Here is a 115,343-nt window from a genome sequence, read left to right as displayed (position 1 = left end):
TGGTCATTTTGAACGGGATTTCAATAAGAAAAAAGTGATATTCTTAGGAATCTGCCTTGCCAAATCCCCAGATGAAATCATAGGAGTGGCGGAAATGTTTGATTATGATGATAAGGTCAATATGATTACCATTGGCTATCGTCTAAACGAAGGTTTCTGGGGCCAGGGAATTGCAAAGCAAGCTGTGAAAGCAATGGTGGATTATTTATTTGAAACTGTTATGATTAACCGGATTCAGGCATTTGTAATGGTTGCCAATGAGAGATCTCAAAGAGTGTTGCAGAAAAGTGGATTCAAAAAAGAAGGTATCTTAAGGCAGGCTCAATATTGGAAAGGCAAAGGAGTCGTTGATCTGGAGGTATATTCCCTTCTTCGCTCTGATTTGTAGACAAACTGTGTGTTAAAGAAAGGAGTTTCCTGTGAAAGTTGAAATGATATTAAAGGAATTGGAAGCCTTGGGTTCTGAGAGAACGAAAAAATCATATTTGCAGCAGGGAGCTCACGAACCACTTTTTGGAGTTGCTACGGGAGCTATGAAGCCAATAGCTAAAAAGGTTAAGGGGAATCAGGCAGTAGCAGAAGAACTTTATGCCACTGGGAATTACGATGCCATGTACCTTGCCGGAATGATCGCAGATGTAAAGGCCATGACAGAAGCTGATTTTGACCGATGGATGGAAGGCGCTTATTTTTATATGATCTCCGATTTTATTGTGGCGGTAAGTCTGGCAGAGACTGAATTTGCAATGGAGGTTTCAGACCGTTGGATCTTAGACGGAAGGGAATTATACGGGTCTGCGGGATATAGCTGCTACTGCTGGCTGCTGGGAAATCGTAAGGATGAGGAATTTGATCAGGACAAGCTTAGTGAGATGCTGGACCTTGTGAAGAAAACCATCCACACCAGTGAAGACCGAGTCAAGTATGCTATGAATCTATTTGTAGTGACCATAGGAGTTTCCTACCTTCCCTTGCATGAGAAGGCAGTGGAAGTGGCCCATGCCATTGGAATGATAGAGATATCCGATGGAAAAGGGAAACATAACCTGCCGGTCGCTTCCGTTGAAATACAAAAGGCAGTTCAAAAAGATAGACTAGGATTCAAACGAAGAAACGTGAGATGCTAATTAATGGAAGTGATTCCAGGAGATAGATATTAAGATAGGAACGTGCTATTGACAGCACGTTTTTATTATGTTAAATTAGTTAAAAGAATTTAATTAAATTGTTTTAATAATATATTTAAGATTGGGGCATGAGATGCAAGAAAAGCTTTCTTCCTTAGTAAATTTGTTATGGCAGGAATGTATCCAGAATTTAAATACAATTATGAAAGAAGATGAGGTTAATAAATTTTCAAATAATGACTATTATTATTTGCTGGTAATTCATTCCCTGCAAAAACCCAATTTCACACAGATTGCAAATAAACTGTCCCTGACAAAGCCGGCAGTTTCCGTTATTATCCGAAAACTTCAAAACCTAGATCTGGTAAAGAAGATGCAGTCAGAAGAAGACAAAAGAGTATTTTATGTTGAGCTGACGAAAAAAGGATCCAGCATATTACAAGGGGATCAGGCGGTTTATCAATGGGTGTCGGACATGATCACAGACATCGCAGAAGATGAAAAAGAGGTTCTGATAATGGAACGTATCTTCTCTAAGTTAGTGGAAAGGCTGGAGGAGAGAGCCGTTGAACCTAAGGAATAGGAACAAGAAGAGACGAGAGATGATTGCAATTGGTCGTGAGGTGACAGGAAGGAGAATTAGGATGATATTTTATTTTAGTGGAACTGGTAATTCCAAACACGTTGCCAAGAAGGTGGCGAAAGAAACAGGGGATCGCCTTATTTATATGACTCAATCCAAGTTAAAGGAGGGCATAACCTATGAAATTGGCAAACAGGAAACCATTGGATTCGTGTTTCCGGTGTATTGGTACACCCTTCCTACGTTGGTGGAACGTTTTATAAAGCAACTTCATTTCTCTGGATATGAGAATCAATATATGTATGCCATTGCTACATTTGGCTTTTCCGCCGGCAATGTTATGGACCGTCTGGAAGCACTGCTAAAGGAAAAGAAGTTAAAGTTAAACGGCGCTTTTGGAGTAAAGATGGTAGATAACTATGTGGTTGGTTATGACATCATAAGTCTGGATAAACAAAAGGAACTATTAGATAAAGCAGAAGTTCAGATTGATCAAATCATCCCTTTCATTGAAAAACGGGAACATATTCAGCAAATAACGAAGGGAAGTCTTGCTTTTATATTACCTCTCACCGGATATGCCTATCGAAAAACAGATCACAGCAAAAAGTTCCATGTGAATGAGTCCTGCAATGGGTGCACAAAGTGTGCAACTCAGTGTCCCAGTGAAACGATAGAGATGGTAAACGGAAAACCTGTATGGACCGGAGATTGTACCTTTTGTCTAAAGTGCATTCATGGATGCAAGCAAAGAGCGGTTCAGTACGGGAAATCGACGGAAAAGCGGGGGAGATACCAATATAGCAGGGAGGCTTAATATAAGCAAAGGTGCTGTTGCAAAATAAAAATAGTCATGCTAGAAAATGATGTGAGAAAACTACGATTTGGTCAGTTTTATACTACCCCCACATAGGACAATGAAATATAAAAGTCCTGTATGGGGGTATTGTCATGTAATATATATAATCCTAATGTATAGACGGCCATCACAAATTAATTTTGTAACATCTTCTTATTTTGAAGAGAGGGTGAGTTGTTTTTTCCTTATTTTTTGGAATCATCATCCAGCCATCTCTCAGGCTCATTTATTAAAATTTGCAATTCCTCAAAAAAGCAGTTTACATGCCAACCATCCGTAGTAGCATGGTGTACCGTTATGGAGATGGGCATTGTACTGATTTCCCCATTTGTAGTATATTTACCAGCTTCAATGGAGGGAAAATAATACGGCTTGCTTTCATAACTGTGGACGGAAAAATGTTGAAAATCAATCCATGGGATACATGATACCGTATAGCAGTTTACTGGGAGTGTTTGAAGGGGCTGGGCCAGGATCCCACGATTATCCCCGTACTCCTTTTCATTCTCCAGATATCCACGATAGAACTCCATAAATGATTTGTTGTATGGTGTCCACACTAAGGAAATGCTTTTATTATCATCATGAAAAGTTGGGTACAGTGGAGTAAGGGTATCCCAATATCCAAGCACATCCTCCTTTAGTGCCACTTTAAATTCAATATGTTGATTTAGTATTGAAGTCACTAACCATACATAAGCGGGATAAAATTTGAGTTCACGTTCCTTCAATGCCTTTTTCATAATAGTAATATCCAAAAGGACTGTTAGTGAAAACCCAGTAGGCGCCATTTGGGTAAAGTAATGAAACATCTGGCCTCGTGACCAGGATTGTAAATCCAAAGGGGTAAAGTTGTTGTCGTTGTTGTTCATAGTAAATATCTCCTTACCAGCAATCTATAGAATGGGATTGCTTTTTTCTATCATAACCTCTGTAAGAAGTACTGACAATAAACGCTTCGTAGAGTTTGATTATCATTGATAAACGAACCTATGAAGACTCCGTGGTTACAGTGCGCAACCAGATATGCTTGGCTCTTTTATCAATCAAATAAACATTAAGAAGAACATGTGATACAATAAAAATAGAAATAAAATCGTATCAGGGGGCAGTGAAATGAAAAGAAAGATGATTATAATTGCAACAACAGTATTGAGTTTATGCATGTTCTCAGGTTGTCAGAAATCTCAGCTGGAGACATTATCACAAGAAACAGAAAGTTCCTATCAAAGTCTGATAAAGGTGGAAACAACGACTCTTCAGAATGAGGATAAGAAAACAGAAATTCAAAATTCAAATCAATCTTCAGAAGTAAATGAAGAGACTAATTCAAACATTACGTTAGATGAAAGCCGTATCATAAAGGATCAGACCTTTGTTGCCACGTTAAATGACTGGGGGGAAGTTACCTTTGTCACTTATGGACCAAAGCCAGGTGCTGATTTTGAGGATGTCACCTTTTATTTGATGAAGAATAAAAAGGTAGTGTATGCATTTCCATTCTATGGAGAAGACAATAAAATCAATGAGATCGGAGGCCTTTTTGACAGCGTAGCTTCAATCGGATTTCGTGATGTTAATCATGATGATTTAGAAGATATTATTGTTATTATAAACTACGTTACAGGCGCGGGTCCACAAGGTATGGTGCCCAGGCCTAAAGTAAGAATCTTCCGGGCAGATAAAAAGGAATTTCATCTTGCCAAAGATTTAATTGATGATATCACCAATCAAATGAATGAAAGTGATCTTACCATTAACGGCATATATAAGTATCTGAAAAGTAAGTAACAGTGTCAAGGTTCCAATGAAGATAAAATGTCCCCAGATGTTTGCAAAAACATCAAGGGGCATTTTTTGTCTTGCCATGAGTTACGCTTTTGTACAATCGGATGCATTGGTCTAATATTTTTATAAGGTTTAGAAATTTGACGGGCTTTTTTCTATAGAATGGAATCTTGTATTACTTAGGAAAGCTATTATGATTATTATGAACCCAGAGGTTTTAAATGAAGCCAGATATAGAATTTAAAAAGATTTTAAAAACTTTTATTTTGATGTTTACAAATCTCTCTTAAATTTCTTTATATAGTATAGACTTGCAAATCTAAAGTATTAAAAAGTAACCGAAGTTAAAAAATTGGCATATAAAGTTATAGGTTCTCAATTAGTGCCGGCAAAGAGAACTGGAGTGCCAGGTATCACCTTAAAAAACGTTTCATATGGGAAACTAAAAGGTGATGAAAGATTAAAAAACAAATATGGAGAAAGAAAAAACAGGAGGTATTTATTTATGGGTAACGAAAGAGCTATGCTTGCTGCAAAAGCAACAATTGCAAAAACAGTGGGAAATTCAAATCCACTCATTGACCATCATTTGGGGGCTGATCCCTATGCACTGACCTATAACGGCAGAGTTTATATCTACATGTCAAGCGATAATTACGAATACAACAGCAATGGTACAATTAAAGATAATACCTTTGCAAACTTAAAGAGTGTATTCGTAATATCTTCCGAAGACATGGTAAACTGGACCGATCACGGGGCCATTCCAGTTGCAGGGGCAAACGGTCTAAATGGGGGACAAGGTATAGCAAAATGGGCAGGTAATTCCTGGGCTCCTGCGGCGGCAGTGAAAAATATTAATGGTAAAGATAAGTTTTTCCTTTACTTTGCAAATGGCGGCGGTGGAATTGGTGTACTGACTGCGGACAGCCCTATTGGGCCATGGAGTGATCCTCTGGGAAGAGCTCTTGTCACAACCAACACATCTGGTATGCCTGGAGTTGTATGGCTGTTTGACCCTGCTGTATTTATAGACAACGATGGAACTGGATATTTGTACTGTGGTGGTGGAATTCCCGGAGATCCAAATTCAAGTCAGGCACAGCGGGCAAATCCAAAAACAGCCAGAGTGCTTCGCTTGGGTGGCGATATGATTAGTGTTGTGGGAAGTGCTTCTACCATTGATGCGCCCTTTATGTTTGAAGATTCTGGAATGCATAAGTTTAACGGTGTTTACTACTACTCCTACTGCATCAATTTTTCCGGCACTCATCCATCAGACAAGCCGGCTGGTGAAATCGGATATATGACCAGCAATAGTCCAATGGGACCATTTACCTACAAAGGTCATTTCCTGAAAAATCCGGGCGTGTTCTTTCGCTCTGGCGGTAATAATCACCACTGCGTATTCCAGTTTAAGAACCAGTGGTATGTGGTATACCACGCTCAGACGGTCAGTCAGGCATTATATGGCTCTGGAAAAGGATATCGCTCTCCTCACATCAATCAGTTGATTCATAACAGCGATGGAAGCATTCGAGAGGTTGCAGCCGATTATGCTGGCATTGCTCAGCTTTCCAGCTTAGATCCGTACAAGAGAGTAGAAGCAGAAACATTTGGATGGAACGGCGGAATCTTAACCGAAAAGTCCAACGCATCAGGTGGTCCTGTGTACAATCAAAATATCACTGGAATCAATAATGGTGACTGGATTGGTTTAGGCAATGTTAACTTTGGTTCTGGAGGTGCTAAAAGTTTTAAAGCAAATGTGGCTTCTGCCTCAGGAGGCAAGATTGAAGTGCGCCTTGATAGTACAAGTGGAACTCTAATAGGGACACTGAATGTACCAAACACTGGCGGTATGCAGAGCTGGAAAGAAGTTGAAACCTCCATAAGCGGTGCCACAGGCGTGCATAAATTGTTCTTTGTATTCACTGGAAATGGAAGTGGTGACTTATTTAAGTTTGACTACTGGAAGTTTTCATAAAGCACCTAGAAATATAATAAAGTTTTAGTTAGGACGTGCGGTCCTAAATTTCAAAGGACGAAACGTACCGACCGCACGTTTTAAAAGGCCAAGGAAGGCCAAAAGCGCCTTTCATAAAAGGGGGATTTTTAATGAGCAATATAATAAATGAAGCACAAGGAAATGAAACCACAACCGAGATGCTTTTCTCACGAACCGATATGAAATTAGCCTGGCAGTCTGATAATGGAGATGGTACCTATACCAATCCCATTTTGAATGCAGATTATCCAGACATTGCAGCCATACGAGTGGGAAATGATTTTTATATGGTCAGTTCTACCTTTGTATCCTTTCCTTCCATACCGATTATGCACTCCAGGGATTTGGTGAATTGGGAGATCATTGGATACGTAACCCCAGATTTAAATGGAACCGGAAAATCTTATAACCTAACCGATAACTTTGAGGATTACGGTCATGGATGCTGGGCTCCCACCATTGCTTACCGAAACGGTGTATTTTATGTGGGAATCTATCAGGCACAGGGCAGATTTATTCTGTGTACCGCCACCAACCCAGCCGGTCCTTATACCAAAACTGTATTTAACCAGGGATTTCACGATCCTGCCCTGTTTCTTGATGAGGATGGAACGGGATATATTATTTCAGAAGCAAATGACGTTAAGATTAGTAAGCTGAGCAGCGATTATAAATCCGTTGTAAACAGTAGAGTGAGTACAAGAATCGAAGGGGTAACGGGCAAATATTTAGTGGAAGGAACTCATGTGATTAAGAAAAACGGATATTATTATATCTTCCGTAATTCAACACCTCCGGAATCCTACACCTACTGCCTGCGTTCCAAAAACATTTACGGTCCCTATGAGATGAGAATCCTTTTAGATGGACCAAGAATTTCAGGCGGAAGCCAGATTCATCAAGGCGGACCAATTGATACATCTACCGGTGAATGGTGGTTCTATGTGTTCCAGGATTGTAACGGTGTGGGCCGCAGAGATATCTTAGTGCCCATGCAGTGGCAAAATGACTGGCCTATATTAGGAGTTCCATCAACGGTGAAAAATGTGACATTAGGCGGAAAGAGTTATCCAATCGGCAGCGTACCAATCACGTACAAAAAGCCAAACGTTGGAGGAACTTATCAGCCAGTCTCCATTCCCACAAGCGATGAATTTAGTTCCAATACACTGGGCGTGCAGTGGCAGTGGAATCATTACCCAGATAATGGAAGATGGTCCTTAACCGAGCGCTCTGGTTATTTGCGGCTTCGCGCTAAGACGGCTAAGAATCTATGGCGAGCCAGCAATACCCTCACTCAAAGAGTCCAGGGGCCGGATTGTCAGGGTACCATTGAACTGGATACAACCAATATGAAAGATGGGGATCAGGCAGGTCTATGTCTGTTAAATATCCCTTACGGCTCTATTGGTATCATAAAATCTGGTGGAGTAAAGAAAATCGTAGCGAATATCAATGCTAAGGAAGATGGTCAGGGCACCGTGACAAATGGACCAGTATTACAAGGAAATACGGTTTATTTGCGGGCAAACGCTAACCTTCTTACCGACAAGGCAACTTTTTCTTATAGTACAAACAATGTAAACTTTACTCAGCTTGGTGGACAGCTAACTATGCCTTTTGACCTTGGTTTCTTCCAAGGCGACAAGTTTGGGATCTATAATTTCACAACAGCCTCCTCTGGCGGCTATGTGGATGTGAACTGGTTTCACTTTGACAGCTCTGTGAAAAAGAGTGTCAACAAATTAGAATTGGAGGAAAAATAAGAATGGACGAAAAAATATTAGCAGGAAGTAATATTCTTAGAACTGAGGAAGATACCCCACAAGAAGATTTTTTAAGAGCAAGTTTAGCAGCCGCATCAAATGAAGCAAATATCAACTTATCTTCACAAAAACAGCTCATTCGTGGTTTTGGTGGTATGAACCACCCAGGTTGGGTTGGTGATTTAACGGCATCTCAAAGAGAAACTGCCTTTGGAAATGGTAATAACCAACTTGGCTTTTCCGTTCTTAGAATGTCTGTTGATGAGAATAAGAACAATTGGAGCAAAGAGGTGGCAACCGCAAAAAAGGCAATTGAAAAAGGAGCGATTGTATTTGCTTCTCCTTGGAATCCACCTAGTGATATGGTAGAAACCTTTACTAGAGACGGTGTAGCCAATCAGAAACGGCTGCGCTATGATAAGTACGGCGCATACGCTCAGCATTTAAATGATTTCGTTACCTATATGAAGAACAATGGAGTCAATCTCTATGCCATCTCCGTTCAGAATGAGCCAGATTATGCTCATACCTGGACTTGGTGGACACCAGCAGAGATGCTTAATTTTATGAAGAATTATGCAGGCTCCATTAACTGTAAAGTCATTGCTCCAGAGTCATTTTCTTATGTAAAGAATATATCTGATCCGATTTTAAATGATTCCAAGGCACTTGCCAACATGGATATCCTGGGGGCTCATCTTTATGGCACACCAGTAAGTAATTTCCCTTATTCTCTCTTTAAACAAAAAGGAGCAGGGAAGGAACTGTGGATGACAGAAGTTTATCATCCAAACAGCAACAACAATTCCGCAGACCTATGGCCAGAAGCACTCGAAGTATCCATTCATATGCACAATGCTATGGTAGAAGCAGAATTCCAGATGTATGTATGGTGGTATATTCGAAGACAGTACGGTCCGATGAAAGAAGATGGAACCATTAGTAAACGTGGTTATAACATGGCTCATTTCTCAAAATTCGTTAGACCAGGTTATGTGAGAGTGGATGCCACAAAGAGTCCAGGTTACGATGTGTATGTATCTGCTTATAAGGGCGGAGGAAAAGCCATTATTATAGCAATCAACAAAAACACTTCATCTGTCAGCCAGAAATTCAACATTCAAAATGGTACCTTAGGTTCTGTCGCTTCTTGGGTGACAGACAGTAGCAGAAATCTTTCTTACGGTTCTGGTTATTCCGTATCTGGTGGCTCCTTTACCGCCCAGCTTCCGGCAAGAAGTGTTACCACCTTTGTAGTTGATTTAAAGTAAAAATAACGCTGCATTCATTGGTAGCAGTCGTTAGTAAGAATTTGTAATAATAAAGATCCGGGTTGGAACAGGAGTGTTCCAATCCGGATTTTTCTATTGCAATTTCTCGCTTTTATGCTATGATTTCATTTAACTAACGGCGTAGTCTTCAGCATAACAATCTTAGGAGGAAAACATGAGTTATTTAAATGGAAACACAGGATACCGCAAAGACATTCTAAGCACACGTTCTGTCATCAAAAAAGGTAATTATGCAATCCTCGAACCAGATGGGCTTGTTAAAAATACGATTCCAGGTTTTGAACAATGCGAGATTACCATTCTGGGATCTCCCTTACTTGGGGCTTCTTTTGTGGATTATTTAGTAAACCCAGCGCCAGGAGGTGGAAACAGAACCGGATTTGGTGTTTCTGGGGAAGAAATCTTCTTTTATGTATTTGAGGGAACGGTAAAAGTATGGAATGATAATGAGGAAGCGCAGGTTACAGACGGCGGCTATATCTACTGCCCAGACGGAACCCAGCTTCACTTTGAAAATACAGGAGATACCAGTGCCAGATGCTTTTTATATAAACGATTGTATCACCGAATTGAGGGATATGAAGCCCATACGGTAATTGGTAACATCAATGATGTGGATTGGGTTCATTATGAAGGTATGGACGATGTGCTGGTAAAGGATTTTCTTCCTTCCGCAACGAACTTAGGCTTTGACATAAACTTTCATATCCTTGCCTTTAAGCCAGGGGCTTGTCATGGATATATTGAAACTCATGTCCAGGAACATGGAGCTTATATCTACTCCGGCGAAGGTATGTATGTTCTGGATCAGGATTGGATTCCTGTTAAGAAGGGGGATTACCTGTTTATGGGAGCCTATTGTCCCCAGGCGGCATATGGAGTTGGCCGGGAAGATTTATTTGCTTATATCTACTCAAAGGATTGCAATCGTGATGTAAGACTATAAATGGAAAACGAATCAGTACAGGCAAAATATGACTATGACATACAGGTGTCATAGTCATTTCGCTATGATAGGCTAAAAGGAGGAGATTTAAATGGAAGATGTATATAAAAGCTGTCCGGTGCTGGAAAACGACCGGTATATTCTTACGTTTGTATCCATGGAGGATGCGCCTGATTTATTAAAGGTTTATAGTGATGAACGGTCCGTTCCACTTTTTAACAGCGATAATTGCCATGGAGACCGATTTTATTATAGGACCTTAGACCGTATGGAAGAGGCAATCCAATTTTGGATTATGGAATATGAAAAGAAGCGGTATGTGCGGTGGACAATCTTTGGAAAAGAGAAAGAGGAAGTGGTGGGGACCATAGAACTGTTTCATCGGGATTCTACGGATTATTTTAATGATTGCGGCTTATTACGATTGGATCTTCGCAGCGATTATGAAAGGAAAGAGGTGATTACGGACATACTCTCCTTAGTGATACGAAACACCTGGGAAGGATTTCACTGTCAATTCATAGCCACCAAGGCCGTCAAAGAAGCTGGAATCAGAATTGAGGCCCTGAATCAACTTGGATTTTCACCAACGGATTATAAGCTGATTGGTCATGATGGAACGGAATATGGAGATTATTTCGTTCTTACAAAAACACAGGAGTAAAAGAAAATGAAGATTGACCGCCTGTTAGGCATCACCATTTATTTATTAAACCATGGGAGAACAAAGGCGTCTGTGCTGGCAGAGCATTTTGAAGTCTCCATACGGACCATTATGAGGGATATGGACACTCTTTGCCTGGCTGGGATTCCCGTGTCCTCTAATTTTGGAACCGATGGTGGGTTTGAAATTATGGAAACCTTTCAGATGCACAGGCAGGTGGCTGGTGAGATCGATTACAGCTTTGTAGTCAGTGCTTTACAGGGGTTGGCCTCCGCTTATCATGATAAGGAGCTGGAAGCCACGTTGGAAAAGTTGGAATGTCTTTCTTCTCCACAAAAGTCTCCTATGGTTCTGGACCTAAGCGTTGTCCATGAGAACAGGGATACCAATGAACTTTTGTATCTGCTAAACCAATGGACTCAGAAAAAGGTGAGAGTGTCATTTGCTTATACCAATGCCAGAGATGAAAAAAGCCAGGTGGTGGTAGAACCGGTGTGCACCATATACCGGTGGTATCATTGGTATTTAATCGGCTATCACTTAAAGTATCAAGAGTACCGCATGTATAAGGTGGCACGGATGGATGACTTGAACACGACTAGTGAGGAAAATGGAAGAACACATAACATAAAAGAAGTCAAAGAATTTCTAGAACATGGAGAGGATCAGCGGAAAAAAATCAAGGTGCGCCTTTTGTGCCGGGACAGGCTAAGGTCCAAATGTCGGGAATATCTGGGTGCTTCCATTACAAAGGAATCTGATGCCGGTGATTTTGAATGTGAAATTCGGGTACCAGAGGATGAGACGTTTTGGTATGGGGTGCTTTTATCCTTTGGAGCCGATGCGAAGGTATTAGAACCAGAGTCACTGATGGAACGAATCCAAAAGGATTGTGTGGATATCTTGAAAAATTATGAGAAAATAGAGGATAACAAATGAAAAACATATATCTTTATCTCCTAGATACCATGGCGGACTGGGAAACCGGTTATATTCTCCAGGGACTCAGTATGCAGGCAATGGCAGGTGAGGTCAAGTATCAGGTGAAAACAGTGGGAATTACAAAGGCTCCCATCAAAACCCTTGGAGGTATGACCATGATACCGGACTGTTCTATAGGTGAAATCAAAGAGGACTCCATAGGAGCCTTACTCCTACCCGGAGCAGATACCTGGAAGGAAGAGCAGCACAAACCAGTACTTGATTTGGTTTTAACTTGTATGGAGCGAAAGATACCGGTTGCCGCCATATGTGGGGCAACGCTTGCTTTGGCGGACCTTGGAATCTTAAACAGCAGAAAACACACCAGCAACTCAGTGGAGTTTCTCTCAGGTTGTTCCAGGGAATACACTGGTAATAGCCTCTACGTCAATCAAATGTCGGTAAGGGCTGAGAATGTAATTACCGCCAGCTCCGCAGGAAGTCTTTTGTGGGCAAAAGATATTATGGAATGCCTGTCTATTTATTCAAAAGAAGTGATTGATTCCTGGTACCGCTACTTTTCAACGGGCAATCCAGAACGTTTTATGGAATTAGTAAGCGCCTTGCAAATAAAAAATTAAACTAGCCTGGTGGGCACTTTTTTTTAAGGATGGAAATAAGCCTTTTCTTCTCCAAAAACAACGGAAGAAGAGAAGGCTTTTTTTCTATGGCTTGTTCTAAGAAAAATAGGGGCTTTTTTCTTGTGAAAAACTATCATATAATGAAACTAAGTTTCATAAGTTTGGCCAAATATTGAAACTTTAAAACAAAAGGGCTAGAATGAAATTAACATAAATTGTGAGATAAGATCATTATTTCATCTGGCCATTCAGAGAGGATGGGGCTTATGAAAGGACTGCTTGTTAGAATCGAGGACTATCTCCAGTATGCAGGGGAAGCGGAAAAGGAGTTGATGGTCCGGCTTCAGAGAAATCCAGAATCAATGCTGAGAAAGAGCATTAAGGAGATTGCAAAGGAAACGTATACTTCACCTGCCACTGTTGTAAGGCTTTGTAAAAAGCTGGGCTGCAAGGGGTATAAGGACTTCCAAAATACCCTAACCTATGAGGTGGCGTTGTTTTGGGAGAGCAAGGAAATCTCATTTCAGACTATCACACCAGAGGACTCGGTGGAGGATATCATCTATAAGGTAACAAAGAAAAACATCGAATCACTGGAAACTACTAGAAAGCTTCTAGAGCCAAAGGTTATTACGGAATGTGTGAAGCTTTTGGAAACCAGCAGAACCGTAACCTTATTCGGTCTAGGTACTTCTCTGTTGGTGGCTAGAGATTTATATTTAAAGTTGCTTCGAGCCGATGTGATCTGCAATGTATGTGACGACTGGCACGCACAGTTTTTAACCGCAAAGAACTTAAAAAAGGATGACCTAGCCATTGTCATAAGCTACTCCGGTCTGACAAAAGAGATGCTTACTTGTGCAAAGGAAGCCAAGGCAAATGGCTCAAAGGTGATTGCAATCACCAGGGCAGTGGATTCCAAGCTGGCAGCAGAGGCTGATTTTGTATTACCCATAGCTGCTACAGAGCTAATACACAGAAGCGGAGCCATGTCATCGAGAATTACTCAATTGAATGTAATAGACGTCTTGTTCACAGCTTATGTAAACCGAAATTACGAATTTTGTATGAAACAATTTGGCAGGACCCACATACAAAAGGACGGAGGAACGTAAAAATGATAGATTTATCAAAATTAACCACAGAGATGCGTAATCCGGATACCATGAACCTGGATCAGATGACTCCCCTTGAAATTGCTTCCATTATGAATCATGAGGATGGAAATGTAGTAAGAGCCATCAAAGAAATCCTTCCTTCTGTGGACCAGGCCATTACGTGGGCAACGGAGAGTCTGAAATCAGGTGGTAGAATTATATACATTGGAGCCGGAACCTCAGGCAGACTAGGCGTTTTAGATGCCGTGGAATGCCCTCCCACCTTTGGAGTTCCCAAAGAACTGGTAGTGGGACTCATAGCAGGAGGCGATCAGGCATTTGTAGAAGCAGTCGAAGGCGCAGAGGACAGTAAGACTCTTTGTGAAGAGGAATTAAAGGGAATTGGTCTAAGAAAAGAAGACATTGTAATTGGTCTGGCGGCTTCTGGCAGAACCCCTTATGTGATCCATGGGCTTCGGTTTGCTGGTCACATGGGTTGTAAGACAGTTGCCATAGCTTGTAACCAGGATTCCGATATCGGCAGAGAAGCACTGCTTGCCATAGAACCTTTAACAGGCCCGGAGGTACTGACTGGCTCCACCAGATTAAAAGCAGGTACCGCTCAGAAGATGATTCTGAACATGATATCAACAGGCAGTATGATTGGAGTTGGAAAGGTTTATGAAAACCTTATGGTGGACGTAAAGCAGAGCAATGAAAAGCTGGTGGTTCGATCTCAAAACATTGTAATGACCGCTACCGAATGCAGCCGCGAGAAAGCGAAAGACGTTTTGGAACAGTCAGACGGTCATGTGAAGACAGCTATTTTAATGATTTTAGCTGAATGTGATGCTGCTACAGCCAGAGAGATGATAGTAGAAGCTGGAGGGAATATCCGAAAGGCTTTTAGTATAGATAGAAAGGAGTTTTAAAAGATAAGTTTAGTATAAAAAAACATAGATAGAGGAGGGTGACTTATGAATTATAAGCAGATCAGTAAAGATTTATTGGTACTTCTAGGAGGAGCGTCTAATATTACTTCCAATGCCGCCTGTATGACAAGACTTCGCATTGGGTTAAAAGACACATCAAAGGTTGAACTTGAGAAAATCAAAAAGCTAGATGGGGTACTTGGCGTGGTGGAGAGCGATACACTCCAGATTGTCTTTGGACCGGGAAAGGTAAATAAAGTTCTCGATGAGTTCTATCAGCTTACCGGACTTTCCAAAGGCCAGGCACAAGACGGGGAAGCTCAGGACACCCAGGATGTGGCAAGAGAAAACAAAGCAGTACAGAAGGCAAAATACGATAAACCAGTTCAGCGGTTTCTAAAGAAAATAGCTAATATTTTCGTGGCACTGTTACCTGGAATTATTGCAGCAGGACTTATTAATGGAATCTGCAATGTAATCAATGTTTCCACTGGAGGCGCCTTAAATGGAGTTTGGTGGTATGCTTGCATCCGCACCATGGGCTGGGCTTTATTTGCTTATCTACCTATTTTGGTAGGCTATAATGCCGCTAGGGAATTTGGTGGCTCTGGTGCTCTTGGTGCCATCGCAGGAGCTATGTCCATAGTCAATCCTGCCATGCCACTTTTGGCAACCATTAAGGATAACCAGATCATCTTGCCAATTACCAATTCCGTCTTTAACCCGGCTTCAGGTGGTCTTTTGGCAGCTTTAATTGCAGGTATGTTCTTTGCCGTATTGGAGAAGAAAATCCGCAAACATATCCCGGATCTTATCGATACCTTTATAAGCCCACTTTTGGTACTGATTATTGGTGGTATCGTAGCATTGCTGGTAATCCAGCCTCTGGGAGCAGGTCTAACAAAAGTAATCTTTGCAGTGTTAAGTTTTGCTTATGAAAAGATGGGAGTGGTAGGTGGTTATATCTTGTCCGCAGGATTTTTACCACTGGTAGCCGTTGGACTTCATCAGGCACTTACCCCGATTCACTCCATGTTAAATGACCCTGCTGGTGCCTCAAAGGGCATCAATTACTTACTTCCTATCCTTATGATGGCAGGTGGAGGCCAGGTAGGCGCAGGTCTTGCCTTGTACATAAAAACAAAAAATAAAAAATTGAAACGATATATCAAAGACTCCATACCAGTAGGAATCCTTGGAATCGGGGAACCTCTCATGTATGCAGTGACTCTGCCTCTTGGACGGTCCTTTCTTACCGCATGTATCGGTAGCGGTTTTGGAGGAGCCCTGGCTGCCATTCTTCACCTTGGTACGGTTTCACAGGGTGTTTCCGGTTTGTTTGGTCTTTTGATTGTACAGCCTGGACAGCAGTTGGGATTTTTGCTGGCAATGCTGACCGCATACGCAGGCGGATTCCTTGTTACTTATTTCTTTGGAGTAGATGAAGACAGAATCAACGAAGTATATGGGGAATAATCTATGAAAACAGGAATCTCTCTTTATGTATCAAGTGGTATAGAGAAAAACAGCAGGATTATAAAAAAGGCAGGAGAACATGGAGCGGAGTATGTTTTTACTTCTCTTCATATTCCAGAGGAAACTGGGGTCAACTACCAGGAGGAGATAAAAACCCTTCTCTCCCTTTGCAGAGAAATCAAATGCAAGGTAATCGTAGACGTTGGCCCGGAGACCTATAAAAAACTTGGTGTTACCAAGATGGAAGAGTTGAAAGACCTTGGTATCACCCACCTAAGGCTTGATTATGGTTTTACGGCCAAAGAAGTGGTTGAGATTGCCCAAAGCTTTTCCGTTGTATTTAACGCCTCCACCATTACAGAAGAGGAACTTGCATTATGGAAAGAGTACGGAGCGGATTTCACCAAATTCGCCGCATGTCATAACTTTTATCCCAAGGAGTACACCGGGCTGTCTTTACAACGGGTGAAGGAGATTAATCTTAGGTTAAAATATCTTGGGTTTGTTACCATGGCATTTGTACCTGGGAATCTAGAACTCCGGGGTCCTATAACTGAAGGGCTGCCTACGGTAGAAGAGCACCGTGGACGAAGGGATGACGTAGTGCTCAATATGTTGGAACTGTTTCAGGAGGGCTGCTGTGATGTGGTGCTGATTGGAGATGTGGACATCAAGGATAGGGAATGGGAAGGCCTTAGGTGCTTAAATAAAGGTTATGTGGAACTTAGAGCAGACCTTCTTCCTGATTATGAATTTATCAAGGGCACCATACACCATGATAGGCCAGATTCTAGTGACTATATATTTCGCTCCCAGGAATCAAGGCAGTATGATCAAGAGATTAAACCGCAACCAAGGCATCATATTTTCATGAGAAAAGCAGGAAACATTTGCATTTCCAACAAAGATTATTTAAGATATATGGGAGAGCTTGAAATCGCCCGAAAAGATCTGCCTATTGATCCTCGGTTGAATGTGGTCGGTCAGATTGACGAAACAGATATGAAGTATCTGCCGTATATTCAAAAGGGATTTGGATTAAAGTTATTGTAAGGGCATAAATATTGATAAGCAGGCTGTCAAACTGGTAGTCTGCTTATTTTTATTTTATAGGAAAGTTCTACCAACTCCCCTATAAAATAAAAAGCAATCCGTGCAGGATGCACATGGCGCTTAAGAGGAGGCTGTCACTAAAGTGACAGCTCGTCAGAGCCAGAGTCTGACAAGTCAGAATGTTTCTTGTATTAGATGGGGTTATCTATAAAAAGGGTAAGTTTCTTATGGGGGTATCAGATGAAGATTACATTATTAAATCGAGAAGATGACAGGCTGCAAAAGCCAGTCACAAAGGAGCAACTTTCCAGGATATGTGAGACCGCATTTTCTGGGAGTGTTGTCACAGAACTAAGGGAACTAGCAGGCGGTTTTTTCAACAATACGTATTTGGTTTATGCAAATGGGGAACGATTTATTTTAAGGATATCTCCTCATAGTAGTGTACATATGAGTTTGTATGAGCGAGCGTTCATGCGCCGGGAATATAATATCCAGCCTTATTTTATGCCACTGGGAGATTGCTTCCCAAAGACAGTATTTGCCGATTTTACCCATCAAATCTGTGAGCGGGATTATGTGGTGCAGACATTCGTGGAAGGAACCAACTGGGAAGAGATAAAGGATGCTCTTACACAAAAGGAAAACGACCGCATCTGGTATGAGGTAGGGACCATTGCAAAACAGATTTGTAGTATAACATCCATGGGCTTTGGTCCTCCACCTCCCGCAGCACAGTTTGAAACCTGGGGAGGTTATCTCATGGCGTATCTTACGGGACTTCAAACGGATATGAAGGAGATGGGATATACTTACAGTCAGGTAGATGGATTCATCGATTTATTTGGTAATCACATGGAACTGTTAAATAACATTAAAACCCCGCGGCTGGTGCACGGGGATTTATGGGAGAAGAACATTCTTATATCTAAAAAGGGCGGCAATTGGCGGGTAACAGGAATTTTGGATTCCGAACGTGCCTATTGGGGTGATGAAATATCCGAGTGGATACATACCTTTATAAAGGTATCTCCTTCCTACTGGGAGGGATATGGAGAACTGTTTGAACCAGAAAACCGTGAGATACGAAGGCTTCTTTACAGGGGGGCGGACCATGTTATGGTTGCGACGGAATGTCGTTTAAGAGATGAGAAGGATCCAACGTGGGCCATGAATCATCTGGATGAAATTATAAAAGAATTAAAATGTATCCTTATCATTTGCAATGGCTGAGGAAAGGTGGTGCCAGCAATGAATAAAAGTGATTTAAAGAGAGACCGTTTCATGTTGACAGGAGCTCTTGGGAAAAAAGGCTATGACTGGTGGTGGCATAATTTTACTGGATTTCATAGAAAGACGGGTGAAGCAAAGACCTTTTTCATTGAGTATTTTGTATGCAATCCAAAGCTAGGTCAGGATTATCCCGTTTTGGGGCAGCTTCCGGAAAATCAGGCGGCTGGTATCCCTCCTTCCTATGCCATGTTAAAGGCCGGGGCGTGGGGGAAAGAACCGAGGCAAATTCATAACTTCTATCCCATATCCCAATTTTCCTATGCGAAAAAGCAGTTAGATATAAAAATAGGAGCAAACCTCCTAACAGAACAGCGGATAAAAGGCAGAGTCAAGGTCACACCAGAGCAGGCAAAGGATCATCCAGAATACATGTGTGATCCAGGAGAGATGAGCTGGAACCTGAGTATTCATAAGAAAATAGCTTATTATGCAGGGTATGGGGCCAGTGCACCATTTCGAGGGTTAAATGCCTTTGAGATGTTCTGGCACGCAGAAGGAATTAAAACTGAATATTCTGGAGAAGTCATATTGGACGGAGAAGCCTATGATGTGATTGCAGACAGATCCCATGGATATGCAGATAAAAACTGGGGAGCTGATTTCACCTCTCCCTGGCTTTGGATCAGTAGTTGTACCATGAAGAGCGTGGTAACAGGAAAAATGTTAACGAATTCCGCTGTGGAATTTGGAGGTGGCAGACCAAAGATCTGGGGTATGGCTCTGGAGAGAAAACTTCTTGGAGGACTTTATTATGAAGGCAAGATGTATGACTATAATTTCTCCAAGTTATGGTCCGGATCCCGGGTGGACTTTAAGTTTCAAGAGGGGAATCGGTATCATACCTGGAAGGTGAAAGCTCAAAATCGTACCTCTATTTTGGAGCTTTCACTTCGTTGTAAAGTAGATGAAATGATATTGATGAATTACGAAGCCCCCAATGGGGAAAAGCTTCATAACCGACTTTGGAACGGGGGAACCGGATATGGGACGATACGGTTATACCAAAGAAAAGGAGATCAGAAAATCCTTATTGATCATATTGAAATGAAGAATACAAGATGCGAATATGGGGAATACGATGGTGAAAAGCTCACGTTTCCTATAGTCAAAGAAAGCTTTTTGGTGTAGAGGAAAGCAATATTTAGTCCCATGTCACTGTTTTATAATTATATCAAGGAAAGGGGCTGTTGCTAAATAGCCTTGTTGGATAGTAATACACAAAAATAAGTCTTGGTTGGTATTATAATCCCCCTATATAGGACAATGAAATATAATAGTCCTGTATAGGGGGATTTTTACGCAAGTCCATGACTAATCCATTCCTATCTATCTTAAACCCGGCTATTCTTCCTATAATTCGTAGGTGTTATGCCGTAGTACTGCTTAAAAGCATAAGAAAAGTGCTGAATGGAAGAGTAATTCAATCGGTCTGCAATTTCCGAAATATTAATGGTATCATCGTTTAAATAAATCTTTGCCATGGACATCTTAGCTTCTGTTTTTTTCTGCAAAAAGGTCTTCCCATAATATTCTTTTAAAAAGCGTTCCGTCTGCCTAATACTTAGTCCAAGCCGTTCTGAAATAATCTCAAGGGTAATGGTCTCATATTCATATAGAAAGCATTCCTCCACAATGATGTACTTACTGTCCACCAGATTGGAAGGAGAAAAATGAGATTTTGACTGGGTCCTGTTCTCATAATTTCGAACGATCTTCACCAGACATTGCTGCAACAGTGCTTCCACCTGAATCATATACCCGGTGAATCTGTGCTCCAGCTCAAAAAAGATCTGTTGCATCAAGGGATATAACTCCTGGGTGTCCTGGCCAAACCAAAAGTGGGTCTTCTCAAATTTATAAGCCACCGTATCCACATCAAGGGGAGGGTGGGAGCTGTTCTTTTGTATTTTAAAATAGATGCAGTACTCTGTCATGGGATCGTTCTTAACTGGAATCTGCTCGTGTTCCACATGAGGTCCTGTCATGTAAAGGGTATTTGGAGTGATGTTATAAATCTGATCGTCAATGCTCACCTTACCATGTCCATAAGGAATGTAATGAAGCTCATAGCTGTTATTTCCATGGCTGTGCTTGGGCATAGACCTTAGGAAGCGTTCAAATGCAATATTTAAAACCAAAAAGGTAGTATCATTGATGGTAGTCTTGATATTTAAGTCCTTAAATCCCGTTCTCATGTCTTACCTCCCATCCTAATTGATCTCTTCTAAATAATCTTACTTTATCAGTAAAAAAACTTCAAGTCAAGGGATGTTCGATAACACGACACCCACCCTCTGCCTATGTCTGTTTATCCCCTAATTTTCTGATTTGGTTCCGGTATAATTAACTTATAAGAAACCTAACAATCACCTTATCTCAAGGAGGAAAAAGATATGTCATTGGTTACATCAAAACAAATGTTACTGGATGCTCAAAAGGGCGGCTACGCTGTAGGGGCTTTTAATGTAGAGAATATGGAAATGCTAAAGGCTGTTGTGGCAGCGGCAGAAGAACTTCAGGCTCCTGTTATGCTTCAGACCACTCCATCAACGGTTCGTTACGGAACGCTGGAAACCTTTAAGGCTATGGCCGCAGCAGAAGCAGAGAAAGCAACCGTTCCGGTCTGTCTTCACCTGGATCATGGCAGCAGCTACGAATTGGTACTTAATGCACTCCGTGCCGGATATACTTCGGTGATGTTTGATGGTTCTCATGCGGATTTCGAGGAAAATATCAGATTGACCAAACAAGCGGCTGACGCAGCTAAGGCTTGCGGTATTCCGGTAGAAGGAGAGCTTGGTAAAGTTGGTGGTAAGGAAGATGATCTAGATGTTGAGGAAGATACCAATACCGATCCCAATCAGGCAAAGGAATTCGTAGAGAGAACTGGAATTACCTCTCTTGCAGTAGCCATTGGAACTGCCCATGGATTTTATGCCAATAAACCGGTTCTTGATAAAGAGCGAATTACGCAAGTGAAGAAGTTAGTATCCATTCCCCTGGTGCTTCACGGAGCCTCTGGCTTAAGTGATGAGGATGTAAGGGAGTGTGTACAAAGAGGAATGTGTAAGGTAAACTTCGCCACAGAGTTAAGAGTCGTATATACCGATGCTGGTAAAAAACTTCTTTTAGAGGATCCAGATCTCTTTGATCCCAAAAAGCTGGGCGTCGCAGGAATGGAAGCGGTAAAGGAATTTGTTAAGGGTCGTATGCTTGTATGCGGCTGTGACCACAAAGCCCGCTAATCATTTTATGGAGGGAAAAATGAAGCCATATTTATTGGGGATAGACATCGGCACGAGTGCCTGTAAGATTGCTGTATTTAACAAGGAAGGAACCGTTTTAGAATCAGCAGCCGGGGAGTATGAAGTCTATTATCCCCAGTCTGGCTGGGCAGAACAAGACCCTGAGGATTGGTGGAAAGTCATATGCAGTACCATGAAAGATATGCTTTCAAAATCAAAGATCAAACCAGATGAGATCGCAGGAATTGGAATCGATGGACAAAGCTGGTCCGCCATTGCCGTTGACAAACAAGGAAAAGTACTTACCAATACCCCCATCTGGATGGACACAAGAGCTTCCCAGATCTGCAAGGAATTAAATGAGAAAATCGGAACAGAACCAATTTTTCAGTTATCTGGAAACTCCCTTCAGCCTTCTTATACCACCGCAAAGATACTCTGGTATAAAGAACATATGCCCGAGGTGTATCAAAAGATAGATAAGATCCTTCAGTCCAACAGCTACATTGGCTTTAAGCTGACAGGCAAGATGACCCAGGATATTTCCCAGGGTTATGGATTCCACTGCTTTGATATGCATACAGGAACCTGGAATGAAGAGATGTGTGAAGCACTTGGAATTCCTTTAGAAATTCTTCCAGATATTTACCCCTGTCATGAGGTAATCGGAACCGTGACCGAAGCGGCTGCAAAGGAATCTGGTCTGCTTCCAGGAACCCCTGTGGTAGCAGGCGGTCTTGACGCAGCTTGCGGAACCCTAGGAGCTGGTGTGATCCATTCCGGTGAGACTCAGGAGCAGGGCGGTCAGGCAGGAGGCATGAGCATCTGCATTGACAGCTACAAAGCCGATGAGAGACTGATCTTAAGCTATCACGTGGTTCCTGGTAAATGGCTGTTGCAGGGAGGAACTACCGGAGGCGGTGGTGTCATGCGATGGCTGGAAAAGGAATTTGCCGACTATGAAAGAGAAGAAGGAAGAAGAATCGGAAAAAGTTCTTTGGATCTCTTCAACCAACTGGCTCAGGCGGTTAAGCCTGGAAGCGACGGGGTGGTGTTCCTGCCTTATATGGCAGGCGAACGTTCTCCAATTTGGAATCCAGATGCAAAGGGAGTCTTTTATGGACTGGACTTTGGAAAGAGCAAAGGTCATTTTATCCGTGCTGCTATGGAAGGGGTTGCTTTATCCTTAAAGCATAACTTAGATGTAGCAGAGGAAGCAGGCGCAAACGTTGATGTGTTAAGAGCTATGGGTGGTTCTGCAAACTCTCTTTTATGGACCCAGATCAAGGCTGATGTAACAGGAAAGCCCATTGTTGTCCCCTCCTCAGATACGGCAACCACATTAGGTGCTGCTATTTTAGCAGGAGTGGGAGTGGGCATGTATGAGGATTTTGAAGAAGCGGTAAAGCTGACCGTAGAAAATAAACGGTATCATGTTCCTAATCAGGCGGACAAAGAGGTCTATGATAAGAATTATAAGATATACCGTAACCTATATGAGAATCTTAAAAATATGATGAGTGAGGAAGGAGAGAGTTAAACGATGAAAGCAGCAGTTGTATGTGCCAATGAAGATGTAAAATACATGGACTATGAGGAACCACAGGTTGGACCTGGTCTAGTAAAGATTAAGGTGAAGGCTTCCGGAATATGTGGCTCTGACATTCCAAGAGTGCTTCATAACGGAGTGCATTTCTATCCAATCGTCCTGGGTCATGAGTTTTCTGGAGATGTGGTGGAAATAGGAGAAGGGGTTACTACTATTAAGACGGGAGACCGGGTTTCCGGTGCACCTCTCATTCCCTGTATGAAATGCGATGACTGTCAAAACGGAAACTTCTCTCTTTGCAGACATTATAGCTTTATCGGTTCCAGACAGCAGGGAAGCAACGCAGAATATATCGTAATACCAGAGCAGAATGCAGTAACCTTTGATAAAAGCATCTCTTATGAGCAGGGAGCGATGTTTGAACCGTCTACCGTAGCCCTTCACGGCTTGTTTCAAAATGATTATAAAGGTGGAGAATACACCGCAGTTCTAGGAGGCGGTACCATTGGCATGTTCACCATGCAGTGGTCTAAGATCTTCGGGGCAAAGAAAGTAGTGGTATTTGATATCAGCGAGGAGCGTTTGGCTTTGGCAAAGCGTCTTGGGGCTGACGAGGTCATCAATACTTCCTTAGAAGGATATAAGGAAAAAGCCATGGAACTAACGGAAGGAAAAGGCTTTGCTTTCGTATTTGAAACCGCTGGACAGATCCCAACCATGCACATGGCATTTGAACTAGCTTCCAACAAAGCAAGTGTATGCTTTATTGGAACACCTCATGAGAACCTTAGCTTCACACCAGCTATGTGGGAAAATATGAACCGGAAGGAATTTAAACTGACCGGCTCCTGGATGTCTTACAGCTCTCCGTTCCCAGGAAAAGAATGGAAGCTGACCGCTCATTACTTTGCTACAGGCCAGTTAAAATTTGATCCTGGATTTATCTTTAAAAAGATGCCTATGAGCGAGGCACAGGAAGCCTTCCAGATGTTTAAGACCCCAGGACTTGTTAAAGGAAAAGTACTGTTAGTCAATGAGGAATAGGAGGCTCTTATGATACTGACCGTTACATTAAATGCCGCTATTGATAAACGATATGTGGTGGATGGATTTCTAGAAGGTGAGGTCAACCGGGTTGCAAAGTGTAGCTATACCCCAGGCGGAAAAGGCTTAAATGTCTCAAAACCAGCCGTAATTGCAGGTGGAGAGGTCGTTGCAACCGGATTTGTAGGAGGCCATGCAGGCCAGTATATTGAGGATGCCTTAAAGCCTTTGGGGATAACCAGTGCATTTTACCACTTGGATTCAGAAAGCCGTTCTTGTATTAATATATGGGATGGCAAAAAGGAGATTCAGACCGAATTTCTAGAACCAGGCTTTGAGGTAAAGCAAGAAGAGTTTGAAGGATTTCTTCAGTTATTTCAAACCCTCATAGAAAAAGCCGATGTGATTGCCATATCAGGCAGTGTTCCAAAGGGGCTTGACGGAACCGCTTATCAGAAAATGGTTAAAATGGTCAAAGATGCAGGGAAAAAGGTGATTTTAGATACCAGCGGAAATCTTCTTAAGATGGGGATTGAAGCTTGTCCTACCATGATAAAGCCAAATCTGGATGAGATTCGTATGCTAACTGGAAAAAGCTGTGACACGTTAGAAGATATGGTGGAAGCAGCCAAAAAGATTCATAGCCAAGGGGTAGAAATCGTAGCGGTTTCTCTCGGCGGGGAAGGTTCCTTTGTAGTCAGTGAATCAGGGGTTTACAGAGCCAGGGTGCCAAAGCTCCATGCGGTTAATACCGTAGGATGCGGCGATTCCATGATTGCTGGATTTGCACTTGGACTGAGTGAAAATCTCCCCATTGATGAGATTCTAAAAAAGGCCAGTGGGATATCTGCCGCTTCTGCGTTACGAGAAGAAACTGGATACTTCCGAATGGAAGATATGGAAAAGCTACTGCCGGAGATTGAGATCACAAGAATTGAGGGATAACATGGAATATTCGTTGAAAAATGAGAATCTAACAGTTTGCTTTGCCTCAAAGGGAGGAGAACTTACCTCCATTAAGAATGAAAAAGGCCTGGAGTACTTATGGCAGGGAGATAAAGAGTACTGGAGCGGTCAGGCACCGGTATTATTCCCCATCTGTGGCAGCTTAAGAGATAACAGGGCCACCACTTTAAACGGGAAAGAGATCCAGATGCCAAGGCATGGAATCGTCCGTAAGGAAGAATTTGAACTAACCTCCATCACTGACGATACCATATCCTTTTCCATCACCTCTGGAGAAGATATGCTTACCAAGTATCCATATCCCTTTGTATTAACCATAACCTATCAACTAAAGAAAAGCAGCATTACCGTTGATTACAGAGTTCGCAATGCAGGGACAGAAGATATGCCCTTTTTCCTGGGAGGTCATCCAGCCTTTCGCTGTCCATTAAACCCGGGAGAAGCCTACGACGAATATGAGGTCCGGTTTGAAAAAGAGGAAGAAGAAACAAATCCTTGGCCCTCCACAGAGACAGGACTTATTGACATGGAAACCCGAACTTCCCTTTCCTGGAACAAAAGAAGTCTGACCTTAAAACATGAGCTGTTTGAACAAGATGCCATTGTATTTGACCGGATAAAATCTAGGAAGGTGACCTTAAGTCACAAGGATAAAAAACAGGGCGTGGAATTTTCCTTTGAAGACTTTCCTTATCTGATGTTATGGTCAACCGCCAATCACGGTCCCTTTATCGCGATGGAACCATGGACCGGACTTTCTACCTGCAGCGACGAAGACGATGTGTTTGAGCATAAGAGGAATGTTACGATCTTAAAACCTGGGGAAGAAAAGCAACTGGAATATAAGATTTCAATTATATAAAAAGAGAAGGAGAATCAGAATATGAAACCATTTATTGAGCCATCATTGGTACCAAAAGTAACATTATATACAGGCGAGGAAATTCCTTGTGTTGGTATGGGAACCTTTGGTTCCGACCGTTTCACTCCAGATGAGGTATCTGGCGCCGTTGCAGGAGCAATCCGCTGTGGCTACCGCATGTTTGACTGTGCAGCCTGCTATGGAAATGAAGATCAGATCGGAGAAGTATTTCGTCAGGCATTTACAGAAGGCGTAGTGGAGCGTAAGGAATTATTCATCATGACTAAGGTATGGAATGATATGCATGAGAGAGTAGAAGAATCCTGCAAAAAGAGTATCGTTGATTTGCAGTGCGATTACATTGACATGTTCTTTATCCATTGGCCATTCCCTAACTACCATGCACCAAACTGTGATGTAGATTCCAGAAATCCAGATTCCAAGCCATTTAGCCCAGAGGAATTCTTAAAAACCTACCGCAGATGCGAGGAATTAGTGGAAAAAGGACTCATTCGCAACATCGGAATATCCAATATGACCATTCCAAAGTTAGAAGCTGTTCTTCCCCACATGAAAGTAATGCCAGCTGCCTGCGAGATGGAACTTCACCCTTGCTTCCAGCAAAAAGAGCTGTTCAATTATCTGGTTGCCCACAAGATTCAGCCAATCGGCTTTATGCCATTAGGCTCCCCTCAGAGACCAGAACGTGATATGTGTCCTGAAGATGTGGCAGATTTACAGACACCAGAGATGAAGGAAATCGCTGCAGCTCATGGAATTCACCCAGCAGTCGTAGCATTAAAATGGGCGCACCAGAGAGGTCAGATCCCAATTCCATTTTCCATTCATGAGGTGGAATACGTGAGCAATTTAAGGTCATTTACAGAAGACCCACTGACAGAAGAAGAGATGAGCCGTATCGCAACCTTAGAGAGAAATAACCGTCTGGTAAAAGGACAGGTGTTCTTATGGGAAGGTGCAAATGACTGGCATGATCTGTGGGATGAAGATGGAGTTATCGTAAAATAACAAAACACATAAGAAAAATCAAAATCCCTGAAGCGCGCCCTTGGTAACTTCAGGGATTTTGAAATAAATACTATTTTCTTTTCTGATAACTGTGTATAATTGTATAAAGTGCACAAAATAAATCATGCAAAGCAAACCAGACCAGTTGGATTCATTGAGTTAGAGGAGAGAGTTATGTATAAGGTATTGTTGGTAGATGATGAGATTCTGATCAGGGAACGAATTTCTCAAAGAATACCGTGGGAATCTTTGGGGTACGAATTAAGGGGGACTTGTGAAAATGGTAAGGAAGCCATCGAATTTATGGAGAAGCAGCCGGTAGACCTTGTGCTGACTGATATCTGTATGCCGTACGTAGATGGCCTGGAGCTTGCAAAATATCTTTATGAGAATGAGAAAAGAACAAAAGTAGTGATTATTACTGGCTACGATGAATTTGAGTATGCAAAGAAGGCGGTGGAATACCGTGTTCTTTCTTATGTATTAAAGCCAGTTACCGCAGTGGAGTTAATTGAAAAATTAGAAGAAGCAAAGAAAACGCTGGATAGTGAAGAGGCCAATCTCCAGGTGAGAACGTATTATGAGGGCAGCTTTCCCTTGTTAAAAAACCAGTTTCTCCTTCAGCTATCGAAAGGAAAGTTCCAGGAAGAGGAGATTGAAGAAAAGCTAAAAGAATTTCACATTGATTTTCAAGGGGAGTGTTACTGCACCGCCCTGCTTTATCCTAGAGTAGGGTTAGAAAAAAGAGAGCTTGCCCAGATGTCTTCCCTCATAAATAGAGAAGCAGGAGAGGATGTGCTTGCCTTTGAGGGTGACGATAATAACATCATTCTTTACGTGAAAAAGAAAAACAGCTCCCAGCTAAAAAAAGATATGTCGCACATCTGCGAAGCGGCAGCAAAAAGCAGTGAAAGAGAGTTAAACATTCAGGTGTTTTCCTTAATCGGAACCTGTGTATTCCACTTAGGAGGTATGGGATTTTCCTATGAAAAGGCCATGGAGTTAAAGGAATATCTTTACCTGGAACGGGATAAGGGAATCTATGAATGGGACAAGTACCAAAAATACAAACTGAGTGCCCAGGGGATGATCTGTGAAAATGATCGGGAAAAGCGGATCGTGCTGGCGGTGAGAAGTAACTTATCAGAAGAAGTGATGAAGGAAGTCTGCGGGATTCGTGAGGAATGTGTGGAGAGGTGGATTGCAAAGAATAAAGTTGTGGTCTTATATCAGAGCCTGATCCTTGCGGTGATGAACTTCTTTGAACGGTTGAATATCGTAGACGACGCCTTCTTTTTAAAGGAACAGGAAATTATCTCCGGACTTTTTGGCTGTACTTATATCTCTGAAATGGAGAAAAAGGTCTTGGAGTTTTTTGAGATGGCGGTAGATATGATGAACAGCAATCGTGGCAATTATGGAGACCATCAGGCAATGGCAGCCTTAGAATACATCAACAGCCATTACGCAGACTGTGATCTTTCCTTGCAGGAAATATGCGAAAAGCTGGCCATCAGCGTCAGCTATTTCAGCTCTGCTTTTAAAAACTACACGGGAATGACCTTTGTAGAGGCGTTGACCAAACGGCGGATGGAAAAGGCAATAGAACTACTAGAGAATACCTCCTTAAAGACCTATGAGATAGCAGAAAAATGCGGATACAACGATGCCAATTATTTCAGTGCTATCTTTAAGAGAACCACGAAAATGACACCCCGGGAATACGCAAGAACCTTGATAAGCCGGAAAGGGACCTATGAAAAGCAGAATCGGATTTAAAAGCATAAGGACCAGTATGATCATATACTTTTCTTTGTTGGTTCTACTTACCGTAACGGTTTTTATGTTCTTCTCCATTCGATATACAAAAAAGAATCTCATGGAGAATTCAGAAAAGAACAGCAAGCTTCTCATTGAACAGGTGAACTTTAACATTGAAAACTATATTAACTATATGGAAAATATCTCTCAGGTGATTATGAGCAACCGGGATATGACCAGCTACTTATTTGAACCGAATACAAAGGAGACGGGAAGCGATCTAAAGGAAGCGTTTCAGACCATTCTTCATGCCAGAAAGGATATTTATAACATTGCGGTATTAGGGGATAACGGAAGGTACTTTATTAACAATGGAACGGACGCCTTAAACTTAAGGTCCAGACTGGCTAAAAAGGAGTGGTATGTAGATGCCAAAAAGGAGGGGAGCAAGATATTGATCTCCTCTTCTCACGTCCAGAACCTGGTGAGTAACGATTATAAATGGGTGGTAACCTTAAGCAGAGGAATCACAAACCCTGAGACTGGGAAGGTGGAGGGGCTTTTGGTCATTGATCTAAATTATGATGTCATCAACAACCTATGTGAGTCCATCAGTCTGGGAAACAAGGGGTATGTCTATATCATTGACCGAAAAGGTGAGATCGTATATCATCCCCAACAGCAGTTAATCTTAAGCGGAGTGAAAAAAGAGCTTCTGAAAGAAGTATCAAACGTCAGGTCAAGCCTTACCTATACCGATGAAAAGGGTGAAAATAAAATCTATACCCCCTTTCATTCAGACAAAACAGGCTGGACCATTGTGGGAGTGGTATACACCTCAGAGCTGGCAGGGGATGAGAAAGCGGTAAGAGCCATGTACATTGGGACAGCCTCGATTCTCATTCTATTTGCCAGTATTCTTGCTGTTTTACTCTCAGCCAAGATTACAAAGCCAATTAAGCAGCTACAGGCAGCTATGAATGAAGTACAAGAAGGAAAGTTTGAACAAGTCTATATCGATACCGGCGGAGAAAATGAGATTTCAAGCCTCACCCGGTCCTTTAACCGGATGACCAAACGCATTGATGAGCTGTTAAAGAATAACCGGAAGGAACAGGCGGAGAAACGTAAAAGTGAGCTAAAGGCTCTCCAGTCCCAGATCAATCCGCATTTTCTTTATAACACCTTGGATTCGATTATCTGGCTTATTGAGACCGAAGACTCAAGCCAGGCCATCAAGATGACCTCCGTCCTTGCCAGGTTCTTCCGTCAGGCCATTGGAAATTCCAAGATTTACGTTACCATCTGGCAGGAGCTTGAGTACACAAGAAATTACTTGTTGATTCAACAGATGAGGTATAAAGACAAGGTGGCCTTTGACATCCAGGTGGATGAAGACGTTATGGAGTGTGCCATTGTAAAACTGGTGCTCCAACCCCTGGTGGAAAATGCCCTGTATCACGGGCTAAAATATAAGACAGAGCAGGGTAACATCATAATTACCGGATGCCGTCAGGGAGACCGCGTGATTCTTACAATCAAGGATGATGGGATAGGAATGACAAAGGAAGCCCTTTCTACCATATTTCAGAAGAAAACCTCGGACAAACGGCATAACGGAGTGGGGATGAAGAATATCGAAGACCGCCTTAAGATGCATTATGGGCCGGACTATGGACTGATTGTGGAGAGTGAAGAAGGAGTAGGGACGGTGGTCAAAGTCATCATTCCTTACAAACGTATGGAGGACACGGATGAAGAGACATAAAAATGGGTTATTGCTTCTGACATTCTTTTTATTAGCGGTTGTTTTCCTTTCCATGGTGTTTCAGCTAGAAGAATTTAATCAGAAGAAAACCGTTAAAATCGTATTCATACCAAAGGTTCAGGATAAGACAAATGACTTTTGGATGTCCATGATATCCGGTGCCAAAAGTGCAGGGAAAGAATATCAGGCCAATTTGACCATTCTTGCCCCTGAGGAAGAAAATGATTACCAGATGCAGAAGCAATACATTGAAGAAGCAGTGAAGATGAAACCGGATGTGATTGCCCTCGCCCCCATACAGTATTCAGAGATGACGGATACCGTAAGGAAGATAAAAGAGGCCGGAATTAAGCTGATTTTAATTGATTCAAAGATTGATGAAGATCTGGAAGAAACGTATATCGGAACAAACAACCGGAATGCTGGTCTGCAAATGGGAAAGAAAATGCGGGATTATGTGAACAAGGACTCAAAAATAGCAATCGTATCTCATGTAAAAGGCTCTTCCACCGCCATGGAACGGGAAGCTGGGCTAAGGGAGGGGCTTGGTGATTATGAGGATCGGATTGAAGCAGTTCTTTATAGCAACTCTGACTACAGACAAGCCTATGATAAGACAAAGGAGCTGATGAGAGACCATCCAGACATCAACCTAATTGCAGGACTAAACCTTTATTCCACCGTAGGGGTGGCAAGAGCCATTAAAGAGATGAACCTAAACCGTGAAGTCAATATCGTGGGATTTGATAATGATATTGAAGGAATCCAGTATTTAGAAGAAGGAATCATTGACACCCTCATCGTCCAGAAACCCTTTAACATGGGCTATCTTGGAATCCAGACGGCAGTGGAGTCTGTAAGGGGAAATAAAATGGAGAAAAATATATACTGCGACACGGAAGTCATCACCTTAGACAATATCTACACCGACGAAAACCAAAAGCTTTTGTTCCCATTTTAAAGAAAGTAAAATCCTCTTCTTTTTTTGTAAGATACTCTATATTACCTTGCGTTTCTAGGTTATATAATGGTATCAACAGAGCAGGAAATGTTGCTCAATCTAAAAAGAAGCGGAGAGTGAGAATGTGGGCAGTGTTATGCTGAGAATGAAGGGGATTGATAAGTCCTTTCCAGGTGTACATGCTTTGGACCACGTGGATCTGGATGTCATTGGGGGCGAGGTCCATGCACTTATGGGAGAAAACGGCGCCGGTAAATCAACCCTTATGAAAATCCTTACGGGTATCTACCTAAAGGACTCTGGAACCATTGAATTTGAAGGTAAGGGAGTGGAATTTACTTCCCCAAAAGAAGCACAGGATGCAGGAATCGCCATCGTACATCAGGAACTGAACATGATGAACCACTTGACCGTGGCACAAAATATTTTTATCGGCCGAGAAATGATGAAGAGTGGATTTATCAGCGACTCCATGATGAATAAAGAGGCAAGAAAGTTATTTGACCGGTTAAACATTGATATTGACCCGTCTGAAACTATGGGGAACTTAACCGTAGGACGGCAGCAAATGTGTGAGATTGCAAAAGCCATATCAAGAGAAGCCAAACTGATGGTATTTGATGAGCCTTCAGCCGCACTGACGGAGTCAGAGATTGAGGAACTTTTTAAGATTATAAGAGATCTTAAGTCCAAGGGAATGGGAATCGTCTATATCTCCCACCGAATGGATGAAATAAAGGTAATCACAGACCGGGTAACGGTCATGCGAGATGGAACCTACGTTGGAACCATGATTACAAAAGACAGCACAAAGGATGACATCATCAATATGATGGTGGGCCGTGTTATTTATGAAGATCCAAAGCAGACTAGCAGCGTGCCAGAGAATGCGCCAGTCGTATTAAAGGTAGAGCATCTAAGCGCTGGGAAGATGGTAAAGGATGTAAGCTTTGAACTTAGAAAAGGTGAGATCCTGGGATTTTCCGGACTCATGGGAGCAGGCAGAACGGAGCTAGCCAGAGCCATCTTTGGAGCAGATAAAAAAGATGAGGGGACCATCTACATCAATGGAGAACAGGTGGAGATTAAAACCACAGAGGATGCAGTATCTCATGGAATTGGATACCTTTCAGAGGACCGAAAACGATTTGGCCTCGTGGTTGCAAAATCCGTAGCAGAAAACTCCACCATGTCAGCCTTGTCCTTATTTATGAAGGGTGTTTTCATTGACAGACAAAAGGAACGCAAGGAAGCAGAAAGTTATGTGAAGCTTTTGAAGACGAAAACTCCTTCCGTAGACCAGCTTGTAGTGAATCTGTCAGGAGGTAACCAGCAGAAGGTGGTTATTGCCAAATGGCTGATTCGAAACTGTGATATTTTAATCTTTGATGAACCTACCAGGGGAATCGACGTAGGAGCGAAAAGTGAGATCTACCATCTAATGAATGAGCTTGTCAAGCAAGGGAAATCCATCATCATGATATCATCGGAGATGACAGAGATTCTTAGAATGAGTGACAGGGTTCTGGTTATGTGCGAAGGGCGCATCACCGGAGAGATCCCCATTGAAGAGGTATCACAGGAACGTATTATGGCTGCGGCTACTTTGAGAAACCAGGAGGACAACAATGGAAAAACTAAAAAATAATCCCATCATCAAAGCGATAGGAACCCAGAGACTGGTGGCTTTATTGGCTCTTATCCTACTCTACCTTACATTTGGAATCATGAATCCTAGATTTGCCACTTACAGCACCATGGTCAATATCTTTGACGCATCTTATTACATTGGATTTATGGCCATTGGTATTTGTTTTGTTATAGCAACCGGAGGTATTGATCTTTCCATCGGTACCGTACTTACTATGTCAGGTCTGGTGGCCGGATTTTTAAGCGTAAATATGGGATTCCCCATTTGGCTGGTTATCATTATCTGTATTTCAATTGGTACTTTATTCGGAGTCATAAACGGGCTTTTAGTAGCAAAGCTTGGACTCCCTCCATTCATTGCGACACTGGGCACCATGATGCTTTCAAAAGGAATCGGTTCCATCATTACAGGAGCCCAGTCTGTTACCTGGAAATCAGGATCAGACCCAGAAGGCTGGTACCGTTCTATATTTAAAATTAAGACAGAAGGCGGCCTCCTAATCCCCACTGGCTTTTTATTCCTAATCGCTGCAGCCGTACTCATGGCAGTTGTTATGAATAAGACAAAAACAGGCCGCTACATTCTGTCACTTGGTAGCAACAAAGAAGCAACCAGGTTGTCCGGTGTCAACGTGGATAAATATTTAATCATCGCATACGTCATCAGCGGTACCTTTGCAGGAATCGCAGGGCTTGCTTACTCCACCATCTACTCCACTTTATTACCAGGAGGCGGTGCAGGATTTGAGATGGATGCCATCGCAGGCGTGGTTATCGGGGGAACCTCCATGTCAGGAGGAATCGGAACCATAGCAGGCACCATGATCGGTGTGTTCATCATCTCCATACTTAAGACAGGACTTCCCTTTGTGGGCCTTCAGACCCATTACCAGCAGGTAGCAACCGGTCTGGTGTTAATCGTGGCAGTCTTTGCAGATGTATATAGAAACCGGAAGAAAAACTAACTAGCCATGTGACTCGAAAGATTCCACATAGAAAATGAAGGAGGAAGCAAAAAATGAAAAAAAATGTATGGGGCGTTTTATTAACAACAGCAATGGTAGCATCTTTGGTAGCCGGCTGTGGAAGCAAGACAACTGCGAATCCAGGAAAAAGTGAAGCAGGAACAACAGTAGCAGAAGGAAAATCAAGTGAGGCAGCTACCACCAAAGGGGAAGATAAGGGCGGCGATGTAACCGTTTATATGGTAGCAAAGGGCTTCCAGTCCCAGTACTGGCAGGCCGTTTATAAGGGAGCAGAAAAAGCGTCCAAAGAATTAGGTGTGAAACTGGAATTCCAGGGACCAGATTCCGAATCCGATATTGCGCAACAGGTTCAGATGATGAACAATGCAGTTCAGATGAAACCAGCAGCAATTGGTCTTGCAGCTCTTGACGTATCTGCATTAAATGACAGCATCAAAGCATCTCAGGATGCAGGCATTCCGATCGTAGGATTTGATTCCGGCGTACCAAAAGCACCAGAAGGAGCCGTTGTTGCCAATGCAGCTACCGATAATTACAAGGCAGGAGAAGTGGCAGCCGTATACACATATCCTCTAGTTAAAGATCTGATTGCCAAATCAACCTCCAGCGTTAGAATCGGTGTTTTAAACCAGGATGCAACCTCAGAGTCCATCATAAACCGTGGTCTTGGTTTCATCGATAAGCTTGCAGAGTTAATTAAGGCGGACGGGAAAACCGTATCTATCACTGGTAACGATAAGTTCGTAGGCGATGCAAAGGTAGACAAAGGAACGACTGCGAATGTAATCCTTGACGTAGCGGTTCCTTCTAAGGTAGAAGCTTCTCTTATGACTACAGATGCTCAGACTATCTTAAACAAAGATGATACCATCTGCATCTTCGCTTCCAACCAGAAAACTGGAGAAGGCCTTTTAACCGGAGATGAGAACTTAGGAAGACTTGGAAAAGACGTAATCGGCGTTGCTTTTGATTCCGGAACCATGATCAAAGATGGAATCAAAACAGGCAAACTGGCTGGTGCCGTAACTCAAGCTCCCGTAGAGATTGGATATCAGACCGTGAAACTTGCCGTTGCAGCAGCAAAGGGCGAAAAAGTTACTGATGTAGATACAGGCAGTCAGTGGTATAATAAAGACAACATGGACAGCAGTGAGGTTTCACAAAACTTATACGATTAATTATTTGGCGCTCTTCTTTTATAGAAGAGCGCTATTGGAGAAAAGGAGAGTATTATGTTAAAAGGAATACCACCAATTATCAGTCCCGAGTTATTAAAAGTATTATGTGAAATGGGTCACACCGATGAACTTACCATTGGAGACGGTAATTTCCCAGGTCATACCTATGGAAAGAAGGTAATCCGAATGGATGGACACGGGGTTCCTGAAATCTTGGATGCAATCCTTCAGCTATTTCCTCTTGATACCTACGTGGAGCACCCGGTCACCTTAATGGGAGTGGTAAAAGGGGATGACGTAAAAACTCCAATTTGGGATACTTATAAAGAAGTTGTGGCAAAGCATGATAAGCGAGGCGCAGACTGCTTTGAAGAGATTGATAAGTGGGATTTTTACGATAGGACGAAAGATCGTTCCACTGTGGTAATTATGACAGGGGAAAAAGAGTTGTACGCAAATATTATATTAAAGAAGGGCGTTGTAGTATAAAACGTTCCTTTCCAACCATAGAAAAAGCTGAGTCTATAACAGGGATTAATCCTGTAGGCTCAGCTATTTTAATGCAGTTTTTAGGAGTTCAATGCTGGCAAATAACAAATCACCTGACAGCCGCCTCCCGTTAAATTGGTGAAATGAGTGCTTCCATTATGAGCCTTTATAATCTGACACACTATGGTAAGACCAAGTCCATGGTTGTTTTGTTCTTTTAAAGCATCTGTCTCTGTGCCCTTTTCATGGTCAACATCTGCCTTATGGTCAACATCTGCCTTATAGTCAACGCCTTCCTTATAGTCAACGCCTTCCTTATGGTCTACATCTTCCTTTAGTTCATTCAATCGTTCTAACACTTCTTTTGGGAACCCCGTTCCATTATCTGCAACAGAAAGGATAAAGTTTTCCCCGTCCTTACTTAATTCTATTTTAATATCGCAGCCCTCCGGATTGTGCTTTATGCTATTTAAAATAAGGTTGGATACGGCACGTTTTAGAAGCTGTTTGTCACCCAGCAGTTGCCCATTTTGTGCATTGTCCGAAACAGAGACTTCTAAGGTGTATTGCTCCGATATATGATCATTTATCATATCGGCTGCCACACTTCGAATCAGTGGGGCAAGGGATGCCTGTTCCTTTCTTAATGGCTGCATCTCATATTCCAGCTTTGAAGCAAGGTTTAAGTCACTTACCAAATCCTTAATCCGCTGACATTGGCGTCTTACAATGCCTGCCAAGTCTTTCTGTTCCTTCATAAGCCCCTCATCCTCTTCCAATTGGCTTGCATAGCCCATTGCAACAGCAAGAGGGGTACGAATATCGTGAGAGATTCCTGCAATCCATGTAGTGCGGGCACTGTCTCTTTTGTTAAGGGCAGTCTCCTGTAGAATAAGCTGGCTGGAAGCTTTATTAATTCCCGCGGCAAGATCTCCAAGGACTCCATTAATGGGGAGGGACACAGGCCGCTTTTCTGCCATATCCTGAATCCCATTTGAAATCCGCTTTAAGGATCGAAAAAGCCTAAGGCCTAACATTAGGGCAAAGAAAATTGCAGTAATGGTGTTTAAAATCAGAAACAGGGGAATCCAGAATTTCAAATTATCCATGGATTTTTGAGGAATCATAATACCCAACTTCCACATGGTGTCCTTGGGGCTTCCTACGACTAATAGGCCATCGTCGTACCGCCAGACAGATACGGGATAATCCTTTAAGTACCACCGTGAAAATCCCGCCACATCTGAAATGGAATAACTCTTAGGAACGTCAGCCGGAAGCTTATAATTCCAAATCACCTCGCCAGCCGGATCTAGAAGCATGGCCCATTGATTGTTTCGTTCAAGCTGATCTCTGCCAGAACCGGTAAGTTCATATCCCTCCTTGGTAAATGTAAGCTGATCTGCAGTCTGCCTGATGCTGTAATAATTCTTATCATTTTTTTCTGTAAAAAGCCAGATGGTTAAGACAGCGAAATTAATGACCAGCAAAAGGACGGCAACCGCAGCGGCTGATAGCACATAACGAGATAATACCTTCATCATGCTTTTCATAGAACTGTTACCCCCGTCAGCTTATAGCCAAGACCACGGACGGTTGTCAGGTATTGGGGGGAAGAGGGGATAGGCTCTATCTTTTCCCTGAGGCGGCGGATATGAACCATCAAGGTATTCTCATACCCATAAAGGGAATCGCCCCAGACAGCCATACATAAGCTATCCCCGGTCACGATCTTCTCCCTGTTTTCAAATAGCTTTTCCAAGAGGGAAAATTCTTTAGCCGTAAGGGTAGCGTTGCCCTTTTGTGAGGTCACCTCACAACTGTTTAAATCGACTTTTATATCCCCGAGGAAGAATACAGGCTTTGATTTTTGGCTTAAGACAGCCGGAAAATAAGTGCGGTTTAAAATTGCATGAAGTCTTAAGACCAGTTCCCTCGGGAGAAATGGCTTAGTCATATAATCATCAGCACCAAGACCAAGGCCCAGCAGCCGGTCTTCATCTTCATCTCTGGCAGAAAGAAACAGCACCGGAACGGAAGAGGAGGCCCTAAAATCACGCATCAGGGAAAAGCCGTCCCCATCAGGCAGGGAAACATCAAGGATTACAACATCCGGTTTTTCCAAATCAAACAGACTACGCGCCTCGCTGCAGTTTCCAGCTGAGATGATTTTCTTAAAACCGCTTTGTTTCAAAATAGTAATGACCATTCTGCGAAGCTCTGGTTCATCATCCACTAAGAGCAGCTTACAGTCGTAGATATCTATCATTGTCGTCTCATCCCTTCGTTTCGTTTTTTAGGCTATGCTTAACAATAGTGTTGATAGTATTTTGATTTTGAGGGAAACGGTTTTTTGGCTTCCCTTAATTCTTATATACAGTAAATGATGTGAATTAAAATTAAATAAACCAATTTTGGTAAATTAGACCAGTAAAGGCAAAAAAATTAGTTATTATATGCACTGCTGTTACAACTTTAATAGACTTTGTTTTATATGCAACCCATCCCCATAATAATCCCATAAAAAAAGAACCACCAACTAATGAAGCAAATCCACCTTGGTATACCATTCCTTTTGCCAAATATAATGCTATATGCCAAATACCAAAAAATACTGATGGATATATGTATGACAAGGAAATATTATTATTAAAAACTTTATTAAAAACTCCACGCCAAAGCATTTCCTCAAAAGTTCCATTTATTATTGCAAATAATAGAGCGATAGCCAAAACCTGAAATTCTACGATTAAAACATACCCCTTAAATACAACAAAGAAGGTGGCTATACAAGGCATAAATGCGAATGAATAATATATATTTCTCATTGTTATAGTAATATTCGATTTTTGAGTATAGATTTCGCTTAATTTACCAAATCCGTTAGAACTATACAAAGAGACTGGAAAACAAAAGATGAACCAATAAATACAAAATCCTGAAATATATCCTGCTGTTTTTCCTATTCTATTGGTTAAAAACGGGATTAATAGCAACATTGAAATGCAGAGGGTTGGAACAGCACAAATTAGAAATAATTGCTTTTTATTTATGTTTTTCATTAAAACATCTCCTTCGTACCACTGTAATTTGGTACGTTCTATCCTACTATTGTGTCCTTAAAGAATTATACAACACAGTAATGTAATCATTCAAATATTTAAAATAAATAAATATAAATCACTTCCCTAATTTTAAAATCTTATAACTTTCTATCGGAATGAGATATGACTGGACTAATAAATGTTTGGTTTTTACAGTATCCTTGCACCTACTGCCTTTAACTGCACCAACATTCCCAATACCCATATACGTTCTGATAGCGTCTAAAAATTTATGCTTCCAATAAAAAGATGTAAGTACACTAATCTCAATTATCTCGGCACATTTTCTTAAAGAATACCCATTTATCTTAAATATAAACTACCTTTATTATAGCCGAAAAAAATGAAATTGGACAAGAAAATCCAAAGTTTAAGGTAAATGTAAGGTGGCCTACAGTCAGATGTAAGGCGCCTTTGTTACCATTAACACATCGAAAAGAAAAGGAGAGTATAACAATGACGGATATCATAACCACAAGCGCCCTTTGCAAGAAATATGGAGAAGCCATGAGTGTAAAGGATTTGGACTTAAAAGTGCCAAGGGGAGTGGTCTACGGATTTCTCGGCCCCAATGGAGCTGGTAAGACTACCACAATGAAAATGATACTGGGACTTTCAAAGCCGACCAGCGGAACCATTACCGTCTTTGGAAAAGAGATGGATCGTAACAACCGGCTTAGCATATTAAAAGACGCCGGTTCACTCATAGAATCACCAAGCTATTATGCCCACTTAACCGGAAGGGAAAACTTAAAGATCATCAGCACCTTAAAAGGTGTGCCAGAGGAGGAAATCGACAGGGTATTAAAGATTGTCCGCCTGGAAAATCAAAGGGATAAAAAAGCGGGTCAGTACTCCCTGGGAATGAAACAGCGACTGGGGCTTGCAGGAGCGCTTCTTGGAAATCCAAAGCTTCTGGTACTTGATGAGCCGACCAATGGTCTTGACCCAGCAGGAATCCAGGAGATGCGTGAACTCATACGTTCCCTTCCAAAGACATTTGGAATGACAGTCATGGTTTCCAGCCATCTCTTAAATGAGATTGAACAGATGGCGGACCACATCGGAGTAATCAGCAAAGGAGAGCTGGTATTTCAGGATAGCTTAAAGGTTCTTCATGATAAGAGCAAGAGCAGCATAGCAGTTCGCACCCTGAATAATGAAGATGCCAAAGCGGTATTTCAAAGGAATGGAATTATGTGCAGGGAGGAGGGGGCATTTCTGCTCTTACCAGAACTTTTGGATCAGGAACTTGCTACCCACATATCTCATCTTTCTCAAGAAGCCATTGGAATTGTTCGCGTGGAAGAAAGGAAAAAGACACTGGAAGAGATCTTCATAGAATTAACAGGAACGGCGGTGAGTCTATAATGAAAGTACTTGCTATGGAATTTCAAAAAATAAAAAGAAAAGGGATTTTCACCACAGTAGCTGTTCTTCTAGGAGTCCAGTGCTTATGGGGATTATATTCCTTTGGCAACATGAACGGGGAAAAACTTGCTCAGGGCTGGTATCAGTGTCTCTATCATTTTCCCATATTAAATGCCATTATGATGCCTATTATAATTGCTGTTTTGGCTTCCAGACTTTGTGATGTGGAACAAAAAGGCCAAACCTTTAAGCTGTTAGAGACTATAATACCTGCAGAAACTCTGTTCCATGCCAAGTACTTGTGCGGAGTCATTCAGGTGGTGGCAATTACAGTTTTTCAGGTCTTAATGATTCTTTCATTTGGAGTTATCAAAGGCTTTGGAGGGCCCATTCCCTGGGATAAGATTTTGTTCTATCTGATTTCTACCATTGGCGTTCATGTTACTATATTGCTGCTTCAACAGGTGTTATCTCTTCATTTTTCAAATCAGATGGTTCCTCTTACATTGGGGCTTCTAGGCAGTCTTGCGGGATTGTTTAGTATGTTTTTGCCAAAGGGCATTGGTAAACTACTGATTTGGGGCTATTACGGGGTCATGATGCGGGTCGGGTTAAACTGGGATGAGAGTACTAGAATTTCAGACTTTTATTACGTTCCCATTGACTGGCTGGGTGTATTTTTACTGGTTGGGATGTTTTTGGCAATCTATATTTATGGTAGCCGATCATTTGCCAGAAAGGAGTGGTAAATTATGTTATTAAAAACAATTCGTGCAGAACAGATGAAACTAAAGCGCAGCCCAGTCTGGCTGGCCTTTTTCTTCTTACCAATTCTCCCGGCAATTATGGGAACCTTTAACTATGTTCAAAATATCAATATTTTAGATAATTACTGGTACAGCTTGTGGACCCAGCACACTTTGTTCACCTGCTATTTCTTCCTTCCACCAACCATTGGAGTTTACTGCTCCTATCTCTGTCGCCTGGAGCACACCAATCATAACTGGAATTCGGTCATGACTCTACCGGTGCCAATACCTTATATTTATCTTTCCAAGCTATTTACCGCTTCTGTCATGGTGATTGCCACCCAGGTGTGGGTTGGAATCTTGTTTATTATCTGTGGAAAGCTGTCCAATCTGCCAGGACCAGTGCCGCCAGAACTTTTTGAATGGCTGGCTTATGGTATGGTTGGAGGGATCGTGATCTGTGGAGTGCAGCTATGTCTATCCCTTATGATTCGCAGCTTTGCAGTACCGGTTGGAATCGCTATGATTGGAGGAATCGGTGGGGTAGCGGCACTTTCAAAGGGAGCAGGGGCCTTTTATCCCTATACCCTTATGAGCATTGGCATGAGAGCCAATAGCCCCGGTGGCCCAATGATATGTACGCCTGGCCAGCTTCTTTTAAGCAGTGCAGTCTTTTTAGTGGCATTCACAGGGATTGCAGTTCTATGGCTGAGGAATAAAGATGTGATGGCTTCATAAGGAATGAGGTAGGGATTCGTAGTTATGGGAGAAGCAAAATAGATTATTTAAGTGCTTTGAGCTGTTAAGTTAATTAAAAACAATAGGTTCTATACTGAATGTTGGGGTGTGCTTAAAAAGCACACTTCCAACACCATTTCATACGGCAAGTCACATGGGCTATTGAAAACGTACGTAAGCGACTCCAAAAATCCATGCCGGCTTCTATTAGAAAATAGTACAAGCGGAGCCGTAAGCTAATCCTGAATCGCTACAAAAAGCTAACGGATAAGAATAAGAGAGCCTGTGACCTAATAATTCAATACGGTGACGACATGCGTCTGGCTCATATGATAAAGGAATGGTTTTATGATATCTGTCAAACACAGTCTTACCGCAAGTAGCAAAAGGAATTTGATGACTGGATTGCAAATGCAAAGGATAGCAAAATACCAGAAATGTGCCAAAATATTTAAGTCATGTAGAAAAGAAATCTTAAATGGATTCAAATATGGCAGCACAAACGGAGTAACAGAAGGTATCAATAATAAGATTAAAGTATTAAAACGAAGTTTTTATGGAATCAGAAACTTCAAACGATTCCGAACTCGAATACTTCATTGTACATCATAGAAAAAATAGTCGGGATAAGGAGGCTTATTTGGCATGCCCAAAAACAACATACAATAGAACCAACTAATAAAATGACTCTAAATGCAAGTGTGGGGCAGGATTCATTCGAATCCCACCCTAACTATTGACAAAGAGCCGCACTTTTATACAAAAGTGGCGAACTCACAATTGAATTCGCCACCTACTTCTAACTTTGTTCTATTAGGAGTTTCTGGATCAACCTTAACTAAATTACATTAGGCTTTATATAGCCCTTTTTGTATTTTATTTATATTTGAAAGGTGTGAATAAAATATTTTTATACTACAAAAAAAGTGTTTGATTTATTAAATAATCAATAAAATAATTAATGTTCAGCACTATATCTATTAATTCCCCACTGAATATCTTTTTGATCACGTGGATCATCAAAATAACTATTAAAATATTTTATATCAGTTGTACCAGAAAGAATTTGAATAAAACCTGCAGCACTTTTTAATGTTGTCTCTCCGAAACATACACTACCCACATACCCATAATGAAAATTACCAATTGTCTCTCCTGTCATCGTAGCACGTAACTCTGTTTCGTAGTATCTAGTATTAAGGCCTAAATACCTTTTATAATCCCATATGCCTCCAGATTTTACTCGATCAGCAAAATACTTACCTGCCACTATATGAGCCGTTCCAAAAACTGCATTATCATAAACTTTTTTTAACTGATTAGCATGTGTTCTTGCTTCTGGCATAAGATCAATTGTTTGTGAATCTAATCTTATTATAGACCCTTTTTTTTGAACCTCTTTTGTAGAAATCATTAAACTTCTATTAACACTGATTGCGTTTTCATCAATCAATGCATTTAGATTTCTAACAAATAAATTTAGAACATCTGCCTCATTTGCTTCTTTATTCTTAAAAATTTCAGATGATAATTCCACCTTATTATCTGATACTTTAACATAGCTTAAATTATTCAGCAGATAAGAATAGGCTCCATAATCATCAGTTATATCCTTCACTTGTTGCTTTTTGCATTCAGTATACACTTTTTTATAAATACTATCTACGTCTTTGTTATTTATATCATCTGCAGCAAATGCCGTAGAAGTTAATGTTAATGACATTATAAACAGGAACACGAAACTTAATAATTTTTTCATACTCAATTTTTCTCCTTAATTAAAATAATAAAATAATGTAATAAAATAAAGATATAGAATAATGAATAGCATGTTTATTGCTAAAAATACGTAAGTATATATTAATACTCTTCTTTTCAGTTGTTTGCGTTGATGCCAATACGATGTCATATATGATGACATATTGCCAATCAAAAGCATTAAAAATAATACAAATAGAAAAAAAGAACAAGTTAATATAGTCTCTTCTCCAGTTACCATAAGTAATAAAGTTACTATACTTAATATAATTGTTATCAAACTTATACCATAATACAGTTTATTATTTTTCATATACACACCCTTCAATAAAAACTAACTTTAATGCAGTACTTATGTAATTACTAATTATAGTAAAGCAAAATAAAATTTCATAAAATCATTATTAAAATTTGGTTTTTATTATCTATATTTTATAATAAAATATTCATCGGAATCACACCCTTTACATAAATTACAATTCAAATTAAATGGTTAAATTCTATTCGATGTTTCCAAATAACATAAAACAATATGAGACTATTTAAATGTTATTTATAATATTTAAATAGTGATATATTATTTGTATTACAATGTAATTAAAACACAATAAATTTATATTGTCAATATATAATTACTATTATATTAATTTGATTGTTAACAGATTTTTTGGCATCATCTTTAAGAATTATCATTCTATACTTCTTCGGGGTTTAATAGTCTAGGGGAGAATGAATCATATGATTATTTAGCTAATTCACATATTCAGCCAAATCAATTTGAAGATATTATAAGACGAAAATGAGTGGTTTATGTCAAACACTGGCATGTGAGTTAGTTGCAATACACTTTCCACGTGCATTCTCATATAGTGCCGATACTGTCCTCCTAACAGTTTTAATTCCTTATAAATCCTTCCATTCGCTTCATAGTTCTTCAGCCGATACCAATGGTCGATCCCATAGTTGGAAATGGCAATTGCGTCCTGTTTATCAGTTTTTTATACGCCTTAATTCCTGACAACGATACGCTTTCATCTCAAACTGGTTCACAACTGCTACAAAGAATTCTTTTTCCTGTAAATAGCTTAGTACTGGAAGGTGATAAATTCCTGTAGCTTCCATGACAATCCGTACTTCGTCGTTCAGGCAAAGTAGCATAGAAGATAATTCGGAAAGTTCTTTCTCTACATGGTTTACTTCAAGCGGCTTACTTACAATTTCGCCATATGGCTTTAGAATACATACCGTACTTTTTTCCTTTGAAAGATCAATTCCTACACTTACCAACTGTAACCTCCAAAATAAAGTTGTAATTGTTACCATCCACACTTATTACGATTCATTTTAGTTCGTTACACGAAAGCTCTTATCAGAGTCTCAACCTGCTTAAGTGAATGTATATAATAAGGGGTGGCTGACAGTTTTAATAACGGATTTTATTAATCCATAAAACATTATGCTAGACCAATTACGCCCTTATTATAAAATAATAAGTGCAAATGTTTAAGCAATAATAATATGCTTTAATAATTACACTTTTATGGTACTAAATACATCTATAAGAAGCCTCCAAAACCCATTATCCTGACCAAGGTTTAATGTTATGGAGGTGACCACTTATAGATGTACCCTAATTATAGCAAGGCATTCTTAGACTTGGAAGATGTTTTTGTAAAAAAGTTATTCAGGCAGACTCTTTTTTTAGGTCTTTATTGAAACCAGACCTTCTCAACAGGCTTGTCTCTGTTGCGGAAAGTGGTTTTTAGAGCACTATTCATTTCTTCCTTCCTATCATCTTAGAACAAGAAGATTAGATTTTTATGTTATTACGCTCCTTCGACAGACATTTTCTCTCAAACAGGTTTCAATCCTTACTGGGGTTCCCGTTCCTACTATCTGCAAACTTTTGGATACAATCCATTATTTACCTCCAGATAACTTCCTGAGGCTATTTCCATTGATGAATTTAAAGGCAATGCGTTTACCGGAAAATAGCAGTGTATCCTCGTTGCCCCACAAAAACACCAAATTCTGGATATACTGCCGGACTGCACTCAAAGCCTTCTGGCTGATTACTGGAGGGACATTCCGAGAAAGGAAAGGCTTAAAGTAAGGTTCTTTGTATGTGACATGTGGCTTCCCTATGCAGAGCTTGCCAGAACCTTTTTCCCAAACGCAAAGATTATCGTAAACAAGTATCATTTCATTAGACTGGTGACATGTGCAATTGAAAATGTCCGTAAATGGCTACAGAAATCCATGCCGGCTTATCTTAGGAAATACCATAAACGAAGCCACAAGTTGATTCCGACTCGCTATAAAAAACTGAAAGATGAGAACAAACAAGCCCGTGATTTGACGCTACAGTATAATGATGATCTACGGCTAGCGCATATGATGAAAGAATGGTTTTATGATATTAGCCAGATAAAGTCCTATCGTAAACAACAACAGGAATTCGATGATTGGATTTCTAATGCAAGAGGCTGCGGTATTAAAGAATTTCAGAAACATGCGAAAACATTCCAATCTTGGAGGAAAGAAATCTTAAATGCCTTTAAATATGGCATTATAAATGGAGTTACTGAAGGATTCAACAATAAGATTAAGGTATTAAAACGAAGTTCTTATGGAATCCGGAACTTTAACCGATTCCGTACTCGTATATTTCAATGTACATCATAGAAAAAAGTTCAGGATATGGAGGCTTATTTAGCATGCCCAAAACCGCATACAGTAGAATGAACCGTTAAAATAGCTCGAAACGTAAAAAAGGAGCGGGATTCATACGAATCTAACCCCAACTATTGACAAAGAGCCAAACAATAAAAAAGGAATAGGGCATGGCTAATCATCAAAAATAGTGTGATAGAGCCGTGCCCTTTTTTAAACATACTTTAAAAGGTCTTTTTTTGAAAATTAATCGCAGAGCTCCCAATCACCAACCCATTTTTTTCTGGAATAATTGTATTGACGGCGATACATCTTTCCATTTACAGTTTTATAACGCCATTCAATTATCTGAGCATCCAGATAATGTTTTTCTGGTGTTTGTTTTTGTGTCACCATAGAAGATTCCGTTTTTTGCGACTGGGCAAAAGCATCTAGTGGCATCATTATAGTACCAATTGATAACACAGTGAGACATAACAGGATGTTTTTACTTTTTACTTTCATATAATAAAGCCTCCTCTAAGTTATTGTATATTTTCAAATTAGAGTAGGAATCTCTAATTCGTGATACCGTTGCAAAATATCTATTATGTACGTAGACATCATATTCCTTTTTCTGATTAATAACTAAATAAGAAGTTTGAGGAGTGAGTTCCACAGTATACTCTTGATCATTGGAATTAATAGAGTATGGTTCAAGAACGAAAAGTGAACTTAGACCGAATATAGATAATAAAAATACCAACAGTACTTTATTAAAGATACCTGGCTTTTTAGACAAGCCTCCATCTAAAATTATATGAAAGCGTTGGGAGAGAACAGAGGCAGTTCTGCTGTCGAAGGTAAGAGATAAACTGTTAAGATCTGTTGAACAGTTTTCTCTGGCAATTTTTAGCAAGCATTCTAAATACTTTATTCTATGGATCTCATCAAAATTTTTTGTTACTGTAATATCTACTCGTATCTCCATGATTTTATCTATATCTTGTTTTAAAATATAAATAAATGGATTCCACCAGTAAATGATGCAAATAAGTTCAACCAAAAGCTTTACCCATAGGTCATGTTTATAATAATGAGTAGCTTCGTGGTAAAGGATATAACACAGTTCTTCCTTGGATAAATTGATGTTAGGTAAAAGTATCTTAGGGGTAAATAATCCTAAATACATGGGAACAGATACTTTATTTGTCCTGATAATCCTAAAATTACTTGATTTGCCATGAAACTCGTCAATTCTCTTAATGATGCTTAAAATAGTTTCCTCATTAAGAGGGGGATCCTGATTGATGGAATGATAGAACCTGATATGACAAAATATACTCCAAAATCCCATACAAATAAATCCTAACACCCAGATGAGCAGAATGGCATGATATATATATAATTTGGGAGTGAAAAATTGCAATACTGGTGTGAATAAGATAGTGTATAAGCTTGGAAGTATATGGTATTCTCTAATGGTTTTTTCAAATCCAAACTCCATAGGAATTAATAAGCGAATTAAAACCAAAAATACAACAATCAATAAAGTACTGATACTTATCTGCATCAGTCTTCTATGACTTTTTAGAAAAAGCCATAGAGCTACAATGGTTAAATTAGATGTTAGTATTATAGTTATCAATGCAGAAGGCGATAAAAACATTCTATTTTTCCTCTTGGTTAAGTAGATTTTTTCTTTCCTCAAGTAACTTTTCTAATTTCTCTATAGTCTCTTTTTCATTTTTTTCGTGTTTTAATAAAGTGCCTACTAAGTTAGGAATTGTAATCATATCATCATCTTTATTGAACTGGCTAACAAATTGCTCCAATAGTAGATCTTTTTTTAATACGATGGGCTTGTAACTCCTTGTTAGAACAGTTCCGCTGTAAACAATATCAGCAACTACAATATAGTTTTTATCTAGGAGCTTTCTAAGAACAGACTGAACCGTGTTGTTGCTTAAGGAATCCCCTCTCTTAGATATCTCCGAAGCAACTAATGGTTCATTGCTACTCCATAATATTTTCATAACATCCATCTCTCTATCGGTTAGTAATGATGAACTTTTTTTTCTAGGCATCTGTATTTCTCCTTAAGGGGTACGTGATTTATTTATAATGATATATTATTATATATCATATGTCAATTTGAAAAATAAAATCAAGTTGTAGTAATTATCCTGACTTTATATAGCTAGATTTGTATCCCAATTGTAGACACAAGAAGTTTAACTTTTGCTTCTGAGTATAAGGCGATTTATGAGCTACCTGTGATGCTTAATAATTTATTGAATTAGCCTTTTTATATTAAATCAAGATTGAATAGATTCAAATACTGCTTTGCGAGTAGAATTAAGTTTGAGGTGTTTTTATTAACATATATTTAATAAAAAGGAGCCACCATTCCATAAGTAATGATTCACTTATGTCGCTGTGACTCCATTTTTTTGTGATTGATTTTACCAGTTGATGACTACCACTGGTTTAATTAAATCTCTAGGCTTTTCCTTCATTAACATGAGAGCTGGTTCAATGCCTTCAAGCCCTTCGAACCGATGGGTAACCAGTTTACCTGGATCCAATCGCTTGGTTGAAATGAGAGAGGCCAGTTTCTCCATTCTCAATCTGCCTCCGGGCATAAGTCCACCAGCAATTATTTTATGGCCCATTCCACAGCCCCATTCGACACGGGGAATCTTTATGTAATCACCTTCTCCAAGATAATTCACATTGCCAATTTTTCCACCTGGTTTTAATATGGTAATGGCCTGGGCAAAGGTATCGTTGTCTCCACCGGCAACAATTACTTTGTCAACCCCCTTGTCCCCTGTCTTTTCCATAATCTGCTCTACGATATCGCCTTCTTTGTAGTTGATGATATCCGTTGCGCCATATTCTTTGGCAAGCTGTACGCAGTTGGGACGGGAGCCGACGGCATAGATATGAGAGGCACCCCTAAGAGCCGCACCTGCAACTGACATAAGCCCAACCGGACCAATACCAATGACTGCTACGGTGTCTCCAAACTGAACATCTGCAAGTTCAATTCCATGAAAGCCCGTAGGTACCATATCAGCCAGCATACAGGCGGCAACTGGATCCATGCCTTCTGGTAAGATTGCAAGGTTTCCATCCGCATCATTCACATGGAAGAATTCACCAAATACGCCATCTTTGAAATTAGAAAATTTCCAACCAGCAAGCATACCACCAGAATGCATCTGATAGCCACCCTGTGCTTCCAAAGAATTCCAGTCCGGTGTAATGGCAGGAACAATTACCCTGTCCCCAGGCTTAAAATATTTGACGCAACTTCCTACCTCTACAACCTCAGCCACGGATTCATGTCCAAGAATCATATCCGTGCGTTCTCCAATAGCACCTTCCCATACCGTGTGAATATCAGAGGTACAAGGAGCTAATACGATTGGTCTACATATCGCATCAAGTGGACCACATTGTGGCCGCTCTTTATTAATCCATCCTGTCTTACCAATCCCCAGCATTGCAAAACCCTTCATAAGAACATCTCCTTTATTATCATTTATTGTTATATATTTAACGAGTGAATCTATGGATATTATACATCATTATGTTTGAGGGGTCAATTCGTATTTCATATTTAATTTAATAATGAATGTAAGGGGATTTAAGTATTATATACAAATGAAATAAATTCAGGATTAAAATAATAACGATTAATGGATACATTTAGAATGATGAGAATATGTTTCCGTCTAAGCGTTTCAATACCGCCGCTTCATTCATGATAGTGAGTGCGGAAGCAGTGGAGATGCCAAAGCGGTCACAGCCTGCCTGCTTCAACTCAAGTAGAGTATCAAGGTTTCGAATACCACCAGCCGCTTTGATTTTAGTATCGGGATGGATGTTAGACCGGATTATATGGATGTGCTCTGGCAAGGTAGGATCTTTACACCAGCCGGTTCCGGTTTTTATGTAAGAGGCTCCAGCAGACTCTGCCAGCTTGCTGGCTTTTATTATTTCCTCATTCGTCAAAAGAGTGACTTCAAGAATTGTTTTTAATGGAACTGTCCCACAGATATCGGCCACTGCTTTTATGTCTTGAAAGACAAGGTCTAATTGATTGGATTTTAGTTGTCCGATATTAATCACCATATCAATTTCCTGACATCCCATAGCAAGTAGTTCTCTGGCTTGTAAGACTTTGCTGTCTGTAGTATCACAGCCAGAAGGAAATCCTACAGTTCCCCCGATAAGAGTGTCGCAGGTGCCTTTTAAGTTCTGAATGAGATAGGGGGTCATGGAGGGAAGAGCAAAGGCACATATAAACCCATAGCTTTTGGCCGCGGCGATCATCTGGTCCACATCCTTTGTTGTATCAATGGATTTTACACAGCTAATATCAATCCATTTTGATAAAGCTTCCATAGAAATATGATTCATGGTATCGTATCCCCCTATTTTTATTTATATCGACCGTTGGTGGAAATGGCTAGCTCATATTGGTCTCCGATGATGCACACATCATCCACGCAGACAGGTTTTTCGTTCTGATAACAAATGCGACGGATGCAAAGAAGAGCAGTACCTGGTGGGACATTAAGCATCTCAGATTCTGCAAAATCAGCGGATTTTGCAAATATCTTATCGTGGGCAGAATCAATCTGCAGGTCGTAATGTTCTTCCAAAAACTGATAAAGACCAGAGAATTTATTGGTAAACTGCATAAGTCCAGGAACGAGAGAGGTAGGAATGTAATTTCTCATAATTGCAATAGGGTTCTCATCAATGAGCTGGATTCTCTGCACGCGGGTGATGGAATCATCGGTACTTAGGTTCAGTTCTTTTAAAAGCTTATCGTTTGCAGGTATGATATCGATGTACATGCTTTTGGTACGGACATCATATCCCTTTCTTCTTAAGGACTCGGTTACAGAGGTTACCTTATTCAGGTCCTGAATGGTTCTCTGATCCAGAACCATGGTGCCTCTGCCTTGTTTGACTTCAACGAAGCCTTCTTCTTTTAATAGCTCCATGGCACTTCTTATGGTGGTGCGGCTTACCTTATATATTTTTTCAAGTTCAGGCTCCGTTGGAAGAAGCTCTAAAACAGGATAGGTTCCATCCTGTATTCTTTTTTTAATTAAATCGTGAACTGCCATATAGGCTGGTACTTTACGCATATGAAAGCAATTATAAATTCAGGTATTAACTGATCTTTATAATGTCTCCTTTCTTTGAATTCCATTGATTGAGGTTTGATAGGGGGTGATACTTTTATTTTGTGTTGGATGATACTTTGACTGGAGGGTATGAGTTTTCCATAGTATGTAAAAAACGTCACTTTTCTATATTATATCTTATTATTTTTTGCACTTCAATAAGTGTTTCATATGCACTGTTAATGAGTACATTGAAAAATTTTTATTGCTGGATTTACTACAAAAAATATCAGATTTATACTGATAGTGTGAGAACATGAAATAAATTTTTATTTTATGGCATCTATTATAATTGATACCATACCAAGTTTGCCTTTATTATTTCTTGTATCAAAACGTAATGATCTGCCAATCATTCCTTGTTCCGGATTCCAATAGTTAAAGTGAAATCGTCCTTTTTCATCACAGTATTCTAACAAATCAACTTCAAATCCTGCACTCTTGAAAATGGTTTCCAATATCATAAAAAAACTACTAGCTTAATATTTCAATAGTTAGTAGTTCAATTATTCACTTATAGTATTAAATTGAAATTCATCAAATTCAAAAAACTATCTAAATGGTGTTGTATGTAATGCCTCCGAACTAAATTCTTTAATTGAATTGATTGTTACGTATTCAGTAAATTCAATAATTGAAATGCCATCAAACCCACTGATTTTATCTTGCACTTTATCTTTGAAAAACCATTCTACAACAACGGTATTGGCTTGATGAATGAATCGTTTAATAGTCCATTCAATTACTTCTTGCTCTTTTAACATCTTGTCAATCCATTGATGTATTTCAGAGATGCCCTGATACTCTGGACCATAACATTCGCTATAATAGATATCACTGTCAAAAATATTATAAATATTCTTAAAGTCACGTAATACCCACATATCAAAATACTCTTTAATAACAGCTTCTTTTTCATTCATACTCATAGTCACCTCCAATGCTCATATGCAAACAAATCTCCGATTTATATTTAGGATACAGCAATCGCTACTAACTATCAATATTAAGTTATCAATGTTCCTATAATTAACTAAGTCCTAATTCATCTCATCGTCATACAATACAGCGTTATCTTTTTTAGTCTCGCTCACACTGTCAGCTGTCTCATTCAAAAGGTTATCCAGACTTGCATCATTATCAAAGTGATGGATGTGTCCGTTAAAAATCATATTTATTCCCATTGACTTTTTATCCTTCTAACCCTAATTTCCTGGACGAAGCAGGAAGCTGGCCTATATCATTTTTATCGAGTAAATTACACATAAAAAAACTACTAACTTAATATTAAATTAGTAGTTTGTATTAATTTGCTAGCTCCAATATTATTCAGTTCATTTATTTTCAAATTCCATATATCTACGATATGTACAAAAGCCAACTGATTCATAAAACTTTACGGCTCCCTCATTAAATTCAAATACATCTAATTCTAATTTCTCAAAATTACGTTCTTTTGCTTGCTTTTTTATAAACTCAAATAACTCCGTAGCAATCTTCTGACGTCTGAACTTTTCATCCACACCCAATTCTTTTATGTGATAATATTTTCTCGCATTTATATAGGGAGATGAAGGTCTATCAATATATTCGACGCTAGCAAAACCACATACAAAATCATTCCTAATAGCCACTAACACATCGCAATTATCTAATTCCCACAAACTGTAAATGTCATCCTGTATTTCTTTACTAAAATCTTTTTTGCAGATATCCGGACGCCCATTAGAGTGCAAGCTGCTAACTTGTTTTCTAATCTGATTAACGCTTTCTAATTCTTCTCTTTTTGCAAACCGTACCATAAAATACCTCCTTATTTTTGATCAGTAATATTATACTACTTCAAACATAACTAACTATCAATATTTAGTTTCCAATGCTTGATTCAATAGATATCAGCTTTATGTAGTAGAATGATGACTTCCAATTCTGTCTCTAGTCCACCTGATTTTTTTGTTGCTACTCATAAGTGTTGACCCCTTATGTTCTTATTCTATTTGCAACATGATTAGATTTTTCTTTCTACGGGTAATCTGATAAATACTAGACAGATTATTCCGGGATATAGTCATAAGTTTGGAGAAAATTGCCGTATACGTATCAGCTTCATTTGTGCTATAATATAAATATCAAACATGTGGTTTTCTTTACAGGGACGTAGGTCCGGTTTTAGTAAACCACATTTTTTTTAATAGAAAGAGGTGAATATATGAATATTGGTGATGTCATCATATACGGGAGACATGGTATCTGTAAGGTTACCGGATTACAGGATATGTCCGTGGATGAAACAACGCGTCCATATTATGTACTTAAACCTGTTTATAATACGGGTGCGACAGTATACGTCTCAGCTGTAAGTGACAGTAAGAAAACTGAAATTCGGAAGCTCCTATCTACCGATGAAATTTTTTCTCTAGTTAAGAAAATGTCTGGTAAAAATTTCATTTGGAATAAGGATAATCGTAAGCGCAAGGAATTATATAGCCAGATTATTGCTGATGGTAACCATACCGAACTTATAAATATGATAAAAACTCTGCAATGCCACAAAAAAGAGTTAAAAGAAGTTAATAAAAATAATAAACTACAGATTTCTGATGAAGATTTTCTCAAAGGCGCTGAAAAAACACTTTGCGAGGAATTTGCTTATGTGTTGAAAATTAATCGTGAAGAGGTTATGCCGTTTATCTTTGAACACAGCTTCTAATTATTTTACAATTATTCAATTCATTAATATCCCTATTAACATGTCAAAGTCACTTCAAAACCCCATATGAATCAACCTACTATAATAATTTGTTTTTCTACAGACAAGATATATTTTGGCGTAAAACGACCATGAGTTTATAGTATAGGATTGCAAAATGCACAACTAAAGATGAGTAATAATAAAGTATATGGTGGTTGGCTAAAATCTTACTAACCGCCATATTACCTTTATATCCATATTTTAATAAAAGATTATTTTTTGAATTAGCTTATTCCAATATAAGTATAAAAAAACCACCAACTTAATCCTGATAATTGGTAGTTTACAGATTTTTAAATTTGAATTATTTATCCCTAATCGAACTTCTCTTATTTAAGCATGTCTTGTAACTGATTCTTAAATATCTTAAAGTTTCTATTTTCATCATCGAATAGAAGAGTACGAAATCCCATTTGTTTAGGTATTACTAAGTTGTTTTCAGTATTATCAATAAAAACGCACTGCTCTGGAAGAACGTTGAGTTTTTTTAATGTATCATTAAATATATAGTTTGCTTCTTTTCCTGAATGTAATCTTGCTGATATTGATACAACGTCGAAATATTTATTTAGATTGTTAAATTCTAAAATAGTTTCGATCCTATCAACTTTATTATCTGTTACCATACCGATTGTGTATCTGTGTTTTAGTTCTTTAACTAACGTAATCATATCTCTATCTAGCTTAGTGTTTTTAAATGAGTCTATTAAAATATTATAATCCAATGCATGTCCAATCTCATCACAAAAACTTTTCCACATATCTCGATGTGTTATTTTACCACATAATAAATCCTGATTGTACCTATAATAGCAAGCTTCTACAACATCTAACGGTACATTACTATTACTTGAGATATATTTTGTGATTGATTCCGAACCTGTTTTATCAATTGTTAGAACTCCATCAAAATCAAATAAGATAACCGTTATCAAGACTCATACCTCCCAAGATATACAATTAATAGTAGCTCGACTCGAATCAACAGCGCCCATTAATCTTATACATAGAATGGATCGTTATTCAGATCAGAATTCCAAATATATTCAATACTTTCAGCAATTTTCTGGGCCTCACTCATACCAAATCTTTCAGCCACAAACCCTAACATTTGCATTGATTGATTTAACCCATTCAATAGCCTTTTTATTTGATGTTGCTTTTTGTTAGAATTCCGTAAAGATTAGTATCCTTAAAATCCTCGGTTAGATTAATACCCCAATTCCTGATCCACAAAAATAATTTCACACTTCATACCCATTGGTACACGTTCAATTACCGAAATAATACGGCAAATCCGGTTAGGGCTGTTACAATCATAACATTTATCTCCCTTAACCGCACATGGCGTTTTTACTCCCAATCGTCTAGCATTTAAGGGGGCAGCTACATTTTTACACCGAGAATATGCTTCGCTAATATTAGCTGTAATTTTATTTCTTCCTATAATGTAATAACAGGATTGAGGTCCAAAAGCAGTCATTGAAACACGATTTCCTGTTGCGTCAATATTTACAATTTCTCCTGTCTCCGTTATTGCGTTTGCACTGGATATATAGATGTCTGCACAATTTGCAAGTTTTCGCACTGCCATGCCTGGAATCTTATTGTGCCATACAACAGCATTTTTTTGTTGTAGAGCCTCAAACAAGCCCAGTTCCATCAAAGTTTCACTTCCTCCAAATCCGATCGTTTGATTTTGTAAAATATCGGTAAGGTAACAACAGGCAGCCTCCTTTGTAGAAAAAACTTGTGTTGTAAATCCGTGCCGCTCAAAGTTCTTTCTTATCTGCGAATACTCCATAAACTCATCTCCAATTTATATTCCATTTTTGACTATAATATAATTTCTTATTCAGCTAAATCTATTCATCTATATGAACAGGATACCACCAAACTTAATAACTATCAATATTAAATGTTCAATGTACACTAATACGTAAAATCTTATTTACTTGTTTATTATGTTTTAGAAATATAAAATCCCAATTGCATGTAAATATATTTTTTTACGATAGATTGGTATTACATAATATATCAACGCAGATTATATGATTACGTAAGTTCATATTTTACAATTGGAAAAGTTGCAATTTCTATATCTTAAGATTTCGCATAAATTCCATTCTAGTAACGGAGTATACGCTCGTTTTTGTATTTTTCTCGTTAGCATACTCCTTGCGCAATGACATCCCAATCTTTACAGCTATTTTTCGTGAAGGAACATTTATCCACTTTTGATACGAGAATATTTCATCGAAAGCCGTTTTACCACATTTTCTACAAAGCCAATTTGGTCAATCTCCAATCGAATGGTATCATCGTCCTTCAGTAAATGTCCATTTTCTAAGCCGCTACAACCTGCGATTGTTCCAGTACCCATAAATTTACCGGGATATATTGTCTCGCCTTTTGATGCATAGGAGAAGACCCTATTTCTATAATGACAGTATAATAAGTATAAGTTATAATAACAATAAGTTTTTTTGTTCTGAAAGGGAGGATAATTATGATAGAAGCATCTAACTTAATAAGCATAATTTTAGGGTTTGTTGCATTGTTGCTACCTTTGTTGTCACTTGTTCTATGTAACAGTATCAACAATTTCAAGTATGCTATTATTACAGCTATAAGCTTCATATGTTGCGCATTCTCAATATGCTCACAGCTTTTTTATACCAGTTATTTGGTAAGGATAAAAGATTGGACAGCTCTTTCTGACACTTCTTATGATACAGCATTGATTTCCGTGTGGCTGGTTAGCGTTATATCTGTTATTAATATTGTAGTATCGATAGTCTTTTTTAGTAAAAATAGGAGAATACATAAATCTTCGTAAACCTGATTTGTGATAACTTAGATGTTGATTTTTCTTCCTTAGGATCATGGATAAATGTATTTGTTAATTGCGTTAAATAATAGTCCAAACACTTGTCTCTTAAATCATACGTATCAATGAAATGGAGGTAAATTATTCCTCAATTTACGTTAGCCTTTTCTGCGATTTCACCAATCGTATTATTTTCAAACTCTTTTTCTAAAACAAGTGTCATAAAAGCAACCATAATTATCTGTTTAGATTTTTAAATTCGTCTATCCATCTTAATACTCTCATTCATATTAATAATTAACATATTGAACTTAATTGTTGATTTCTCAACAATCTCCATACTATTACTTATTGAACCACCTAAATGTAGCTGATAATATACAATTATTCAACACACATTAAATAAGGAATGTTTAAAAGGAGATAAAATATGAAAGCAATCGGTTTAACAAGATTCGGTAACCCCGGTACATTTGAAGAAATAGAAGTTAATTTACCAGATTTAAGTGAAGTCCAAGTACTTATCGAAGTGAAGGCTTCTTCAATTAATCCAGGCGATGAACCTTTACGTACGGGAGAAATATTTAACAGCTCTGTTGGAGGCCAATGGTCCAAGAAATTACCAATCATTCTCGGAAGTGATGTTGCTGGTGTCGTAAAAGCTGTTGGAAAAAAGGTTACTCGGTTTAAAGTCGGTGACCGTGTTATGGGATTAACAATCCATTCAGGAGCATATCAAGATTTCGTTGCAATAGATGAGGATCATCTTGCAAACATTTCAGAAGATATACCATATGAGATCGCTGGTGCTGCTTCTACAATTACGTTAACTGCGAAGCAAGCATTATTTGATTATGGAAACCTTATAAAAGGCCAAAGAGTTTTAATTCAGGGTGGTGCCGGGGGTGTCGGGCATGTGGCTGTACAATTAGCGAAAAAACATGGTGCTTATGTTATAACAACTGCAAGAAAAGATAAACATGATTTTGTAAAAGCTTTAGGGGCAGATGAAGTTTACGATTACACTGAATTTGATATTGCAGATATAATCCACGAAAAAGTCGACTTGATAATTGACACTGTTATGGAGTCATCTATGATTGAAAATAATGGTGCTTTAGGTAAGGTTGGGGAAAAGAGCTTTTCTGTTATTAGAGACAGTGGAAAATATGTATCGATTGTTTCTTTTGGAATAAATAATTATCCGATGGAACGAAACATCAAGGCATACTTTTTCCAATCTAAGCCAAACCACTCGGACTTTGAAAAAATTGTGAATTGGATTGAAATGAAAGAACTGAAAATTCATATAGACAAAAATTTCCCCCTATCGCCTCAAGGGGTAGAAGAAGCTTACAATAATAGCAAAAAGCAATCGAAAAAGGGACGAGTTTCTGTTTCAAAAATTTAAAATAAGTAAAACGACATTATTATGTGAGGAGCGAAGGCCAGATTGAGATACGAGACCGTACAAAGTTCGTGTAAACTCGAATTACTTATATAATAAATTAATTGTATTTTATGAGCAAGGCCATTTTTTTATTGGTTCTTGCTCATGTTTGTATTATAAATCTGTTTCTTTGTTGCGAAAATGGTACTTGGAGTACCCCCTTATTAAATTAGGAGATATTTTAAGATAATGTTGAAAGTAAAAGATTTTTAAAAGAAGCAGTTTGACCTTACTTAATTTATCTTTTAAGAATAATCTGGAACAATTAAGCATTATGATTCTCTAAATAATTAATAATTTTTTCTGCTTTTATAGCATATTCTATTTCACTTTTTGTACTCTCACCTATGTATCCAGTTTTATTAATCACATAAATTTCATCAGACATATCGATTTTTCTTTTATGTATATCATCAAGCATTACTTTAATTTCAGGAGTGATGGCATTTCCAAACTCACCATCAGCATGTCCAAACAACCCTACTGAAATTACAATATTACCTTCTAGAGTTAATTGCTTTTGTACTTCTAAGAACTCATCTTTAAACCTCGTACTTCCACACAAAGTTATTACCTTATATTTTCCTACCATAATAGCCCCCTCCATAAAAATTCTATTGCTTTTTTAATAATACAAGGAAATTTTATAACTATCAATATTAGATTTTTAATGTATACTGCTTAATTAACCCCGAATTTGCTAGTATGCGCCTAGGCCTGACTTGGATAGCCCATAGTTTAAGTGGATAGATCTTTTTCAAAGCAAATGGCATTGATATTGTTTTCATATTTACCATAGTTTGGTATTTCCTTATATCCATTGTGTCTGTAAAATAAAACTGCTTTCGCATTAACGACTCGGGTTTCTAGGCGTAGAGATTTGTACCCCATATCAACTGCCTGGCATTCAAGATAGGAAAGAATTTTGTTCCCAATTCCCATACCTTTTTCTTTTGCGTACATTCTTTTGACTTCGGCTGTTGTTTCATTCATAGGCCTAAAAGCGCCACAGCCAATTGCCTTGCCACTTTGATTCCTGGCAATTACAAATATAGCTTTATCGTTACAGACATCATTAGCGTCAAATGAGCTGTTTCCATTATCTCCGGTTATATCTTGAAGGCATTTTGATAGCTCATTCAATAAGGATATGGCCTCAGTAGTAAATGGGTTTTCTGCAGAGATAGTAATTTCTTTTGCTTTTATATTAGTTTCCTTATTATTTACTAATTCATACGACGGATGATATAGCCCTGTTGGTTTATAATAGTTTTTCCCTATATACAGGAAACCAAGCTTGGTTAATAATTTTGCTGAAGCCTTATTTTGTGGGTGGTGTCCGGCATACAGTTTTTTAGCTTTTAATGTTTCAAAGCTATATTCAATGACCGCCTTAGCGGCTTCAGTTGCATAACCCATTCCCCAGAATTTTTTGCAGAGATGAAATCCAAGTTCATAGGAATATATTTCAGATTGAAAAGGACGAATACCGCAACAACCAATCAATTCCTCTGTGGAAGGTTCAAAAATAGGCCAGTATTGTATATGTAGGTGTTCGTCATTATCAATTTCTGTTTTCAATCGTTGATGGACATCTTCATTTGTGAACATGCCAGTAGCACAAATAAACTGAGTAACTTCTTTGTCTCCCCATAACTGAATGGCTAAGTCTATGTCATCCTCGTTCCATTTAGAAAAGCCTATCCGTTCTGTTTTCATAAAAAACTCTCGCATTTAATCACCTGTTATTCTAAAAATGTTATTATGAGTAATTACTATCTATTTAAATGGAAACGTTCCCGCTTATCCATCTAGTATCATTGATAAAATAGGAGATTACCAAAGTTATATTTTCTGCTTGCTAAATGCCTCTACACTTTTCAAATAAGCAAGAATAAGTTTATGAGGATTTTCCCGCGTTGAACTTAATTGGGGCTGAAAAAGAGTAGCAATAAAAAAAATATTCTGAGGTAATTCAAGTATTCTCGTGTCGCCCATTTTATCTGTTCCTGCAACTACGAAACCGTGACTTATTAATTGGTCTCTGAATTGGTGGTTTAATCCGAAATTACAATTATATCTCTCTTCTAATTGTTTCACTCCATATATTTGTGCGACTCTTGTGCCTTTCGTTAATAAAATACTTCTTGATTCTCCAATCAGCGAACAGCTAAGTGCTGCGATAAATAGATTCGGTATATACGGATCAAATTCCATTTTATTAATTTCTGGTAAATCAAGAATATCACGGGCAAATTCTAGCACTACATGTTGAAACCCTCCACAAGTTCCAATAAAAGGGTAGTTGTGTTCCCTTGCAAATTGAATCCCATTCATTGCCCCTTGCGCACTTTTATAAGGGCTGCCCGGTGCACACCATAAACCATCGAAGCTTTTTAAGCTCTGTCCGCAATCATTTTCTATAGAATCGGTGGGAATCCATTGTGTTTCCTGTTGTAAGCCCAAGTAGGAAGCACAATGTTCTATGGCTTCATTAGTGGCAATATGAGACGGACGTCCGTCGTAATCACCTATTACACCTATTTTAATCATTGACTTCATAACATCCCTTCTTAGATTAAACGCCTTCACAAGTAAATATTTGTAAACTAGATTATTACTACTTTTCAATTACTATAATTACCCATTCTCATTTGAAGCCATGATATAGTGCATATGCAAATTCCTGTTGTGTCGTATCTTATTAATCCAGTATCCTTTAGGTCATCAATGATTATACTCCTCTATAAATCAATATTCAATTATCCAGTAACAATATTTCGTTTAAGCCTTTATTTATTAGAATGCCATATATAGTTGCTATCTTTAATTTGCAACTTTAAAATAATTATGGTAAGATGCAATTAAAATCCAATAAAGAGAGGGCATTCGATATGAACAAGGATATATTTGATTTTACCGTTAGTAAAACTCACGAATTAATAGGCGCTTCTTCATGCAGCAGTGAGGCAAAGGCAGCAGCTCAGAACTGGTTAGATGCCATTGGAACTGAAAACGAAGCTATAATTACAAAAAATTATATTGATGAGCTAGAAGCTGATATTATGCCGATTGAAAATTTAATTGGTTTTGCAGAATCTGATACTGGCATTCAAATGTTTGGATCAGAACTTGCTAATAATATTGCTTCACATGCAAAGAAAATCAAATCCGATGGAGCTAAATATTGCGATTGTCAGGCTTGTGCATCTGCAGTAGCTATTATTGAGAAGAAAGATGAAATACTTAAGTAAGAGAAGATTAATAGTCAAAGTCCTAACGCATCAGCCAATAAAAAGGAAGATGCGTTTTTTGATTTCCTTTTTAATATAGAATAAGTCAGTTATGTTACTTTTATTTTAATTTATAGCATCCGTAACCTACCAAGCATTCTGGTGTATTCTTTCGGTTATCGTATATTCTTTTTGCATTATGCAAGGAGCATTAGCACTAGTTTTACCCACAGCTATAAAACATGGCATAAGGTATTCTTCTGGAAAATTTAAAACTTTTCTTGCCCAGCCCCCCTAAACCACGACATCATAAAAGGAGAATGGCCAGTAAGAACTGTTGAAAGAAAAAGGATTTCTCTCATGAAGCTAACAAAAAAGTGCGTAATGTACAACTTGATTATAAATTGCTATAATTAGCTCAAACAATGGATATCTTAATGAAATCTCGTATATATAATTAAAAACAAGGGAGGTTCAAGATGAACGTATTGGCGGTAAATGGAAGTCCTCGTAAAAATGAGAATACGGCTGTGCTGCTTCAAAATGCCATAAGAGGTGCAGAAGAAAATGGGGCAGAGACAAGATTGGTCAACCTTTATGAATTGAATTTTAAAGGTTGCGTCAGTTGCTTTGCGTGTAAACGAAAAGGCAGTGATTGTAATGGGGTCTGTGCAGTAAGAGATGATCTTAAGGAAGTTTTTGAATATGCGTTGTCCTGTGATGTGATACTTCTTGGTTCTCCCATCTATTTTGGGAATGTCACCGGAGAGATGCGTTCTTTCCTTGAACGTCTGTTATTTCCCATTCTTACCTACAATAAAGGGGAAAGATCCATATTTCGAGGAACCATAACATCGGGATTTATTTATACCATGAATGTCCCAAAAGATATCATGGAAAAGATCAATTACGATGCCATATTTAAACAAAACCAGCAATTGCTTCAACTGTTTCATGGAAATTCAGAGATACTTTTAAGCAATGATACCTATCAATTTCATGATTATTCCAAGTATGACGCTTCCAGTATCGACGAGAGCCATAAAGCCAAAGTAAAGAAGGAACAATTCCCAATCGACTGTCAAAGTGCATTTGATTTGGGCGTTCGGCTGACTAATGGGATTAAAATATAAAAATCACTGACACATATATGCTTCCATCAATAATGGGCTCTAATGAAAAGAAGCTCGGGAGAGGCACAGCTAGTTCGACTCGCGAATTAATTTGCTTAAATTATGTTCTAATTAATCTCACTAGAAAAATAGACATTAAAAAAAGACAAGAGTATACTATATAAGTAATTATAGCTTTAGGGATACATTAAAGAGGAGGAATTAGAGATGAAAGTAAATGTAGCATTTATATTCGTAGCACCAGAAGTTGACTATAAGGTACATAGAACCGTTTTAGATACACCAGTAGTTAGCTTAACAGTCGCTGGGGTTCAAAACTATGATGAAGCCGAAATTGTCGCTAAAGAACTGGTGGAAGAGGGCGTAAGTGCGATTGAATTATGCGCTGGCTTTGGAAATGAGGGGATAGCTCGTATTAGTAAAGCAGTAAAAGGGAAAGCAAGTGTTGGTGCAGTAAAGTTCGACCATAACCCTGGGTTCGATTTTAAAAGTGGAGATGAGCTGTTTCAATAAAGACGGATGAAGTTCAGTATCCATACCGCTATTGCCAGCCTTTTGAAATTTAACACAGTTACCGCTAAGAGACATTCTTCTGTTTTTTAAGAATGCCTCTTTTGTAATCTTTACTCATTTTTTTGTTATTACGATATAAAAGATTGATTATATTCCGTTGCATTAATTCTAACTGTTCCCACGTATGTTGTTCTTGAAAAGACAAGGACAATTTAATACTTTTTCTTGGACCGGGGATATACAATAAAATTCGGTGTAAAATTAGCAATGTCTAATATTTTATTATCTCTCTGGTCCTACATACCTGGGAAATGGAGATAACGCTAATTCGAGTCGTTCCATATACTTAATGGTTGAACCAAAACTTCCCCTCAAGTTATTTCCTTCCCTTTTTAAACTGTATTTCTTTTACACTTTGCTCGAAAGGTATTGAAACATAATCAATAGATTTTTTACTACTGCCATGAAAGCTAACGGTAATGATATAAACGTCATTCATGGTCATAGTAAAGACATCATCGTGTATATGCTTCAATTTATATTCTACGTTATTATAAATTAAATTTAGGCACTCTTCCTGTTTTACAATATGAATCGTACCATAACCGGGATTTTCAAATATTCCTGTATAATTGTCAAGGGAGTGAGACGGTTTTATATCTTCCTCTTGAGATTTGATCTCAGATTTGTTAACACCGGTGGTAGATTCCATTGCTTTTATAAACTCACTTTTAATCATTCCACTCCAATCCACAAGTTCATCTCCCAAAATTCTATCATAGATAGAATACGTGATAGGAATCGTCCAAAAAGGAGTGTTTGTATTGCTAAGAATGACAATGCCAAGATTCTCATCTGGTAAAAAACTAACATAGGAAGAAAATCCATCTATATTTCCTGCATGATGTACATGTTTTCTCCCACGGTAGGACTCAACAAACCATCCTAATCCATAAGAAGAAAACTGTACCTCGTTAAAATCCCAAGGTACTAATTTACATGGAATTTGTGTAGAATGCATTTGTAATATATTTTTTTCTGATACAATCTGAGTCCCATTTACTTTCCCTTTTTCCAGATGAAACATAAGCCATTTAGTCATATCCGTTAAAGTGGAATTAATACCGCCGGCTGGTTGCGCTTGATCTAAATTTCTAAATTCAAGCGGGTGAACTTCATCTCCCTTTAATGCATATGGCAAGCTGTAATCGGATGATTTTTTTGAAACCTCAACTGAAAAATTACTGTTATTCATCCCCAGTGGCTCAAATATTTTTGCTTTTATAAATTCGCTCCAAGACATTTTAGTTACTAATTCGATTACATAACCAATAATAATATACATAAGATTATTATATTGCCATGTCTCTCTGAAATCTTTACTGAGATCTAGATGTTTCATCTTAGCTATTAAATCGTTAGGAAGTAATGAGGTATTATCGAGCCATACCATATCGTGCCGTGGTAATCCAGAGCGGTGGCAAAGCATGTCTCTTAGGGTAATATGTTCACCAGCATATTTATTCTTCATCTCAAACTCAGGGATATATTTTTTGATGGGAGCGTCGAAATCAAGTGTCCCTTCCTCTACCAACATTGTTATTGCTAAAGATGTGAACGCTTTGCTTGCAGATCCGATTGCAAATAATGTATCCTTTGTTACGTTTCGATTTTGCTTGACATCTCTTAACCCTAATTCACCTTCAAACAATAGTTCTCCGTCTTTAATGACAGCAGCGGCCATTCCAGTCACATTCCACTCTACCATTTTCTCCTGTAAAAACTTATTAAGATCATTGGGATTTTTAGAAATACTTATATTTCTCATATCTACTCTCCTTTGTAATATAATGTGTTTTAAGTAATATTTACTGTAGGATATAAAGTAAAATCCAGGATATTGGCATAAGAAGATCGGGGATAATCGTCCAAGTATTGTGAGAGGCATAATTCCTTTTAACCACCATTTCCCATAAATGATACACTCCGGCTAACAAATAGAGAGGGGAGGCAATTACAATAGCGGCCAACCAAAACTCCCCACGATAAAAAATACATAGAAATCCAGCAAGTGCGTATCCGAATTCTGCAAAACCAAGTTCTTTTTGAAACGGGCTTCCCTTTTTCCAACCGATTAATTCCGCCACCCGATCCGAATAAAACACATGACAGACAAAGCTAACCAGTCCGGAAAGGGTAAGAGTTACCGTCAGCTGGTAAAGCAACAGATTGTGGCAGACGGTTGAAACAGTATTAATAGCTGGATTACAAATAGTTGTAACAACACCAAGTACGATACCAATTATCCAGGTAATAAGAAAAATCATTGTTCATCCTCCATATAGATATTATTTTTTATCTCAAAATATGAGTTAATGCTCATGTTACGCTTCGTTATTTATTTTGTCAATAAAAATAAAAGTTTTTTTCCTATTATTGACAAAAAAAATGTAGTTGCTTATAGTAGATTTAGGAGGTGAATCAAATGGAATCAAAGAAAACAATACGAGAGCCCCAGCAGGTTCGTAGCATACAGACAAAGGAAAAGATATTAAACGCAGCTTATAAGCTGTTTTGTGAGAAAGGCTTTTATAAGACAACCACAAATGAGATCGCTAGGGTTGCAGAGATTTCCATTGGTAGCCTTTATGTATATTTCAGGGATAAAGACACTATCTTACTGGAACTATTGGATCGATACAATGAATCCTTTATGATCGTTCATGAAGACTTAGACCTTAATATGAAAAACTACACACACGATCTGAAGCTATGGCTTAAGCAGTTTATTAAAGATATGATTAAGATACATATGGACTCTAGAGAGTTAAATCAGGAATTGATGATTTTATGTCATACCATACCAGAGGTTGCGGCAGTGATGGAGAAACAACAGGAAAAAGTTCAGAATATAACGCTTGATCATCTTGTATGCTTTAAAGATATGTTTCGCGTGAAAGATCTAGAAGCAGCCTCAATCGTAGCAAAGAATCTAATCAGCTCAACGGTTGACCAGGTTGTGTTTTATGAAAACAAGATTAACGATGAGCGTATCATAAGTGCAGGTGTAGATGCTGTTTACCAATATTTAATTGGTTAAACCAATATAAATTTAAGTAAGGAGAGGGAAATGAAAAAAGAAATTGATGTATTTGAATACGCCAGTGAGATTTTAAAAGCAGTTAAGAAAGGTGTTTTGTTGACAACAAAGACCGATGAAAAAGTAAATGCCATGACCATTTCCTGGGGGACACTTGGGATTGAATGGGGGAAACCGATTTTCACAACATTTGTCAGACAAAGTCGGTTTACAAAGCAGCAGTTGGATAAGAGTATGGAATTTACCATTAATATCCCATATGGAGACTTTGATAAAAAGATTTTGGGGATATGTGGATCGGAGTCCGGTCATTTGGTGGATAAGATTGAGAAACTAAATCTGACACTGGAACCCCCTGTCGCAGTATCTGCTCCGGCCATAAAGGAACTTCCACTGACTCTTGAATGCAAGGTCATATACATACAAAAGCAGGTGGAAGATGCGATGACAGAAGAATACCAAAAGGCGTGCTACCCGCAGGATGTGGATGGCTCTTTCCACGGTGCGAACAAGGATTATCATACCGCTTACTATGCCGAGATCGTCAGTGCTTATATTATTGAATAATATAGTGAAAACATAGCCTTTAGCCAAAAGGTGAAGACATCCTATTAAGAAGAACCTCTTTTTGGTATATTAGTTTTTTAAATCCAAGCCTGCAAAAACATACCCAATCAGTTGCTCCACAAAAGTGGAATCCACTTTCTCCCCGGTAATTAAAAGCCGATAGAAGATGGGGGCAAAAATCAGGTCAATGCTCAGTTCGATGTTAAGATCTTTGCGTAATTCCCCTCGTTCAATTCCACGTTCCAGGATATGTTTGGAGATTAATCTACGAGGGTTGAAGTAACGATTGCGGTATTCTTTCGCCACCTTTTCATCTGTTTGTCCTTCTGCGATCAGCTCTGTGATGACTCTTCCCTTAGGACTAGTCAGGAATGAAGCTAGATTGTCGGCCTGTATCATAAGATCTTCTTTTGCGGAGCCTGTATCTGGCACCTCTAACATTAATTCCGTGGCTGCAAAAAATCCATCCAGCACCACAGCCGCCTTATTGGGCCACCATTTGTAAATGGTGGCTTTACTTACGCCCGCCTTTTCTGCAATCCCTTCCACCGTAATAGAAGGAAATCCATTTGTTATCAAAAGTTCATAAGATGCATCCAAAATGGCTTTCTTTGTTTTTTCACTCCGGGGTCGCCCTATCTTTTTCTCTATTTCCATACTCATTTCCACCTCATATCTCTTTTTTACTTAAAATCAGTTTAAATACGCTGCGTTCATTATAACATAGAATATTATAAAAAAATAGAGTTGACAAAACGAAACGCTGCGTATATTATGTAATTAGTAAACGATGCGTTTAGTATTTAAAGGAGGATAATTATAATGAATACTGTAAAAATGGAAGAAAAGAAAATTCCCCGCTCACTCATACTTCTTTTAGCTGTTTCTTGTGGGCTGATTGTAGCAAATCTGTATTACTCCCAACCCCTGGTTGGCCCTATCCGTGAGGCTACGGGAATCTCTGCTGGATTGTCTGGTCTGATTGTAACTATGACCCAGCTTGGTTACGCCGCAGGGCTTTTATTTCTTGTTCCATTAAGTGACTTAATGGAAAATCGGAGATTGACCATATCAATTCTTTTCATTGCCATTATAGGACTTGTAGTAGCACCGATGGCAAAGAATACAGGACTCTTTTTTGTGGCAGCGATTTTAATTGGAATCGGATCAGTTGCTGCCCAGGTCTTAGTTCCCTTTGCCGCTCATCTAGCCTCTCCCAAGGAAAGAGGAAAGGCAATTGGCAATGTAATGAGCGGACTTTTGCTTGGAATTATGCTTGCAAGGCCTACATCCAGCCTAATTACCGGATACCTGGGCTGGAAAGCAGTATTTTACTTATCCGCTGTTATAATGATTGTTCTAGTCATTGTTTTAAACAAGCTTCTCCCGAAACGAAATCCCAATCCCACAGACAGTTACCAGTCCATCCTTATATCCTTATGGCATCTGATTTCCAGTATCCCCTTACTTCGCCGCAGAGCGTTTTATCAGGCTGCATTGTTTGGAAGCTTTAGCTTGTTTTGGACGGTGGTTCCTCTTTATCTTTCCCAACACTTTAATCTTAACCAGAAAGAGATTGCATTGTTTGGGTTTGCAGGAGTGGCAGGGGCGGTGGCTGCACCCATAGCTGGAAGACTTGCAGACCGTGGATATTCAAGAGTTCTTACGGGAATTGCTTTCTTTCTCGCCGCATGTTCCTTTGCTCTGACCCACGTATTTACAGGCAATAAAGAAGTATCCTTATTCTTGTTTTGCGCGGCAGCAATTCTCCTTGATATGGCTGTTTCTGGAAATCTTGTCTTGGGACAGCAGGCCATCTATTCTCTGGGAGATGAGATTAGGGGAAGGGTTAATGGCCTGTTCATGGCAGTGTTTTTCCTAGGAGGTGCCGCCGGGTCAGCGTTAGGTGGCTGGGCTTATGCACAGGGAAGCTGGAATCTTGCCTCCATATTGGGGTTATCACTTCCGGTGTTTGCATTTCTTTATTATCTGAAGGAGAAAAAGTAAGGAATCCCGATTTACTTTTTGGATTGGTCAATGGTAGCCAGGAAGCGGACGATTTCTTCATAATAAGTTTTGTCTGCCAACTTTTTTGGGGCGAACAAGGCGGTTATAAAGGTAAGAGATTTGTAGTTGACCAAGGGGGCTTTTAGCATAAAATGATCTGTAGTTGGGATTAAAGTAACACTCAAAAGCTCCTTTGGGACCTCTTTTTCAAAGACCTCTTTTGTATTGGCACTGTCCACATTGACGTCCTTACCTCCTAAGATCAGTTTTACAGGACTATAAAAGTGTCTGATGTCCTCTGTGGAATCGGACTTATAATTTTTCAAGATAAAATTCCAACGATCTTCGGACAAATCTTTGTCTGCCATGCCACTGTTATGGTATTCCTGGTAGGAGGCATTTTTCTCAAGCATGGATACGGACCATTCATATTTGGAGAGGGCCTCTTTCTGTTCTTCTAAGGACTTATTTTCCTTTTTCATAACCGATAAGGTATTATAGATGCCCTGATCAATCCAGTTTACGGCAGGAGCCACCAGAATCTGAAAGGCAACGGTTTTATCTAATCTAGCCACCTTAGGGATGACCCAGCCAGCCTGACTGGCTCCCCATAGACCGATTCTGTTGGTATCAATCTCAGGTTGTGTCTTTGCCCAGTTCATAACCTCCACAGCTTCTAGTGCTCTGTCGTCCATGGTCTGCTTCAACCAATTTCCAGAAGAACCACCAATTCCCGGCTTACTAAAGGATAAGGAGGCATAACCATGTTTCGCAAGCAGTTCCCATAATGGCTTATATTCGTCATGGTAGGAAGCATCCACAGGACCGTCCCCATGGATAAATACAACAAGACCAACCTTATCCTTTTGATTCTTAGGTAGTACCAAATTACCCATTAAGGTTCCCTTTGAGGTTTGAATCTGCACAGAAGTCACTTTCATGTCAAAGGAATTTTGATACAGGATAATGATGGTGCCAAGGGTTATGAGGAGGAAGAGACCTCCCAGTAATTTTAATAATTTATGCTTCATTATTTTTCTCCTTACTTTCCATTAGATTTTTTCTCATAAATTCCCACTTGTTTACTCCCATAAAGAAACCTTTTAGGGGACTATGAATCTTTTCCATATCTTGAAAGCCATCTCTTAGATATAAATGTTTTGCTTTATTATTCAAAGCTACCGTGAGATAGAGCTCTTTGAATTTCTTTTCCCTTAATATGTTTTCTGCGTGAGATAAAAGGGCCTCTCCAATGCCCTGGCCTCGGAAAGAAGAATCCACCGCGATGTGTTCCACATAGCATCTCCCAGTAGGATATTGTTCAAAGATAAAGAGTTTTAATAGGAAAAATATCATTTGGAAAAAACCGAAGCGGTGGCAGAGGAAGAGGAACGGGATTTTCTTCCCTAGATTTCGGGGGTGTCCGTACCGTACCAATAAGACGCCTGACACCTTATTACCTGTTCTGGCAATCAGGTGGAGACAACCAGGTTCATGTTCCTTTATATTCCATACAGAAGATAAAATTTGTTTGATGTTTTCTGGTGATAACTTCTGACGAAAGATAAATTTACTTTTAAAAGAATCCACCAGCAGGGAGATGACCGAATCATAATCAGAGTCGGTATATGGTTCAATGGTAATATCTTTCATTTTATAACCTCCTTTACAAAGCTTGTTTCTATGAGTTAATATAATTATAAACTCTTGAGTTGTTCAAGAGTCAAGTCTAATCTTGGAGGCTATATGGATCATCTATTTCGAATTGGTCAGATCAGCAACTTATACGGAATTTCCATTGATACGCTGCGCCATTATGACAGAAAAGGATTGTTAAAACCAGTGGTTGATCCGGAAAGCGGATACCGTTATTATACTCTTGAACACCTAGATAAATTGGAGATGATTTTGGTTGGAAAATATCTGGAGATTCCATTGGATCAGATGAAGGCGCAGATGGAAGAAGAGAGCATAGAAGGATATCTTTTTATGATGGAGGAACAGAGTCATTATATTGAAGAGAGACTTTTGATGCTAAAAAAACTAGGTCAATACACCAGGGAGATGACATTGCTTTTAAAAGAGATTCAAGGATTTACAAATGATGATACTTTTTCTAATGTGATTGTTAAGGAAAAAGAGGACATAACCATTTACCATGTGGATCTTAATGAGATCCTGTCAGGCAAGGAAAGCAGCCAAGTCAAAGGATTTGAAGCTTTTGAGCAGTGGTTTGGTTATGAGATGGATGAAGAGGGGAATCTAATGGAAGACGACCAGACAATTGGTTTATCCCTTCATGCTCATATGTTAAGCAAAAAGCAACTGAATAAGATCTTTCAGGGAGCAAAAAAAAGCCGCATTCAGGGAAAATACCGCCATATTAGTTTTTGGGGAAGTGAGATAAAGCTTAAAGATTACATTCAAAGGCTTAGCCTTCATTTTCATCTTGAGAATCAGACTTTTTATGTGAAGTTTCGCTTTGCTCTGGTTCACAAGGAGAAACCAAATGAATATTACGCAGAAATATATTTTACTTAAATCACTCCTTAAAAAATGACAGGCATTATTTGGAAACAGAAATGCTATTGACAAAGTTTATCTAAAAGAGTATAAGTTTAATTATCAATCGCAATGGAGTTTTTGGCTCCCTTGCGATTTTTTTACCCATTTACTAGTTTTCACTATGAAGAGGGACCGCCTATGAAGGAAAGAAATCGCACACAGATGTTGCATCCGAAGCAACCGGGTTTTGTTCTGGTTACGGGAGCATACAAGAAATACAGTCTTATCCAGTACGGAATTTCCCATTTTTATCAGTTTGAGGCAGAGTGTGATTTCATGACGGCGATTTCCGATGCCTGTGTGGATATTCTCTTCGATACTTAAATAAAGTCATTACAGAAGAATTTGGTATGGGACCCAAAGAGCTTCTTCGTATCATCCGGTTTCAAAATGCCATTGATGAGCTGACAAAAACCGTGAGCAAGCCAGATATGACAAGAGCGGCCCTTGATACGGGATATTATGACCAGTCACATTTTATTAAAGATTTTAAGGAATTCACGAACCATACGCCCTCCAAGTATTGAAACAGTCTTATGATAAATAGCTATAAGGAAAAGCTTAAAGTCATTACGGCAGTATAAGACTTGCCTAGAAAGTTATGAATAGGTAACCTCTAAACGAAGCAATTATCCATGGATTGCGATATCCTAACATTGAAATCGTCGGAAAAGCCGTGTTAAACAATTTGGGCAAATATGGGTAACTGTATCTGCAGTTTAAACCATACCTGCTTTTTCAAAATGCTTTTTCAGCAAATTGCGTCCTAGAAGTGCCCCTATAAATGAACAAATAATAGTTGCCACAAGAGCAATGTAGAACATGGGCCCGTTGGCAAGATTAAGAAGATTTTCCACATACGCTGCTGAGGATCCCCTTCCGGTTGCGTACTCCATATAATATTGTTTTTGGAAATGCATATTGAACATGAATCCTAGCCAAGTGATTACTGTCAATACAGCAAATCCAATTGTATTTCTCCAAAAACTGGTATATTTGCCTGTCGCAGATATAACCTCAGCAAGGCCACCTCCTATTAAAATTGCAATGGGTACCGTTATGGGATTGCCCATAACAAAGTATATAATAGCAAAGAGAATTGACTGTACAATAATGGCATTTTTCTTTGGTGTTTTGGCTCGCATATACATATAGATAATTCCGCAGGGTATTGCGGCAATTGCACCGTGGAAAACAAACCCAGTGGGTATCATTCCTGCTATCCCTGCAACTAGGAACATGCAAATAGCAAAAAGCAATGTAAAAATAGAAATATTTATTAAGTCCTTGCTTGACAAGCTGATTTTCTTTCCTTTCGTATTCATACGGTATTTCTCCTTTTCGTTTTATATATTTGCGAAAAAACGTAATAATTTATGTTGATTTTCTTTGTTAACCGAATAACATTCGGCAATTACCCCTTCTTCGATTTCAATTACGTAGTCACAGGTATTCATTAAAAATTCATAGTCATGTGTGATGACGATGATTTCTTTTCCTGTCTCTTGCAGTTGTTCTAAGAGCGTATGTACTCGCAGCATATTGCTGTAATCCAGTCCACTGGTAGGCTCGTCTAGAATAAGAATGTCTGCATCTTGTGCAATACCAGCAGCAATTGCCAATCGTTGCTTTTGCCCACCGGATAAGCTCATAGGATGCTGTTTGGCAAATTCGTTGAGTGATAAAAGGGTTAAAATCTTGGTGGCATCAGTGGTTTTCTTGTTCCTGCTACTTTTTAGGGAAAGCTCCACTTCGCCTATTACACTGTCGCTAAACAGCTGATAATTTGGGTCCTGCATGACAAGATAGTTCTCACCGGATCTATGTTTGTAAGGCTGTTCTTTGCCACAATAGAAGATTTTGCCGGAACTTTCTTTGGTAAGTCCGCATAAGCACCGTGCAAAAGTAGATTTGCCATGACCGTTTTTTCCAATAATTGCAGTTGTTTTATTTTTTTGCATGACACAGCTTATATCCCGTAAAACAGGGGCATTTTTCGTATATGCCACATTGAGGTGCTCCACAGTAATGGACGATTCCTCTTGCTTTGTATTCCTATGAGTCTCAAGCGGTACCTGTGATAAGTTCCATGCACGAAGGCCCAATTTGATTCTCTGCTCTTTGCTGACTTGGCTGAACTCGTTGGCACTCCACTCTTGAACGATTCGACCTTTTTCCATATATAAAACGCGATCCACAATGTCTGCCAAATAATACAGTCGATGTTCCGCGATTAAAATGGTTTTTCCTTCCCGTTTTAACGTTTCAAGAACCTCTCGCAATTGATTGGTTGCAATTGCATCCAGATTTGCGGACGGTTCATCTAAAACAAATATATCCGGCCCTAACGCATAGGCAGAAGCAATTGCAAGCATTTGCTTTTCTCCACCTGAAAGGGAAAAAATGTTTCGATTCAACAGTCGATCAATCTGCAAATCCTCAACTGTTTTTTTAACTCTCTGTAATATTTCCTCTCTGCTTATACCTAAATTTTCGCACCCAAAAGCAATTTCGTTTGTTGTGTCTAAATTAAAAAATTGGCTGCGTGGATTTTGAAAAACTGAGCCTACCTTCATGGAAAGCTCATCAAGCTTCCAGCTTGTGACGCTTTGTCCGTCAATGTTGATTTCTCCGCTGAGTTCTCCTTCATAGAAATGAGGGATCAAGCCATTCACAATTCTGGTGAGGGAGGTTTTGCCACAACCACTTGCTCCGGTTAAAAGGACGCATTCACCACGGCGAACTGACAGGTTAATATCCCGTAGCCCCTCCTCCGGACGGCTTGAATAAGTAAAGTTTACATGTTCCATTTTTACAGCGAATTGATTGCCTACCATACGCCACCTCCTACGAAAGCAAATACCAAATTTGCAGAAAATAATACTGTAAAAACAAGATCCATTGCGCTAAAATGAGTCTGATACAAAGAGGTCCTCTTCTTGTCTGAGTCGATTCCTTTGGTCACTGCCGCAGCAGACAATTCCTCAGCGACGACAGAAAGCTGCATGATTAAGGGAACCATAATATACTCCATCATTTGCCCCGGAGATTTTAAAATATTCCAAGGTGTAAAGCAAATGCCCCTCACTTTTGCGGCCTCCAAAATCCCCTTGCTTTCTTCTTTGATTGTAGGGAAAAATCGCATGATTACCACGATGGGAATTGTAATCTGGCGGGGGGTATGCATGGCTTGGAGAGATGATGTCATCTCGCCAACCTGGGTGGTTGACATGAGTAAGGCTGCAAACATAAAGGTAGGGAATATCTTTCTTGCCATAATTAGTACAACAGACAGCATTCCTACGATTGTATTTTCAACCCTTAGTGTAAGTAGGATGAAAAGTGCCATTGCTCCAAAGAAAATCAAATTTTTAATGGCCAGACCATAACTTCGGTGGTATATCATCGCAATGGTAATCAGGGCTATGCAAAGCGTTTCACACAAGATATTGTTCTGAACAAAACTGGTTATGTTTACGATCAAAAGTATCAACAGCTTTGTTCTAGGCTCTATGGTTCGCCTATAATCACCATAAAGTGAAACTGTGGAAATTGCCATATTTTGTACTCGTTGAATCAATTTAATCTTCCTTTCTGGGGAGGTGCAAAATAAAAGACTTGCCACATCATTATTTTCAGCGGGTTAGACGAAGCTAACTGCATTGCTTATTATTGCGTGGAGCGGTTCATTCGTCAATAGATTTTTCTGGCATTTGACAAATTGCAAAAAAAAAAGATGAATTTGCAAAAATATAATAACAATAAAGAGCAAGGAAAAAGAGCCAATCTTTTCCCTTGCCATATATTGTTATGTTATCTAGGTCTGCTTCATAGCGCCAACGCCCCATACGGAGCTTTCCCTTTGCAATTCAAACAGATGATGGTACAATCCGTTTGATTCCATCAGTTCTTGGTGTCGGCCCATTTCTTGTATTTTTCCCGCATTAAGGACAACAATTTTGTCGCAATCCTCTATAGAACGCAATCTGTGGGCGATAATCAGCACCGTCTTGTTGCGAGTCAGTTTACCAATTGCTTCCTGAATGAGTGTTTCGTTTTCTGGGTCGAGAGAAGCTGTAGCTTCATCCAAAAGCACAATGGGCGCATTCTTGAGAAAAGCTCTGGCAATGGAAATGCGCTGTCTTTCTCCGCCAGAAAGGGTTTTTCCGTTTTCTCCGATGACTGTGTCATAGCCATGGGGGAGCTTAAGAATAAAATCCTCGCACCGAGCCATTTGGGCAGCCGCAATAATTTCTTCCTTTGTTGCCTCCAGCTTTCCAATTTTAATGTTGTTGTATATCGTATCATTAAACAGTACCACATCCTGAAATACAATAGAAAAATAGCTTAGAAGAGTTTCCGGATCAATTTCATTGATATTTTTACCGTCAATTAAAATCCTTCCATCGCTTACATCCCAAAAACGCGAGGCCAGCTTGCTCAGTGTACTTTTGCCACAGCCGGATGGGCCGACCAGGGCTGTGATTTGTCCTTGCTCAGCCACAAAGGATACGTCATGGAGGACGGTGTCGGTATTGTAGGCAAAGGAAACATGGTCAAATGTAATGTCAAAAGAATTTAGGACGATAACTTGTTTTCCTGTCTGAGCAGGGTAATCTCGTATTTCACGAATTCTTGAGGCACTGACAAGCGAATAAAAGAACTCACCTATTTTAAAGAAAACCGTAGTGAGAGGGTCATAAATACGAGCCGCTACAAAAAGAAACAATAAAAATCCAATGAAATCAAGCTCTCCGTGTGTTACCAAATAAGAGCCTGTAACTACCACAAGTCCTAACCCCACGCGTAAGATGTTATAGGCGCTGCTGATGAAAATTCCCATAATTAGTTCATAAACCATAGCGGTATGAACTACCTTCTTGATTTTCTGTTCTACCCGCATACGGTAGGATTCCTTTTGGGGAGATGTTTGTACCAGTTTTATATTTTCCAGATACTCCTGAATGCATTCACTGACACCCAGCTTTGCATTTCTGTTCTTTCGATTGGAAGACGAACTGACCTTGTGGGAAATTGCGAGTACGGAAAGCGAAATGGGCAGGCAAATAAATAGGCTCAAGCTCATTCGCCAGTCATAGCAGAATAAAGTCAGTAAAATGACAGTGCTCGAAATAATACCACCGAAAAGCTCACAAAGTCCAGTTGCCAAGGTATGTTCCACCGTGGTAGTGTCGTCCATCAACGTGCTGGTTAGATCGCTTAAATCTCTGTTGCCAAAGTAGGAGAGAGGCAGTTTCCTTATCTTTTCGGCAAGTGAGATGCGAGCATTGGCACTTTCCTCATAGGCAGCAACATAGGTTTCTTTGTAAGTCCAGCGGTAAACCCAATAGATAAACAGCAACAGAAGCAGTGCCATACTCCAATATGGAAACAAGGGGATACTCTTTGTACTCTTTCCAAAATACTTCTGAACCATGTCCGATGCAAGTAGCATCAATAATACAGCCGGAAGCATAACACTAATATTATGCAATGCGGTAAGCAAGATTCCCTTTCTCACATTTGAATAGCCTTTATCTGTTAACGAAAACGTATTTTTAAGCATGGGTTTTCCCTCCGATTTTCCATGATGTGCCAGACTGATATTCCTTGTACATACCTGCATAAAGGCCACTAAGTTCTAACAGTTCTGTGTGTGAGCCCCGCTCGGCAAGTCTGCCGTTTTTTAGCACTAAAATCTGCTCGGCTGAGGTGATGGTGGAGAGACGATGAGCAATCATAAGCACTGTCTTTCCTTGCATCAAAACATCCAATGCTTTTTGGATTTTATATTCATTTTCCGGGTCGGCAAAGGCTGTCGCTTCATCTAGCAGTACAACAGGCGAATCCTTTAAGATTGCTCTTGCGAGGGCAATGCGCTGCATCTCTCCACCGGAAAGATATACGCCTTTGGTGCCAATAACCGTGTGTATGCCATCGGGTAGCTTTGCTAGGATGTCATCGCATTGTGCCAGAGAAAGCGCTTTTAGAATCTCTTCCTCTGTGGCAGTCGGTTTGCTGAACGCAACATTTTCTGCAATGCTCATTTTAAACAGATTCACATCCTGAAAGACAAAGCTTACCTGACTTAGCCACTGGTCGTAATCCATATCTTTTACGTTTACACCCCCAACACAAATGCTACCATCATCCACATCCCAAAACCGAGCGATTAAATTGGCAACCGTACTCTTTCCCCCGCCGGATGCACCCACCAGAGCTGTAACAGTGCCTGCTTTTGCGGTAAAGGAGAGCTGATCTATAGTTTTGGATCCGTTTTTTTCATATTGAAACGAGACAGAATCAAAAACGATATTGTAGGAAGATGGCTTTTGAGAGTTTATAGCCTGTGGCATCTGTTTTTCGTTTAAAAGACTTTCAATCGTATCCAATGCCTGCGTTGTAATCAGTTTATTGGAGGAACTGTACATGACTTTCATCAGCATGACAGCAACCAAAGGAGTGAATACAATAAAAAATATAAAACTCAGGATAAATCCTTTCGGATTAGAGGATATCTGATAAAAAGTGATACCTGCGGGTATAAGTACAAAAAAAATTCCATGAACGCAAGCAATGTAGCCGCTCATTGGTTTTCCCATAGATAGTGAATATTGTGTTACAAAACTTTTGTAATTCATAATGGAATCATGAAAGTTCTTAAAGGAGTGTACCGTTTGCCCAAAAACCTTAACAACGGAAATACCTCGCACATATTCAACGGCTGCATTGCTCATATCAGCCTGAGATTTTTGATATTGCTCCAAAAATCCGCTGCTCTCCCCCTGAAGCATAGAGCCTAATATCACAAATCCTATGGCGATTGGAATCAGACAAATCAGCGCCAAACGCCAGTCGAAAAGAATCATACTCACAAGAAATGCCAGTGGCGTCACAACAGCCTGTGTTAAATCAGGAAGCTGGTGAGCTACAAAATTTTCCATACTTTCTGTATTTCTTTCAATGATTTTGCGAAGCTTACCGCTGGGGTTTGATATATGGAACCCAAGTGGAAGTTCACCTAGATGACGTATCAATTGAATTCTCAAATTTGCCATAAGATTAAATGCGGCTAAATGAGAAAATAACAGCCCCAATCCATAGAGCATAAATGAAAATCCAGTCAGAGTAACCGCCATCCAGCCAAAGTGTGCCATTTGCTCACGATTGAGCAGGGTGAGATTTTCCCCGGCTTCCAGCAGTGTTTGAGCGGCAAAATAGATGCAGATATACGGTCCTAAGCTTAAGATTCCTCCCAGTGCAGAAAAAAGCCACGACAAAATCATGGATATTTTATACGTTCCCGCATAGCTCATTAAGCGGGGAAGCAATGTTGTTTTTTTCAATTGTTTTCCTCTTCCTTTTATTGTATTTTCGATTTGCTGTAAACATCTTTTAAACCATAGAAAAGCATGATATAATAAATGAGTTAGTGCAATCTAACTACACTGTATTCTATTCTATAGATACAGTCAATTGGTTTGCACTGCATATGACAGACCGCTAAAAAGGTTTGTGAATTTGCAAAAGAAGGGGGCTTTATCAGTGGAAACAATCTTGGAACAACTCTATTTGCCGTTATTTTCAACCTTAGGATTTCGTGAAACAAAGGCACCCTCCAATTTTAAGCGTTGCGGATTATATTATGAACTGGATTCTTCTGTTGGGACAGGTTACTATTGGATTTACCCGGTAGAGGCGCTGTGTGCCATAAGCACCTATCATTTTGATTTTAAGGAAAACTTTGCACTGCAATATGAGCACCCATCCTTTTTGAATCTGGGAAGCTACAGCTCTCCTATGGCAAAAATGATTTATGATGGCATAAATTTGCATACGGAAAACCTGCTTGGTTATGTTGGACAGGAAGAACGATATGATCAAAAGATACAAAAAGAAACGCCCATCAGCAGTATGGGGCTTTCCTTTTTACCGGAATTTAGTGAGAAGTTCCTGTCAGATCGATATCCCAAAAGCTTTCAAGGATTAGAGCGTATATTGCCTAAATTAAACGGCAGCGATACAATTCCCGAAGTATCAATGGCGCTCAAACAAATTCGTGCTGCTAGGCCATCTGCCGCTACAGCGAAGATGTTTTATGAAGGTAAAATTCTGGAGATCATTGCACTGATCATGCAATGGGAAGAAAATCAATCCATGTATACTTCAAAATCCCCTATTCCAGACTGGGAGATGGAGAGCTTGCTTAAAGTACACGCTTACCTGGACCAACATTACACAGCCCATATCTCCTTAAATACTCTTGTTAAAATAGCCTGTATGAGTCAGAATAAATTGACGGGTGCATTCAAACTCGCTTTCGGAACAACGATTACAGAACGAACCCAGGCCCTACGGATTGAAAAAGCCAAACAAATACTACTAAACTCTGATTGGGATATTAGCAGAGTGGCGAATGCAGTGGGGTATAAGAGACACGCCAGCTTCTCTGTTTTGTTCAAACGAATGACTGGACTAACACCCAATGAATTCAGAAAACAATGGCAAATGTGTTGAATCTATTTTAGTATTACGTCGAGTATTGTTAAATTTTTGAGCCTATAAATACAAAGGACAGAGAGCTTGATGAGTCCTCTGGTGGGTCTTATTGTCACCTTATGGATCTTTGTAAACCTTGGATTCAATGCGCATATTGTTGGATTTTTATGGCTGTTATCTGGATTTTTATATCTGGTGTGGGTCACAAGATTTTTTAGAAGTCCGGTTCCACAGCTAGATATGACTTGATTTACGGTTGACTTTATATCGGAAAGACAAAAAGAAAGAGAAAACAGCCTGAAACTTAGGGCCGTTCTCTCTTTCCTTTTTTGTCTTAGTTTTATGAATTGCAGGCAAAACGCGCTGCTTCCTGTGCATGGATTTTAGCGGTATCAAATACAGGAAGTGAAGTATCAGCCTGTCCGATCATCAGACCGATCTCGGTACAGCCAAGGATAACACCCTGTGCGCCCATCTCCTCCAACTGACTGATGATGCGCAGATATTCCTTCTTTGAATGGTCTGATACGATGCCCAGGCATAGCTCTTCAAAAATCACTCGGTTTATAATCTCAATGTCATTAGATTCAGGAACTAGGATTTCCAATCCGGCCTCCTTAAGCTTATCAATGTAAAAGGTCTGAGTCATGGTGTACTTTGTTCCAAGCAAAGCCGCTTTTGTAATATGGTTTTGCTTTAATACCTGGGAAACGGCTTCTGCTATGTGAAGAATGGGAATGGATATGGCTTCTTGAATCTGCGGCACCACCTTATGCATGGTATTGGTGCAGATTACGATAAAATCGGCACCGGCAGTCTCAAGCGCTTTAGCAGCATTAATCATGATACTGGCACAAGCCTCCCATTCCCCTTTGGACTGGTGTTTTTCAATTTCATAGAAATCTATGCTGTTTAGGAGGATCTTTCCAGAGTGCAGACCTCCAAGCGTTTCTTTCACTGCTGTATTGATGATTTGATAATAAGTCATAGTACTTTCCCAGCTCATTCCGCCGATTAATCCAATGGTCTTCAATCGTATCGCCTCCAATTTTGTATTTTTTATCTTCCTATCCTATCACAAGTGAAGATGGTTTACCACTGTGTGGCTGAGACTTTTTCTTAACAATAAAAGGTTTTTCTATTACTGCATTTACTTGAATGGAAAAATATAATAAAATGTACTAGGATTATGAAAAATGTTTTATGATTATTAGTTACTTGAAAGACGAGGATAATGGAGTGAATAACAAATACCTGATATTAACAGCTATGTACCGCTTTGGAATGCTTTCAATGGAGGATAAGCCCTCTTTCGATCAAATAAAAGATTTATTGACCACAATCAATCCCCATACCACATTTCCAGGCAGCAAACTCATTGTAAAAAAGGCGTTGCGGGATAATTTTGGAATTACAAAACAAGAGGAGATTGCTCCTGTTCTTGATGAGCTGATTCACTATGCCCTTGCAGACGGAGTTATTTACAGCGCCCTTATTGACATCTACCTTCATGCTCCGGAGCAGTTTGTCTCCATGTCCAGAGAAAAGGCAGCCGTCTATTTTTCAACAGATGAAAAACTGAAAGGGTATATTAAGCCCTTTGCTCCCATGTGGGAGCAGTTTCAATTAGCAGAAGATCCAAGCGTAAGCCAGGAGAAGATTAAGACCTCAATTCTAGAGTTTTTCCAACTGGATAATGATGGGGAGCGTCAAAACCTTACTGGACTGTTTAAGAAAAACAAATGCTGGCTTTCCCTTGCCAAAGGACGCTCTGTGGCTGGATTTAATCTATCAAGAATTATTTCCATACTCTCCGATGCAACGATGGTCGGTTTCCTGCTAGAAAAGGAGGCAGAAGAACTCCTAAATCATTACGGCGCAGTCACGGAAGCACTGTTTGATAACTGGCAGACCTTTTTATCCAGTGCGGTATTTGGGAAACAGCTTATGTCTGCAATCAGCGGGAACTTTATCATGGATTCCACAAGCTACGTGGAGAGCTGCTACAAGCTGGCAGCTCACAAAGGAAAGCTTTTGGAACTATCCGGTCTTTGGCCGGAGAGTGATATGACCTCATTTTGCAGATGTATATCCGAAGAATATGGAGTTGGACTTGAGGAATCGGAATCCCATACCGGGGAGTCAGAGCCTCGTTTTGCCTTCTCACAGACAAAGATACTTCCTGTGCTTGTCAAATATGGGGTTAGTTATCTACTGGATCAGGAGATGTGTGAGCTTTCCTATACGGTACCCGTTTCCGAAACCAGTTCTGGCAACTTTTATGATATGGAAGCACTGGTAAAGAAAAAGAAGTTTCGCCATGGTTCAGATGAAATCCCCTTTATGGCTCATTCCAGGCTTCTTGTAACAGACCGTTTTATCCGTTTGTTTGAAAAGAAGCTGTTTGGCTCTAAGCTTCACGTTCTGCCATGGACCCAAAAGCTTCAATTTTCCTATGAACTGACTAAGCTTGATTTAATTGCTTTTAAGGTAAACGATATGACCATGTTTCATTTGCCTCGCAATTATAAAAAAGTTGGAATCAGCAAAAAAGAAGATGTTTATCTGGATAAGAATAAAGTATTGGAATATTACTCAGAAGACATTAAAAATGCCATTTCCGCATTCTCCGAATTAAATCGCGTGTTGGGAAACAAGGCTTATTCATAGAAGGAGTATGTAATATGAAAATAGGAGTGATCAGTGACACCCACAGCAATTACCATGGATTAAAGGCTTGCGTGGATCATGGGATCAAAGAAGGGGCGGACCGGTTTTTATTCTTAGGAGATTACGTCAGTGACTGTGGGTATCCCCAAAAGACCATGAATCTTCTTTATGAGCTTAAAGACAGCTATGAGTGCAGCTTTATAAAGGGAAACCGGGAAGAGTATATGCTGGATTATAAAGACCAAGGTCTGAATCACTGGATCATCCCTTCATCCGCAACCGGAAGCCTATTATATACCTTTGAGAATCTAACAGAACGTGATTTTGATTTTTTTAGAAGCTTACCCATATCCGGGCGCATGAGCATAAGCGGTTATCCCGATGTGTTGTACTGCCACGGCTCCATGGAACATACCAAGGGAGTCTTAAGGCTGGGCAGCCAGAAGGTAACGGACACATTAAAATCCATGGATGCAGGGGTAATCCTATGCGGTCACAGCCACATTCAGGGAACTCAGGAGTACCAGGGGAAAAAGCTCATGAATGTTGGATCTGCTGGAGTACCCTACTTTTATGAGGGGAATGCCCAGTATGGAATTCTCCATGGGGAAAAGGGAACCTGGGAAGAAGAGCTTCTTCAGATTGACTATGATAAGGCTTTAGCAGTGTTTGATCTCCATGACAGCGGTTTATATGAAAAATCAAATATCTGGGCCAAATTAGTGGAAAACTGCCTTCTTACCGGAATCGACCGGTCCAAAGAATGCCTGGATCTGGCCTTAAAATTATATCAGGACCTGGAAGGGAAAACGGAGTGGTCCACAATTCCTGAATGCTACTGGCAGGAGGCTGCAAACGTACTTGGACTTCTTGGCTAAGTCTATTCGAGTAGAACAAATAGTAATCAAAAAACCTGGGAGAAGGTCATGCTTTCCCAGGTTTTTGTTTGCATCTTTATAGATATCATTCTATTAGAAAATATTCACGGATGTAAAATGCCATGAGCAAATCAAACTTAATCTTTGAATCATTTAATTCCGTATTCAATATCTCTTTAATCTTTTTTAATCGATAGATAATCGTATTTCGGTGCGTGTGCATGCTTCCGGCTGTCTCTAATAAGTTGCAATCAGAGAGCAGAAAGGCTCTTAAAGTACTTAGATAGTCTGAATCATGAGCGGCATCGAATTCTTCCAACAATCCAAGGCTGTTTTTACTGATTGCTTTTAACATTTCCGGGTCTGAGGAAGAGAAAAGGATCTGAAAGATTCCCAGCTCTTCAAAATAAACCGCAGGAATGCTCCAAAAGGAGGCCGCCGCAAGGGCAAAACGGGCACGCTTGTAGCAGAGTCCAAATTCCATTAAGGAAGAAAAGGAATTACTGATTCCAAGGGCAATGCTGTCACAAAATAACAGGATATCCATGAGCTCGCTCATTGGAATTTGAAGTTGAGAAGTAAGGACAACCAATATCTGGAGATGATCATGTTCAAACAGGTGGTATTTTAATTTCCTGTGATTTAAGGAAAAGGTGATTCTAGTGGTGATTTGAAGGTTCTGAATTACAAAGATCCGGTATTCTCCTTTTGTAGGAAACCCCTGTTGGTTTAGGGTAAGGAGTGTATTTTCATGAAGGGTAGACTGATAGATAGCGCCTAGAAATGCTGCATTGACAAGGTCTGTATTTCTGGTGCTTAAAAGCAGGGTGCGGCAGTAATCTTGCATGATATCCACAAGATGGACTTTCCACGGCATGGTAATTAGGGGGAAGTCACTATTTTGGCAAAATTCCTTTATCTCATGGGTGATATCTTCCTCATGAATATACTGACCCACATTAATGAGGATTCCGCTGCAGCTTCTTGTAACCAGCGCACAGATAAATTCTAATAACGTGATTCCACTTTGCATAAACAGTCCCGTCGTAATCACAAGCTCCCCACCCTTTAAAAAGGGCATATTCTGAAAATCCTCCGCTAGATATACCCAGGAGATAGAGTTGGTGAGTCCGGCTTCTCCACTTAATAGTTTTAAGTGGTATGTTTCCTTTGTCGTATGATAGAGATCCAAAACTTGAGTCTTCATAGGGGATCCTCCCTGGCTATATGATGGTAAAGTATAACATGCTTTGTACTCAGAGTACAATATTAACCGAAAAAATTAGAGCAAACAAATATTGTGGCAGGGGTAGGCAGAGCGTATAATAATGAAAATAAAACAGAATTTAAGGAAAGAGGTGTTCTATTTGAGGGAAACGTTTGTTGTTACCATTACAAGACAATTTGGCAGCATGGGAAGACCCATTGCTAGACAAATCAGTGAGAAGCTTGGAATCGAATACTATGATAGAGACATTGTTGAAATGACTTCTAAGGATCTTAATCTTCCTGTTTCTGCCATAAGTGATGTGGAAGAAAGTGCAAAAACGGCATTCTTTAATATGAACCATCCTCTTGGTATGGGCACCACAACCATTCAGGATTCTGTCTATTCCGCTCAGAAAAAAATCATCGTTGATTTAGCAGAACGGGAATCCTGTATTATCGTTGGAAGGTGTGCAGATCATATCTTAAGGGATCATAAAAATATCATTCATATTTTTATCTATGCTCCTTATGAAGCTAGACTTACCAACTGCATCGAACGACTGAATATGAAACCAGATGAAGCAAAAAAAATGATTGCATCCGTGGATAAGGCAAGAGAATCCTACCACAGACATTATTGCGGATATCTCATGTCAGATAAGGAATACAAAGATGTTATGATTGATTCCAGCCTACTTGGTGTAGAAGGAACCTGCGATATATTAACAGAGCTTATAAGAAAGAAATTCCCGGGTCTTTTATCCCAATAACTATAACAATTAAATATCAGATACTTCCAGGGCAATGGAGCTTTTGAAAAAAAGACATTGCCTTTTTTGTTGTATGAAAAGAGATGGAAAGAGAGGAGGATTCGGATCATGCTGCAAATAAAAAATTTATCAAAGTGCTTTGAAGATCTGGAGGTTTTGCGGGATGTGAATGTGACCGTCAGTCAGGGAGAGGTAGTTGTAATCATCGGACCTTCTGGTTCCGGTAAAAGTACCTTCTTGCGTTGCATTAACTTATTAGAAACTCCCACGGGTGGTGAAATCTTGTATCTGGGAGATAACATCCTTCAGCTTGGAAAAAAGGTAACGGATTATCGCAAGCAGGTGGGAATGGTATTTCAGAAGTTTCATCTATTTCCCCTTATGACAACCATTGAAAATGTTATGTATGCGCCTATGAAGCTGAATAAGGTACCCGCAAAAGAAGCAAAGGAGCAGGCTTTAAAGCTTCTTGAAAAGGTGGGGTTGTCTCATAAAGCCGATTCCTATCCCTCTTCTTTGTCGGGAGGGCAGCAGCAAAGAGTTGCCATTGCAAGAGCACTTGCCATGAAGCCGGAGATCCTGTTGTTTGATGAGCCAACTTCCGCTCTTGACCCGGAATTAGTAGGAGATGTGCTAGAGGTTATGAAACAGCTTGCCGGAGAAGGTATGACCATGATTGTAGTAACCCATGAAATGGGATTTGCCAAAGACGTGGCGGACCGGGTCATCTTTATGGACGGTGGCTATATCGTGGAGGAAGGGCCTCCAGATGAAATATTTACACAGCCTAAAAATGAGAGAACAAAGGCATTCTTATCCAGAGTCCTTTAGGGAGGTGACACCATGGAACTTAATTTCACAAAAGCGTTTGGTACTTTGCTACCCAGTCTATTAGGGGGCGTGGGAATTGTTATTTATATCACATTAGTTGGCTTTGCCTTTGCTTTAGTAGCTGCTTTACTCATTGCCATAGGAAGACTTTCAAAGCATAAGCTACTTAGTCGTTTTCTTGGAATCATCATTGAACTGATTCGGGGAACGCCTCTCCTGGTGCAATTATTTTATATCTATTACGTGGTTCCTACCTTAATAAACGGAGTATTAGCCGCCCTTGGATACGAAGCCAACGTACAGTTAAATGCCTCTACCTGCGGAATTATCGGATTTGCAGTCAATTACGGCTGCTATATGTCAGAGGTCATACGCTCCGCTATCTTGGCAGTAGACTCCGGTCAAAGAGAAGCTGGTCTGGCTCTTGGATTTAGTGAGCAAAAGGTGCTCTTTCACTTTATATTACCTCCAGCCATGAGAAATTCTATTCCAGTATTTGGTAATTATCTGGTTATGTTAATTAAAGACACATCCCTTCTTGCCATGATATCCGTTCAAGAATTACTCCTTCGAACGAAAACATATGCCTCCCAGACATTTCTTACCGTTGAGGCCTATACCATACTGGCACTCGTCTATCTAATGCTGAGCTTGCCCCTTTCCCAGCTTGGAGGAATTATAGAACGAAAATTAAAAAGAACCCAATAACTAACATAAATAAGAAAGGAAATTAACCTATGAATAACAGAAAAAGTAGTAAAGGAATCTTATGGCTATTCGTAATACTAATTGCAGTCACTTCCCTTATGGGGTGTCAGGTAAAGAAAGCTGAGACGAAGTCAGTCTCTGGAGAATCTGCCATGTTAACAAAGGCAAAAGAAAAAGGTTATCTCTTAATTGGCTCCTCAAACGATGCACCTTTTTCTTATACTGATGTAGAATCCAAAAAGTTAAAAGGGGTTGATATTGAAATACTGAAAGAGATCTGTAAGAGGCTTGGAATCCCTGATCTTCAGATGAAGGTCACCGATTTTTCCAACCTTTTGGTAGAGCTTAATAACAAAAACGTAGATATGGTAGCCGATGCCATGTATGTAAAAGATGAAAGACTTCAGATCGCAGCCTTTACTGACAAATGGTATCAGGAAGGCGAAGCTGTGGTAATTCCTGAAAGTTCCACCATCAAAAGCAAGGAAGATTTAAAAGGGAAAAAGATAGGAGCACAGCCAGGTACCACCTTCTATGAGACAGCACAGAAATGGCTTGATGAAGGCAAAATCGGAGGACTGGAAGCTTACGATAATCAGGCTACCCTAATGACAGCTGTTAATACCGGAAAGGTGGAAGCTGTAGTAACCGATGGTATCGTTGCCGGATATACCCTTTCTTCTGACAGTTCCTTAAAGCTTAAGCTTCTTTCCCCATACGAGGCTGAGGCAAGCGGGCAGATCGGTGCAGCAGTACGTTTTGAAGACAAAGCATTCTTAGAGGAAGTAAACGGTGCTTTAAATGAGATGAAAGCAGATGGAACTCTTTTGAAAATATTAAAGGATTTCGGTCTTACAGAGGATTACTTCGTAGGTGTGGCTGAAGGAAAGACAAAAAATGTGAAATAACACCATCTGAGCCGGCTTCCCTAGGGAGCCGGACAGCTAAAAAAAGACAGGAAAGAGGATCTGACATGGAATTTCAATATTATTTGCCAGTCAATCTGGTGTTTGGCCGGGGAAAGGCAGATTTCATTGGAGAGAAGGCAGCAGCCATTGGAAAACGGGCACTGATTGTAACCGGTGGTAATAGCACCAAGAAATCAGGCCTTCTTGACAGAACGAAAAAGCAGTTGGAAGAAAACGGAGTTTCCTTCGTATTGTTTGATAAGGCAGAACCAAATCCCCTGACTACTACGGTTTATGAAGGAGGGGAATTAGCAAACCAGGAAGGCTGTGATTTTATCATTGCCCTGGGTGGCGGAAGCAGTCTAGATACTGGCAAGGGCATTGCTTTTATGGCATTAAATGGGGGAGATATAAACGATTATATCTATGGAAAAAAGGTGAGTGATAAGGCCCTTCCCCTACTGGCGGTTCCAACCACCTGCGGAACAGGAAGTGAAGGAAATGGCTTTGCAGTCATGACCAATCCACAAACTCTAGATAAGAAATCACTTCGGTGCAGTGCAATTGTTCCCACCTGCTCCATTGTTGATCCTCAGTTAATGATGACAATGCCAAAAGGAATTTTAGCTTCCGTAGGCTTTGATGCACTTTGCCACAACATAGATGCTTATTTATCCACCATATCCCAGCCTCTTACAGACCTTATGGCTTTAGAGGGGGTAAGACTTGCGGCAGAAAGCCTTGTAGCGCTTTATGAGGATACTGGAGATCTTAACAATTGGGATCAGCTTTGCCTTTCCAGTACTCTTGGGGGAATGGTCATTAATACTGCAGGAGTTACCGCCCTTCATGGAATGGAGCATCCGGTCAGTGGACTAAAGGATGCAGTTCATGGAAGAGGCCTTGCAGCTTTGGCTCCCCATGTATTTGAATCTTCCATAAAGGGAGCGCCTTATAAATTTGCTACCCTTTCAAAGCTTCTAGGTGGAAGAGATGAAACAGATTTTGTAGAGCAAATTCATAAGCTCATCTCCAGGCTTGATCTTACGGAAAGCCTTAAGGATATGGGAATTGAGGAGAGTGATCTCTCCTGGCTGACTAAGAACTGCTTAAAGGTATCAGCCGCCAGTATGGCAAATCACCCGGTGGTATTCACTCCGGAGGAAATCAAGGAAATCTATCAAAAATCACTGTAAGACGTTGTGCAAAAGCAGCGCAGAATGGAGAAAACTATGTTAAAGGATTCGCTGCCAGAAATAAAAACCCCACTGCCTGGGCCAAAGGCGGATGCTATTTTAAAAAGAAGGATGAATGCCATTCCAAATGCCATCAAATCGGCCTATCCTTGTGTGATTGAAAAAGGAGAGGGGGCAATGTTTGAAGATGTGGACGGAAACCGTTTCCTTGACTGGGTCGGGGGAGTGGGCGTATTAAACATCGGATACAGCCGTCCTGAATTAATAGAAGCAGTAAAAGATCAATCGGAGAAGTATTTTCACGCAATGATGAATATTGTGACCCATGAAGGGTACATAAGCCTTGCAGAGAAAATGAATGAAATCGTTCCTTTAAAAGCCGAGGAGAAAAAGACCATGTTTTCAAACTCCGGAGCAGAGGCCATTGAAAATGCGGTAAAGATTGCAAAATCCTATTCCGGAAGACCTAATATTATCGTGTTCTCCGGAGCCTTTCATGGAAGAACCCTTTTAGCGGCCTCCATGACAGCAAAGAAGTCTTATGCCGCAGGAGTCGGCCCCTTCCCAGACGGCATCTACCGGGCGGAGTTCCCTTACCTTTACAGAGGCCCAAAGGGGTATGACGAAGTTAGTGCCATTGACTATTATCTCGAACGCCTTAACAAGGTCTTTGAGGAGGCATCTCCAGCAGAATACGTAGCTGCTATTGTGGTTGAGCCGGTGCAAGGAGAGGGCGGATTCATTCCAGCTCCCTTAGAATGGGTGAAGGCACTGAGAAACATCTGTGACGAGCAAGGAATTTTACTCATTGCCGATGAAGTTCAAACTGGTTTTGCAAGATCTGGAAAGTTATTTGTATCTGATTATTGGAAAGGGGCAGGTTGCCCTCCAGATATCTTAGTATCCGCAAAATCCATTGCAGGTGGGCTTCCCCTAAGTGCTGTAACCGCTTCCAAGGAGATATTTGATGGAGTAAGAAATGGAATCATCGGTGGAACCTTTGGAGGCAATGCCCTTGCGTGTGCGTCAGCCCTTAAGACCATTGAGATCATAGAAAAAGAAGATTTATGCTCTAGGGCTCTTGCCATTGCGACCATTTGCCGAAACGAATTTGACCACTGGGTGGAGGAATTTGAGGAAGTGGGAGATGTAAGAGGCATTGGCTGTATGATGGGAATTGAATTTGTAACGGATAAAGAAAGTAAAGTTCCCAATGGGAAGCTGGTATCCGCCATCGTAGATTACTGTGTACAACATGGCCTTATTGTGGAAAGCGCAGGTTCCGGGTCTAATGTCATCCGCTTTTTATGTCCTCTAGTCGTCACAGACGAACAGCTTACATGTGGCCTTCAAATCTTAAAATCAGCCATTGAAGCTTGTAGATAAATATAGCAAAAAACATCAATCATATAAAAAAAGTGGGGTTCCGTACATTGGAACTCCACTTTCTTTGTATGGTTCTTGATTACTGCTTAGGCATTGGGGTATCATACTCTTGGGGTTCTTCTCCCAAGGAAAAGAGCAGCTTTTTTAACAGATCGTTAAAAAGAACCGTTTCTTTCTTTGATAGATCTTTGAATATAGAATTTTCTGTTTCCGTGTGAGTGATCACTGCCTCTGTGATCAGGTCGAAGCCTTTCTTTGTTAATTGTACATAGATGGTTCTTCGATCAGAATCATCATGGGTACGGCTGACCAATTCCTTTTTTTCCAGAGTATCAATCCGGTTTGTCATAGCACCTGAGGTGATCATAAGGGACTGATAAAGATCCGTAGGTTTCAGTCGGTAATCCTTGCCGGAACGCCGAAGGGAAGCAAGTACATCAAACTCCCCGCTGTTAAGGTTGTATTGTGCAAAATTCTTCCCTAACCTCTTTTCTATATGTTTTGCGACTCTGTTCAGCCGTCCTATAACAGCCATGGATTCTGTACCAAGCTCCGGCAATTCCTCTTTCCATTGTTCCATAAAGGTGTCAACTTTGTCTTTTTTCATAGTAACAGTGTAACATCAGAAAAATGAAAAAACAAGAACAATTTTAAGGTTAACTATCTTAATGTTGAGATACTTGACAAGGTGATTAGATTAACATATAATTCATTTATCTTAACATTAAAATACTTTTGATTAAGACGAATGTTACGTTAGAAAATGAAAAGAAAGGACAACCATATGAAAGATTTTAAAGATACTCTTTTGACCATGATTACTCCCATGCTGTGGGGTTCCACCTATATGATTACTGCTGTATTCATACCAATTGACAGACCCATCTTTGTAGCTCTAATGAGGGGTCTTCCCATCGGACTTTTGCTTTTGTTATTTTATCGCAAGTTTCCAAAAGGAATCTGGCTGTTTCGATCCATCTTATTGGGGAGCTTAAATATAGGAATCTTTTTCCTGCTTTTATTTATAGCGGCTTATCGTCTCCCTGGTGGAATCGCCTCTATTGTAGGAAGTGTCCAACCTGTTTTTATTATTTTCTTAAGCTGGATTATCTTAAAGGAAAAGCCAACAGCCAATTCCTTTCTTGCTATCGGAATGATTTTTGTGGGAGTGTTCTTTTTGTTCTTTAAGCAGCAAGCCGCCATTGATCCTATTGGTGTCATTGCCGCATTGATAGGTTCCGCACTGATGTCCCTTGGAGTGGTGCTAACCAAGTACTGGGGAAAGCCAGAGGGAGTAAGTCAGATGGTCTTTACCTCATGGCAGTTGTTTTTTGGAAGCCTGATCTTAATTCCAGCCTTTTTGTTTCTGGAAGGTCCGGTTCCACCACTGTCCACACAAAATATTTTGGGAATTGCCTTTATCGGTATTTTCAACACAGGGTTAGCGTATTATCTCTGGTTTCGAGGAATTGAAAAGATCGGGCCTGCGAAAGCTTCTTTCTTAAATCCCATTAACCCATTAACCGCTTTTTTCCTTGGTTACTTCATGCTGGGACAGACCATTAACTTCCTTCAAATCCTTGGAGTTATCATCATCATTTCCAGCGTCTTTGTATCACAAAGCAAGAGAAAGATAAAAAAGCCGGTGACCGCTACCAAAAGTCAGCCACAAAATAGCTTCGAATAGACATAAGAAGGGACTGTTACAAAATGAATTTGTGGTAGCAAATTGCATAAAGCAATCACCTTAATAATTAGAAAACGCACCTTAATACAGGTTTTTGAAGCCTGCTTAAGGTGCATTTTTTGTGGATTATTTTATCAAGGGGCTATTTTGCAACACCCCTTCCGTTTTAATCTAGATTTAAGCCGTTTGTTCTTCTTCAGAACCTGAGTGTGCAAACTGGCTGTTATAAAGCTTTTCATAGAATCCCTGTTTCGTAAGAAGCTCTTCATGAGATCCCTGCTCAATGATGGTGCCGTGATCCATAACAATGATAAGATCTGCATCCCGAATGGTAGACAGCTTATGAGCGATGATAAAGCTGGTTCGCCCCTTCATTAAGTTGTTCATGGCCTTTTGAATCTCTGCCTCTGTTCTGGTATCTACACTTGAAGTAGCCTCATCAAGAATTAAGATAGCAGGATCCGCTAAGATGGCTCTGGCAATGGTTAAAAGCTGCTTCTGACCCTGGGATACGTTGGAGCCGTCTTCCGTAAGAGTAGTTTGATAACCTTCTGGCAGGGTACGGATAAAATGATCCGCTCTGGCAGATTTCGTTGCTGCAATCACAGCTTCTTCCGGTGCATCAAAGTTACTGTAGGCAATGTTATCTTTAATGGAACCGCCAAAGAGCCAGGTATCTTGTAAAACCATACCGAACTTACTCCTAAGTTCAGCTCTTGACATAGACTTAATATCTACGCCGTCGATTTTAATGGAACCACCCTGAATCTCATAAAAACGCATAAGAAGATTTACCAGGGTTGTTTTGCCGGCACCAGTAGGGCCTACGATGGCAATCCGGTCACCAGCGTTTATCTCAATATTGATGTCCTTCATAAGAATATGATCATCGGAATATCCAAAACGGACGTGTTCAAAACGAACATCTCCCTTTGTTTCTGGAAGAACCTCCAAAGAGACGTGATCTGGAACTTCATCAAGTTCATCCATGATCTGAAAGTATCGGATGGAAGCCGCAAATGCGGACTGCATGGAGCTGATGATCTGGGAACATTCGATAACCGGTTCAGAGGATTTATCCGCATACTGAATAAAGGCCTGGACAGTACCAATGGTCATTCTGCCCTGTATGATGTTAATTACGCTTAAAGCAGCAATGATGGTGTATCCGAAGTTATTAATGAGACGGATACATGGGGAGACGATATATTGAGCAATCTGGGAAGAAGTGCTGTGCTGATACAGCTCTCCATTGATTTTTCGAAACTCCTCTAAAGTGGCATCTTCCTGGTTAAAGGCTTTGATTACGAGCTGCCCGGTAAAGGTCTCTTCCACCGCTGCATTTAACTCGCCCATAGAGGTCTGGTAATTGAAAAAATATTTTCTGGACTTTCCAGAAAGGATCACAGTCAAAACGGTTGCAATTCCAATGGTAAGGAAGGCCACTATAGATAAAGTTGGACTGATATAAAGCATCATAGCAATGGCACCAATGATGGATATGACGGAGGCAATAAGTCGGTTAAAGCCTTCTCTTAAGGCATCTGCTATCTTTTCCACATCATTGGTAGCACGGCTTAGGATATCCCCTCGTTCCGTCGCATCAAAAAAGCGGAGAGGCAGACGGTTTAGCTTATCCATTAAGGAACTTCTCATATTTAAAGTCACTGTTTCGGTAACAGTAGCCATCAGATAATTTGCCAGATAGTTTGTAATAAAACTTAATACATAAAGAGTGAGGAGAATCCCAAAAATATTGCCCATGGTATCCCAATTCACCTGAAAACGGGTGCCATTTAATACGGATGTCTTAATCCCATTTGCAAGTTGATCCAGTGCTTTTCCTAAAAATATAGGAGATACGATGAAAAGGGCTGCACTTAATATAGTAGTTACAATGATTAAAGCTAACTTAAGCCTAGATCCCTTAAAATAAGTGAACAATCTTAATATAGTTCCTTTTTTCTTCTTATCCATGATTCCTCTCCTCCTTTCTATTTAATTCTTCTTCACTTAACTGTGTGGCGGCAATCTGCTGATAGACGGAACAAGTCTTCATAAGCTCCTCATGCCGTCCAATGCTGACCACCTTTCCATCATCCAGAACAAGAATCTGATCGGCATCCATGATGGTGCTGATTCTCTGAGCCACAATAATAAGGGCGGAATCCTTAATCTGTGATTTTAATGCCTTCCTTAAGAGAGAATCTGTCTTATAATCCAGGGCAGAGAAGCTGTCGTCAAACACATAGACTTCCGGTTTTTTAATAAGGGCTCTTGCAATGGCGACTCGCTGCTTTTGTCCGCCGGATAGATTGGTGCCTGCCTGAGCCACATAAGATTGATAGCCGTCGTCTAGATTTTCTATGAATTCATGAGCTTGCGCCACCTTGGAAGCAGCAATGATTTCCTCCATCGTTGCATCTTCCTTGCCAAACCGTATATTGCTCTCGATGGTTCCCCGAAACAAGAATGCTTTTTGGGGTATAAAGCCGATTTTATCTCTTAATGTCTTCTGAGGATACTCTATAATATTGGTTCCATTTAAAAGGATTTCCCCTTCCTGAATCTGATAAAAATGAGGAATTAAGTTTGCAATGGTTGATTTTCCGGAACCTGTTCCACCAATAATGGCGGTTGTCTGCCCCGGTTTTGAAGTAAAGGAGATATGACTTAAAACCGGTTCCTCTGCATTTGCATACATAAAAGAAACATTTCTAAACTCCAGGGTTCCTTTTAAATCACTTTTTGGAGTAGCATTGGCATCATCAACGATTTCAGGAGTCAGGTCTAAAATCTCATTGATACGCTCCACACTAATGAGCGCACGGGGAATCTCCATAAATCCCATAACAGCCATAACGCTGCAAAAAAGAATAATAGTCAGGTATTCAATGAGAGCAAAGATACTTCCGATCTCCATGGAGCCGTTTGATACCTGAATGCCACCAAACCAGATGACAGAAGCAACGCTTAAATCTAATATTAAAAAAAGGAATGGTAATAATATAGCGAAGACTCTTCCAGTCTTTATTGTGGTATCCCTGTAATCGTAACAAGCTTCCACAAAACGGTCCTTCTCATATTCTTCCCGGTTAAATGCCCGGATTACTCTTACTCCAGTAATGACTTCCCGTAGCACATAGGTTACCCGGTCCATCTTCTTTTGGATCATCTGAAACAAAGGAATGGCTCTTTTGCCAATCAAAAATGCCATAACACCGAAAAACAAGATAACCACAATAAAAAACAAGGCCATTTGCACGTTGGTGCGAAAGGCGAGCGTAAGACCTACTATGGTCATAATAGGCGCAGGCAGAAGAACTCTTAATAACATCATAGTTGATCTTTGAATGATATTAATATCACTGGTACTGCGGGTGATCATAGAAGCAGTTCCAACCGTTTTAAAATCAGTGAGAGAGTATGTCTGTGCTTTCATAAACACAGCTTCTCTTAAATCTCTGGCGACTCCAGCCGCAGCCTTTGATGACAAAATGGCAGAGACAATGGAACTGACTCCTCCAAGTACAGCAACCGTAAGCATAAGCCCGCAAATACGATAGATGTAGGGCAAGTCCTGATTGGCTACCCCCACATTGATCAAGCGGGCTGTGAGTGTAGGAATAAACATGGCAGTAAAGTTATTGAAAATTAATAATATTATGGCACCTGCCAAAAGCCTTTTATGTGGCCTTATGTAAGGCAGTAATTGTCTCATATTGGTCCTCCTGTATATCGTTTTCGTTGATAAATAATGTCTTGACGGATGTTTGCAGCTATGTCATTATAAAGTATAGGGTAACCCTAAAGTCAAGAATATTTACAAAAGTATATAAAATACTAATAATTTGATTTTAATAATAGAAAGGGAAGCATATGTCTGGAAATAACAAGCAATATTTGACCACCAAAGAATTTGCCCACCTTTGCGGAGTGAGTAAGCACACATTATTCCATTATGATGAGGTGGGGATTTTAAAGCCGGAATTGGTAAAACAAAATGGCTATCGTTATTATTCCATCAAGCAGTTTTTTACGTATGATATCATCCATATCTTAAAGCAGGCAGGTTCTTCTCTTAGCGAAATCAAGGCTTATATGAATGATTATAACCCGGATCTATTTCTTTCTATACTAAGACAAAAGGAAATGCAGCTTGAGGCAGAGATAAAAAAGACGAATCTTATGAGAAATAAAATATTAGCCACGATTGAGACCACGGAAGAGGCCTTACGTTGTGTATATGGGGTTCCTTATTTGGAAGATTGCAGAGAAGAATATTATATTGTGGTTAAGATGATGGAAGAGGCTTCTGCAAAGCAGGAGCTTGAAAAGCTAAGAGATCATTTTGAGTATTGTGATGAATTAAGTGGGGAAACAGAGCTGTTGCTTGGCGCCATATTAAAAAAAGAAGATATACTTTCCGGGGAATATATGAGAGTTTCATACTACAGCAGCAAGATACGGGCATACATTAACAGCGAACGAGTTCATACAAAGAAGGCGGGAATCTATGCTGTAGCAATTCATAAAGGCTCTTATGAGCAGACATTTGAAACCTACAACCAACTAAAATTATTTATAGAGAAAAACCATATGGTCATTCATGGGGATGCGTATGAGGATGATATGCTGAGTCATCTGGCTGGTGTGGAGTCTAATGAGTACGTGGTGAAGATTCAAATTCCGGTAGCTCCCATGTGAGGTTATTTTATAAGGTTTCATTGTGGGTAAAATTGAGACAGAAAATATAGAAGAATAGGAGGGATTTACTTTGAATAAAAAAGATTTTTCTGGCAGGAAACCAGGAATCATTGGAGAGGAAGCCTTCCGTAAGTATGCAGTTTTAGTACCTGTGATTGAAGTTTCTGGAGTTCCTCATCTATTGTTTGAAAAAAGATCAGGAAAATTAAGGCGCCAGCCCGGAGAAATCTGTTTTCCAGGCGGTAAACTGGAACTAGGAGAGTCCTTAAGAGCATGTGCGATTCGGGAAACCATGGAAGAACTATATGTACGGCGAAAACAGATTCAGGTATTAGGACCTGGTGATATGTACCTATCTCCCTTTAATTTAATGGTTCAACCCTTTATTGGAACCATAAAGGATTATCAGGACACCTTCGGTACGGATGAGGTAGAGGCTATCGTTAAGATTCCACTGGAGTTTTTTAGAACCCATCCAGCCAAGACATTTACCAGTCGTCTGATTCAGGAGCCACCAGAGGACTTTCCGTACGAATGGATACCAGGAGGGATGGAGTATCCATGGGTCAAAGGCACTCATGAAATTTCCTTTTACCAGTATGAAGACACCACGATCTGGGGAATGACGGCTCAGATGGCTACGTCTGCCGTAAAGCTCATGGAGAGGTACCATATTATATAGATAGAAGAATGGGGCAAAAGCTACGACGACTATAACGCTCTGCAAAGAAAATACGAAGGAATCGAGTTTGCCTATGATGGCATGAAGATTCAAATATAGAAGTATAAGGTAATTGATAAAATTTATGAAAAAGGACTTTCCCTTGATTCATTAAAATGGTAGTATAAACATACCGAACTTCTATGAAAAGGAGCTTATAATATGAAACACTTAATCGATAAACTGTATGAGACACATGACCTTTCAAAGGAAGAGTTTGTTTATTTGCTTCAGAATTATGATCAAGAGACAAGTGATTACCTGTTTTCTCTTGCAAGAACCTATAGCGAAAAGTATTTTGATAAAGAAGTTTACATTCGTGGTCTGATTGAATTTACCAATTATTGTAAAAATGACTGCTATTATTGTGGGATCCGAAGAGGTAACGGGAATGCGGACCGTTACCGCCTGAGCAAAGAAGAAATTTTGTCCTGTTGTAAGACAGGCCATGAGTTAGGCTTTCGTACCTTTGTACTTCAGGGAGGAGAAGATCCTTTTTATACCGATGAGATTATGGTTGATATCATCAAATCCATTCGGGAAGGTTACCCGGACTGCGCCATTACTCTTTCTATCGGAGAAAAGACATACGACCAGTACTTAAAGTATTATGAGGCAGGGGCAGACCGTTATCTCCTTCGCCATGAGACGGCGAATGAAGAACATTACGCGAAGCTTCACCCCGGGTCGTTATCCCTGTCAAACAGAAAAGAATGTCTTCGGAACATAAAAAAGATCGGGTATCAGGTAGGAACCGGTTTTATGGTAGGATCTCCTTATCAAACTCCGGAATGCCTTGCACAGGATCTTGCATTTATTAAAGAGTTATCCCCACAGATGGTGGGAATCGGGCCATTTATCCCCCATAAAGATACTCCCTTTGGGGATTTTTCGGCTGGAAGTGTTGACTTAACCTTATTTCTCATTGGAATATTAAGATTAATGCTACCAAACGCCCTTCTCCCTTCCACCACAGCCCTTGGAACCCTTGATCCCAAAGGAAGAGAAAAAGGTATTTTATCCGGTTCCAATGTGTTGATGCCAAACTTATCCCCTATTGGTGTCCGCAAGAAATATGACCTCTATGATAACAAGATCTGTACCGGGGAAGAGGCCGCAGAATGCAACGTATGCCTGAGAAACCGGGTTTCTTCTATTGGCTATAAAATAGTGGAAAAACGAGGGGATTTTGTAGAAGATAAGACAAGTTAATTATTTAACAATACTCACAAACTTTTTTAGGTTCTTTCCACCATTTTTGGATTTTATAACGATAGTGTTCTCCTACTTTGTAAACATTGAGACACCGTTCCCTGCAATATTTAGACAATAAAACTTGACTTAATCTATAAATAGACAATGGATTAAATCATGTCAAATAAATGTAGTTGCGCAACGGCTATGAACTATATATAATAATGTTCGATGTAATGCTAGAAAATACAGAACAAGAAAAAGAGTTCAGGTACTTTGTGAGGAGAACAGCAATGAAGAAAAAGCTATTTTGGATAGCGGTGGGGCAGTTTATTTCGGCATGTGCGTATTGTCAGATACTCAATGCCAATGATTTGGTTGCAACAGGAATTGGGGGGCTGGCAGCGGTAGTCAACCGTCTGACAGGAATGGATGTACAGATGCTTCTTATTTTAATGGCTTTGCCGATTTTTATCTGGGCATTTTTTAGTTATAACAAAAAGCAGATTTTTTATGCTGGTTTCAGTTATTTGATGTTCACCTTCTATGTGGGCATCGTAAACCGCTATTTGCCGGCACTTCACACCGATTCTATTGCAGCAGCCGTCAGTGGTGGTCTGGTAGGTGGAATTGCAGGCGGAATTATTATGAAGCAGGGAGTTGCCAATGGACCGGAATCCATTGTAGCCTTATATTTAAAAGAGAAAAAGGGAATTTCTGTAGGAACTTATTATCTGATCATTAATACGGTAGTTATCTGTTCTTCTATTATATTTGGAAATATAACTATGATTATTTATTCCTTAATTTGTACCTTCATCATGAGTGCGGTAACGGATAAATTAATCATTGGCTTTGAGAAATATTATAATGTCAGCATTATGTCAGACCAGTATTTAGAGATCACCCAGTTTATCCGGGATGAGCTTAATCGTGGAGCCACATTTATTCAAGGTATGGATACCTCCAACGTGAAAAAGAAGATGCTGATTCAGTCTGTGTTAAACCAACAGGAGCTGATTGCTATCAGAGATTATGTGAAATCCTTACAAGATGACAGCTTTATCTGCGCAAGCAGGAGCAACAGCATCATTGGAAGAGGTTTTGATGTGGAATAAGGAATAAATAATTGGGATATGAAAAGACCTGCCGGAAAAGTATAATTTTTCTGGCAGGTCCTTTTTATATTGAATAAAAGGCGAGAGTCTCTTATAATGAGAAGAAATAGGGCAAGAGCCCACCTTTCATATGGTGTCAGTAAGTAAGCAACTGAACTAAATAGGCCGGTGTTTGAGGCGGGATACTGGCAGTTACGATATCTCCGTATTCCACTCGAACCATTTGACCAGTTTGAAGGGAATTAAGAGGAATCACTCTATTTTCCTGATCCAGAATCTGAGTCATGTTGGAAATAATAAAACGAATTTGTTCCACCTCATTCTTGGGGTTACCCACGTAGAGAAACCCATTTTGGGTATCGATGGAAGTAATTCTATCAATGATAACCCGGATGTTAGGAGCTGGAAGAAATGCTACGATTCGGTAGGCATTTGACTGGGGAGGGGTACCGTCAGTGATATCCGTGGAAAACCAAGCATTGATTGTCATTCCTTTCAGGATCCGGCATAAGCTGATGGATTCATTGAATTGATTGATAAGAATGGTGTTCCAACCTACATTTAACTGAAGAAGATCGGTGAATACCATTTCTCGTTCCCCTGGTATGGAATAAGAGATTTTTATATACCCGGTTCTGCTGTTCGGAGTATAGACTTCTTCTACCAAAGCGTTCTGGACCTGCATAACATCCCCGTTTTGGACTATGGTTCCACCGGTGACACCGTTTTGATCGCTCATATTAGGCTCCTGAAACTAAGAAATTTGTTATTAATGTATGCGGAAATAAAGAAAAATATTTTAGAAACTACAACATATTCGAAACGTCATAGGAATTAAAAAGATTTCATGGAGGGTAAAAATGGAATATAACACGGTAACGCTTCTCTATTTCTCGGGAACAGGCAGTACGGAACACGCAGCGAGTTGTCTGGAACGACAGTTTACAGAGCGGGGAATCAAGATACATAAACAGAATATGGCAAAGATATCTCCATCCAATGTGGAAGTGTCAGATCTACTTATTATTTTATCCCCAATCTATGCCTACCGATTGGCAGAGCTGACAGAAAGCTTTCTTAAAAAACTTCCAGATGGAAAACAAAGGCCTGTGGCAGTTCTTTCCGTCTCCGGAGGAGGAGAGGTATCTCCTAATACAGCCTGTCGTGTTCCGGCCAAACGGTATTTAACACGAAGGGGATACGATGTAGTCTATGAAAACATGCTGGTGATGCCATCAAACTTTGCGACTCAGGCAGAACCTCATCTAAATCTGGCTCTATTAACGGTACTTCCAGAGAAGGTGGAAACCATAATCAATGAGCTTTTGGAAGGGGAAAAACGACTTACCGCGCCAAAGACAAAAGATCGACTCATCACTACCTTTGGAGTGGCAGAGCATTTAGGAGGCAGCATCTTTGGTAAAAACCTATATGCAACCAGTGATTGCAACCAGTGCGGTCTTTGTGTAAAGAATTGTCCCAAAAAGAACATTAAAATGGTAAACGGAAGACCACAATTTGGCTGGCGTTGCATGTGGTGCTTAAAATGCGTCTATGCCTGTAACCGAAGAGCTATTTTACCGGGAATTATGAAGTCCATTGTACTAAAGGACGGGTACGATATCAAAAAGATGAGCCGCCTTGCAGCAAAGGAGCCCAAACAAGAAGCATATACATCAAAATCAGGAGATCAATGGGAAGGTGTCATGAAGTATTTAAATAAATGAGATAACAAGAAAAGGAGAACGTAGATGTCCAATGAGATGATGGAAGTAATAAAAAAGAGAAGATCTATCAGAAAATTTAAGGAAGAGGGAGTCTCAAAAGAAAGTCTGGGAGCAATTTTAAAAGCAGGACTTTTTGCCCCTTCTTCCAAGAGCAAAAAGCCTGTGGAATTTATCGTCGTAGAAGAGAAGGAAACCATAAAGAATTTAAAGGAATGTAAAAGCTTTGGGACTTCAGGCCTTGATACCGCTCCTTTGGTCATTGTAATCATTGCAGACAGTGAAAAAAGTGACGTATGGGTAGAGGACGCCTCCATCGCTGCCATTATGATGCAGCTTGAAGCAGAAAGCCTTTCCCTTGGTTCTGTATGGATTCAGATCCGTAAGCGGGAGTGTGCGAATGGGGATTCAGAAGCAGCCGTAAGGCAGGTCCTTGGCATTCCTGAAAAATTTGGCGTTTTATGCCTTCTGGCTCTTGGTCATAAGGCAGAGGAACGGCAACCATATGAAGACAAAGATGCAGATCCTTTCAAAGTTCATACAGAAGTATATTAATCCTTTATCAAAGGAAGCTTCATGGTAACGGAGGTGCCCTTTCCATACTCACTTTCAATGGAAAGGCTGCCCCCATGAAGGGCCATAATTCTCTGAGAGATGGCTAACCCAAGCCCTTCCCCTGGGGAACGTTTATCTGCCTTAAAAAAGGAATGAGTGATGTATGTTAGATGTTCCTCTTTTACACCGATTCCGGTATCTTGGATCACCAGATGGACCCAGTCTTTTGGGGCTGTCATGGTAATTACAATCTCACTGTTTTTTTCTGAAAATTTAATCCCATTGTCTAATACGTTAATGACAACCTGTTTTAACTTATCCCAGTCCCCCTCTATCCTTACGGGAGTAAGGTCACGAATCAGTCGGATGTTCTTTTTCTCTGCTTTTTTTATAAGTCCCAAACTTACCTTTTCAACCAGTTCATCTAAAGCGATGGGAGAACGGTCTAATACCATACGGTCAGACTGGTACCTGGAGAAGTCCAGCAGGCTCTCCACCATTCGAATCAGACGTTCCGTTTCTTCTTCCATAATTCTAAGTCCAAACCTCATCTCTTCTTCTGTCAGACCGTCAGGCTCCTTTATGGTTTCTACCCAACCCTTGATTCCAGTCAGTGGGGTCCTTAACTCATGGGAGATGGAGGAAATAAAATCACTTTTCATCCGGTCCGCCTTCGTGATCTCATCTGCCATGTAATTTAGCATGTATACCAATTCTCCTGCCTCGTAAGGGTAGGATTCTTCAATTTTTTCCTGATAATTTCCTTCTGCCATTCGTTTTGTCAACAAGATAATATTTTTTAAAGGCAGCACAATGGAATTACCAAGGCGTAAACTTACTAGGAATGCAACGCTTGCCACCATCAGGCAGACGAAAAATCCCCAGTTGAGAAGGGTATAGATTCGTTGGTCGGTCTCTGTTAGTGGTGTTTCATATTTTAAAACAGCAACGGTCTGACCGTGATAGAACAGGGGGGTGTAAACAACCATAACTCTCTGCCCAGTTCCTTTTTCCACCTTGTATACGGTCTCAAATGATAAGACCTCGGAGTCAATGGTTTCCCTGTGATCGTTTAGATATCCAGTTGTGGATTGAATGGGATCTCCATTTCTGGTGAGTAGTAAGAGATTGGTGCCCTCCATCTCATAGAATTTGATAATATCATTGCTTTTCCTTTTTAGATCTTCCCCTGTAAATGTTCCAAGTTCAGCCCATACAAAAGGAACTGCCTCTGTATGGTTCTTCACCCCATTTGCCAGTTCCTGGTAAAAATACCGCCGCATTCCAATGCCAAAACAGACCATGACAAGAGTCAGGGTCAAAATGGTCAAAAGCATGAAATAGGAAACTACTTTTCGTTTCATGGACTCACTCCTTCCACACATATCCGTAGCCCCATTCTGTACACAAGTACCTGGGATTTTTAGGGTCCGACTCCAATTTTGTTCGGATTCGTCTGATGTTCACATCTACCACCTTAGGATCTCCCGAATAATTGGTTCCCCAAACCTGGTCTAGAATTTCATCTCTGGTAAATCCCTTATTTTTATTTGAGATAAGAAATTGTAGCAGGCAGACTTCGGTGGGGGTAATCTTAATTTCAAGCCCTTCATTTGTTAATTGATTGTGAAGGCTGTTAAGGGAAAAGGGGCCGGATACAAGAACTCCGGCCATATCTTTTTCTGCCACAAGAGATAAGCGGCGCAGAAGGGAAAGAATTCTTGCCTCCAGCTCACTCATTTGAAATGGCTTTGTCAGGTAATCATCTGCGCCTAGTAAAAGGCCCTTCACCTTATCCTCATCCTGAGTACGGGCGGTAAGCATAATAATTCCAGCAGTGGGATTTAAATTCCTCATTTCATCGCAGACCGTAAAGCCATCGATGCCCGGAAGCATGATATCTAAAAGCACCACGTGGATGGCCTGGCTTTTGAATACAAGAAGGGCATCTTCCCCTGTTTCTGCCTCAAAAACTTCATATCCTTTTTTTCTTAGATTCAGGCAGACAAAGCTGCGGATTGATAACTCATCCTCTACCACCAGTATTGTTCTCATATGCTTTTCCCTCAGTTTAATTCTTCCTCCATCAGATGGAATGCGCTTGTTGGTATTTTTGTCTCTTCTTTTAACTCGGTATAAAAGGACGTTTCTTTCGTCTTACCAAGAACAACGGCATTAGATGGAAGAGAATTATTTGCGGCCCATTTTACCTGGAATAATACGGTATCACCTTGGGTGGAAAGAAGTAAAACTTCGTTATCCTTGCGTTTCACGGTGACACCCTCATACAGTTCCTTTGGAAAGGAGATGTAAAAATGCTGTCCTTGATCGGTATAGCGTTCTTCTACCACCTGAAAGGTTCCGTCAAGCTTGTAATCCTGGTACGTATCAATAAATGGAATTTCTGCAAAGGCGGCATCTTCATAGCCCTTAGGAATATACATACCTCCCACTTCTATAATGCCATCTCCATTGATGTCTCGGCTGTAAATGGGATATTCCTTTAAAAGAACATGGTCCAAAGGATCTCCCACTTTTTCAAGATTTCCATTTTGATAAACAATAATCTCAGTCAACATGGAATGCGCACCCATACCGCTGTCTGCAAACAGTGCTTTTTCTCCATCTGCTAAGGTACCAAATACGGCATGTTCAAAGAATCCTTGTGGGTCTAAATCTATCTGAGAAAGTAACTTAAGATTTCCTTTTTCATAGGAATAAAGTCCTGCCGCACTGGTATTGTCCTGCTTTTTTGTAATAGCCATGATATCTGGGATCTGGTCCTTGGTATAATCAGCAATCGAAAGGGCATCGTAGTTTAACTCTGATGTTTTTGTAAGCTTATCCTTTTCTAGTTTGTAGATGGCAAGCTGGTTGTCATGACCGGTATTTGAAACAGCTCCGCCAACGATTGCCTCCTTAACCCCATCTCCGTCAAGGTCAGTCAGTTCAAAGGTATCAAAGCCTAAGTATCCAGTCTCCATATCTTCTTTTATCTTCCATGTTCCATTTTCTTTCGTCAGATAGACAAGGTGAGCCTGACGATTATCTGTTGTATTCCGGTATAAGAGAAAGGCTTCCCGGGCTTCCATTCCCGCCTGGGCACTTAGGAAGATACTTTGCTTTTTCGCAGCATTTTCTGGAACGAGAAGTTCGGAACCAGAGGGAAGAAATGCCCCAATGGCAGCGATGTCATCTTTCGGTGGCTGTGAAATCGTATTTTGTTTTTCCGTATTTTTGCATCCCGTAAGAAGAATAACGCCGGTTAGCAAAAGGGGAATCATGTTTGCGTATTTGAGTTTCATATGTCTGCTCCTTTTAAAAAGTGAATTAATTTCAAGTAACGACTGCTTCCTTTGTATTATAGCTGTTTTCTAGAGCGATGGGGTTACAAAAAGGTTACAGCATCTGGTAAGCAAGATTTACCACATTGGAATTGGAAAAAAGAGTCATTTAGTTACTTTATAAACTATGTTACTATGTGAATGTGCATAAAAATAAGTATTAAAAAGAGTAAAAAAAGGAAATAACAAACAAAAACGATTTAAGATCATGGGTCTTCCATGAGATTATAATATAAACTGTTTCAAGATACCACTAGGAAGCGCAAGCTGGCATGATGAATAAGGAGTGAACATATATGGACAGACGAAAGAGACAGATCCTTGATATTTTGTCAGACAAAGAATACGATACCGCACAACATCTGGCGCAGCAGATTCATGTGGGTACAAAAACCATAAGAAATCTATTAAAAGAGATGAACCAAGAGATGGAAGCTTATGGAGCTGTCATTCGTTCCAAATACGGGGTGGGATATTATTTACACATATCGGATAAAGAAAAGTTTGATTCCATTAAGGGAAAAATATACTCCCGTCTTGCTGATGAGTATCTGCCGGGAACGTCAGAGGAGCGGATTCAGTACTTGTTAGAGTATTTGTTTAACAGTCCTTCCTATGTAAAGCTAGATGAATTAAGCGACAGCCTTTATATTTCAAAACGAACTTTAACTGCAGATTTAAAGGAAGTAGAGCAATACATCAACCAGTTTAACATAAAAGTAATACGAAAGCCCAATTACGGCATTAAGCTGGAAGGCGGAGAATTTGATGCCAGGTTATGCATTGCTTCCTTTTCCGGAAACCGACTTCATAAAGGGAATCAAAGCATGGATGAAATTGCAGTCTGTGTTTCTTCCGTTTTAAAAAGCAATGATTACTACATTACAGGAGCCTCTTATCAAAATCTTGTGGTTCATCTTTATATTGCAATAAGCCGTATTATGGAGTGCCATTATGTTCCTCTCTCCAAAGAACCTATGGAGCAAATGAACGACCGGTTTGAGTATCGGATTGCAAAGGAAATCGTGATCCAACTTGAATCTGCCTTTCATATTTCTTTTCCTGAGACGGAGATCGTTTATATCGCCATTCACCTGGCAGGGAAGAAGATGATCTATCCTGCCGATGAAGCAGAGCAAAACGTGATTATCACTCAGGAGATCAGCGATCTGGTGATTTCCATGCTAGAGCGGGTCTACGACCTTTTTAAATTTGATTTTCGCAGTGATTTGGAACTACAAATGTTATTATGCCAGCATCTGGTCCCTTTAAGCGTCCGAATCAAATACGATATGAACTTAAAAAATCCTTTGCTTCGGGATGTAAAGGAAAAGTTCTGTCTTTCCTATGCTATGGCAAGCAGTGGAGTCACGGTTCTCAATGAGTATTTTCATGTTCTTTTATCTGAGGATGAGATTGCTTATTTCGCTTTTGCCTTTGCTCTCGCCCTTGAGCGAAAGAAAACAGAGATCCAGAAAAAGAATATATTGCTTGTCTGTTCCTCTGGCAGGGGAAGCGCAAAGCTACTCCAGTACAAATACCAGAATTCCTTTAAGGATTACATAAATAACATCACAGTCTGTGATGTAGGAAGTCTCTTGAAAAAGGATTTTACCAATTATGATTACATCTTTACCACCGTACCCATTACGGTTGCGGTCCCAATTCCCATATTGGAGGTTCAATACTTTCTAGATGATAAGGACATTGTAAATGTAAAAAAGGTCCTTACCTCTGAAAAAACCTCACAAGTAGGGCATTATTATAAAAAAGAGATGTTTCTGCCTCATTTAAAGTTCCGGACAAAGGAAGAAGTCCTTCGCTGCATGTGCCACTTTGTAATGGAGGAAAAAAAGCTGCCTGAGGAATTTTATGAATCCGTCTTAAAGCGGGAAAGGCTTGCAAAGACGGCATTTGGAAACATGGTGGCTATGCCTCACGTTTATAAAGCCATCAGCGAGGAAACCTTTGTCTGCGTTGGAATTCTTGACGAGCCGGTGGACTGGGGAGGGCAAAAGGTGCGGGCCGTGTTCCTTGTCTCCATTGCCAATAAGGACCATACCAGTGTGGAGCTACAGCGTTTCTACCAGATGACTGCCGCATTTTTATTAAGCCAGAAGCAGATTCAAAATCTGGTTAAGAAACAAGATTATGAGGCATTTATCAAAGCCATGATAAGCATCGAAGAACAGCTTCCCAAGGAACTATGAGATAAATCACAAAAAAAAGAAGATGTGCAAAAGATTCCTTCCCTTTTACACGTCTTCTTTTAAATTCTATCAATCCTCATATAAGCTTAAGCCATTGGTCTCAATAACCTTTTGATACCAGTCAAAGGACTTTTTCTTAAGGCGCTTATAAGTTCCATTTCCATAGTCATCACAGTCCACGTAGATAAAGCCGTAGCGCTTTGACATCTGTTTTGTGGACTCGGAAACAATGTCAATACATCCCCAAGAGGTATAACCAAGACATTCCACTCCATCGGTTGTGATGGCATCTGAAACTGCCTTTAGGTGTTCTTTGAAATATTCAATACGGTATGTATCGTCAATGGCGCCGTCTTCCCCTACTTCATCTTTTGCTCCCAGCCCATTCTCTACAATGAATAAAGGCTTTCGGTAGCGGTCATACAGATCCACCATGGAGATACGAAGTCCCGTAGGATCAATCTGCCAGCCCCAGTCAGAAGCCTCTAAATGAGGATTCTTAAGGGCATTGATGGTATTGCCCGGGGTCATGCTTAACTTTGAGGTGTCCTCTGCAGAACAGGAGGAATTGTAATAGGAAAAGGATACGAAATCAACAGGATAAGCTTTCATGATCTCATCGTCCCCCATTTCCTTTTGAATGTGTATGCCTTTGTTTTTGAACCGGGAAAGAAGGTAGGCTGGGTATTCCCCAAACACTTGGGTGTCGCTGTAGCAGTAGGTGCCCCGCATGGTCTGCTGGGCTTTTAAAACATCCTCAGGCTTACAAGTATAGGGGTAATAGGTCAGCTTGGTCAGCATACAGCCAACAAGAGAGCCAGGTATGGTCTCATGGCAGATCTTTGTTGCGTAAGCAGAGGCGACAAACTGGTGGTGCATGGCCTGGAAGATCACTTCTTCAAAGTTTTGATTCGGGAATCGATCCTCAATCAAGGCGCCGGTGGTAAAGGGATGGCGGATGATAGAGTCCACCTCATTAAAAGTGAGCCAGTATTTTACCTTATCTTTATAACGGTTGCAGATGGTCTCCACAAATTGAAGAAAGAACCCTACCGTCTCCCTGGAGTACCAGCCTTTGTAGTTTAAGACAAGATTAATGGGAGGTTCATAATGAGACATGGTGACCAGAGGTTCGATGCCGTATTTAAGAAGTTCATCAAATACATTGTCATAGAATTTAAGCCCTTCTTCATTGGGCGTTTTATCATCTCCGTTAGGAAAAATTCTAGACCATGCGATGGACATACGATAAACCTTAAAGCCCATCTCTGCAAAAAGCCGGATGTCCTCTTTATAATGGTGAAAAAATTCAGAGCCATGGCGTTTTGGATAATATACTTGGTCATCCGTAGCAAGGGCTTCTTCAATGTCCTTCGTGGTTACGGTATTATGGGCCTTGTAATTGGTAACATCCGTATCATAATGAGCTTTTGCGCAGTCGGAAACGGAAATCCCTTTACCACCCTTTTTATAGCCGCCCTCCACCTGGTTCGCCGCCGTTGCTCCACCCCAGAGGAAGCCATCCGGGAATGCATTTCTTTGATTCATGTGTACCCCTCCTTTTTTAAAAGTCTATGAAATTAAGATGAGATCATTATATCAAAGTTAGAAAACAATCTCAAAGCACAGTTTTTCCATATTGATTGTGGTCATGGCTTCCCCGGAAGAGGGAAGAAGAAAGTGCCATTATGAAAATGGAAAAAGACCTCATGGAGTTCTAAAAAAAAGTATGTTATCATGTCAATACATTACAAAAAAACGTTGAACACACCTGATGAAACATATAATGTGCACAAAAATATGGGGTGCTTACCAACGGTTCTGAAAGGATTTAAGCAAGTGGGGAGGACTTAAAGGGGAGTATTTAAGTCCTAAGTAGGAGTACCGTTTTATACGGTGGATATGGAGGAAGAGATGAAAGAAAAGATTATGAATGGTCTGCTTTCTGTTGCAGGAGTCATGCAGACACAACGACATCTGGCAGCCATTAAAAATGCGTTTATGAGCCTGCTGCCAATTATTATCGTCGGCTCATTTTGTACCCTTTTTTCTAATGTTATCTGCAGTACCACGCCAGGCTTCTTCAGCCTTGCAAACGTTCCTGGGCTTAGCTTTCTAGGAAAGCTAAATCCCATGTTTACGGCTGCAAACTATGGAACCATGAACTTCATTGCAATTGGCTGTGTGATCCTCATTGCCATGGAGCTGGGAGAACATTACGAGATCAAAGATAAGGCACTTCCAGTGGTGGCACTTGGAGCCTATATCTCTCTTTGTGCCTTTACTGCCACGGGAAAAGCGGTCGATGGAAGCGAAGTGATAGTAGCCAATGTACTTGGTAGAATGTACACCAACGCTCAGGGATTATTTGTAGGTATGTTTGCGTCTGTGGCAGCCACTGAGATCTACTGTAAACTGGTTAAGAGCGGTAAGTTTGAGATCCATATGCCAGACAGCGTACCATCCAATGTAGCCAGGTCCTTTACCATTTTATTTCCGTCCCTGATCACCATTATTATAGTTTCAGGAATTGGAATGATATTTGAGATGGTGACTGGCATGACTCTCTTTAACGCCATCATTGCCTTTATCCAAAAACCTTTATCCAATATTCTTACTAGCTTCCCAGGTTACATCACTCTTATTTTTATTACCACTTTGCTATGGAGCTTTGGTATTCATGGAACCCAGGTGACGAAAGCAGTATACGAGCCAATCCTATTAGCAGCTTTTGCAGAAAATGAAGCAGCCTATGCAGCAGGTGCACCCATTCCTAATATCATTAACACTCCGTTTATGTCCTGCTTTTCTACCGTTACCGGGGCAGGAATCACTGGAGGATTAATTATTGCCATTATGATATTTTCAAAGCGGGATGATTTTAAGGCTATCGCAAAGCTTGCAATCCCCTGTGCCATCTTTAATATCAATGAACCTATTATCTTTGGTCTTCCGGTGGTCATGAACCCCATTATGGCAATTCCGTTTATGATTGCGCCGGCAGTATCTGCCACCTTTGCGTATGCCATGACAAACCTTGGTTTTGCAGGCAGAATGGTGGTGAATGCACCCTGGACCACACCACCGGGACTTATGGCATTTCTATGTTCTGGAGGAAATATTGGAGCAGCAGTAACCCAGATTCTTTGTATCCTTCTTGCCTTTGTTGTGTACATTCCCTTTGTGCTCGCATCCAACCGGCAGAGGGTTGAAACAGAAGAATAAAAAGAATACAATAACAGCATGAGGTGATTATGATGGAAGAGGTTTTTACCAGAGAAAGAATGATAACGTATTTCTGGCTTATCTTTGCCCCGCCCTTTGGGTTGTACCGAGTCTTAAGAAGAAATTCAGAATTTCGGAGATCGGAAAAGTGGGTGTGGACCATGATTGTTGGAATTACCCTGATTACTTTAGTGAAACTCATAATCGCAGGTTAAGAGAGAGAGGCTTGTTAGAAATGGATATGGAAATGATTGTTATGAAGCTTGTAGTCAGTGCCGGGAATGCCAGAAGTACTGCGATTGAAGCGTTGCGTGCTGCAAAAAACGGGGAGTTTGATCTCGCTGAGGAGCAGATGGAGGATGCAGACAGAACGATTCTGGAAGCACATGAAATCCAAACTGAAATGATCCAAAATGAACTAAATGGAAACAAGGTTGAAGTTGGCCTTTTAATGGTTCACGCCCAGGATCATCTGATGAATGCCATGACAGTTATGGACCTCTGTAAGGAAATGATTGATATATTAAGAAAAAATATGGTATCATAGAAAGGAAGTTTTTTATGAGGAATATTGTATTATTTTGCGCAGCAGGAATGTCTACCAGCCTGCTGGTTAATAAGATGAAAGAAGCAGCATCAAAAGATAATTATGAATGCGTGATCAATGCATATGCCCTGGCGAGCACCAGAGAAAAGGGTCCAGACGCAGATATTATACTATTAGGACCTCAGGTTCGTTTTAGCAAATCAAAGGTGGAGAAAGACTGTCCTGGCAAGATCGTTGAATGCATTGATATGCAAGCTTATGGCACCATGAACGGTGCAAAGGTCATAGCCCAGGTTAAAAAGGCCTTAGGAGATTAATTAGAAGACTAATTTTGAGTGGCAGAAAGAGTGGAATAAAGAGATATGGATTTAGCTTTGATTACCGTGAAGAAAATTTTGGAGATGTTCTTTATCTTGCTTATAGGGGTGGCTGCTTTTAAGGCAAAGGCAGCTGATAGCACAACCGGGAGTCGTATGACCTCCATTCTCTTGTATGTGATCTCGCCTTGTGTCATCCTCATGTCTTATCAAATGGAATTTGATAAAAACCGACTGGTGGGGCTGGCTGTGACTGCTGGATTGTCTTTTGCAAGTTTTTTAGTAGCTATCATAATCTCCAATCTGTTGGTTCCAAAACACAGTAGCCCTGATGTGGCAGTAGAACGAATGTCAATTGTTTATTCCAATTGTGGCTTTATTGGTATTCCCCTTGTGGATGGACTTTTAGGAGGGGAGGGAGTTTTTTATATGACCTCTTACCTAACGGTGTTCAACCTATTTGTATGGTCCCATGGCATCATACTGATGAAAGGGAAGACGGAAAGCTTGAAAGATACGGCTAAAAACTTTATCCAGCCCTCGAACCTGGCGATCTTTGCAGGATTGATCCTATACATAACAGGAATAAAACTTCCCAAACTAATTGCGGATCCTGTGACAATGATCGGGAGCATGAATACCCCCATGGCAATGCTGATTTCCGGGATAAATTTAGCAGAGAGTGATTTGCTTTCCTCTTTAAGAACTCCCAGAACCTATTTGCTAAGTGCCGCAAGGCTGATTATAGTACCACTTGTGACCCTAGGGTTATTAATGGTGGTTCAGGTAGACAGGGTTATTGCGGTTACGGTCCTCATTGCAGCAGCCTGCCCAAGTGGGGCTATGGGAACCATGTTTGCCATGCAGTATCAGAAGAACAGCCAGTATGCATCGAAGCTACTTGCCATCACCACGTCCTTATCCTTACTCACCATACCAATCATTATGCTGGCAGTAGGCAGAATCTTTTCGTAAAAGGAGAAACCATGATTGTAATTAATACACCACTTAGAGCGGACATATTTCAAAAGGCAGCAGAAGAGGAAGGTCTAATATTTGTAAAGAAGACAGGCATGAAGCTAATCTTTGAAAATCCTCAAGGCGAGGACGCAAAGAAAGCAGAAGTCTTAAAGAAAAAATGGAAGGGAAATAAAGATCTGGCGGCCATATATTTCCAGGTTCTTCCACAATAGAGCAATCGAAAAGAAGAGGGCGTAGGCTCTCTTTTTTTGTTCTTTGGAATAGAAATATCCAAAAAAAAGGTAGAAGGAATAGGAATATTTTAGCGATTTAAAATAAGACAATTTTGGGTCAATGTGTTATAATATCCCTATTAAATCCCGCATGGATTATATTATTTTCGATGATCGGATCAATCGATGGGAAGGGGGATATTGCTATCCGGAGTAAATATAAATTTTTTTTAGCCATAATCAGCAGTATCATCTGTGCGGTTATGGTATGTTTTTATTTGTTTTCCATTGATAAGGTCGGTGACATCTATATAGGAAGCTCGAAGAAAGTCATTTGTAGTATAAAGAAGGACTTTTTAAAAGATACGGTAGATAATCTGGTTTCGGAAATCGATATTAAGAGGACCTTAAAGTCCGCTAATATTGAAAAGTTTGTTGCCAGAACCGTTGGTATCATTGACATGAAAATGGATCTTAGAGATGAAGAATTCCAGGAGTTTTTCATCGATTTTTTTACGGATAATCCGGATTTTAAAAATGTCATGGTTGTTTTATGGGATGATAAAGCAAACCGTGCAGTTTACGATCCTTATCATCTCTCCGGCTCCACTTGGGTGGACACGGTTTATAATAATGCGGGAACATTTACTTCTTATCGAGTGGCAATACATGGAAAATACCGTTATATGATAGGCGTTACGAAAGAGTATACAGAATCTCTTGTAAAGGCCGATATCTCAAGCACCATCAGAAATGTTCAGTTTGCCGGAAACTCTTTTATTCAGGTCAATGAGATTATGAATTATAAGGGAGGAAAAAATTTTGCTGTCTGCAGGATCTATCCTGATATGCTAGAAAAAGAGGGGACTTATTTATCCACGGATGCTCCTGATGCCTTGGGAGATTTTCCGTACAAGACAGAGTTAGATGCCATCAATAAAGAGGGAGAGGTCTTTTATGGTTACACCGTAAATAGAGGGGATCATAACGAAGACTCCAAAACAATGATCTACTCCAAGCTTTATAAGGAGTATAACTGGGTGATCAGTATGGGGATTTACCTTGATGACTTAAATCCCTATCTAGAGCAGATCAATCAAGATAGCAGCCAGATGGTTTCTAGACTTAGCTTTTTGCTGGTAGTTCTATTTGCATTTATACTTGCAATTAGTTTAAGCGCCATTTCCCTGATTGAAAATCTATATCACCGAAGTTCCAGAAAACAGATGGAGTCGGAGATGAACTTGGATTCACTTACCGGTGCGGATACCAGAAGAAGCGGAGCAAGAGAGCTGACAGATGCCTTTCACAAATTCAAACGTTTGGGAGAAGGACCAGGAGTCATGATGTGCGATCTGGATCATTTTAAAGTAATTAATGACAAGTATGGACATTCTGCTGGAGATAAGGTGCTTTTAGAGTTTGTAAAGGAAATGAAGCTGTTTTTAAGAAGCTCAGATATAGTAATAAGATGGGGCGGGGACGAATTCGTCTTTTTGCTCCAAGGATTGAGGCAAGAAGCGGCTCTTGATTTTTGCCGGAAGTTTATTCTTAAGGTGTCTGAATTAAGGATAGAGGAAATGGAAGATGAATTATCCATTACAGTCTCGGTAGGCATATCCTTTTTTAAGGAAACAGACGAAGCATACACAGATGCTCTAAAGCGTTCAGATGAAGCTCTTTACCAGTCAAAAGAAAGAGGACGTAACCTTGCAAGCGTCCTGAATTAAATACTTAAAACAGACCGGAAATCTTACCGGCCGGAAAGAGGGAGAGTATGAAAATTGAAAAGCAGGAATATTGTATAAAAGGGTTAAAATATACCATTCGATCCGCCGAAGAATCGGATGCAGCGGCCTTAGCAAAACTTAGGGTTTTAATGGACGGAGAAACGGAAAATATGGATCGTGAGGCAGGGGAAGGTCTCTTAAGCGAAGACGATTTTAAGCAGCTCATCAAAGGAGATTCTGAAGGGGAAAACAATTTGTTCCTCATTGCTTTGGTAAATGATAGCCCCATAGGATTTTCTAGGTGTGAAGGAAGCACCTTAAAGCGTCTGGCCCACAAAGTTATATTTGGT

At 40.0% G+C, this 115,343-nt stretch carries 112 protein-coding genes and 5 pseudogenes (2 of these 117 running past the window's edge); 73 read left to right on the top strand and 44 right to left on the bottom strand.

Going from position 1 to position 115,343, the window contains the following annotated elements; genetic code table 11:
• The 4 genes from BET01_RS01360 to BET01_RS01345 form a co-directional block, all read left to right on the top strand.
• On the top strand, nucleotides 1–388 hold the 3' portion of the coding sequence (locus BET01_RS01360; RefSeq protein WP_120194959.1) for a GNAT family N-acetyltransferase. The gene continues 170 nt to the left of window position 1, outside the view; only the last 388 of its 558 coding nucleotides appear in the window; its start codon lies off the left edge, out of view; the stop codon is at nucleotides 386–388.
• Between the two features lie 31 nt (nucleotides 389–419).
• Nucleotides 420–1,127: a DNA alkylation repair protein gene (locus BET01_RS01355; protein WP_120194958.1), complete on the top strand. Its 708-nt coding sequence runs from the start codon at nucleotides 420–422 to the stop codon at nucleotides 1,125–1,127.
• Nucleotides 1,128–1,260: 133 nt separating this feature from the next.
• Nucleotides 1,261–1,710, top strand: a complete 450-nt coding sequence (locus BET01_RS01350; RefSeq protein ID WP_120194957.1) for a MarR family winged helix-turn-helix transcriptional regulator — start codon at nucleotides 1,261–1,263, stop codon at nucleotides 1,708–1,710.
• Nucleotides 1,711–1,771: 61 nt separating this feature from the next.
• Nucleotides 1,772–2,527, top strand: a complete 756-nt coding sequence (locus BET01_RS01345) for an EFR1 family ferrodoxin (protein ID WP_158584960.1) — start codon at nucleotides 1,772–1,774, stop codon at nucleotides 2,525–2,527.
• Nucleotides 2,528–2,754: 227 nt separating this feature from the next.
• Here the strand turns inward: BET01_RS01345 and BET01_RS01340 are convergent, their stop codons facing one another.
• Complete coding sequence (locus BET01_RS01340) at nucleotides 2,755–3,441, bottom strand: CatA-like O-acetyltransferase (protein WP_120194955.1); 687 nt, start codon at nucleotides 3,439–3,441, stop codon at nucleotides 2,755–2,757.
• Between the two features lie 244 nt (nucleotides 3,442–3,685).
• Between BET01_RS01340 and BET01_RS01335 the strand changes: the two genes are divergently transcribed.
• From BET01_RS01335 to BET01_RS01270, 14 genes are all read left to right on the top strand, one after another.
• Nucleotides 3,686–4,360, top strand: a complete 675-nt coding sequence (locus BET01_RS01335; RefSeq protein WP_120194954.1) for a hypothetical protein — start codon at nucleotides 3,686–3,688, stop codon at nucleotides 4,358–4,360.
• Between the two features lie 502 nt (nucleotides 4,361–4,862).
• Entirely contained in the window at nucleotides 4,863–6,344 is a 1,482-nt protein-coding gene (locus BET01_RS01330; RefSeq protein ID WP_120195322.1) for a glycoside hydrolase family 43 protein, read from the top strand.
• 131 nt (nucleotides 6,345–6,475) lie between these two features.
• Complete coding sequence (locus BET01_RS01325) at nucleotides 6,476–8,131, top strand: glycoside hydrolase family 43 protein (RefSeq protein ID WP_243117088.1); 1,656 nt, start codon at nucleotides 6,476–6,478, stop codon at nucleotides 8,129–8,131.
• Nucleotides 8,132–8,133: 2 nt separating this feature from the next.
• Entirely contained in the window at nucleotides 8,134–9,402 is a 1,269-nt protein-coding gene (locus BET01_RS01320) for a glycoside hydrolase (RefSeq protein ID WP_120194953.1), read from the top strand.
• Between the two features lie 175 nt (nucleotides 9,403–9,577).
• Entirely contained in the window at nucleotides 9,578–10,369 is a 792-nt protein-coding gene (allE, locus tag BET01_RS01315) for a (S)-ureidoglycine aminohydrolase (protein ID WP_120194952.1), read from the top strand.
• A gap of 91 nt (nucleotides 10,370–10,460) precedes the next feature.
• The gene (locus tag BET01_RS01310) at nucleotides 10,461–11,033 is read left to right on the top strand and encodes a GNAT family N-acetyltransferase (RefSeq protein WP_120194951.1); all 573 of its coding nucleotides are present in this window, start codon (nucleotides 10,461–10,463) and stop codon (nucleotides 11,031–11,033) included.
• Between the two features lie 6 nt (nucleotides 11,034–11,039).
• Nucleotides 11,040–11,972 (top strand): helix-turn-helix transcriptional regulator, encoded by a 933-nt coding sequence (locus BET01_RS01305; protein WP_120194950.1) that lies wholly within the window; start codon nucleotides 11,040–11,042, stop codon nucleotides 11,970–11,972.
• Nucleotides 11,969–12,595 carry a DJ-1/PfpI family protein gene (locus tag BET01_RS01300; RefSeq protein WP_120194949.1) on the top strand — a complete coding sequence of 209 codons (627 nt, stop codon included), beginning with the start codon at nucleotides 11,969–11,971 and terminating at the stop codon, nucleotides 12,593–12,595. The genes BET01_RS01305 and BET01_RS01300 overlap by 4 nt, the downstream gene beginning before the upstream one ends.
• Before the next feature lie 266 nt (nucleotides 12,596–12,861).
• Nucleotides 12,862–13,710, top strand: coding sequence for a MurR/RpiR family transcriptional regulator (locus BET01_RS01295; RefSeq protein WP_120194948.1), 849 nt, complete (start codon nucleotides 12,862–12,864; stop codon nucleotides 13,708–13,710).
• Between the two features lie 2 nt (nucleotides 13,711–13,712).
• Entirely contained in the window at nucleotides 13,713–14,624 is a 912-nt protein-coding gene (gene murQ, locus BET01_RS01290) for an N-acetylmuramic acid 6-phosphate etherase (RefSeq protein WP_120194947.1), read from the top strand.
• A 45-nt stretch (nucleotides 14,625–14,669) separates the two neighbouring features.
• Nucleotides 14,670–16,100, top strand: a complete 1,431-nt coding sequence (locus BET01_RS01285) for a PTS transporter subunit EIIC (protein WP_120194946.1) — start codon at nucleotides 14,670–14,672, stop codon at nucleotides 16,098–16,100.
• A 3-nt stretch (nucleotides 16,101–16,103) separates the two neighbouring features.
• A complete protein-coding gene (locus BET01_RS01280; protein ID WP_120194945.1) occupies nucleotides 16,104–17,153 on the top strand; it encodes a MupG family TIM beta-alpha barrel fold protein in 1,050 nt (349 codons plus the stop codon).
• Nucleotides 17,154–17,393: 240 nt separating this feature from the next.
• Nucleotides 17,394–18,386, top strand: a complete 993-nt coding sequence (locus BET01_RS01275; RefSeq protein WP_158584959.1) for a phosphotransferase family protein — start codon at nucleotides 17,394–17,396, stop codon at nucleotides 18,384–18,386.
• 18 nt (nucleotides 18,387–18,404) lie between these two features.
• A complete protein-coding gene (locus tag BET01_RS01270; protein ID WP_120194943.1) occupies nucleotides 18,405–19,574 on the top strand; it encodes a tocopherol cyclase family protein in 1,170 nt (389 codons plus the stop codon).
• 203 nt (nucleotides 19,575–19,777) lie between these two features.
• Here the strand turns inward: BET01_RS01270 and BET01_RS01265 are convergent, their stop codons facing one another.
• Entirely contained in the window at nucleotides 19,778–20,641 is an 864-nt protein-coding gene (locus BET01_RS01265; protein ID WP_120194942.1) for an AraC family transcriptional regulator, read from the bottom strand.
• 198 nt (nucleotides 20,642–20,839) lie between these two features.
• Between BET01_RS01265 and BET01_RS01260 the strand changes: the two genes are divergently transcribed.
• The 13 genes from BET01_RS01260 (at nucleotide 20,840) to BET01_RS01200 (ending at nucleotide 35,934) form a co-directional block, all read left to right on the top strand.
• Entirely contained in the window at nucleotides 20,840–21,691 is an 852-nt protein-coding gene (locus BET01_RS01260) for a class II fructose-bisphosphate aldolase (RefSeq protein WP_120194941.1), read from the top strand.
• Nucleotides 21,692–21,710: 19 nt separating this feature from the next.
• A complete protein-coding gene (xylB, locus tag BET01_RS01255) occupies nucleotides 21,711–23,231 on the top strand; it encodes a xylulokinase (RefSeq protein WP_120194940.1) in 1,521 nt (506 codons plus the stop codon).
• Nucleotides 23,232–23,234: 3 nt separating this feature from the next.
• The gene (locus BET01_RS01250; protein WP_120194939.1) at nucleotides 23,235–24,284 is read left to right on the top strand and encodes a galactitol-1-phosphate 5-dehydrogenase; all 1,050 of its coding nucleotides are present in this window, start codon (nucleotides 23,235–23,237) and stop codon (nucleotides 24,282–24,284) included.
• Between the two features lie 9 nt (nucleotides 24,285–24,293).
• Complete coding sequence (pfkB, locus tag BET01_RS01245; RefSeq protein WP_120194938.1) at nucleotides 24,294–25,229, top strand: 1-phosphofructokinase; 936 nt, start codon at nucleotides 24,294–24,296, stop codon at nucleotides 25,227–25,229.
• Between the two features lies 1 nt (nucleotide 25,230).
• Complete coding sequence (locus tag BET01_RS01240) at nucleotides 25,231–26,112, top strand: aldose 1-epimerase family protein (protein ID WP_120194937.1); 882 nt, start codon at nucleotides 25,231–25,233, stop codon at nucleotides 26,110–26,112.
• 21 nt (nucleotides 26,113–26,133) lie between these two features.
• A complete protein-coding gene (locus BET01_RS01235; protein WP_120194936.1) occupies nucleotides 26,134–27,141 on the top strand; it encodes an aldo/keto reductase family protein in 1,008 nt (335 codons plus the stop codon).
• A gap of 174 nt (nucleotides 27,142–27,315) precedes the next feature.
• Nucleotides 27,316–28,920: a response regulator transcription factor gene (locus BET01_RS01230; protein WP_120194935.1), complete on the top strand. Its 1,605-nt coding sequence runs from the start codon at nucleotides 27,316–27,318 to the stop codon at nucleotides 28,918–28,920.
• Nucleotides 28,898–30,670, top strand: a complete 1,773-nt coding sequence (locus BET01_RS01225; protein WP_120194934.1) for a cache domain-containing sensor histidine kinase — start codon at nucleotides 28,898–28,900, stop codon at nucleotides 30,668–30,670. The genes BET01_RS01230 and BET01_RS01225 overlap by 23 nt, the downstream gene beginning before the upstream one ends.
• Nucleotides 30,657–31,631, top strand: coding sequence for a substrate-binding domain-containing protein (locus BET01_RS01220; RefSeq protein WP_120194933.1), 975 nt, complete (start codon nucleotides 30,657–30,659; stop codon nucleotides 31,629–31,631). The genes BET01_RS01225 and BET01_RS01220 overlap by 14 nt, the downstream gene beginning before the upstream one ends.
• 124 nt (nucleotides 31,632–31,755) lie before the next feature.
• Entirely contained in the window at nucleotides 31,756–33,279 is a 1,524-nt protein-coding gene (locus BET01_RS01215) for a sugar ABC transporter ATP-binding protein (protein ID WP_120194932.1), read from the top strand.
• Nucleotides 33,260–34,246 carry an ABC transporter permease gene (locus BET01_RS01210; RefSeq protein ID WP_120194931.1) on the top strand — a complete coding sequence of 329 codons (987 nt, stop codon included), beginning with the start codon at nucleotides 33,260–33,262 and terminating at the stop codon, nucleotides 34,244–34,246. The genes BET01_RS01215 and BET01_RS01210 overlap by 20 nt, the downstream gene beginning before the upstream one ends.
• Before the next feature lie 53 nt (nucleotides 34,247–34,299).
• Complete coding sequence (locus BET01_RS01205; RefSeq protein WP_120194930.1) at nucleotides 34,300–35,445, top strand: substrate-binding domain-containing protein; 1,146 nt, start codon at nucleotides 34,300–34,302, stop codon at nucleotides 35,443–35,445.
• 54 nt (nucleotides 35,446–35,499) lie between these two features.
• Nucleotides 35,500–35,934: an RbsD/FucU family protein gene (locus BET01_RS01200; RefSeq protein ID WP_120194929.1), complete on the top strand. Its 435-nt coding sequence runs from the start codon at nucleotides 35,500–35,502 to the stop codon at nucleotides 35,932–35,934.
• 80 nt (nucleotides 35,935–36,014) lie between these two features.
• On the opposite strand, the gene BET01_RS01195 is transcribed toward BET01_RS01200, so the two are convergent.
• The 4 genes and pseudogenes from BET01_RS01195 to BET01_RS21935 all read right to left on the bottom strand — a co-directional run.
• Entirely contained in the window at nucleotides 36,015–37,487 is a 1,473-nt protein-coding gene (locus tag BET01_RS01195; protein WP_120194928.1) for a sensor histidine kinase, read from the bottom strand.
• Entirely contained in the window at nucleotides 37,484–38,203 is a 720-nt protein-coding gene (locus BET01_RS01190) for a response regulator transcription factor (protein WP_120194927.1), read from the bottom strand. The genes BET01_RS01195 and BET01_RS01190 overlap by 4 nt, the downstream gene beginning before the upstream one ends.
• A 130-nt stretch (nucleotides 38,204–38,333) precedes the next feature.
• A complete protein-coding gene (locus tag BET01_RS01185) occupies nucleotides 38,334–38,996 on the bottom strand; it encodes a CPBP family intramembrane glutamic endopeptidase (protein ID WP_120194926.1) in 663 nt (220 codons plus the stop codon).
• A gap of 220 nt (nucleotides 38,997–39,216) precedes the next feature.
• A pseudogene (locus BET01_RS21935) lies at nucleotides 39,217–39,339 on the bottom strand (IS1595 family transposase); the annotation flags it as partial.
• A gap of 155 nt (nucleotides 39,340–39,494) precedes the next feature.
• Between BET01_RS21935 and BET01_RS01180 the strand changes: the two are divergent.
• The 4 genes and pseudogenes from BET01_RS01180 to BET01_RS22470 form a co-directional block, all read left to right on the top strand.
• The gene (locus tag BET01_RS01180) at nucleotides 39,495–40,409 is read left to right on the top strand and encodes an ABC transporter ATP-binding protein (protein ID WP_120194925.1); all 915 of its coding nucleotides are present in this window, start codon (nucleotides 39,495–39,497) and stop codon (nucleotides 40,407–40,409) included.
• Nucleotides 40,409–41,158, top strand: coding sequence for an ABC transporter permease (locus BET01_RS01175; RefSeq protein WP_120194924.1), 750 nt, complete (start codon nucleotides 40,409–40,411; stop codon nucleotides 41,156–41,158). The genes BET01_RS01180 and BET01_RS01175 overlap by 1 nt, the downstream gene beginning before the upstream one ends.
• Nucleotides 41,159–41,161: 3 nt before the next feature.
• The gene (locus BET01_RS01170; protein ID WP_120194923.1) at nucleotides 41,162–41,896 is read left to right on the top strand and encodes an ABC transporter permease; all 735 of its coding nucleotides are present in this window, start codon (nucleotides 41,162–41,164) and stop codon (nucleotides 41,894–41,896) included.
• Nucleotides 41,897–42,024: 128 nt separating this feature from the next.
• Nucleotides 42,025–42,508 (top strand): annotated as a pseudogene (locus tag BET01_RS22470) (transposase); the annotation flags it as partial.
• A gap of 346 nt (nucleotides 42,509–42,854) precedes the next feature.
• Here the strand turns inward: BET01_RS22470 and BET01_RS01160 are convergent.
• Together BET01_RS01160 and BET01_RS22590 are read right to left on the bottom strand one after the other, a co-directional pair.
• Nucleotides 42,855–43,655 carry a polymorphic toxin type 44 domain-containing protein gene (locus BET01_RS01160; protein WP_120194922.1) on the bottom strand — a complete coding sequence of 267 codons (801 nt, stop codon included), beginning with the start codon at nucleotides 43,653–43,655 and terminating at the stop codon, nucleotides 42,855–42,857.
• 823 nt (nucleotides 43,656–44,478) lie between these two features.
• Nucleotides 44,479–44,941: pseudogene (locus tag BET01_RS22590) on the bottom strand (IS110 family transposase); the annotation flags it as partial.
• A gap of 336 nt (nucleotides 44,942–45,277) precedes the next feature.
• Here BET01_RS22590 and BET01_RS22585 point away from each other — a divergent pair.
• Nucleotides 45,278–46,339 (top strand): annotated as a pseudogene (locus BET01_RS22585) (ISL3 family transposase).
• 234 nt (nucleotides 46,340–46,573) lie between these two features.
• On the opposite strand, the gene BET01_RS01145 reads toward BET01_RS22585, so the two are convergent.
• From BET01_RS01145 to BET01_RS01105, 10 genes are all read right to left on the bottom strand, one after another.
• The gene (locus BET01_RS01145) at nucleotides 46,574–46,831 is read right to left on the bottom strand and encodes a hypothetical protein (protein WP_120194921.1); all 258 of its coding nucleotides are present in this window, start codon (nucleotides 46,829–46,831) and stop codon (nucleotides 46,574–46,576) included.
• A complete protein-coding gene (locus BET01_RS01140; RefSeq protein WP_120194920.1) occupies nucleotides 46,815–47,975 on the bottom strand; it encodes a M56 family metallopeptidase in 1,161 nt (386 codons plus the stop codon). The genes BET01_RS01145 and BET01_RS01140 overlap by 17 nt, the downstream gene beginning before the upstream one ends.
• Before the next feature lies 1 nt (nucleotide 47,976).
• A complete protein-coding gene (locus tag BET01_RS01135; protein ID WP_120194919.1) occupies nucleotides 47,977–48,393 on the bottom strand; it encodes a BlaI/MecI/CopY family transcriptional regulator in 417 nt (138 codons plus the stop codon).
• 378 nt (nucleotides 48,394–48,771) lie between these two features.
• On the bottom strand, nucleotides 48,772–49,833 hold the full coding sequence (locus tag BET01_RS01130) for an NAD(P)-dependent alcohol dehydrogenase (protein WP_120194918.1): 1,062 nt from the start codon (nucleotides 49,831–49,833) through the stop codon (nucleotides 48,772–48,774).
• A 190-nt stretch (nucleotides 49,834–50,023) separates the two neighbouring features.
• Nucleotides 50,024–50,737, bottom strand: a complete 714-nt coding sequence (deoC, locus tag BET01_RS01125; protein ID WP_120194917.1) for a deoxyribose-phosphate aldolase — start codon at nucleotides 50,735–50,737, stop codon at nucleotides 50,024–50,026.
• Between the two features lie 20 nt (nucleotides 50,738–50,757).
• Nucleotides 50,758–51,477 carry a GntR family transcriptional regulator gene (locus BET01_RS01120; RefSeq protein ID WP_120194916.1) on the bottom strand — a complete coding sequence of 240 codons (720 nt, stop codon included), beginning with the start codon at nucleotides 51,475–51,477 and terminating at the stop codon, nucleotides 50,758–50,760.
• Between the two features lie 308 nt (nucleotides 51,478–51,785).
• Entirely contained in the window at nucleotides 51,786–51,980 is a 195-nt protein-coding gene (locus BET01_RS01115; RefSeq protein ID WP_207667544.1) for a hypothetical protein, read from the bottom strand.
• Between the two features lie 87 nt (nucleotides 51,981–52,067).
• Nucleotides 52,068–52,445: a nuclear transport factor 2 family protein gene (locus BET01_RS01110; RefSeq protein WP_120194915.1), complete on the bottom strand. Its 378-nt coding sequence runs from the start codon at nucleotides 52,443–52,445 to the stop codon at nucleotides 52,068–52,070.
• 111 nt (nucleotides 52,446–52,556) lie between these two features.
• Nucleotides 52,557–52,700, bottom strand: a complete 144-nt coding sequence (locus BET01_RS21485) for a hypothetical protein (RefSeq protein ID WP_158584958.1) — start codon at nucleotides 52,698–52,700, stop codon at nucleotides 52,557–52,559.
• A gap of 150 nt (nucleotides 52,701–52,850) precedes the next feature.
• Nucleotides 52,851–53,318: a GNAT family N-acetyltransferase gene (locus BET01_RS01105; protein ID WP_120194914.1), complete on the bottom strand. Its 468-nt coding sequence runs from the start codon at nucleotides 53,316–53,318 to the stop codon at nucleotides 52,851–52,853.
• 407 nt (nucleotides 53,319–53,725) lie between these two features.
• Between BET01_RS01105 and BET01_RS01100 the strand changes: the two genes are divergently transcribed.
• Nucleotides 53,726–54,226 carry a CarD family transcriptional regulator gene (locus BET01_RS01100; protein WP_120194913.1) on the top strand — a complete coding sequence of 167 codons (501 nt, stop codon included), beginning with the start codon at nucleotides 53,726–53,728 and terminating at the stop codon, nucleotides 54,224–54,226.
• Nucleotides 54,227–54,597: 371 nt separating this feature from the next.
• Here the strand turns inward: BET01_RS01100 and BET01_RS01095 are convergent, their stop codons facing one another.
• The 3 genes and pseudogenes from BET01_RS01095 to BET01_RS22465 all read right to left on the bottom strand — a co-directional run.
• Nucleotides 54,598–55,203: an HAD-IA family hydrolase gene (locus BET01_RS01095; RefSeq protein ID WP_120194912.1), complete on the bottom strand. Its 606-nt coding sequence runs from the start codon at nucleotides 55,201–55,203 to the stop codon at nucleotides 54,598–54,600.
• A 275-nt stretch (nucleotides 55,204–55,478) separates the two neighbouring features.
• The gene (locus BET01_RS01085; protein ID WP_120194911.1) at nucleotides 55,479–56,072 is read right to left on the bottom strand and encodes a lactate utilization protein; all 594 of its coding nucleotides are present in this window, start codon (nucleotides 56,070–56,072) and stop codon (nucleotides 55,479–55,481) included.
• A gap of 423 nt (nucleotides 56,073–56,495) precedes the next feature.
• Nucleotides 56,496–56,684: pseudogene (locus BET01_RS22465) on the bottom strand (fumarylacetoacetate hydrolase family protein); the annotation flags it as partial.
• 844 nt (nucleotides 56,685–57,528) lie between these two features.
• Here BET01_RS22465 and BET01_RS01070 point away from each other — a divergent pair.
• Entirely contained in the window at nucleotides 57,529–58,509 is a 981-nt protein-coding gene (locus tag BET01_RS01070; RefSeq protein ID WP_120194909.1) for an NADP-dependent oxidoreductase, read from the top strand.
• A gap of 304 nt (nucleotides 58,510–58,813) precedes the next feature.
• Here BET01_RS01070 and BET01_RS01065 read toward each other — a convergent pair whose 3' ends face one another.
• The 3 genes from BET01_RS01065 to BET01_RS01055 all read right to left on the bottom strand — a co-directional run bounded on the left by BET01_RS01065 (nucleotide 58,814) and on the right by BET01_RS01055 (nucleotide 61,110).
• On the bottom strand, nucleotides 58,814–59,140 hold the full coding sequence (locus tag BET01_RS01065; protein WP_120194908.1) for a hypothetical protein: 327 nt from the start codon (nucleotides 59,138–59,140) through the stop codon (nucleotides 58,814–58,816).
• Nucleotides 59,141–59,286: 146 nt separating this feature from the next.
• The gene (locus BET01_RS22285) at nucleotides 59,287–60,267 is read right to left on the bottom strand and encodes a GNAT family N-acetyltransferase (RefSeq protein ID WP_330512275.1); all 981 of its coding nucleotides are present in this window, start codon (nucleotides 60,265–60,267) and stop codon (nucleotides 59,287–59,289) included.
• 126 nt (nucleotides 60,268–60,393) lie between these two features.
• On the bottom strand, nucleotides 60,394–61,110 hold the full coding sequence (locus tag BET01_RS01055; RefSeq protein ID WP_120194906.1) for a CTP synthase C-terminal region-related (seleno)protein: 717 nt from the start codon (nucleotides 61,108–61,110) through the stop codon (nucleotides 60,394–60,396).
• 332 nt (nucleotides 61,111–61,442) lie between these two features.
• On the opposite strand from BET01_RS01055, the gene BET01_RS01050 reads away from it, so the two are divergent.
• From BET01_RS01050 to BET01_RS01040, 3 genes are all read left to right on the top strand, one after another.
• Nucleotides 61,443–61,802: a molecular chaperone Hsp90 gene (locus BET01_RS01050; RefSeq protein ID WP_120194905.1), complete on the top strand. Its 360-nt coding sequence runs from the start codon at nucleotides 61,443–61,445 to the stop codon at nucleotides 61,800–61,802.
• A gap of 458 nt (nucleotides 61,803–62,260) precedes the next feature.
• Nucleotides 62,261–62,914 carry a flavodoxin family protein gene (locus tag BET01_RS01045; protein WP_120194904.1) on the top strand — a complete coding sequence of 218 codons (654 nt, stop codon included), beginning with the start codon at nucleotides 62,261–62,263 and terminating at the stop codon, nucleotides 62,912–62,914.
• Between the two features lie 207 nt (nucleotides 62,915–63,121).
• Nucleotides 63,122–63,427, top strand: a complete 306-nt coding sequence (locus BET01_RS01040) for a DUF6506 family protein (RefSeq protein ID WP_120194903.1) — start codon at nucleotides 63,122–63,124, stop codon at nucleotides 63,425–63,427.
• Nucleotides 63,428–63,803: 376 nt separating this feature from the next.
• Here the strand turns inward: BET01_RS01040 and BET01_RS01035 are convergent, their stop codons facing one another.
• Both BET01_RS01035 and BET01_RS01030 read right to left on the bottom strand, forming a co-directional pair.
• On the bottom strand, nucleotides 63,804–65,255 hold the full coding sequence (locus BET01_RS01035) for a serine hydrolase (RefSeq protein ID WP_120194902.1): 1,452 nt from the start codon (nucleotides 65,253–65,255) through the stop codon (nucleotides 63,804–63,806).
• Nucleotides 65,256–65,295: 40 nt separating this feature from the next.
• The gene (locus BET01_RS01030; protein WP_120194901.1) at nucleotides 65,296–65,754 is read right to left on the bottom strand and encodes a DUF6790 family protein; all 459 of its coding nucleotides are present in this window, start codon (nucleotides 65,752–65,754) and stop codon (nucleotides 65,296–65,298) included.
• A gap of 158 nt (nucleotides 65,755–65,912) precedes the next feature.
• Between BET01_RS01030 and BET01_RS01025 the strand changes: the two genes are divergently transcribed.
• Complete coding sequence (locus tag BET01_RS01025) at nucleotides 65,913–66,527, top strand: TetR/AcrR family transcriptional regulator (RefSeq protein ID WP_120194900.1); 615 nt, start codon at nucleotides 65,913–65,915, stop codon at nucleotides 66,525–66,527.
• A gap of 30 nt (nucleotides 66,528–66,557) precedes the next feature.
• A complete protein-coding gene (locus BET01_RS01020) occupies nucleotides 66,558–67,094 on the top strand; it encodes a flavin reductase family protein (protein WP_120194899.1) in 537 nt (178 codons plus the stop codon).
• A gap of 69 nt (nucleotides 67,095–67,163) precedes the next feature.
• Here the strand turns inward: BET01_RS01020 and BET01_RS01015 are convergent, their stop codons facing one another.
• Complete coding sequence (locus tag BET01_RS01015; protein ID WP_330512265.1) at nucleotides 67,164–67,751, bottom strand: TetR/AcrR family transcriptional regulator; 588 nt, start codon at nucleotides 67,749–67,751, stop codon at nucleotides 67,164–67,166.
• A gap of 165 nt (nucleotides 67,752–67,916) precedes the next feature.
• On the opposite strand from BET01_RS01015, the gene BET01_RS01010 reads away from it, so the two are divergent.
• Complete coding sequence (locus tag BET01_RS01010; RefSeq protein ID WP_120194898.1) at nucleotides 67,917–69,101, top strand: MFS transporter; 1,185 nt, start codon at nucleotides 67,917–67,919, stop codon at nucleotides 69,099–69,101.
• A gap of 11 nt (nucleotides 69,102–69,112) precedes the next feature.
• On the opposite strand, the gene BET01_RS01005 is transcribed toward BET01_RS01010, so the two are convergent.
• Nucleotides 69,113–70,132 (bottom strand): alpha/beta hydrolase family protein, encoded by a 1,020-nt coding sequence (locus tag BET01_RS01005; protein ID WP_120194897.1) that lies wholly within the window; start codon nucleotides 70,130–70,132, stop codon nucleotides 69,113–69,115.
• Nucleotides 70,122–70,754: a GNAT family N-acetyltransferase gene (locus BET01_RS01000; RefSeq protein WP_120194896.1), complete on the bottom strand. Its 633-nt coding sequence runs from the start codon at nucleotides 70,752–70,754 to the stop codon at nucleotides 70,122–70,124. Before BET01_RS01000 ends, BET01_RS01005 begins: the two co-directional genes overlap by 11 nt.
• Nucleotides 70,755–70,847: 93 nt before the next feature.
• On the opposite strand from BET01_RS01000, the gene BET01_RS00995 reads away from it, so the two are divergent.
• From BET01_RS00995 to BET01_RS00985, 3 genes are all read left to right on the top strand, one after another.
• Nucleotides 70,848–71,642, top strand: a complete 795-nt coding sequence (locus tag BET01_RS00995) for a MerR family DNA-binding transcriptional regulator (protein WP_120194895.1) — start codon at nucleotides 70,848–70,850, stop codon at nucleotides 71,640–71,642.
• 162 nt (nucleotides 71,643–71,804) lie between these two features.
• Nucleotides 71,805–71,990, top strand: coding sequence for a hypothetical protein (locus BET01_RS00990; RefSeq protein ID WP_120194894.1), 186 nt, complete (start codon nucleotides 71,805–71,807; stop codon nucleotides 71,988–71,990).
• 26 nt (nucleotides 71,991–72,016) lie between these two features.
• Nucleotides 72,017–72,193, top strand: a complete 177-nt coding sequence (locus BET01_RS00985) for a helix-turn-helix domain-containing protein (RefSeq protein WP_243117087.1) — start codon at nucleotides 72,017–72,019, stop codon at nucleotides 72,191–72,193.
• 192 nt (nucleotides 72,194–72,385) lie between these two features.
• On the opposite strand, the gene BET01_RS00975 is transcribed toward BET01_RS00985, so the two are convergent.
• From BET01_RS00975 to BET01_RS00955, 5 genes are all read right to left on the bottom strand, one after another.
• Complete coding sequence (locus BET01_RS00975; RefSeq protein ID WP_120194892.1) at nucleotides 72,386–72,991, bottom strand: MptD family putative ECF transporter S component; 606 nt, start codon at nucleotides 72,989–72,991, stop codon at nucleotides 72,386–72,388.
• 21 nt (nucleotides 72,992–73,012) lie between these two features.
• Entirely contained in the window at nucleotides 73,013–74,503 is a 1,491-nt protein-coding gene (locus BET01_RS00970) for an ABC transporter ATP-binding protein (protein ID WP_243117086.1), read from the bottom strand.
• Nucleotides 74,497–75,246: an energy-coupling factor transporter transmembrane component T gene (locus BET01_RS00965; protein ID WP_147422787.1), complete on the bottom strand. Its 750-nt coding sequence runs from the start codon at nucleotides 75,244–75,246 to the stop codon at nucleotides 74,497–74,499. Before BET01_RS00965 ends, BET01_RS00970 begins: the two co-directional genes overlap by 7 nt.
• Before the next feature lie 237 nt (nucleotides 75,247–75,483).
• Nucleotides 75,484–77,232 (bottom strand): ABC transporter ATP-binding protein, encoded by a 1,749-nt coding sequence (locus BET01_RS00960; protein WP_120194890.1) that lies wholly within the window; start codon nucleotides 77,230–77,232, stop codon nucleotides 75,484–75,486.
• Complete coding sequence (locus BET01_RS00955) at nucleotides 77,225–79,012, bottom strand: ABC transporter ATP-binding protein (protein ID WP_120194889.1); 1,788 nt, start codon at nucleotides 79,010–79,012, stop codon at nucleotides 77,225–77,227. The genes BET01_RS00960 and BET01_RS00955 overlap by 8 nt, the downstream gene beginning before the upstream one ends.
• A 199-nt stretch (nucleotides 79,013–79,211) precedes the next feature.
• Between BET01_RS00955 and BET01_RS00950 the strand changes: the two genes are divergently transcribed.
• Complete coding sequence (locus BET01_RS00950) at nucleotides 79,212–80,183, top strand: helix-turn-helix domain-containing protein (RefSeq protein ID WP_120194888.1); 972 nt, start codon at nucleotides 79,212–79,214, stop codon at nucleotides 80,181–80,183.
• Between the two features lie 69 nt (nucleotides 80,184–80,252).
• Nucleotides 80,253–80,414, top strand: a complete 162-nt coding sequence (locus BET01_RS21480; RefSeq protein ID WP_158584957.1) for a hypothetical protein — start codon at nucleotides 80,253–80,255, stop codon at nucleotides 80,412–80,414.
• 91 nt (nucleotides 80,415–80,505) lie between these two features.
• Here BET01_RS21480 and BET01_RS00945 read toward each other — a convergent pair whose 3' ends face one another.
• On the bottom strand, nucleotides 80,506–81,198 hold the full coding sequence (locus BET01_RS00945; RefSeq protein ID WP_120194887.1) for an aspartate/glutamate racemase family protein: 693 nt from the start codon (nucleotides 81,196–81,198) through the stop codon (nucleotides 80,506–80,508).
• A 206-nt stretch (nucleotides 81,199–81,404) separates the two neighbouring features.
• On the opposite strand from BET01_RS00945, the gene BET01_RS00940 reads away from it, so the two are divergent.
• Together BET01_RS00940 and BET01_RS00935 are read left to right on the top strand one after the other, a co-directional pair.
• Nucleotides 81,405–82,835, top strand: a complete 1,431-nt coding sequence (locus BET01_RS00940) for a DUF1266 domain-containing protein (protein ID WP_158584956.1) — start codon at nucleotides 81,405–81,407, stop codon at nucleotides 82,833–82,835.
• Between the two features lie 14 nt (nucleotides 82,836–82,849).
• Nucleotides 82,850–83,713, top strand: a complete 864-nt coding sequence (locus tag BET01_RS00935; RefSeq protein ID WP_120194885.1) for a metallophosphoesterase family protein — start codon at nucleotides 82,850–82,852, stop codon at nucleotides 83,711–83,713.
• Between the two features lie 85 nt (nucleotides 83,714–83,798).
• On the opposite strand, the gene BET01_RS00930 is transcribed toward BET01_RS00935, so the two are convergent.
• Entirely contained in the window at nucleotides 83,799–84,920 is a 1,122-nt protein-coding gene (locus BET01_RS00930; protein WP_120194884.1) for a PucR family transcriptional regulator, read from the bottom strand.
• A gap of 160 nt (nucleotides 84,921–85,080) precedes the next feature.
• Here BET01_RS00930 and BET01_RS00925 point away from each other — a divergent pair, with 160 nt between their 5' ends.
• The 6 genes from BET01_RS00925 (at nucleotide 85,081) to BET01_RS00900 (ending at nucleotide 90,721) form a co-directional block, all read left to right on the top strand.
• A complete protein-coding gene (locus tag BET01_RS00925) occupies nucleotides 85,081–85,692 on the top strand; it encodes a cytidylate kinase-like family protein (RefSeq protein WP_243117085.1) in 612 nt (203 codons plus the stop codon).
• A gap of 108 nt (nucleotides 85,693–85,800) precedes the next feature.
• Entirely contained in the window at nucleotides 85,801–86,523 is a 723-nt protein-coding gene (locus tag BET01_RS00920; RefSeq protein ID WP_120194882.1) for an amino acid ABC transporter ATP-binding protein, read from the top strand.
• Nucleotides 86,524–86,535: 12 nt separating this feature from the next.
• Nucleotides 86,536–87,231: an amino acid ABC transporter permease gene (locus tag BET01_RS00915; protein WP_120194881.1), complete on the top strand. Its 696-nt coding sequence runs from the start codon at nucleotides 86,536–86,538 to the stop codon at nucleotides 87,229–87,231.
• A gap of 29 nt (nucleotides 87,232–87,260) precedes the next feature.
• The gene (locus BET01_RS00910) at nucleotides 87,261–88,139 is read left to right on the top strand and encodes a substrate-binding periplasmic protein (protein WP_120194880.1); all 879 of its coding nucleotides are present in this window, start codon (nucleotides 87,261–87,263) and stop codon (nucleotides 88,137–88,139) included.
• 65 nt (nucleotides 88,140–88,204) lie between these two features.
• Nucleotides 88,205–89,335, top strand: coding sequence for an iron-containing alcohol dehydrogenase (locus BET01_RS00905; RefSeq protein WP_120194879.1), 1,131 nt, complete (start codon nucleotides 88,205–88,207; stop codon nucleotides 89,333–89,335).
• 36 nt (nucleotides 89,336–89,371) lie between these two features.
• Nucleotides 89,372–90,721, top strand: a complete 1,350-nt coding sequence (locus tag BET01_RS00900; protein WP_120194878.1) for an aspartate aminotransferase family protein — start codon at nucleotides 89,372–89,374, stop codon at nucleotides 90,719–90,721.
• A gap of 79 nt (nucleotides 90,722–90,800) precedes the next feature.
• Here the strand turns inward: BET01_RS00900 and BET01_RS00895 are convergent, their stop codons facing one another.
• Nucleotides 90,801–91,301, bottom strand: coding sequence for a MarR family winged helix-turn-helix transcriptional regulator (locus BET01_RS00895; protein ID WP_243117084.1), 501 nt, complete (start codon nucleotides 91,299–91,301; stop codon nucleotides 90,801–90,803).
• Nucleotides 91,302–91,505: 204 nt separating this feature from the next.
• On the opposite strand from BET01_RS00895, the gene BET01_RS00890 reads away from it, so the two are divergent.
• On the top strand, nucleotides 91,506–92,408 hold the full coding sequence (locus BET01_RS00890) for an EamA family transporter (RefSeq protein WP_120194876.1): 903 nt from the start codon (nucleotides 91,506–91,508) through the stop codon (nucleotides 92,406–92,408).
• A 177-nt stretch (nucleotides 92,409–92,585) separates the two neighbouring features.
• On the opposite strand, the gene BET01_RS00885 is transcribed toward BET01_RS00890, so the two are convergent.
• Both BET01_RS00885 and BET01_RS00880 read right to left on the bottom strand, forming a co-directional pair.
• A complete protein-coding gene (locus BET01_RS00885; RefSeq protein ID WP_120194875.1) occupies nucleotides 92,586–94,385 on the bottom strand; it encodes an ABC transporter ATP-binding protein in 1,800 nt (599 codons plus the stop codon).
• Nucleotides 94,378–96,129, bottom strand: a complete 1,752-nt coding sequence (locus BET01_RS00880) for an ABC transporter ATP-binding protein (protein ID WP_120194874.1) — start codon at nucleotides 96,127–96,129, stop codon at nucleotides 94,378–94,380. Before BET01_RS00880 ends, BET01_RS00885 begins: the two co-directional genes overlap by 8 nt.
• A gap of 158 nt (nucleotides 96,130–96,287) precedes the next feature.
• Between BET01_RS00880 and BET01_RS00875 the strand changes: the two genes are divergently transcribed.
• The 4 genes from BET01_RS00875 to BET01_RS00855 all read left to right on the top strand — a co-directional run bounded on the left by BET01_RS00875 (nucleotide 96,288) and on the right by BET01_RS00855 (nucleotide 100,148).
• Nucleotides 96,288–97,115 carry a MerR family transcriptional regulator gene (locus tag BET01_RS00875; protein ID WP_120194873.1) on the top strand — a complete coding sequence of 276 codons (828 nt, stop codon included), beginning with the start codon at nucleotides 96,288–96,290 and terminating at the stop codon, nucleotides 97,113–97,115.
• Nucleotides 97,116–97,185: 70 nt separating this feature from the next.
• Entirely contained in the window at nucleotides 97,186–97,797 is a 612-nt protein-coding gene (locus BET01_RS00870; RefSeq protein WP_120194872.1) for an NUDIX hydrolase, read from the top strand.
• Nucleotides 97,798–97,998: 201 nt separating this feature from the next.
• Nucleotides 97,999–99,048: a [FeFe] hydrogenase H-cluster radical SAM maturase HydE gene (gene hydE / locus BET01_RS00860; protein ID WP_120194871.1), complete on the top strand. Its 1,050-nt coding sequence runs from the start codon at nucleotides 97,999–98,001 to the stop codon at nucleotides 99,046–99,048.
• 275 nt (nucleotides 99,049–99,323) lie between these two features.
• Entirely contained in the window at nucleotides 99,324–100,148 is an 825-nt protein-coding gene (locus BET01_RS00855; protein ID WP_158584955.1) for a YitT family protein, read from the top strand.
• Nucleotides 100,149–100,284: 136 nt separating this feature from the next.
• Here BET01_RS00855 and BET01_RS00850 read toward each other — a convergent pair whose 3' ends face one another.
• Nucleotides 100,285–100,887, bottom strand: coding sequence for a hypothetical protein (locus BET01_RS00850; RefSeq protein ID WP_120194869.1), 603 nt, complete (start codon nucleotides 100,885–100,887; stop codon nucleotides 100,285–100,287).
• A 121-nt stretch (nucleotides 100,888–101,008) separates the two neighbouring features.
• On the opposite strand from BET01_RS00850, the gene BET01_RS00845 reads away from it, so the two are divergent.
• Both BET01_RS00845 and BET01_RS00840 read left to right on the top strand, forming a co-directional pair.
• Complete coding sequence (locus tag BET01_RS00845) at nucleotides 101,009–101,875, top strand: EFR1 family ferrodoxin (RefSeq protein WP_120194868.1); 867 nt, start codon at nucleotides 101,009–101,011, stop codon at nucleotides 101,873–101,875.
• Nucleotides 101,876–101,899: 24 nt separating this feature from the next.
• Nucleotides 101,900–102,427 (top strand): nitroreductase family protein, encoded by a 528-nt coding sequence (locus BET01_RS00840; protein WP_243117083.1) that lies wholly within the window; start codon nucleotides 101,900–101,902, stop codon nucleotides 102,425–102,427.
• Here BET01_RS00840 and BET01_RS00835 read toward each other — a convergent pair.
• Genes BET01_RS00835 through BET01_RS00825 form a run of 3 tightly spaced genes read right to left on the bottom strand, consistent with a single transcriptional unit; the run spans nucleotide 102,424 to nucleotide 105,732 of the window.
• The gene (locus BET01_RS00835; protein WP_120194867.1) at nucleotides 102,424–103,791 is read right to left on the bottom strand and encodes a sensor histidine kinase; all 1,368 of its coding nucleotides are present in this window, start codon (nucleotides 103,789–103,791) and stop codon (nucleotides 102,424–102,426) included. The two genes, BET01_RS00840 and BET01_RS00835, sit on opposite strands and share 4 nt — an antisense overlap.
• A gap of 4 nt (nucleotides 103,792–103,795) precedes the next feature.
• The gene (locus tag BET01_RS00830; protein ID WP_120194866.1) at nucleotides 103,796–104,482 is read right to left on the bottom strand and encodes a response regulator transcription factor; all 687 of its coding nucleotides are present in this window, start codon (nucleotides 104,480–104,482) and stop codon (nucleotides 103,796–103,798) included.
• Between the two features lie 11 nt (nucleotides 104,483–104,493).
• Entirely contained in the window at nucleotides 104,494–105,732 is a 1,239-nt protein-coding gene (locus BET01_RS00825) for a hypothetical protein (RefSeq protein WP_120194865.1), read from the bottom strand.
• A gap of 335 nt (nucleotides 105,733–106,067) precedes the next feature.
• On the opposite strand from BET01_RS00825, the gene BET01_RS00820 reads away from it, so the two are divergent.
• Nucleotides 106,068–107,981 carry a BglG family transcription antiterminator gene (locus tag BET01_RS00820; RefSeq protein WP_120194864.1) on the top strand — a complete coding sequence of 638 codons (1,914 nt, stop codon included), beginning with the start codon at nucleotides 106,068–106,070 and terminating at the stop codon, nucleotides 107,979–107,981.
• Nucleotides 107,982–108,050: 69 nt separating this feature from the next.
• Here the strand turns inward: BET01_RS00820 and BET01_RS00815 are convergent, their stop codons facing one another.
• Nucleotides 108,051–109,529, bottom strand: a complete 1,479-nt coding sequence (locus tag BET01_RS00815) for a family 1 glycosylhydrolase (protein ID WP_120194863.1) — start codon at nucleotides 109,527–109,529, stop codon at nucleotides 108,051–108,053.
• Nucleotides 109,530–109,895: 366 nt separating this feature from the next.
• Here BET01_RS00815 and BET01_RS00810 point away from each other — a divergent pair, with 366 nt between their 5' ends.
• The 8 genes from BET01_RS00810 to BET01_RS00775 all read left to right on the top strand — a co-directional run.
• Complete coding sequence (locus BET01_RS00810; RefSeq protein ID WP_120194862.1) at nucleotides 109,896–111,206, top strand: PTS sugar transporter subunit IIC; 1,311 nt, start codon at nucleotides 109,896–109,898, stop codon at nucleotides 111,204–111,206.
• A 29-nt stretch (nucleotides 111,207–111,235) separates the two neighbouring features.
• Nucleotides 111,236–111,421, top strand: coding sequence for a hypothetical protein (locus BET01_RS00805; protein WP_120194861.1), 186 nt, complete (start codon nucleotides 111,236–111,238; stop codon nucleotides 111,419–111,421).
• Between the two features lie 20 nt (nucleotides 111,422–111,441).
• Nucleotides 111,442–111,753 (top strand): PTS lactose/cellobiose transporter subunit IIA, encoded by a 312-nt coding sequence (locus BET01_RS00800; RefSeq protein ID WP_120195318.1) that lies wholly within the window; start codon nucleotides 111,442–111,444, stop codon nucleotides 111,751–111,753.
• Nucleotides 111,754–111,767: 14 nt separating this feature from the next.
• The gene (locus BET01_RS00795; RefSeq protein WP_120194860.1) at nucleotides 111,768–112,070 is read left to right on the top strand and encodes a PTS sugar transporter subunit IIB; all 303 of its coding nucleotides are present in this window, start codon (nucleotides 111,768–111,770) and stop codon (nucleotides 112,068–112,070) included.
• 45 nt (nucleotides 112,071–112,115) lie between these two features.
• Nucleotides 112,116–113,045, top strand: a complete 930-nt coding sequence (locus BET01_RS00790) for an AEC family transporter (protein ID WP_120194859.1) — start codon at nucleotides 112,116–112,118, stop codon at nucleotides 113,043–113,045.
• An 11-nt stretch (nucleotides 113,046–113,056) separates the two neighbouring features.
• Entirely contained in the window at nucleotides 113,057–113,263 is a 207-nt protein-coding gene (locus tag BET01_RS00785) for a hypothetical protein (RefSeq protein WP_120194858.1), read from the top strand.
• Between the two features lie 170 nt (nucleotides 113,264–113,433).
• Nucleotides 113,434–114,993, top strand: a complete 1,560-nt coding sequence (locus tag BET01_RS00780) for a sensor domain-containing diguanylate cyclase (protein ID WP_120194857.1) — start codon at nucleotides 113,434–113,436, stop codon at nucleotides 114,991–114,993.
• Between the two features lie 47 nt (nucleotides 114,994–115,040).
• Nucleotides 115,041–115,343: the 5' portion of a GNAT family N-acetyltransferase gene (locus BET01_RS00775; protein ID WP_120194856.1), read on the top strand. 249 nt of this gene lie beyond the right edge of the window; only the first 303 of its 552 coding nucleotides appear in the window; its start codon is at nucleotides 115,041–115,043; the stop codon falls past the right edge of the window.

Origin of the sequence: Lacrimispora algidixylanolytica (assembly GCF_003609635.1) — a bacterium.
Lineage (GTDB): Bacteria > Bacillota > Clostridia > Lachnospirales > Lachnospiraceae > Lacrimispora > Lacrimispora algidixylanolytica.
Note: the sequence above shows the minus strand (reverse complement) of the source record. Positions and strands in the feature narration are given on the sequence as shown.

Excerpts from the sequence above, each read along its gene's own strand:
- BET01_RS01065 (WP_120194908.1), bottom strand. The coding sequence starts at position 59,140 with ATGGTAGGAAAATATAAGGTAATAACTTTGTGTGGAAGTACGAGGTTT.
- BET01_RS00835 (WP_120194867.1), bottom strand. The coding sequence starts at position 103,791 with ATGAAACGAAAAGTAGTTTCCTATTTCATGCTTTTGACCATTTTGACC.
- BET01_RS00815 (WP_120194863.1), bottom strand. The coding sequence starts at position 109,529 with ATGAATCAAAGAAATGCATTCCCGGATGGCTTCCTCTGGGGTGGAGCA.
- BET01_RS01000 (WP_120194896.1), bottom strand. The coding sequence starts at position 70,754 with ATGAAAGATATTACCATTGAACCATATACCGACTCTGATTATGATTCG.
- BET01_RS01235 (WP_120194936.1), top strand. The coding sequence starts at position 26,134 with ATGAAACCATTTATTGAGCCATCATTGGTACCAAAAGTAACATTATAT.
- BET01_RS01230 (WP_120194935.1), top strand. The coding sequence starts at position 27,316 with ATGTATAAGGTATTGTTGGTAGATGATGAGATTCTGATCAGGGAACGA.
- BET01_RS00995 (WP_120194895.1), top strand. The coding sequence starts at position 70,848 with ATGGATCATCTATTTCGAATTGGTCAGATCAGCAACTTATACGGAATT.
- BET01_RS01265 (WP_120194942.1), bottom strand. The coding sequence starts at position 20,641 with ATGAGAACGGGATTTAAGGACTTAAATATCAAGACTACCATCAATGAT.
- BET01_RS01280 (WP_120194945.1), top strand. The coding sequence starts at position 16,104 with ATGAAAACAGGAATCTCTCTTTATGTATCAAGTGGTATAGAGAAAAAC.
- BET01_RS01045 (WP_120194904.1), top strand. The coding sequence starts at position 62,261 with ATGAACGTATTGGCGGTAAATGGAAGTCCTCGTAAAAATGAGAATACG.
- BET01_RS22285 (WP_330512275.1), bottom strand. The coding sequence starts at position 60,267 with ATGAAAACAGAACGGATAGGCTTTTCTAAATGGAACGAGGATGACATA.
- BET01_RS01135 (WP_120194919.1), bottom strand. The coding sequence starts at position 48,393 with ATGCCTAGAAAAAAAAGTTCATCATTACTAACCGATAGAGAGATGGAT.
- BET01_RS01055 (WP_120194906.1), bottom strand. The coding sequence starts at position 61,110 with ATGAAGTCAATGATTAAAATAGGTGTAATAGGTGATTACGACGGACGT.
- BET01_RS00960 (WP_120194890.1), bottom strand. The coding sequence starts at position 77,232 with ATGCTTAAAAATACGTTTTCGTTAACAGATAAAGGCTATTCAAATGTG.
- BET01_RS00900 (WP_120194878.1), top strand. The coding sequence starts at position 89,372 with ATGTTAAAGGATTCGCTGCCAGAAATAAAAACCCCACTGCCTGGGCCA.
- BET01_RS01100 (WP_120194913.1), top strand. The coding sequence starts at position 53,726 with ATGAATATTGGTGATGTCATCATATACGGGAGACATGGTATCTGTAAG.
- BET01_RS01330 (WP_120195322.1), top strand. The coding sequence starts at position 4,863 with ATGGGTAACGAAAGAGCTATGCTTGCTGCAAAAGCAACAATTGCAAAA.
- BET01_RS01300 (WP_120194949.1), top strand. The coding sequence starts at position 11,969 with ATGAAAAACATATATCTTTATCTCCTAGATACCATGGCGGACTGGGAA.
- xylB (WP_120194940.1), top strand. The coding sequence starts at position 21,711 with ATGAAGCCATATTTATTGGGGATAGACATCGGCACGAGTGCCTGTAAG.
- BET01_RS01005 (WP_120194897.1), bottom strand. The coding sequence starts at position 70,132 with ATGAAGCATAAATTATTAAAATTACTGGGAGGTCTCTTCCTCCTCATA.
- BET01_RS00830 (WP_120194866.1), bottom strand. The coding sequence starts at position 104,482 with ATGAGAACAATACTGGTGGTAGAGGATGAGTTATCAATCCGCAGCTTT.
- BET01_RS01040 (WP_120194903.1), top strand. The coding sequence starts at position 63,122 with ATGAAAGTAAATGTAGCATTTATATTCGTAGCACCAGAAGTTGACTAT.
- BET01_RS01185 (WP_120194926.1), bottom strand. The coding sequence starts at position 38,996 with ATGAAAAACATAAATAAAAAGCAATTATTTCTAATTTGTGCTGTTCCA.
- BET01_RS00970 (WP_243117086.1), bottom strand. The coding sequence starts at position 74,503 with ATGGTAGGCAATCAATTCGCTGTAAAAATGGAACATGTAAACTTTACT.
- BET01_RS01050 (WP_120194905.1), top strand. The coding sequence starts at position 61,443 with ATGAACAAGGATATATTTGATTTTACCGTTAGTAAAACTCACGAATTA.
- BET01_RS01170 (WP_120194923.1), top strand. The coding sequence starts at position 41,162 with ATGTTATTAAAAACAATTCGTGCAGAACAGATGAAACTAAAGCGCAGC.
- BET01_RS00920 (WP_120194882.1), top strand. The coding sequence starts at position 85,801 with ATGCTGCAAATAAAAAATTTATCAAAGTGCTTTGAAGATCTGGAGGTT.
- BET01_RS00795 (WP_120194860.1), top strand. The coding sequence starts at position 111,768 with ATGAGGAATATTGTATTATTTTGCGCAGCAGGAATGTCTACCAGCCTG.
- BET01_RS00875 (WP_120194873.1), top strand. The coding sequence starts at position 96,288 with ATGTCTGGAAATAACAAGCAATATTTGACCACCAAAGAATTTGCCCAC.
- BET01_RS01250 (WP_120194939.1), top strand. The coding sequence starts at position 23,235 with ATGAAAGCAGCAGTTGTATGTGCCAATGAAGATGTAAAATACATGGAC.
- pfkB (WP_120194938.1), top strand. The coding sequence starts at position 24,294 with ATGATACTGACCGTTACATTAAATGCCGCTATTGATAAACGATATGTG.
- BET01_RS01030 (WP_120194901.1), bottom strand. The coding sequence starts at position 65,754 with ATGATTTTTCTTATTACCTGGATAATTGGTATCGTACTTGGTGTTGTT.
- BET01_RS00935 (WP_120194885.1), top strand. The coding sequence starts at position 82,850 with ATGAAAATAGGAGTGATCAGTGACACCCACAGCAATTACCATGGATTA.
- BET01_RS01115 (WP_207667544.1), bottom strand. The coding sequence starts at position 51,980 with ATGATATTGGAAACCATTTTCAAGAGTGCAGGATTTGAAGTTGATTTG.
- murQ (WP_120194947.1), top strand. The coding sequence starts at position 13,713 with ATGATAGATTTATCAAAATTAACCACAGAGATGCGTAATCCGGATACC.
- BET01_RS01190 (WP_120194927.1), bottom strand. The coding sequence starts at position 38,203 with ATGATAGATATCTACGACTGTAAGCTGCTCTTAGTGGATGATGAACCA.
- BET01_RS01205 (WP_120194930.1), top strand. The coding sequence starts at position 34,300 with ATGAAAAAAAATGTATGGGGCGTTTTATTAACAACAGCAATGGTAGCA.
- BET01_RS00895 (WP_243117084.1), bottom strand. The coding sequence starts at position 91,301 with ATGGAACAATGGAAAGAGGAATTGCCGGAGCTTGGTACAGAATCCATG.
- BET01_RS01140 (WP_120194920.1), bottom strand. The coding sequence starts at position 47,975 with ATGTTTTTATCGCCTTCTGCATTGATAACTATAATACTAACATCTAAT.
- BET01_RS01210 (WP_120194931.1), top strand. The coding sequence starts at position 33,260 with ATGGAAAAACTAAAAAATAATCCCATCATCAAAGCGATAGGAACCCAG.
- BET01_RS01275 (WP_158584959.1), top strand. The coding sequence starts at position 17,394 with ATGAAGATTACATTATTAAATCGAGAAGATGACAGGCTGCAAAAGCCA.
- BET01_RS00810 (WP_120194862.1), top strand. The coding sequence starts at position 109,896 with ATGAAAGAAAAGATTATGAATGGTCTGCTTTCTGTTGCAGGAGTCATG.
- BET01_RS01350 (WP_120194957.1), top strand. The coding sequence starts at position 1,261 with ATGCAAGAAAAGCTTTCTTCCTTAGTAAATTTGTTATGGCAGGAATGT.
- BET01_RS00885 (WP_120194875.1), bottom strand. The coding sequence starts at position 94,385 with ATGGATAAGAAGAAAAAAGGAACTATATTAAGATTGTTCACTTATTTT.
- BET01_RS00855 (WP_158584955.1), top strand. The coding sequence starts at position 99,324 with ATGAAGAAAAAGCTATTTTGGATAGCGGTGGGGCAGTTTATTTCGGCA.
- BET01_RS01320 (WP_120194953.1), top strand. The coding sequence starts at position 8,134 with ATGGACGAAAAAATATTAGCAGGAAGTAATATTCTTAGAACTGAGGAA.
- BET01_RS00890 (WP_120194876.1), top strand. The coding sequence starts at position 91,506 with ATGAAAGATTTTAAAGATACTCTTTTGACCATGATTACTCCCATGCTG.
- BET01_RS00805 (WP_120194861.1), top strand. The coding sequence starts at position 111,236 with ATGATGGAAGAGGTTTTTACCAGAGAAAGAATGATAACGTATTTCTGG.
- BET01_RS00880 (WP_120194874.1), bottom strand. The coding sequence starts at position 96,129 with ATGAGACAATTACTGCCTTACATAAGGCCACATAAAAGGCTTTTGGCA.
- BET01_RS21485 (WP_158584958.1), bottom strand. The coding sequence starts at position 52,700 with ATGGGAATAAATATGATTTTTAACGGACACATCCATCACTTTGATAAT.
- BET01_RS00790 (WP_120194859.1), top strand. The coding sequence starts at position 112,116 with ATGGATTTAGCTTTGATTACCGTGAAGAAAATTTTGGAGATGTTCTTT.
- BET01_RS01130 (WP_120194918.1), bottom strand. The coding sequence starts at position 49,833 with ATGAAGGGTTTTGCAATGCTGGGGATTGGTAAGACAGGATGGATTAAT.
- BET01_RS01335 (WP_120194954.1), top strand. The coding sequence starts at position 3,686 with ATGAAAAGAAAGATGATTATAATTGCAACAACAGTATTGAGTTTATGC.
- BET01_RS00930 (WP_120194884.1), bottom strand. The coding sequence starts at position 84,920 with ATGAAGACTCAAGTTTTGGATCTCTATCATACGACAAAGGAAACATAC.
- BET01_RS01070 (WP_120194909.1), top strand. The coding sequence starts at position 57,529 with ATGAAAGCAATCGGTTTAACAAGATTCGGTAACCCCGGTACATTTGAA.
- BET01_RS01260 (WP_120194941.1), top strand. The coding sequence starts at position 20,840 with ATGTCATTGGTTACATCAAAACAAATGTTACTGGATGCTCAAAAGGGC.
- BET01_RS01160 (WP_120194922.1), bottom strand. The coding sequence starts at position 43,655 with ATGAAAAAATTATTAAGTTTCGTGTTCCTGTTTATAATGTCATTAACA.
- BET01_RS01345 (WP_158584960.1), top strand. The coding sequence starts at position 1,772 with ATGATATTTTATTTTAGTGGAACTGGTAATTCCAAACACGTTGCCAAG.
- BET01_RS01110 (WP_120194915.1), bottom strand. The coding sequence starts at position 52,445 with ATGAGTATGAATGAAAAAGAAGCTGTTATTAAAGAGTATTTTGATATG.
- BET01_RS00990 (WP_120194894.1), top strand. The coding sequence starts at position 71,805 with ATGAAGGAAAGAAATCGCACACAGATGTTGCATCCGAAGCAACCGGGT.
- allE (WP_120194952.1), top strand. The coding sequence starts at position 9,578 with ATGAGTTATTTAAATGGAAACACAGGATACCGCAAAGACATTCTAAGC.
- BET01_RS00780 (WP_120194857.1), top strand. The coding sequence starts at position 113,434 with ATGATCGGATCAATCGATGGGAAGGGGGATATTGCTATCCGGAGTAAA.
- BET01_RS01295 (WP_120194948.1), top strand. The coding sequence starts at position 12,862 with ATGAAAGGACTGCTTGTTAGAATCGAGGACTATCTCCAGTATGCAGGG.
- BET01_RS01200 (WP_120194929.1), top strand. The coding sequence starts at position 35,500 with ATGTTAAAAGGAATACCACCAATTATCAGTCCCGAGTTATTAAAAGTA.
- BET01_RS00985 (WP_243117087.1), top strand. The coding sequence starts at position 72,017 with ATGGGACCCAAAGAGCTTCTTCGTATCATCCGGTTTCAAAATGCCATT.
- BET01_RS00910 (WP_120194880.1), top strand. The coding sequence starts at position 87,261 with ATGAATAACAGAAAAAGTAGTAAAGGAATCTTATGGCTATTCGTAATA.
- BET01_RS21480 (WP_158584957.1), top strand. The coding sequence starts at position 80,253 with ATGAGTCCTCTGGTGGGTCTTATTGTCACCTTATGGATCTTTGTAAAC.
- BET01_RS01085 (WP_120194911.1), bottom strand. The coding sequence starts at position 56,072 with ATGGAGTATTCGCAGATAAGAAAGAACTTTGAGCGGCACGGATTTACA.
- BET01_RS01120 (WP_120194916.1), bottom strand. The coding sequence starts at position 51,477 with ATGCGTAAAGTACCAGCCTATATGGCAGTTCACGATTTAATTAAAAAA.
- BET01_RS00820 (WP_120194864.1), top strand. The coding sequence starts at position 106,068 with ATGGACAGACGAAAGAGACAGATCCTTGATATTTTGTCAGACAAAGAA.
- hydE (WP_120194871.1), top strand. The coding sequence starts at position 97,999 with ATGAAACACTTAATCGATAAACTGTATGAGACACATGACCTTTCAAAG.
- BET01_RS00785 (WP_120194858.1), top strand. The coding sequence starts at position 113,057 with ATGATTGTAATTAATACACCACTTAGAGCGGACATATTTCAAAAGGCA.
- BET01_RS01015 (WP_330512265.1), bottom strand. The coding sequence starts at position 67,751 with ATGGAAATAGAGAAAAAGATAGGGCGACCCCGGAGTGAAAAAACAAAG.
- BET01_RS00825 (WP_120194865.1), bottom strand. The coding sequence starts at position 105,732 with ATGAAACTCAAATACGCAAACATGATTCCCCTTTTGCTAACCGGCGTT.
- BET01_RS00850 (WP_120194869.1), bottom strand. The coding sequence starts at position 100,887 with ATGAGCGATCAAAACGGTGTCACCGGTGGAACCATAGTCCAAAACGGG.
- BET01_RS01225 (WP_120194934.1), top strand. The coding sequence starts at position 28,898 with ATGAAAAGCAGAATCGGATTTAAAAGCATAAGGACCAGTATGATCATA.
- BET01_RS01180 (WP_120194925.1), top strand. The coding sequence starts at position 39,495 with ATGACGGATATCATAACCACAAGCGCCCTTTGCAAGAAATATGGAGAA.
- BET01_RS01285 (WP_120194946.1), top strand. The coding sequence starts at position 14,670 with ATGAATTATAAGCAGATCAGTAAAGATTTATTGGTACTTCTAGGAGGA.
- BET01_RS00975 (WP_120194892.1), bottom strand. The coding sequence starts at position 72,991 with ATGAATACGAAAGGAAAGAAAATCAGCTTGTCAAGCAAGGACTTAATA.
- BET01_RS01020 (WP_120194899.1), top strand. The coding sequence starts at position 66,558 with ATGAAAAAAGAAATTGATGTATTTGAATACGCCAGTGAGATTTTAAAA.
- deoC (WP_120194917.1), bottom strand. The coding sequence starts at position 50,737 with ATGAATCATATTTCTATGGAAGCTTTATCAAAATGGATTGATATTAGC.
- BET01_RS00915 (WP_120194881.1), top strand. The coding sequence starts at position 86,536 with ATGGAACTTAATTTCACAAAAGCGTTTGGTACTTTGCTACCCAGTCTA.
- BET01_RS01270 (WP_120194943.1), top strand. The coding sequence starts at position 18,405 with ATGAATAAAAGTGATTTAAAGAGAGACCGTTTCATGTTGACAGGAGCT.
- BET01_RS00800 (WP_120195318.1), top strand. The coding sequence starts at position 111,442 with ATGGATATGGAAATGATTGTTATGAAGCTTGTAGTCAGTGCCGGGAAT.
- BET01_RS01220 (WP_120194933.1), top strand. The coding sequence starts at position 30,657 with ATGAAGAGACATAAAAATGGGTTATTGCTTCTGACATTCTTTTTATTA.
- BET01_RS00905 (WP_120194879.1), top strand. The coding sequence starts at position 88,205 with ATGGAATTTCAATATTATTTGCCAGTCAATCTGGTGTTTGGCCGGGGA.
- BET01_RS01340 (WP_120194955.1), bottom strand. The coding sequence starts at position 3,441 with ATGAACAACAACGACAACAACTTTACCCCTTTGGATTTACAATCCTGG.
- BET01_RS01025 (WP_120194900.1), top strand. The coding sequence starts at position 65,913 with ATGGAATCAAAGAAAACAATACGAGAGCCCCAGCAGGTTCGTAGCATA.
- BET01_RS01145 (WP_120194921.1), bottom strand. The coding sequence starts at position 46,831 with ATGAAAGTAAAAAGTAAAAACATCCTGTTATGTCTCACTGTGTTATCA.
- BET01_RS01175 (WP_120194924.1), top strand. The coding sequence starts at position 40,409 with ATGAAAGTACTTGCTATGGAATTTCAAAAAATAAAAAGAAAAGGGATT.
- BET01_RS01010 (WP_120194898.1), top strand. The coding sequence starts at position 67,917 with ATGAATACTGTAAAAATGGAAGAAAAGAAAATTCCCCGCTCACTCATA.
- BET01_RS01035 (WP_120194902.1), bottom strand. The coding sequence starts at position 65,255 with ATGAGAAATATAAGTATTTCTAAAAATCCCAATGATCTTAATAAGTTT.
- BET01_RS01105 (WP_120194914.1), bottom strand. The coding sequence starts at position 53,318 with ATGGTACGGTTTGCAAAAAGAGAAGAATTAGAAAGCGTTAATCAGATT.
- BET01_RS00840 (WP_243117083.1), top strand. The coding sequence starts at position 101,900 with ATGTCCAATGAGATGATGGAAGTAATAAAAAAGAGAAGATCTATCAGA.
- BET01_RS00845 (WP_120194868.1), top strand. The coding sequence starts at position 101,009 with ATGGAATATAACACGGTAACGCTTCTCTATTTCTCGGGAACAGGCAGT.
- BET01_RS01240 (WP_120194937.1), top strand. The coding sequence starts at position 25,231 with ATGGAATATTCGTTGAAAAATGAGAATCTAACAGTTTGCTTTGCCTCA.
- BET01_RS01310 (WP_120194951.1), top strand. The coding sequence starts at position 10,461 with ATGGAAGATGTATATAAAAGCTGTCCGGTGCTGGAAAACGACCGGTAT.
- BET01_RS01305 (WP_120194950.1), top strand. The coding sequence starts at position 11,040 with ATGAAGATTGACCGCCTGTTAGGCATCACCATTTATTTATTAAACCAT.
- BET01_RS01195 (WP_120194928.1), bottom strand. The coding sequence starts at position 37,487 with ATGAAAAGCATGATGAAGGTATTATCTCGTTATGTGCTATCAGCCGCT.
- BET01_RS01325 (WP_243117088.1), top strand. The coding sequence starts at position 6,476 with ATGAGCAATATAATAAATGAAGCACAAGGAAATGAAACCACAACCGAG.